Annotated in this window: 116 protein-coding genes and 1 pseudogene (2 of these 117 cut by a window edge); 82 read left to right on the top strand and 35 right to left on the bottom strand. The window is 35.5% G+C overall.

Going from position 1 to position 115,343, the window contains the following annotated elements; genetic code table 11:
- From MKX39_RS04910 to MKX39_RS04940, 7 genes are all read left to right on the top strand, one after another.
- On the top strand, nt 1-342 hold the 3' portion of the coding sequence (locus tag MKX39_RS04910) for a hypothetical protein (protein ID WP_340761786.1). The gene continues 51 nt to the left of window position 1, outside the view; 342 of the gene's 393 nt are visible here — the last part of the coding sequence; its start codon lies off the left edge, out of view; the stop codon is at nt 340-342.
- Nucleotides 342-797 (top strand): stage V sporulation protein AC, encoded by a 456-nt coding sequence (gene spoVAC, locus MKX39_RS04915; protein ID WP_340761787.1) that lies wholly within the window; start codon nt 342-344, stop codon nt 795-797. The genes MKX39_RS04910 and spoVAC overlap by 1 nt, the downstream gene beginning before the upstream one ends.
- Nucleotides 791-1,798 carry a stage V sporulation protein AD gene (locus MKX39_RS04920; RefSeq protein WP_340768609.1) on the top strand — a complete coding sequence of 336 codons (1,008 nt, stop codon included), beginning with the start codon at nt 791-793 and terminating at the stop codon, nt 1,796-1,798. The genes spoVAC and MKX39_RS04920 overlap by 7 nt, the downstream gene beginning before the upstream one ends.
- A gap of 1 nt (nt 1,799) precedes the next feature.
- The gene (spoVAE, locus tag MKX39_RS04925; protein ID WP_340761789.1) at nt 1,800-2,165 is read left to right on the top strand and encodes a stage V sporulation protein AE; all 366 of its coding nucleotides are present in this window, start codon (nt 1,800-1,802) and stop codon (nt 2,163-2,165) included.
- Between the two features lie 67 nt (nt 2,166-2,232).
- Complete coding sequence (locus MKX39_RS04930) at nt 2,233-2,391, top strand: YjcZ family sporulation protein (RefSeq protein WP_093535558.1); 159 nt, start codon at nt 2,233-2,235, stop codon at nt 2,389-2,391.
- A 32-nt stretch (nt 2,392-2,423) separates the two neighbouring features.
- On the top strand, nt 2,424-2,669 hold the full coding sequence (locus MKX39_RS04935) for a stage VI sporulation protein F (RefSeq protein WP_340761790.1): 246 nt from the start codon (nt 2,424-2,426) through the stop codon (nt 2,667-2,669).
- 98 nt (nt 2,670-2,767) lie between these two features.
- Complete coding sequence (locus MKX39_RS04940) at nt 2,768-3,070, top strand: hypothetical protein (RefSeq protein WP_340768610.1); 303 nt, start codon at nt 2,768-2,770, stop codon at nt 3,068-3,070.
- Nucleotides 3,071-3,227: 157 nt separating this feature from the next.
- On the opposite strand, the gene MKX39_RS04945 is transcribed toward MKX39_RS04940, so the two are convergent.
- A complete protein-coding gene (locus MKX39_RS04945; RefSeq protein WP_340768611.1) occupies nt 3,228-3,602 on the bottom strand; it encodes a hypothetical protein in 375 nt (124 codons plus the stop codon).
- A gap of 182 nt (nt 3,603-3,784) precedes the next feature.
- On the opposite strand from MKX39_RS04945, the gene MKX39_RS04950 reads away from it, so the two are divergent.
- The 4 genes from MKX39_RS04950 to MKX39_RS04965 all read left to right on the top strand — a co-directional run bounded on the left by MKX39_RS04950 (nt 3,785) and on the right by MKX39_RS04965 (nt 8,233).
- Nucleotides 3,785-4,309 (top strand): hypothetical protein, encoded by a 525-nt coding sequence (locus tag MKX39_RS04950; RefSeq protein ID WP_340768612.1) that lies wholly within the window; start codon nt 3,785-3,787, stop codon nt 4,307-4,309.
- Between the two features lie 76 nt (nt 4,310-4,385).
- Nucleotides 4,386-5,957 carry a DUF2642 domain-containing protein gene (locus MKX39_RS04955; RefSeq protein WP_340768613.1) on the top strand — a complete coding sequence of 524 codons (1,572 nt, stop codon included), beginning with the start codon at nt 4,386-4,388 and terminating at the stop codon, nt 5,955-5,957.
- A 125-nt stretch (nt 5,958-6,082) separates the two neighbouring features.
- Entirely contained in the window at nt 6,083-6,670 is a 588-nt protein-coding gene (locus MKX39_RS04960) for a DUF6897 domain-containing protein (protein WP_340768614.1), read from the top strand.
- 207 nt (nt 6,671-6,877) lie between these two features.
- The gene (locus tag MKX39_RS04965) at nt 6,878-8,233 is read left to right on the top strand and encodes an arsenic transporter (RefSeq protein WP_340768615.1); all 1,356 of its coding nucleotides are present in this window, start codon (nt 6,878-6,880) and stop codon (nt 8,231-8,233) included.
- 310 nt (nt 8,234-8,543) lie between these two features.
- Here MKX39_RS04965 and MKX39_RS04970 read toward each other — a convergent pair whose 3' ends face one another.
- Genes MKX39_RS04970 through MKX39_RS04980 form a run of 3 tightly spaced genes read right to left on the bottom strand, consistent with a single transcriptional unit; the run spans nt 8,544 to nt 10,274 of the window.
- Nucleotides 8,544-8,972 (bottom strand): GNAT family N-acetyltransferase, encoded by a 429-nt coding sequence (locus MKX39_RS04970; protein WP_340768616.1) that lies wholly within the window; start codon nt 8,970-8,972, stop codon nt 8,544-8,546.
- A 3-nt stretch (nt 8,973-8,975) separates the two neighbouring features.
- Nucleotides 8,976-9,491 (bottom strand): YjcG family protein, encoded by a 516-nt coding sequence (locus MKX39_RS04975; RefSeq protein ID WP_093535540.1) that lies wholly within the window; start codon nt 9,489-9,491, stop codon nt 8,976-8,978.
- Nucleotides 9,492-9,551: 60 nt separating this feature from the next.
- Nucleotides 9,552-10,274: an alpha/beta hydrolase gene (locus MKX39_RS04980; RefSeq protein WP_340768617.1), complete on the bottom strand. Its 723-nt coding sequence runs from the start codon at nt 10,272-10,274 to the stop codon at nt 9,552-9,554.
- A 100-nt stretch (nt 10,275-10,374) separates the two neighbouring features.
- Between MKX39_RS04980 and MKX39_RS04985 the strand changes: the two genes are divergently transcribed.
- Nucleotides 10,375-10,959, top strand: coding sequence for a phosphatidylglycerophosphatase A family protein (locus MKX39_RS04985; RefSeq protein WP_093535536.1), 585 nt, complete (start codon nt 10,375-10,377; stop codon nt 10,957-10,959).
- Between the two features lie 47 nt (nt 10,960-11,006).
- On the opposite strand, the gene MKX39_RS04990 is transcribed toward MKX39_RS04985, so the two are convergent.
- Both MKX39_RS04990 and MKX39_RS04995 read right to left on the bottom strand, forming a co-directional pair.
- Complete coding sequence (locus MKX39_RS04990) at nt 11,007-11,738, bottom strand: thermonuclease family protein (RefSeq protein WP_340768618.1); 732 nt, start codon at nt 11,736-11,738, stop codon at nt 11,007-11,009.
- Between the two features lie 107 nt (nt 11,739-11,845).
- Nucleotides 11,846-11,986 (bottom strand): hypothetical protein, encoded by a 141-nt coding sequence (locus MKX39_RS04995; RefSeq protein ID WP_175496189.1) that lies wholly within the window; start codon nt 11,984-11,986, stop codon nt 11,846-11,848.
- 288 nt (nt 11,987-12,274) lie between these two features.
- Between MKX39_RS04995 and MKX39_RS05000 the strand changes: the two genes are divergently transcribed.
- From MKX39_RS05000 to MKX39_RS05035, 8 genes are all read left to right on the top strand, one after another.
- Nucleotides 12,275-13,663: an aldehyde dehydrogenase gene (locus tag MKX39_RS05000; RefSeq protein WP_093535532.1), complete on the top strand. Its 1,389-nt coding sequence runs from the start codon at nt 12,275-12,277 to the stop codon at nt 13,661-13,663.
- Nucleotides 13,664-13,879: 216 nt separating this feature from the next.
- Nucleotides 13,880-16,057 carry a sensor domain-containing protein gene (locus MKX39_RS05005; RefSeq protein WP_340768620.1) on the top strand — a complete coding sequence of 726 codons (2,178 nt, stop codon included), beginning with the start codon at nt 13,880-13,882 and terminating at the stop codon, nt 16,055-16,057.
- 190 nt (nt 16,058-16,247) lie between these two features.
- Complete coding sequence (locus MKX39_RS05010; protein ID WP_340768622.1) at nt 16,248-17,297, top strand: M42 family metallopeptidase; 1,050 nt, start codon at nt 16,248-16,250, stop codon at nt 17,295-17,297.
- Nucleotides 17,298-17,610: 313 nt separating this feature from the next.
- Nucleotides 17,611-19,185 carry a peptide chain release factor 3 gene (locus tag MKX39_RS05015; protein WP_093535526.1) on the top strand — a complete coding sequence of 525 codons (1,575 nt, stop codon included), beginning with the start codon at nt 17,611-17,613 and terminating at the stop codon, nt 19,183-19,185.
- A gap of 309 nt (nt 19,186-19,494) precedes the next feature.
- Nucleotides 19,495-22,560, top strand: coding sequence for an efflux RND transporter permease subunit (locus MKX39_RS05020; protein ID WP_340768623.1), 3,066 nt, complete (start codon nt 19,495-19,497; stop codon nt 22,558-22,560).
- A 65-nt stretch (nt 22,561-22,625) separates the two neighbouring features.
- Complete coding sequence (locus MKX39_RS05025) at nt 22,626-23,714, top strand: SDR family oxidoreductase (protein ID WP_340768624.1); 1,089 nt, start codon at nt 22,626-22,628, stop codon at nt 23,712-23,714.
- A gap of 301 nt (nt 23,715-24,015) precedes the next feature.
- Nucleotides 24,016-24,786: a TerC family protein gene (locus MKX39_RS05030; protein WP_093535520.1), complete on the top strand. Its 771-nt coding sequence runs from the start codon at nt 24,016-24,018 to the stop codon at nt 24,784-24,786.
- A gap of 101 nt (nt 24,787-24,887) precedes the next feature.
- Nucleotides 24,888-26,240, top strand: coding sequence for a TrkH family potassium uptake protein (locus tag MKX39_RS05035; RefSeq protein ID WP_340768625.1), 1,353 nt, complete (start codon nt 24,888-24,890; stop codon nt 26,238-26,240).
- 67 nt (nt 26,241-26,307) lie between these two features.
- Here MKX39_RS05035 and MKX39_RS05040 read toward each other — a convergent pair whose 3' ends face one another.
- Nucleotides 26,308-28,044 (bottom strand): B12-binding domain-containing radical SAM protein, encoded by a 1,737-nt coding sequence (locus MKX39_RS05040; RefSeq protein ID WP_340768626.1) that lies wholly within the window; start codon nt 28,042-28,044, stop codon nt 26,308-26,310.
- Nucleotides 28,045-28,229: 185 nt separating this feature from the next.
- On the opposite strand from MKX39_RS05040, the gene MKX39_RS05045 reads away from it, so the two are divergent.
- On the top strand, nt 28,230-29,285 hold the full coding sequence (locus MKX39_RS05045) for an ATP-binding protein (protein ID WP_340768627.1): 1,056 nt from the start codon (nt 28,230-28,232) through the stop codon (nt 29,283-29,285).
- A 75-nt stretch (nt 29,286-29,360) separates the two neighbouring features.
- On the top strand, nt 29,361-29,807 hold the full coding sequence (locus MKX39_RS05050; RefSeq protein ID WP_340768628.1) for a MarR family winged helix-turn-helix transcriptional regulator: 447 nt from the start codon (nt 29,361-29,363) through the stop codon (nt 29,805-29,807).
- A gap of 219 nt (nt 29,808-30,026) precedes the next feature.
- Here MKX39_RS05050 and MKX39_RS05055 read toward each other — a convergent pair whose 3' ends face one another.
- From MKX39_RS05055 to MKX39_RS05065, 3 genes are all read right to left on the bottom strand, one after another.
- A complete protein-coding gene (locus MKX39_RS05055) occupies nt 30,027-30,632 on the bottom strand; it encodes a hypothetical protein (RefSeq protein WP_340768629.1) in 606 nt (201 codons plus the stop codon).
- A gap of 147 nt (nt 30,633-30,779) precedes the next feature.
- A complete protein-coding gene (locus MKX39_RS05060; RefSeq protein ID WP_340761810.1) occupies nt 30,780-31,391 on the bottom strand; it encodes a CPBP family intramembrane glutamic endopeptidase in 612 nt (203 codons plus the stop codon).
- A gap of 60 nt (nt 31,392-31,451) precedes the next feature.
- Entirely contained in the window at nt 31,452-31,640 is a 189-nt protein-coding gene (locus MKX39_RS05065) for a YkvS family protein (protein WP_093535505.1), read from the bottom strand.
- Between the two features lie 112 nt (nt 31,641-31,752).
- Here MKX39_RS05065 and MKX39_RS05070 point away from each other — a divergent pair, with 112 nt between their 5' ends.
- The 7 genes from MKX39_RS05070 (at nt 31,753) to MKX39_RS05100 (ending at nt 37,548) form a co-directional block, all read left to right on the top strand.
- Nucleotides 31,753-31,944, top strand: a complete 192-nt coding sequence (locus MKX39_RS05070) for a hypothetical protein (protein WP_340761812.1) — start codon at nt 31,753-31,755, stop codon at nt 31,942-31,944.
- 94 nt (nt 31,945-32,038) lie between these two features.
- Nucleotides 32,039-32,215, top strand: coding sequence for an aspartyl-phosphate phosphatase Spo0E family protein (locus MKX39_RS05075; protein ID WP_340761813.1), 177 nt, complete (start codon nt 32,039-32,041; stop codon nt 32,213-32,215).
- A gap of 17 nt (nt 32,216-32,232) precedes the next feature.
- The gene (locus MKX39_RS05080) at nt 32,233-33,171 is read left to right on the top strand and encodes an AAA family ATPase (protein ID WP_093535499.1); all 939 of its coding nucleotides are present in this window, start codon (nt 32,233-32,235) and stop codon (nt 33,169-33,171) included.
- Complete coding sequence (locus tag MKX39_RS05085; protein ID WP_340768631.1) at nt 33,168-34,328, top strand: DUF58 domain-containing protein; 1,161 nt, start codon at nt 33,168-33,170, stop codon at nt 34,326-34,328. Before MKX39_RS05080 ends, MKX39_RS05085 begins: the two co-directional genes overlap by 4 nt.
- Nucleotides 34,321-35,565 carry a hypothetical protein gene (locus MKX39_RS05090; RefSeq protein ID WP_340768632.1) on the top strand — a complete coding sequence of 415 codons (1,245 nt, stop codon included), beginning with the start codon at nt 34,321-34,323 and terminating at the stop codon, nt 35,563-35,565. Before MKX39_RS05085 ends, MKX39_RS05090 begins: the two co-directional genes overlap by 8 nt.
- Nucleotides 35,566-35,707: 142 nt before the next feature.
- Nucleotides 35,708-36,577: an NAD(P)-dependent oxidoreductase gene (locus MKX39_RS05095; RefSeq protein WP_340768634.1), complete on the top strand. Its 870-nt coding sequence runs from the start codon at nt 35,708-35,710 to the stop codon at nt 36,575-36,577.
- 65 nt (nt 36,578-36,642) lie between these two features.
- Nucleotides 36,643-37,548 carry a chemotaxis protein gene (locus MKX39_RS05100; RefSeq protein ID WP_340768636.1) on the top strand — a complete coding sequence of 302 codons (906 nt, stop codon included), beginning with the start codon at nt 36,643-36,645 and terminating at the stop codon, nt 37,546-37,548.
- Nucleotides 37,549-37,633: 85 nt separating this feature from the next.
- Here the strand turns inward: MKX39_RS05100 and MKX39_RS05105 are convergent, their stop codons facing one another.
- Entirely contained in the window at nt 37,634-38,095 is a 462-nt protein-coding gene (locus MKX39_RS05105; RefSeq protein ID WP_340768638.1) for a YkyB family protein, read from the bottom strand.
- A gap of 192 nt (nt 38,096-38,287) precedes the next feature.
- Here MKX39_RS05105 and MKX39_RS05110 point away from each other — a divergent pair, with 192 nt between their 5' ends.
- From MKX39_RS05110 to MKX39_RS05165, 12 genes and pseudogenes are all read left to right on the top strand, one after another.
- A complete protein-coding gene (locus MKX39_RS05110; protein WP_340768640.1) occupies nt 38,288-40,327 on the top strand; it encodes a sensor domain-containing protein in 2,040 nt (679 codons plus the stop codon).
- Between the two features lie 86 nt (nt 40,328-40,413).
- The gene (gene fadH, locus MKX39_RS05115; RefSeq protein WP_093535484.1) at nt 40,414-41,181 is read left to right on the top strand and encodes a 2,4-dienoyl-CoA reductase; all 768 of its coding nucleotides are present in this window, start codon (nt 40,414-40,416) and stop codon (nt 41,179-41,181) included.
- A gap of 103 nt (nt 41,182-41,284) precedes the next feature.
- Nucleotides 41,285-41,725, top strand: a complete 441-nt coding sequence (gene cbpB, locus MKX39_RS05120; RefSeq protein WP_093535482.1) for a cyclic-di-AMP-binding protein CbpB — start codon at nt 41,285-41,287, stop codon at nt 41,723-41,725.
- Nucleotides 41,726-42,007: 282 nt separating this feature from the next.
- Entirely contained in the window at nt 42,008-42,883 is an 876-nt protein-coding gene (locus MKX39_RS05125; protein WP_093535480.1) for a LysR family transcriptional regulator, read from the top strand.
- Nucleotides 42,884-42,940: 57 nt separating this feature from the next.
- Nucleotides 42,941-45,349 carry a hypothetical protein gene (locus MKX39_RS05130; RefSeq protein ID WP_340768642.1) on the top strand — a complete coding sequence of 803 codons (2,409 nt, stop codon included), beginning with the start codon at nt 42,941-42,943 and terminating at the stop codon, nt 45,347-45,349.
- Nucleotides 45,346-46,275 (top strand): annotated as a pseudogene (locus MKX39_RS05135) (ATP-binding cassette domain-containing protein). The gene MKX39_RS05130 and the pseudogene MKX39_RS05135 overlap by 4 nt, the downstream one beginning before the upstream one ends.
- Nucleotides 46,276-47,118, top strand: a complete 843-nt coding sequence (locus MKX39_RS05140) for an ABC transporter permease (protein WP_093535474.1) — start codon at nt 46,276-46,278, stop codon at nt 47,116-47,118. It begins immediately after the preceding pseudogene.
- Between the two features lie 13 nt (nt 47,119-47,131).
- Nucleotides 47,132-48,532, top strand: a complete 1,401-nt coding sequence (locus tag MKX39_RS05145) for a hypothetical protein (RefSeq protein WP_340768644.1) — start codon at nt 47,132-47,134, stop codon at nt 48,530-48,532.
- Between the two features lie 12 nt (nt 48,533-48,544).
- Nucleotides 48,545-49,537, top strand: coding sequence for an AAA family ATPase (locus MKX39_RS05150; RefSeq protein ID WP_340768645.1), 993 nt, complete (start codon nt 48,545-48,547; stop codon nt 49,535-49,537).
- Entirely contained in the window at nt 49,534-50,409 is an 876-nt protein-coding gene (locus tag MKX39_RS05155; protein WP_340768646.1) for a DUF58 domain-containing protein, read from the top strand. The genes MKX39_RS05150 and MKX39_RS05155 overlap by 4 nt, the downstream gene beginning before the upstream one ends.
- 11 nt (nt 50,410-50,420) lie before the next feature.
- Complete coding sequence (locus MKX39_RS05160; RefSeq protein ID WP_340768647.1) at nt 50,421-52,178, top strand: vWA domain-containing protein; 1,758 nt, start codon at nt 50,421-50,423, stop codon at nt 52,176-52,178.
- Nucleotides 52,162-54,756 (top strand): VWA domain-containing protein, encoded by a 2,595-nt coding sequence (locus MKX39_RS05165; protein WP_340768648.1) that lies wholly within the window; start codon nt 52,162-52,164, stop codon nt 54,754-54,756. Before MKX39_RS05160 ends, MKX39_RS05165 begins: the two co-directional genes overlap by 17 nt.
- A 150-nt stretch (nt 54,757-54,906) precedes the next feature.
- On the opposite strand, the gene MKX39_RS05170 is transcribed toward MKX39_RS05165, so the two are convergent.
- From MKX39_RS05170 to MKX39_RS05195, 6 genes are all read right to left on the bottom strand, one after another.
- The gene (locus MKX39_RS05170; RefSeq protein WP_340761828.1) at nt 54,907-56,091 is read right to left on the bottom strand and encodes an MFS transporter; all 1,185 of its coding nucleotides are present in this window, start codon (nt 56,089-56,091) and stop codon (nt 54,907-54,909) included.
- 355 nt (nt 56,092-56,446) lie between these two features.
- A complete protein-coding gene (locus tag MKX39_RS05175; protein ID WP_340768650.1) occupies nt 56,447-57,520 on the bottom strand; it encodes an ABC transporter substrate-binding protein in 1,074 nt (357 codons plus the stop codon).
- On the bottom strand, nt 57,517-58,320 hold the full coding sequence (locus MKX39_RS05180; protein ID WP_340768651.1) for an ABC transporter permease: 804 nt from the start codon (nt 58,318-58,320) through the stop codon (nt 57,517-57,519). Before MKX39_RS05180 ends, MKX39_RS05175 begins: the two co-directional genes overlap by 4 nt.
- Nucleotides 58,304-59,128: an ABC transporter permease gene (locus tag MKX39_RS05185; protein ID WP_093535458.1), complete on the bottom strand. Its 825-nt coding sequence runs from the start codon at nt 59,126-59,128 to the stop codon at nt 58,304-58,306. Before MKX39_RS05185 ends, MKX39_RS05180 begins: the two co-directional genes overlap by 17 nt.
- Nucleotides 59,118-60,224 (bottom strand): ABC transporter ATP-binding protein, encoded by a 1,107-nt coding sequence (locus tag MKX39_RS05190; protein WP_093535456.1) that lies wholly within the window; start codon nt 60,222-60,224, stop codon nt 59,118-59,120. The genes MKX39_RS05185 and MKX39_RS05190 overlap by 11 nt, the downstream gene beginning before the upstream one ends.
- A gap of 28 nt (nt 60,225-60,252) precedes the next feature.
- Entirely contained in the window at nt 60,253-60,798 is a 546-nt protein-coding gene (locus tag MKX39_RS05195; RefSeq protein WP_093535454.1) for a helix-turn-helix domain-containing protein, read from the bottom strand.
- Nucleotides 60,799-60,980: 182 nt separating this feature from the next.
- Between MKX39_RS05195 and MKX39_RS05200 the strand changes: the two genes are divergently transcribed.
- From MKX39_RS05200 to MKX39_RS05210, 3 genes are all read left to right on the top strand, one after another.
- Nucleotides 60,981-61,430 carry a TlpA family protein disulfide reductase gene (locus MKX39_RS05200; RefSeq protein ID WP_340768652.1) on the top strand — a complete coding sequence of 150 codons (450 nt, stop codon included), beginning with the start codon at nt 60,981-60,983 and terminating at the stop codon, nt 61,428-61,430.
- A 74-nt stretch (nt 61,431-61,504) separates the two neighbouring features.
- Entirely contained in the window at nt 61,505-62,164 is a 660-nt protein-coding gene (locus tag MKX39_RS05205) for a potassium channel family protein (protein ID WP_093535450.1), read from the top strand.
- A 166-nt stretch (nt 62,165-62,330) separates the two neighbouring features.
- Nucleotides 62,331-63,668, top strand: coding sequence for an amino acid permease (locus MKX39_RS05210; protein WP_340768653.1), 1,338 nt, complete (start codon nt 62,331-62,333; stop codon nt 63,666-63,668).
- Here the strand turns inward: MKX39_RS05210 and MKX39_RS05215 are convergent.
- From MKX39_RS05215 to MKX39_RS05225, 3 genes are all read right to left on the bottom strand, one after another.
- A complete protein-coding gene (locus MKX39_RS05215) occupies nt 63,665-64,291 on the bottom strand; it encodes a LysE family transporter (RefSeq protein WP_340768654.1) in 627 nt (208 codons plus the stop codon). The two genes, MKX39_RS05210 and MKX39_RS05215, sit on opposite strands and share 4 nt — an antisense overlap.
- Nucleotides 64,292-64,406: 115 nt before the next feature.
- Nucleotides 64,407-66,074, bottom strand: coding sequence for a ribonuclease J1 (rnjA, locus tag MKX39_RS05220; RefSeq protein ID WP_093535444.1), 1,668 nt, complete (start codon nt 66,072-66,074; stop codon nt 64,407-64,409).
- Between the two features lie 3 nt (nt 66,075-66,077).
- Complete coding sequence (locus MKX39_RS05225) at nt 66,078-66,287, bottom strand: DNA-dependent RNA polymerase subunit epsilon (protein ID WP_093535442.1); 210 nt, start codon at nt 66,285-66,287, stop codon at nt 66,078-66,080.
- A 423-nt stretch (nt 66,288-66,710) separates the two neighbouring features.
- On the opposite strand from MKX39_RS05225, the gene MKX39_RS05230 reads away from it, so the two are divergent.
- Together MKX39_RS05230 and MKX39_RS05235 are read left to right on the top strand one after the other, a co-directional pair.
- Nucleotides 66,711-67,484, top strand: a complete 774-nt coding sequence (locus MKX39_RS05230; RefSeq protein WP_340768655.1) for a Cof-type HAD-IIB family hydrolase — start codon at nt 66,711-66,713, stop codon at nt 67,482-67,484.
- A gap of 12 nt (nt 67,485-67,496) precedes the next feature.
- Complete coding sequence (locus MKX39_RS05235; RefSeq protein ID WP_340768656.1) at nt 67,497-68,423, top strand: carbohydrate kinase family protein; 927 nt, start codon at nt 67,497-67,499, stop codon at nt 68,421-68,423.
- Nucleotides 68,424-68,579: 156 nt separating this feature from the next.
- On the opposite strand, the gene def is transcribed toward MKX39_RS05235, so the two are convergent.
- Nucleotides 68,580-69,137, bottom strand: coding sequence for a peptide deformylase (gene def, locus MKX39_RS05240; RefSeq protein WP_093535436.1), 558 nt, complete (start codon nt 69,135-69,137; stop codon nt 68,580-68,582).
- Between the two features lie 132 nt (nt 69,138-69,269).
- Between def and MKX39_RS05245 the strand changes: the two genes are divergently transcribed.
- The 9 genes from MKX39_RS05245 (at nt 69,270) to MKX39_RS05285 (ending at nt 78,103) form a co-directional block, all read left to right on the top strand.
- Nucleotides 69,270-69,920 carry a YkyA family protein gene (locus tag MKX39_RS05245; RefSeq protein WP_340768658.1) on the top strand — a complete coding sequence of 217 codons (651 nt, stop codon included), beginning with the start codon at nt 69,270-69,272 and terminating at the stop codon, nt 69,918-69,920.
- A gap of 233 nt (nt 69,921-70,153) precedes the next feature.
- Nucleotides 70,154-71,266, top strand: a complete 1,113-nt coding sequence (gene pdhA / locus MKX39_RS05250; RefSeq protein ID WP_340761834.1) for a pyruvate dehydrogenase (acetyl-transferring) E1 component subunit alpha — start codon at nt 70,154-70,156, stop codon at nt 71,264-71,266.
- Nucleotides 71,267-71,269: 3 nt separating this feature from the next.
- On the top strand, nt 71,270-72,247 hold the full coding sequence (locus MKX39_RS05255) for an alpha-ketoacid dehydrogenase subunit beta (RefSeq protein WP_093535430.1): 978 nt from the start codon (nt 71,270-71,272) through the stop codon (nt 72,245-72,247).
- Between the two features lie 31 nt (nt 72,248-72,278).
- Nucleotides 72,279-73,640, top strand: a complete 1,362-nt coding sequence (locus MKX39_RS05260; protein WP_340761835.1) for a dihydrolipoamide acetyltransferase family protein — start codon at nt 72,279-72,281, stop codon at nt 73,638-73,640.
- A 3-nt stretch (nt 73,641-73,643) separates the two neighbouring features.
- Entirely contained in the window at nt 73,644-75,056 is a 1,413-nt protein-coding gene (gene lpdA, locus MKX39_RS05265; RefSeq protein WP_093535426.1) for a dihydrolipoyl dehydrogenase, read from the top strand.
- A 142-nt stretch (nt 75,057-75,198) separates the two neighbouring features.
- Nucleotides 75,199-75,834 (top strand): MEDS domain-containing protein, encoded by a 636-nt coding sequence (locus tag MKX39_RS05270; RefSeq protein ID WP_340768659.1) that lies wholly within the window; start codon nt 75,199-75,201, stop codon nt 75,832-75,834.
- Nucleotides 75,835-75,921: 87 nt separating this feature from the next.
- A complete protein-coding gene (locus tag MKX39_RS05275; protein ID WP_340771344.1) occupies nt 75,922-76,737 on the top strand; it encodes a polysaccharide deacetylase family protein in 816 nt (271 codons plus the stop codon).
- 317 nt (nt 76,738-77,054) lie between these two features.
- Nucleotides 77,055-77,432 carry a CidA/LrgA family protein gene (locus tag MKX39_RS05280; protein ID WP_093535422.1) on the top strand — a complete coding sequence of 126 codons (378 nt, stop codon included), beginning with the start codon at nt 77,055-77,057 and terminating at the stop codon, nt 77,430-77,432.
- On the top strand, nt 77,429-78,103 hold the full coding sequence (locus MKX39_RS05285; protein ID WP_340768662.1) for an LrgB family protein: 675 nt from the start codon (nt 77,429-77,431) through the stop codon (nt 78,101-78,103). The genes MKX39_RS05280 and MKX39_RS05285 overlap by 4 nt, the downstream gene beginning before the upstream one ends.
- Before the next feature lie 82 nt (nt 78,104-78,185).
- Here MKX39_RS05285 and MKX39_RS05290 read toward each other — a convergent pair whose 3' ends face one another.
- Nucleotides 78,186-79,655, bottom strand: a complete 1,470-nt coding sequence (locus MKX39_RS05290; protein ID WP_340768664.1) for an aminotransferase class I/II-fold pyridoxal phosphate-dependent enzyme — start codon at nt 79,653-79,655, stop codon at nt 78,186-78,188.
- Nucleotides 79,656-79,794: 139 nt separating this feature from the next.
- On the opposite strand from MKX39_RS05290, the gene MKX39_RS05295 reads away from it, so the two are divergent.
- Together MKX39_RS05295 and MKX39_RS05300 are read left to right on the top strand one after the other, a co-directional pair.
- On the top strand, nt 79,795-80,751 hold the full coding sequence (locus MKX39_RS05295; RefSeq protein WP_340768665.1) for an NAD(P)H-dependent flavin oxidoreductase: 957 nt from the start codon (nt 79,795-79,797) through the stop codon (nt 80,749-80,751).
- A gap of 16 nt (nt 80,752-80,767) precedes the next feature.
- Entirely contained in the window at nt 80,768-81,037 is a 270-nt protein-coding gene (locus tag MKX39_RS05300) for a UPF0223 family protein (protein WP_093535414.1), read from the top strand.
- Between the two features lie 40 nt (nt 81,038-81,077).
- Here the strand turns inward: MKX39_RS05300 and MKX39_RS05305 are convergent, their stop codons facing one another.
- Nucleotides 81,078-81,707: a YktB family protein gene (locus MKX39_RS05305; RefSeq protein WP_340768666.1), complete on the bottom strand. Its 630-nt coding sequence runs from the start codon at nt 81,705-81,707 to the stop codon at nt 81,078-81,080.
- A gap of 157 nt (nt 81,708-81,864) precedes the next feature.
- Here MKX39_RS05305 and MKX39_RS05310 point away from each other — a divergent pair, with 157 nt between their 5' ends.
- The gene (locus tag MKX39_RS05310; RefSeq protein WP_093535410.1) at nt 81,865-82,062 is read left to right on the top strand and encodes a hypothetical protein; all 198 of its coding nucleotides are present in this window, start codon (nt 81,865-81,867) and stop codon (nt 82,060-82,062) included.
- Nucleotides 82,063-82,167: 105 nt separating this feature from the next.
- On the top strand, nt 82,168-82,959 hold the full coding sequence (locus tag MKX39_RS05315) for an inositol monophosphatase family protein (RefSeq protein WP_093535408.1): 792 nt from the start codon (nt 82,168-82,170) through the stop codon (nt 82,957-82,959).
- 39 nt (nt 82,960-82,998) lie between these two features.
- Here MKX39_RS05315 and MKX39_RS05320 read toward each other — a convergent pair whose 3' ends face one another.
- Nucleotides 82,999-83,184 carry a YlaF family protein gene (locus MKX39_RS05320; RefSeq protein WP_093535406.1) on the bottom strand — a complete coding sequence of 62 codons (186 nt, stop codon included), beginning with the start codon at nt 83,182-83,184 and terminating at the stop codon, nt 82,999-83,001.
- A 104-nt stretch (nt 83,185-83,288) separates the two neighbouring features.
- On the opposite strand from MKX39_RS05320, the gene typA reads away from it, so the two are divergent.
- The gene (gene typA, locus MKX39_RS05325; RefSeq protein ID WP_093535404.1) at nt 83,289-85,133 is read left to right on the top strand and encodes a translational GTPase TypA; all 1,845 of its coding nucleotides are present in this window, start codon (nt 83,289-83,291) and stop codon (nt 85,131-85,133) included.
- A gap of 24 nt (nt 85,134-85,157) precedes the next feature.
- Nucleotides 85,158-85,484, top strand: coding sequence for a YlaH-like family protein (locus tag MKX39_RS05330; RefSeq protein WP_245762629.1), 327 nt, complete (start codon nt 85,158-85,160; stop codon nt 85,482-85,484).
- Nucleotides 85,485-86,184: 700 nt separating this feature from the next.
- Here MKX39_RS05330 and MKX39_RS05335 read toward each other — a convergent pair.
- Nucleotides 86,185-86,388: a YlaI family protein gene (locus MKX39_RS05335; RefSeq protein ID WP_093535402.1), complete on the bottom strand. Its 204-nt coding sequence runs from the start codon at nt 86,386-86,388 to the stop codon at nt 86,185-86,187.
- 11 nt (nt 86,389-86,399) lie between these two features.
- Complete coding sequence (locus MKX39_RS05340) at nt 86,400-86,897, bottom strand: peptidyl-prolyl cis-trans isomerase (protein WP_340761842.1); 498 nt, start codon at nt 86,895-86,897, stop codon at nt 86,400-86,402.
- A 177-nt stretch (nt 86,898-87,074) separates the two neighbouring features.
- Between MKX39_RS05340 and MKX39_RS05345 the strand changes: the two genes are divergently transcribed.
- From MKX39_RS05345 to pyc, 3 genes are all read left to right on the top strand, one after another.
- Nucleotides 87,075-87,356: a YlaN family protein gene (locus MKX39_RS05345; RefSeq protein ID WP_093535398.1), complete on the top strand. Its 282-nt coding sequence runs from the start codon at nt 87,075-87,077 to the stop codon at nt 87,354-87,356.
- A gap of 64 nt (nt 87,357-87,420) precedes the next feature.
- A complete protein-coding gene (locus MKX39_RS05350) occupies nt 87,421-88,584 on the top strand; it encodes an FtsW/RodA/SpoVE family cell cycle protein (protein WP_340761843.1) in 1,164 nt (387 codons plus the stop codon).
- Between the two features lie 12 nt (nt 88,585-88,596).
- Nucleotides 88,597-92,037: a pyruvate carboxylase gene (gene pyc, locus MKX39_RS05355; protein ID WP_340768668.1), complete on the top strand. Its 3,441-nt coding sequence runs from the start codon at nt 88,597-88,599 to the stop codon at nt 92,035-92,037.
- Nucleotides 92,038-92,081: 44 nt separating this feature from the next.
- Here pyc and MKX39_RS05360 read toward each other — a convergent pair whose 3' ends face one another.
- A complete protein-coding gene (locus MKX39_RS05360; protein ID WP_340761846.1) occupies nt 92,082-92,993 on the bottom strand; it encodes a COX15/CtaA family protein in 912 nt (303 codons plus the stop codon).
- A 323-nt stretch (nt 92,994-93,316) separates the two neighbouring features.
- Between MKX39_RS05360 and cyoE the strand changes: the two genes are divergently transcribed.
- From cyoE to MKX39_RS05395, 7 genes are all read left to right on the top strand, one after another.
- Nucleotides 93,317-94,240: a heme o synthase gene (gene cyoE, locus MKX39_RS05365; RefSeq protein WP_340761847.1), complete on the top strand. Its 924-nt coding sequence runs from the start codon at nt 93,317-93,319 to the stop codon at nt 94,238-94,240.
- Between the two features lie 99 nt (nt 94,241-94,339).
- Nucleotides 94,340-95,422 carry a cytochrome c oxidase subunit II gene (gene coxB, locus MKX39_RS05370; RefSeq protein WP_093535388.1) on the top strand — a complete coding sequence of 361 codons (1,083 nt, stop codon included), beginning with the start codon at nt 94,340-94,342 and terminating at the stop codon, nt 95,420-95,422.
- A 34-nt stretch (nt 95,423-95,456) separates the two neighbouring features.
- Nucleotides 95,457-97,319 carry a cytochrome c oxidase subunit I gene (locus MKX39_RS05375; RefSeq protein ID WP_093535386.1) on the top strand — a complete coding sequence of 621 codons (1,863 nt, stop codon included), beginning with the start codon at nt 95,457-95,459 and terminating at the stop codon, nt 97,317-97,319.
- 2 nt (nt 97,320-97,321) lie between these two features.
- Entirely contained in the window at nt 97,322-97,948 is a 627-nt protein-coding gene (locus tag MKX39_RS05380; RefSeq protein ID WP_340761848.1) for a cytochrome (ubi)quinol oxidase subunit III, read from the top strand.
- A 1-nt stretch (nt 97,949) separates the two neighbouring features.
- Nucleotides 97,950-98,285: a cytochrome c oxidase subunit IVB gene (gene ctaF, locus MKX39_RS05385; protein ID WP_093535382.1), complete on the top strand. Its 336-nt coding sequence runs from the start codon at nt 97,950-97,952 to the stop codon at nt 98,283-98,285.
- Between the two features lie 156 nt (nt 98,286-98,441).
- Nucleotides 98,442-99,353, top strand: coding sequence for a cytochrome c oxidase assembly factor CtaG (ctaG, locus tag MKX39_RS05390; protein ID WP_340761849.1), 912 nt, complete (start codon nt 98,442-98,444; stop codon nt 99,351-99,353).
- A gap of 31 nt (nt 99,354-99,384) precedes the next feature.
- Complete coding sequence (locus MKX39_RS05395) at nt 99,385-99,846, top strand: DUF420 domain-containing protein (RefSeq protein ID WP_340761850.1); 462 nt, start codon at nt 99,385-99,387, stop codon at nt 99,844-99,846.
- 110 nt (nt 99,847-99,956) lie between these two features.
- On the opposite strand, the gene ytvI is transcribed toward MKX39_RS05395, so the two are convergent.
- Together ytvI and MKX39_RS05405 are read right to left on the bottom strand one after the other, a co-directional pair.
- Nucleotides 99,957-101,024 (bottom strand): sporulation integral membrane protein YtvI, encoded by a 1,068-nt coding sequence (ytvI, locus tag MKX39_RS05400; protein ID WP_340768670.1) that lies wholly within the window; start codon nt 101,022-101,024, stop codon nt 99,957-99,959.
- 101 nt (nt 101,025-101,125) lie between these two features.
- Complete coding sequence (locus tag MKX39_RS05405) at nt 101,126-101,491, bottom strand: YugN family protein (RefSeq protein ID WP_340761852.1); 366 nt, start codon at nt 101,489-101,491, stop codon at nt 101,126-101,128.
- 124 nt (nt 101,492-101,615) lie between these two features.
- On the opposite strand from MKX39_RS05405, the gene MKX39_RS05410 reads away from it, so the two are divergent.
- Nucleotides 101,616-102,731, top strand: a complete 1,116-nt coding sequence (locus MKX39_RS05410; protein WP_340768672.1) for a CAP domain-containing protein — start codon at nt 101,616-101,618, stop codon at nt 102,729-102,731.
- A 1-nt stretch (nt 102,732) separates the two neighbouring features.
- Here the strand turns inward: MKX39_RS05410 and MKX39_RS05415 are convergent, their stop codons facing one another.
- Entirely contained in the window at nt 102,733-103,464 is a 732-nt protein-coding gene (locus MKX39_RS05415; protein WP_340768673.1) for an amino acid kinase family protein, read from the bottom strand.
- Here MKX39_RS05415 and MKX39_RS05420 point away from each other — a divergent pair.
- Nucleotides 103,453-105,033: a UDP-N-acetylmuramoyl-L-alanyl-D-glutamate--2,6-diaminopimelate ligase gene (locus MKX39_RS05420; RefSeq protein ID WP_340768674.1), complete on the top strand. Its 1,581-nt coding sequence runs from the start codon at nt 103,453-103,455 to the stop codon at nt 105,031-105,033. The two genes, MKX39_RS05415 and MKX39_RS05420, sit on opposite strands and share 12 nt — an antisense overlap.
- Here MKX39_RS05420 and MKX39_RS05425 read toward each other — a convergent pair.
- On the bottom strand, nt 104,982-105,479 hold the full coding sequence (locus MKX39_RS05425) for a PaaI family thioesterase (protein ID WP_340761857.1): 498 nt from the start codon (nt 105,477-105,479) through the stop codon (nt 104,982-104,984). The genes MKX39_RS05420 and MKX39_RS05425 overlap by 52 nt on opposite strands.
- A gap of 83 nt (nt 105,480-105,562) precedes the next feature.
- Between MKX39_RS05425 and MKX39_RS05430 the strand changes: the two genes are divergently transcribed.
- A complete protein-coding gene (locus MKX39_RS05430) occupies nt 105,563-106,012 on the top strand; it encodes a YlbF family regulator (protein ID WP_093535364.1) in 450 nt (149 codons plus the stop codon).
- Between the two features lie 563 nt (nt 106,013-106,575).
- Here MKX39_RS05430 and MKX39_RS05435 read toward each other — a convergent pair.
- Nucleotides 106,576-107,478 (bottom strand): glycerophosphodiester phosphodiesterase, encoded by a 903-nt coding sequence (locus MKX39_RS05435; RefSeq protein WP_093535362.1) that lies wholly within the window; start codon nt 107,476-107,478, stop codon nt 106,576-106,578.
- A 155-nt stretch (nt 107,479-107,633) separates the two neighbouring features.
- Between MKX39_RS05435 and MKX39_RS05440 the strand changes: the two genes are divergently transcribed.
- Entirely contained in the window at nt 107,634-107,906 is a 273-nt protein-coding gene (locus MKX39_RS05440) for a YlbG family protein (RefSeq protein WP_090562904.1), read from the top strand.
- 5 nt (nt 107,907-107,911) lie between these two features.
- On the opposite strand, the gene MKX39_RS05445 is transcribed toward MKX39_RS05440, so the two are convergent.
- Complete coding sequence (locus MKX39_RS05445; protein ID WP_093535360.1) at nt 107,912-108,298, bottom strand: DUF7147 family protein; 387 nt, start codon at nt 108,296-108,298, stop codon at nt 107,912-107,914.
- 53 nt (nt 108,299-108,351) lie between these two features.
- On the opposite strand from MKX39_RS05445, the gene MKX39_RS05450 reads away from it, so the two are divergent.
- The 3 genes from MKX39_RS05450 to coaD are packed head-to-tail and all read left to right on the top strand — an operon-like array spanning nt 108,352 to nt 110,842.
- Nucleotides 108,352-109,773, top strand: coding sequence for a hypothetical protein (locus tag MKX39_RS05450; protein WP_340768676.1), 1,422 nt, complete (start codon nt 108,352-108,354; stop codon nt 109,771-109,773).
- Nucleotides 109,774-109,788: 15 nt separating this feature from the next.
- On the top strand, nt 109,789-110,355 hold the full coding sequence (rsmD, locus tag MKX39_RS05455) for a 16S rRNA (guanine(966)-N(2))-methyltransferase RsmD (RefSeq protein WP_340768677.1): 567 nt from the start codon (nt 109,789-109,791) through the stop codon (nt 110,353-110,355).
- A 1-nt stretch (nt 110,356) separates the two neighbouring features.
- The gene (coaD, locus tag MKX39_RS05460; protein ID WP_093535354.1) at nt 110,357-110,842 is read left to right on the top strand and encodes a pantetheine-phosphate adenylyltransferase; all 486 of its coding nucleotides are present in this window, start codon (nt 110,357-110,359) and stop codon (nt 110,840-110,842) included.
- A gap of 295 nt (nt 110,843-111,137) precedes the next feature.
- On the opposite strand, the gene MKX39_RS05465 is transcribed toward coaD, so the two are convergent.
- A complete protein-coding gene (locus MKX39_RS05465) occupies nt 111,138-112,016 on the bottom strand; it encodes a hypothetical protein (protein WP_340768678.1) in 879 nt (292 codons plus the stop codon).
- Between the two features lie 96 nt (nt 112,017-112,112).
- Between MKX39_RS05465 and MKX39_RS05470 the strand changes: the two genes are divergently transcribed.
- Entirely contained in the window at nt 112,113-113,159 is a 1,047-nt protein-coding gene (locus MKX39_RS05470) for a SepM family pheromone-processing serine protease (protein ID WP_093535350.1), read from the top strand.
- A gap of 1 nt (nt 113,160) precedes the next feature.
- Here MKX39_RS05470 and MKX39_RS05475 read toward each other — a convergent pair whose 3' ends face one another.
- Entirely contained in the window at nt 113,161-114,375 is a 1,215-nt protein-coding gene (locus MKX39_RS05475; RefSeq protein WP_340768679.1) for a nucleotidyltransferase, read from the bottom strand.
- 124 nt (nt 114,376-114,499) lie between these two features.
- On the opposite strand from MKX39_RS05475, the gene MKX39_RS05480 reads away from it, so the two are divergent.
- The 3 genes from MKX39_RS05480 to MKX39_RS05490 form a co-directional block, all read left to right on the top strand.
- Nucleotides 114,500-115,039, top strand: coding sequence for a YceD family protein (locus MKX39_RS05480; protein ID WP_093535346.1), 540 nt, complete (start codon nt 114,500-114,502; stop codon nt 115,037-115,039).
- Between the two features lie 24 nt (nt 115,040-115,063).
- Complete coding sequence (rpmF, locus tag MKX39_RS05485) at nt 115,064-115,237, top strand: 50S ribosomal protein L32 (RefSeq protein WP_090562877.1); 174 nt, start codon at nt 115,064-115,066, stop codon at nt 115,235-115,237.
- Nucleotides 115,238-115,329: 92 nt separating this feature from the next.
- A protein-coding gene (locus MKX39_RS05490) for an enoyl-CoA hydratase/isomerase family protein (protein WP_340768680.1) crosses the window boundary here: on the top strand, nt 115,330-115,343 show its start. Its footprint extends 748 nt past the window's final position; 14 of the gene's 762 nt are visible here — the first part of the coding sequence; it begins with the start codon at nt 115,330-115,332; the stop codon falls past the right edge of the window.

Genomic DNA, 115,343 nt, shown 5'->3' on the forward strand with positions numbered 1-115,343 from the left:
TCAAGCGAGAAAGAAAAAGTGATTTTCCCCTCAGATAATTCCTCTTCATTAAAACCAATCATGCAAAAACAAGATACGATTTATGGTTATAAAAGTGTGATAAATGAGGAAGATATTTTAGTTGCAATCAATATAAATCGCTTCGATCGTTTTAATAAAGCAAAAATCGAAAAAAAAATTACTAAACAAATTGAAAAACAATTTCCGGAAAAGAAAGTACTTGTTACAGGTGATCAAAAACTTATGTGGGAAGTAGAAACCATCATCGAAAAGAAATTGAAACAAAAGGAACTGAAAAAGTCGATTGAAAAAATAAAATTGTTATCAAAGGAAGAGACCTAATGGACCAACAACAATTTCAAAAAATAGTAGATGAAAAAAATCCCAAAGTGCCATTTTTTATGAACATACTCAAAGCATTCATTGTTGGAGGAATCATCTGTACTATAGGACAACTTATTACATTTTTCTATATGCGCTTTTTCCCTTTTACAGAGGGAACTGCTGGAAATCCAACGGTTGCTACGTTGGTATTTATCGCAATGATTTTAACTGGAACTGGTTTATATAAAAAAATTGCACAAATTGGAGGTGCTGGATCAGCGGTACCCGTTACAGGATTTGGTAATGCAGTAATTTCAGCTGCAATAGAGCATAAATCGGAAGGGTATGTATTAGGGGTTGGAGGCAATATGTTCAAACTTGCAGGATCGGTTATTGTATTTGGTGTGCTGTCTGCATTTGTCGTTGCACTTATTAAAACAATATTAGTGAATATAGGTGTTGTCTCATGGTAAATACGTTTGGAACTCTTCAGTTTACATCTAAAATTTGTATAGCCAATACGGGAACAGTGGTGGGACCAGTAGAAAAGGATAGCACTTTTGCTGATTCCTTTGATGAGGTTCTTTCATTAGAAACAGAAAAGGATGAAACAAATGAGCAGGCACATGCTCGGATGATTGAAAGTGCATGTCATTGGGCTGCTAAAAAAGGTCATACTCAGGTAGATAAAGTAGATGTTCTGATAGGAGGAGATCTTATCAATCAGTTATCTCCAACAAATTTTGCAGCGCGGAGCCTGGCTATCCCATACTTGGGAGTTTTTTCAGCTTGTGCCAGTTCGATGGAATCGGTTATTCTTGGCTGTCTTTTGTTGGAGTCAGGAAATGCGCGTACTGTACTTGCGGGAGCTTCTAGTCATCATCAAGCTGTAGAGCGTCAATTTAGGTACCCGTTGGAGTATGGTACTCAAAAACCTAAAACATCTCAATGGACTGTAACTGGAGCAGGTTTTTCTCTGTTAGAAAAAGACTTGAAAAATACTCCAGTCGTCACCCATGCAACTATTGGCAAAGTGGTGGATAGTCAACAAACAAACCCATTACATATGGGTGCAGCAATGGCCTCTGCTGCTAGAGATACAATCGAGCGACATTTAACGAATACGAATAGTAAAATGGCTGACTTCGATGTAATTATGACAGGGGATTTAGGCAATATAGGAATTTCTATATTAAAGGAAATGTTTCAAGATGAAAATACTGGTGTTATCTTGCAAGATGCGGGTGCTCAGTTCTATGGAAATGATAAGTTTTTCAATGCAGGTGGTAGTGGAGCAGGCTGTTCGGCTGTTGTTTTCTTCGGTCAAATATACGATCAGTTAAAAAAAGGATCTTTTAAACGTGTATTGTTAGTAGCTACAGGGGCTTTATTATCCCCTTTAACATTTCAACAAGGGGAAACAATCCCTTGTATTGCTCATGCTATTGAATGTCGTATGGAAAAGAGGGGTTAACATGATTTCATCATTAGTGACTGCTTTTATCGTTGGTGGTTTGATATGTGTTATTGGTCAAATTTTCATGGATGTATTTAAACTAACACCTGCACATACATTAAGTACTTTAGTGGTATTAGGTTCTATATTAGATGGGTTTGGTCTATATGAGCCATTGATTGACTTTGCTGGTGCAGGAGCGACGGTTCCTATAACTTCCTTTGGAAATTCTTTGACACATGGAGCACTAGCAGAAGCAGAAAAGCATGGGTTAATCGGTGTATTGACTGGAATGTTTGAAGTAACAAGCTCTGGTATAAGCTCTGCAATATTGTTTGGTGTCATTGGTGCGTTCATTTTTCACAAGCGGAAGACAATGTACTAGTTGATTCGCCCTTTTTTCCTTTCTCCTCTCGCATACAATAAGTTGAAGAGGAGAGGAGGGAAAGAGTATGTATGACTACTGTGGTGGAGGATGCCAAGGATACCAAGGATACCCGGGGTATGCTGGAGGCAACGAATATGGTGGCAACAAAAGTTCAACCTTTGTACTAATCGTTGTATTGTTTATATTACTAATCATTGTTGGTAGAAGCTTTCTCCCTTATTAATAAAAAACAATAAGATGTGAGGGGGAAAAATTATGCAAAATTCATTTTTTAAATCTATAGAAAATAAAACCGGTGTGTCAATGGATGACCTATTTACGCTTGCCAATGCCATCTCACATGCTGATTTTACGGATGAGAAACAAGTTCGTAAAATTGTACGTAAAGTTGGCAAGTTAGCAAATAAACCTGTTTCTCAGGAATTAGAAGATGAACTTACACGCTCTATTTTACAGAGTGGGAGTTCGTTAAGTTTAGCAGATATTCAAAAACTATTATAAGTTTGTAAATTAATTAAACTTTTTATAAAAAAATAGGTTTAAGAATAATAGGATGGGGTAAAGCGTAATATAATAAAAATAATGTGGAGGTGGAGAACATGGGATATATTCTTCCAATACAACCGATTCAATCACAAGTTTATGCTAATAGAATGATTGGGAATGATTATAATTTTGCTTATATTGATAATATTCAACTTGTAAAATTTAAATCTGGTTTTGATGATCACTTAGAAGAGCAGGAACAATTTTTAGAAGAGGAAGCAGAGCAATTAATGGAACAAGAAAGACCATCAATCCAACCATTATTTAAAGGCTTTATCCATCCAAATCCAGTAAACTTATCTCCACTAATAGCTGAAATCAGTGGTAAAGGAAACAGTGTTAATACGTATGTTTAGTTCATAGTATTAGAAAGATCGCTTATCTACGATAAGCGATTTTTTCAGGATAAATCTCAATTTTGAACTAACAACAACGAAAATAAAAGGTCCAGCTAATTCCATCATGGGATTAGCTGGACCTTTATTTATTACTCCGTCTGACTTAGTACTATGGTTATTTTTTATGTCCTTTTTTCTTTTCGTCTGAATGTTTCTCATGGTCAGCACTTTTTTCACTTGATTCTGTTTTTTCGTGTTTTTTCTTTTTATCTTTTTTGTCTTCATCTGTATTTTCAAAATTACTGGATTCTTTATGTTCTTTTTTAGTGTCTTGTTTTTTCTCTGAATCCTTCGAGGTCTTTTTTTCCTTTTTCTCTTTATCTTCTTTACTATCTTTTTCTTTTTTCGCATCCTTGTCTTTTTTGTTCTCTGATCCTTCCTTTGCTCCTATTGTTTCATCTTCTGATTCGCTTACATTTTTATCAGCAATATCATTTGATGTATCTTCCGACTTATGATGAGGCATTTTTTTCTTTTTGTGGTCTTTCAAAATACTCACTACTTTCTATGATTTAATGACACTATTACAGAATATGAAGAGATGCATCATATTGTTCGGGGAGTTAAGATGATGGGTGCTTGTATAATTAAAGTGAAATGGGCGTTTAACCAATACTCAGGTCCTCCAAGATACATATAGATACAAGGATAACTAAAAAGGAGGTTAGAAAGATGAATAAGAAAATGTTACTCTCTCTAGTAGACAAAGTAATTAAAGTAGATAGAGGTGGCCCAGAATCGAGAGTAGGTTTACTCTTGTCAGCTGAGGACGATTACTTTACTTTATTAACAGAAAACGATGGAATTATATATTATAGTACACAACATATTAAAAGTTTGACGAATCATTCTAAAAACGAGACAGAATTCAATCTTGAAATACCGAAAGATTTTGAGTATATTCAAGCCGATGATTTCAAAGGTATTTTGAATTGTCTAACATTACAGTGGGTAAAAATTAATCGTGGTGGGCCTGAAACACTAGAAGGTGTTTTAGATTCAGTTACAGATGATTACGCAATAATTGTGGCGAACGAAGAAATAATTCGAGTTGCTTTATTTCATATTCGTAATATTAGTTATGGAGTGAAGATTGAAAAAACGAAAAAAGACAAAGATAAAAGTGGTAAAGAGGAAAATAAAAATAATAAAGAAGATAATAAAAATGAATCAAAAAATCAAGAAGAAGCAAAGTAAAGCTAGTAAATAAGTATGCATTCGTCGCTTTTTTAATTAAAAGCGACGAATATTCTATAAGGGAGGTGACCTCCAAGTGCAGAAAAGAAACTTCGAAAACGTATTATATGCCAATGAAAAGAAGAGTATAGGATTGTATTTAGCTAATAATCAATTCGTTGAAGGTATCTTATTAGATATTCAAGAAAATCATATTGTTTTGGAAGTGAATGAAAATACTTTCTATATAGCGATACATCAAATACAAGCAATTTCTAAGAATACTACCGATTTGTCTCTAGCAAAGAAGTTTAGTCCATATCTAGTTAGAAATGATATGACAGATGTGTTAATTGCATTAAGGTACCAATGGGTTACGGTAAACAAATACGGAATTCCTACTCTTTACGGAATATTAAGCAGTATCTTCGAGGATCATATCATTCTAATAAATAGGAAAGAATTATTTTTTATTCCTATTTCACATATTACCGATATTTCTAGCAATATATCTGAAAGTGACCTCTATTTTTCCAATAAGAAGGAACAACTGGCTATCCAAAAACTATACAGATTTAGTATTAGCAAAGGTTCTATTGAGGTTAGAAATGAGAATTTAACTGTGGAACAGGACAGAACTAAACTAATGGCCAATAAGATTGTTGCAAATGTGACAGCTCCTCTACGCGAACCGGAAGTAAGGAAGAATACAACCCCTGGTGAATTAACAGAGAAAGTTAGTACTTTAGTTAGTAAACAAGAAGTTGAGGCAGTGACGATTGGGATTACTGATAAATTAGTGGACCCGATTAAAATAACTGGGTTAGAGGATAATGACACTTCTGCTAAAGCTGAATTGGAGCAAAAAGGTAGCAGTGGAGATTTAGCAATTGCCGAGGCTATTATTTTAGAGTTAGAAGAGGAAGTATCCAGTATAGATGAAGTCGAAAGTGAAGTAACAGACTTAATAGCTGAAGATAAATTATTAGATAAAGCTATTCCTCCTCAATCAGAAGAACAACTTGAGATTTACCTAGATGAAATAAAAGATCAAATTGAAGAAGAACAAGTTAGTTTTGATTCCAATGAAGAACTAAATATTCCTGAAAAAAGGTCGAAAGTGAAGGGGAAAGATGTACTTCTAACGGCTTGGAGCTCAATGAATAGTGATCAATCTACTATTACATTACCAAAGAAAAATGATTTGAAAAATAAAATGACACCCCCAATTGAAAATAAATTAGTGGCCACGTCCAAGCCGGAGCTAAATGAACAGACAGATTATTCAAAACAATTTGGTGGAAACTCGGATGGGCAAGACAAACTAGATATCTTAGATAATCCACCGCGAACATTAGAAAAAAAAAAACCTCAATTAAATGTAAATGTGATGAGTAAAAAAGAAGTGAATGAAATGTTGGAGCAGCAATACTTTGCCTTGATGAATTACGCAGCAGTTCAAATTTCAAATGCGGTAAATTTTAAACAAACAGATAACAAATTATATTTTCACCCAAGAGTCGAGGGCAGTCCAGAAAAAGTGAGACAGTATGAAATGATTTATGGTTATCCAATATATGACTCTAGGCACGACACAGCTGCAATAGAAAAACAATATATATCGCTAATGAGACATGCAACGACAATGTACCGGAAGTTAAGACGGTAGTGTTTCCAGGACGAGTAAATACTAAAAGGAGTTGTGACCTTGAATAAAATTATTCAAAGTCTACTGAAGGAGTATGTCCAAATAGAGGTGTCAGGAAAAAAGTATTAAAGGGTACTCTAATTGATGTGGGAACAGATATTATAGTTATTTTCAATGGTACAGATTATATGTATATTCCTATCATTCATATCCATAGCTTCTGTCCTCTAAAGAAAAATGAGTTAGATACCCTTGCCCCAATAGAGTCTTCTAGTATTAAAAGTGGTGGAAATAATCATGAACTATCCTTACGAGTAACGCTACATCAAGCTCAGGGAAAGAGCACTGAAATATACTTAATAGATGATCAGCCCCTACATGGTTATATCACTGAGATAATGGATGATTATTTTGAATTTTATTCGCCGATTTATAAAACTATGTATATATCTACCAAACATTTAAAGTGGCTAATTCCTTATCCTACAAATGAATGTCCTTACGGGTTAAATAATCTGAAGTTCCAACTATCAGTGACAGAAGCTAGTGCGGATACTTTTAAAAACAAAATAGAAAAATTTATAGATAAGATTATTGTTTTTAATATTGGTGGAAGTAAGAGTCATATTGGAACTATAAAAAATGTAGAAGAACAAGTTGTCGAGTTGGAGGCAGCTAGAGCAGTTAAGGATTATATAAATATTGATCATATAAAAACGATTCACGGAGTATAAAAAATGTATATATAAAATTAGAAGCATGAAATATTTCATGCTTCTTGAAGTTGGGGATAGATAGAATTTATTTATTCTATTATGTAAAATAGTGAGTTTTATAGATTATTTTAGAGAATATGGACATACACCTCGTTTCTCTAATGGGAAAGGAATATACATACAAGGAAGGGGACAATCATAATAAGGAGAGGAAATGGTATATGTATGAGTTTGCAAATTGGAATCGCCATTCTGGTGTTCCTATCTACGATGTTAGTCATTTTTGTAAGACCTAGAGAAGTAAATGAAGCTTGGCCAGCAACAATTGGCGCTGGGATATTATTATTTGCAGGAATTGTGACTTTAGCAGACGTGTTTGATATTATCGATAAAGTTGGAGGGGCGTCCATTACGATAATATCGACAGTTGTCATGGCTGTCATATTGGAAAGCTTCGGTTTTTTCAACTGGGTAGCTACTAGAATTGTAGCTTTTTCAAAAGGATCAGGTTATCGATTGTATTGGTATATACAGTTATTATGTTTTGGAATGACATTATTGTTCAATAATGACGGGAGTATTTTGATAACAACTCCCATTTTAATACTACTACTTAAGAACATGAGACTAAAACCTCCTCAACAAATCCCCTATTTAATCAGTGGAGCTTTAATTGCGACTGCCTCCAGCGCACCTATCGGAGTAAGCAATCTAGTTAACTTAATAGCATTAAAGATTGTTGATATGTCTTTATGGATGCATACTTTAATGATGTTTGTCCCAGCAACTTTAGGGTTATTATTTATGTCCTGTTTGATGTTTGTCATTGTGAAGAAAAGACTGCCTGAAACTTTACCAAACTCTCTCATTAATGTGGAGGAATCATTTTTTACTCAAAACTTTCATCCACTGAAAGCAAGTATCTCCCTGGAGACGAAACATAAGCGTAGTAAATTTATGTTCAAGATCCTATTCTTTGTCTTAGTTGTAAGAGGGATGCTATTTTTTGCTTCTTATGTAAATATTCCCATTGAAATCGTTGCAGCAATTAGTTCGCTTATTCTATTACTATGGAGAGGGTATTATTTAAAATCTAATCCAATAGATATTTTGAAAAAGACTCCATGGCATATTCTAATTTTTGCATTTTCTATGTACGTAATTATCTACGGCCTACACAATGTCGGTCTAACTGCACTACTAGTTGAGTGGTGTGAACCGATTGTTCAGCAGGGGTTATTCCAAGCTAGTTTCATCATGGGGGGGTTAGTGTCCATACTATCAAACCTTTTTAACAATCATCCTGCCTTAATGATTGGGACGATAACATTAACAGAAATGGGCTTAGACCCGATTACTTTAAAAACGATTTATCTTGCCAATATTATTGGGAGCGATATGGGTTCACTGTTGTTACCAATTGGCACACTTGCTTCCCTTATTTGGATGGACATTTTAAGGAAAAATAAAATTAAAATTACATGGAAAGATTATTTGAGCATCTCGATAAAAGTAATTCCTATAACAACGATTGTAACGTTAACCCTCTTATACTTTTGGGTGCAAATCGTTTTTAATTGAAAGAGATGAAAAGCCTATGATTAAGCGGGAACTTTTCAAACAAAATGGAGATTTCCTGCTTTACTATTTAAAACAAAAAACCATAAAAAGTCTTATCTCCAACTAGGATGTTTATGAAGTTTGGAATATTTTGATGAATTTTATATGGATACATATATGGTTTGAATTCATTCGTTAATAGTATTTATATGATATAGCATGAAAGAATGTCACGGAAATGAAAATTTTGTAAATATTGGTCACTCAAAAAGTTTCCAAACGTAAAATGGAGAGTCTGACGTTAGTCAAAACTCTCCATAAAATTGTCGTATTAAATTTGTTTCTCCATCGCTCTGTGAGGAATTCCAGCCTCTAAAAATTCAGGTGAAGTAATAGTATAATTTCTTTTTTCATAAAAAAGAATGGCCTGACTTTGTGCATTCAGCTTTAGCTTATTAATGCCGGTAGAATTCGAGTAGTCCTCCATGCATTGCATCATGAGATTACCTAACTTTCGTCCACGATAACTTGGAAGAATACATACTCTTTCTACTTTACCTATTCCAGGTTCAATAACTCTAATTCTACCTGCGCCGAATGGAGTGCCTTCGTCGTATGCTACAAAATGTACTGCCTCTTCGTCATGCTCATCCAGTTCAAGATGAAGAGGGACATCTTGTTCTTCAACAAAAACTTTTCTTCTAATTTTTATAGCATCTTCATATTCTTTTTCAGTTTCCACTTTCTTTGCGTACACCAATACTTACTCAGCTCCAGACAATCTAAATGTTTCGTATACAGTCCATGATCCATCTTCCAGTTGATATAAAAGATGTAGGCGATCGATTTCTTCTTCAAACTGTGCACCAATCATTTTTAATTGTGGCAGTATATCATCATGTTCACTTGCGTTCATCTTTTGAGCAATTGTAATATGAGGAACAAAAGAATAGCTTTCATCCTCATTATATTGAATATCATTTAAATCCTCATGCAGTTTAACTAGCTCAGCTGTTGGTTCCACATGAAAGTATATAGCATTAGTAACAGGGGCAAATGAACTTACCTTAGTTGTTTTTAAAGTAAATGGTTTATGATTACGCACTACTTTATTAACCTTCTCAGCGATGGTTTTAATCTCATTTTCATCGGCTTCAAATACACCTTTGACCGTCATATGTGGAGTGATTAAAGCATAGTGAGGGTCATAACGCTTTCTATAGGAGTTTGCGAAGTCCTGTACCTTTTTAGATGGAAAAGCAACAATTCCGTATTTCATTTTTCATTACCTCCTCAAATTATTAAAATAACAATATTACCTATTATAACAAATCTTTCTCTATAGGCTAAAATTTTGCAACAACGCTCTTTTTATATCTGGTTGCCAAAGCTTCCAAGTATGGTCTCCTGTTAATTCGTCATAAAAGGTCAAAAATCCTTTATTTTTAAATAAATTGTGTAACTCTCTATTTGGAGTAATGAAGTCGGTTAATAAACCGTCCCCTGTTTTCACGGCTTTTTCTTCCGTTCCAATGACGTGGTAAAGAGAAAATGCATGAACGTCTTTATATTTCTCGACGGATTCTATTACAGCCTGATTGACAAGTGGGGAGTGCATTATTACTCTTCCAAATGTATTTGGATAGGCTAAAGCTGTCATGAGTGAAACAGTAGCAGCTAACGAATCGCCTATTAGTGATCTTCCCATTCCAACTTGATAAGTAGGATAGTTTTCATCTATATACGGTACTAATTCTTGCGCCAAGAAACGTTTGTAAGCAGGAAATTGAGAACCATCTGGATGATATTTATCTCTTCGATCTTTTACGTTTTTATAAGGTACTCCAACTATGATTAAGTTCTCAATTGCTTGTTCTTCATATAACTCATCAGCCATTCGAGAAATTCTTCCTAGTTGAAAATAGTCTTTTCCGTCAGATGCTATTAGTACAGAGTATTTATAGAGAGGTGAATAATTTGGAGGCAAGTATATTAGAAGTTGCATTTCTTCCTGTAAAGCCTCACTAAAAAACGATATATCTTGTATAGTTCCCTTGTTCATAATTTCCTCCTAATATCATTCATGTAGTACAGAAATTGTATCATATACTAGCAAAGAGGTATAATAAACGAAATGATGAAACAACAAGGGGGATAACAATATGGATAGACAAACATCTAGAGTCCATTCTCGTGAAGTAGAGCAAGCTACAAAAGACGCGTTAAAAAGACGTGGAGTTACTTTGGAAGAAATAGCAGAGATTGTATTTGAGATGCAATTTCCTTACAATAAGGGACTTACTATAGAACATTGTATAGAATCTGTTAAAAGTGTATTGAAAAAAAGAGAAATGCAACATGCGATATTAGTTGGTATCGAACTTGACGAGTTGGCAGAGAAGAAAATGCTATCTGCACCATTGCAACAAATAGTGGAAGCAGATGAAGGTTTGTTTGGGGTAGACGAAACAATTGCACTGGGAGCTGTATTTACTTATGGCAGTATAGCAGTAACTACATTTGGCCATTTAGATAAAAATAAAATTGGACTTATTTCAAAATTAGATACTAAAATTGGAGGAGCAGTTCATACATTTTTAGATGATTTAGTGGCGAGCATCGCTTCTAGTGCAGCTTCACGTTTAGCGCATCGGACAAGAGATTTAGAAGAACAAAATGAAACCTTTGCAGATATTTCACCTGAAGAAACAGTTCCAGAAGCTAAAATAAAAGGCGCAAGAACATAATAAAGAAATACAGTCAGTGGCGACATCATCTCCCACTGATTGCATTTTTACTCACCGGACTTTTTGAAACCGGCTTGTATAGCATCCTGCTCAGTACAAAACCATTCTTCAGGATTAGTTTGTTCATAATATTTCCCGCTAGCTATATGGTAAATTTTTTTGCCTTGCCGATTAATATTTCCTTTGATATTACATTGTTCAGTTGTGGATTTTTTTTCTTCAGCATTATTATTAGTTAGAACTTCAGCATTAAAACCTCTATTAGTAACATAGTTATCGGTCTCCCATATACCAATACTTCTTTCTTTAGCCACTTTAGAAGCTTCCTCAAACTCGTCTAAATATCGAGTGTTCGGAGGGAAGATATAGGCTGTCCTTGCTAGTCCCTCTTCGAGCAAAGTTTCTTGGACGCTTTCGCCGTCTACATACACATAAGCGAGCATTCTACCATAGTCGTCTAGTCGATTTCCTACATCAAACTCAATGGTTACATTCCCACTCTTTATTATTTCCTTGTTGCGTTGTTTTGCTTCTTCACCAAATGGTTGTTTTCCTAGAGTGTGATGATTTGTTTCGGGAGTGTCTATTAACAAGTATCGAACTTTTTCTATGTCTCCATTATATTTAACTTTAATCGTATCACCGTCAATAACTTCCACAACTTCAACAGCTATTTGATTGGTACTTCCATCAGTTTGAATCACACCATTAGTGGAACTTTCATCACAACCATATAGAAGTATAGTGAATAGAACTAGATAAGAAAAAATCTTCTTCATTTATTATCACCCATTGTAGTTTAGCATATAAATAAAGAGGAAATAAAAAATCAGCTTTTCCTTATATAGTAGAAGGGAAAAGCTGAAATCCTAAATAGATTATTCAATTAGTGTTTCTCCATTTCACCTTGATCCTCTTGAAAATATAAAAATGTTTCTTCTTCTAGTTCATTTAAACGCTCTTTATTTAGCCCTAATGCGAAAGCACCTGTAAAAATGGGCTCCCACCAAGTTTCTGTTTCAGTCATTATTATTTCCTCCCTTTTAATAATTTGTTTTGTTTATATATACGATTTTTATACCCTGCTGAGCTTCGCATATAAACCAATTACGTGAAAAATGAATCGTTTAGCACAGGGATTCTGAAGTCTTATAGACTTATAGTTGTAGTCTATTGGTGGAAATGACTTCTTGCAATTAGTATTCCACGAAAGGTAGACTTCATGTATTGCATATTAAATGTTTATTCTTTCTTCTATTAGAAAAAAATAGTATGATTCCTTTAAGATTAAATGAATAAAAGGGGAGAATAAAAAATGAAATTTTCAGAGCAACAATTAAACCATATGCTAGAAGAGCATCAAGCCTATTTTTATGCTGGAATGACTCGACCTGTAGAATTTCGAATAGCCCAATTAGAAATACTTAAAAGTACGATTAAAAAATATGAAGTAGAAGTAATAGAAGCATTATACAAGGATTTAAGAAAGAGTGAATTCGAAGCCTATGTCACAGAAATAGGATTAGTTTATGACAATATTTCCTTTATGATTAAAAATATTGCGCAGTGGATGGAACCGAAGTACGTAAAAACACCTGTTGCTTTAATGCCATCTAAAAGCTTTGTTGTAAATGATCCTTATGGAACCGTATTAATAATTGCACCATTCAATTATCCATTCCAACTTATTATGGAGCCGCTAATTGGAGCAATTATTGGAGGGAATTGTGCAGTTATTAAACCTTCAGAAGCAACACCTCACACCACTAATATTGTGAAGAAAATTATTTCTGAAGCATTTGATCCGAGATATATTAGAGTATTAGAGGGAGAGAAGGAAGAAACCTCTTTGTTAATACATGCTCCTTTTGATTTTATATTTTTTACTGGAAGCGTCCAAGTAGGAAAAATAGTGATGAAAGCAGCTGCAGAGCGATTAACACCCATTGCTTTAGAATTAGGTGGGAAAAGTCCAGCGATTGTGGATCATACTGCAAATTTAGCTGTAGCAGCTAAACGTATTGTATGGGGGAAATTTGTGAATGCAGGTCAAACATGTATAGCGCCCGATTATGTATTAGTGGAAGAATCGGTAAAAGATAAGTTTATCGAACAGATGAAAAAAGCAATTACACAGTTTTACGGAAAAGAATTGCAACAAAGTCCTGACCTAGGAAGAATAGTAAATGGTAATCATTTTGATCGCCTTAAGAGAATTTTAGAAGAGGAAAGTGACCATATTATTTTTGGAGGGAAAACGGATCGTGATGATTTATTTATGGAACCAACTTTATTGAATGGAGTTGATTTCAATAGTCCGTCGATGGAAGAGGAATTATTTGGGCCGATACTACCTATAATTGCTTACAATGATTTACGGACTATAATCCAGCAAATTCGTAAGTTTCCAAAACCTTTAGCTGCTTATATGTTTAGTGAACATGAGAAAGCGCAGCAATTCTTTCTTCAAGAGCTACCATTTGGAGGAGGCTGTATAAATGACACAATCACGCATGCTGGAAGTGCTCATTTACCATTTGGCGGAGTAGGGAACTCAGGAGTACAATCCTATCACGGAGAAGCAAGCTTTACTCTATTTACACATCAAAAGTCTATCGTGAAAAAAAATACAAGCTTACCAGTAAATATCGTTTTCCCACCTTACAAGAACAAAGTGAAGTTAGTGAGAGGCTTACTAAAGTAATGGTATCAGCCAATAGAGCTTTATAAAATGAGATAAGTCATTCTAGTCTTTGTACTAGAATGGCTTTTTTAAAATACTTAATAGATTTCAAAATGTCACAATTCATAAATAATAGGTGAGTTATTATGGTGATTCCATTGACAAAGAGTGACTATTTTACTAAGATTAACATGAATTATTAATACTAAACAATCATTTTTAGGCAGGTGAGGCACTATGGAGTCTGTATTTAATACGAATACCGATGAATTATTATATAAAGTTAAAACTGCAATCTTCAATGAGTCATTGGGTAGCGATATAGCACTTCAGGAAAAGCTAGATGATGCCTTTTTTAAAATGGAGCTTATGGATTATGCAGTGAATGAAACAATGATAATAGCGGTAACCAATAAGGTAGGACAAATATTATTCGTTAATGACCGCTTCTGCAAGATTACAGGATACTGTAAAGAAGAACTAATTGGAAATACACATAGAATTATTAACTCGAAAACTCATCCTGAATCTTTCTTTAAAGACATGTGGTCTACTATTCTAAATGGACATACATGGTCAGGTGAAATATGTAATAGACGTAAGAATGGCGAATTATATTGGGTGAAAACGTATATAATACCTGTTGAAAATAACGGATACGATACCTATTTTCTAAGTATCCGCACTGATATTACTATAGAAAAAGAAAAAGAAATATTATTGCAGTCCAAACTACTTTCTTCTTTTGAAACCGTCGTACACCATATCAACAATTTTGTCTTCAAAGTGGAAAAAGATAGAGAAAATAATTATGGTTTTTCATTGTTGACCGGAAAATTAGCCTCAGAATTTTTAGCAAAAAAAGGTCTACAAACGATTCAACCTAGCGCTAATTCTATGGAAAATAAAATATTAATTCCTATCTACAAAATGAATACATACTTCTCAGAAGAGATGACAGATCGATTATTATTTCATCTAAAAAAAGTTATTACTGGTGAGGAAGTTTCTTATAAGGAATGGTTAGATGATAGATGTATACATATTACAATCTCTCCTGTTGAAACAAATGGAACAATAAGTGGCGCGATTGGTATTGGAAACGATATTACGGAACTTGAGTCGGCAAGGACTAAATTGACTGAGCTTGCCTACCGCGATCATTTGACAAATACGTTTAATACTGCGGCTTTAGAAAAAGATATTGTACAAGTGATAAACGAAAACACACCCTTTAGTTTTCTATATATTGATTTGGACAGATTTAAAAACATTAATGATTCCCTTGGTCATTTTACTGGTGATTCCCTCTTGAAGTTAGTAACGGCTAGGATTAAGGATTTTTACAACACTACAGGGGAGTTATATCGCATTGGTGGGGATGAATTTGTTGTACTTATTAAGGGGCAAGTGGAAAGAACTAAAATGCTTGAAAACGCAAAGCTACTTATTCAAAAGGTAGAAGAACCTTTTAATATAGAAGAAATGGAAATTCATATATCTTGTTCGATTGGAATAGCGTCCTTTCCACTACATGGATCTAGTTATAAAGAAATTCACCGAGCGGCTGATTTAGCATTAAATATTTCAAAGGAAAATGGTAAACGAAATGCGGTGCTGTTTGATTGGAAACATATGGAGGGCTATGTCAACAAAGTAAGCTTAGAAAGTGATATACGTAGCGGATTGGACAAGCATGAATTTTATCTTGTCTATCAACCAAAAGTCAATTTAAAAAGAGGAACGATTGAAGGCTATGAAGCATTGATACGTTGGAATAAAAAAGGAAAAGAAATTATTCCTCCAAATGATTTCATACCTTTCGCAGAAGAAACGGGTCTCATTATCTCAATTGGTAAATATGTTTTAGAAGAAGCATGTAGACAAGCAACACTGTGGATTAAACAAGGGGTCCCTTTTAAAACTATTTCCGTTAATATAAGTCCTATAGAGCTAGAGCAAAATGATTTCTTAGCAAGTGTACATACAATTTTAGAAAAAACAGGTTTACCTCCTCATTATTTAGAAATTGAGTTGACCGAAAATGTTTTGATGAAAAATATGGAAAGATTACTGAAACTATTACATGACCTTGAGTCAATGGGTATTAAACTAGCAATGGATGACTTCGGTTCTGGTTTTTCTAATTTCCGATATTTAAGTGAGTTACCGATTCATACGTTGAAAATTGACCGTAGTTTGACAAGCCAAGTATTAATAGGGAAAGATGCAGTAATTGTATCCTCTATTATTAAAATTGGTCATAGCCTTGGTCTCGAAGTAGTCGCAGAAGGAGTAGAGACGGCGGAGGTCATTGAGTTTTTAAGAGGAAATGACTGTCAAACTGTCCAAGGATATTATTTCTCTAAACCTTTAGAGGTCTATCAAGTACCTGACTTTGTGTTGGGAAATTAAATAAAAAAGTGGATTTACTCTTTCGTCTAGTCTATGACAACAGATAAGTAGTATTACTTTATCTAATGATAATCTAGAAGCTAAAAGTGAATCCGCTTTTTTAGTTGTTGAAATAGTATCCTAATTAGGTGTATCTGATTATATTAGATTTTGTTAAGATAAGACTAAGGTAGTGAAAGGGGATAAAAAAGTGTCATATACATTTGAAGCAAAAGAAACGGTAGCATTATTAAAGCAATTAGTAGAAATTCCTAGTCCGTCCGGTTATACAAAAGAGATTATGGACTTTATGGAAAATATATTAAAGCAACTGAAAGTGAATTATATTCGGACAAATAAAGGTGCATTAATCGCTACTATAAAAGGAACAGATGATACAAAGCATCGACTTTTAACAGCCCATACAGACACATTAGGTGCGATGGTAAAAGAAGTGAAAGGTAGCGGAAGGTTAAAACTTACGATGATAGGCGGCTTTAATTGGAACGCTGTGGAAGGTGAGTACTGTACTATTCATACAGCAGATGGCAAAAAAATTAGAGGTACTATTTTAATGCATCAAACAACTGTACATGTATATAAGAATGCCAGTGGTTTACCTAGGGATGAGCAAAATATCGAAGTTCGTATAGATGAAAAAGTATTAACGGCAGAAGATACACGTAAATTAGGTGTAGAGGTTGGAGATTTTGTTTCATTTGACCCTCGATTTGAAGAAACTGAAAATGGTTTTATCAAATCTCGCCATCTCGATGACAAAGCGAGTACAGCATTACTACTGCAATTAATCAAAACCATTCAAGATACAGACATGACATTACCTCATACAACACATTTCTATATTTCTAATAATGAGGAGATCGGATATGGTGGTAATTCTAATGTGCCGGCTGAAACAGTGGAATATTTGGCTGTTGATATGGGTGCTATCGGAGATGGTCAATCGTCTGATGAGTATACCGTGTCTATTTGTGCAAAGGATTCTTCAGGACCTTACCATTACGAGCTAACTCGACGATTAGTAGAATTGGCTAAAAATGAAAATATTGAATATAAGTTGGATATTTATCCTTACTATGGATCTGACGCATCGGCGGCTATTCGTGCAGGATATGATGTGAAGCATGCACTATTGGGACCTGGTATTGAAGCATCTCATGCATACGAGCGTACACATATTGATTCGTTGGAAAATACAGCAAAACTTTTATATAGTTACGTAAATACAAAAATGTCTTAAGAGTCCTGCTTATTTAAGCTTAGCGCCTAACCTGCCAGATTCAATTTCGAATATAGGTTAAAGGTATACTGTGCCTTTAACCAATTTTTGAAGTGATTTCTAGGACGAAATTGGCGCTTTCGCTTTTTTTATCAAACTTCAACGTCATGCTCCATGAGTGATAACATATGGTTCGATAAAGAGGGAAATGGTTTTTGCTGCGGTGTTTCCAATGATTTTCAGAGTAAACATAAGCACTTACACTTTTTTTACTTGTTTTTTGCTCCCTAAATCCATATGATAAGAAAGTGAAATAAGAAGGAGATATAACAGAATGGATATAAAATTACAAGATGAAATATTGAAAAGAAGAACCTTTGCAATTATTTCCCATCCCGATGCTGGTAAAACGACTATTACGGAAAAGCTTTTGTACTTTGGTGGAGCTATTCGTGATGCAGGTACAGTTAAAGGGAAAAAATCCGGGAAATTTGCAACGTCTGACTGGATGGAAATCGAAAAGCAACGTGGAATTTCGGTAACATCATCCGTTATGCAATTTGACTATAATAATTGTCGTATAAATATATTGGATACACCTGGACATCAGGACTTTAGTGAAGATACGTACCGTACACTAATGGCTGTTGATAGTGCAGTTATGATAGTCGATGCTGCAAAAGGTATTGAAGCTCAAACGTTAAAACTATTTAAAGTTTGTCGTATGAGAGGAATTCCTATTTTTACGTTTATAAACAAACTTGACCGTCAAGGGAAAGAACCACTTGAACTTATGGAAGAGTTGGAAGAGGTTCTAGGTATTCAATCATATGCCATGAACTGGCCAATAGGTATGGGAAAAGAATTTTTAGGGATTTATGATCGTTTTAATGGACGGATTGAACAATTCCGTACGGATGAATCAGAGAGATTTCTTCCTATAGATGAGAATGGAGAACTTGCCGTAGATCATTCGATGAAAGCAACTTCTTATTACACTCAAGCAATGGAAGATATTATGCTGCTAAATGAAGCAGGTAATGATTTTGATGAGGAAAAAGTACTTGCAGGTGATTTAACACCAGTATTCTTTGGTAGTGCTTTAACAAATTTCGGGGTTCAAACATTTTTGGAGACTTATTTACAGTTTGCTCCAACCCCTCAACCACGCATGACTGAAAAAGAGGAAGAAGTAAATCCACTAAATGAAGATTTTTCTGGGTTTATCTTTAAAATTCAAGCAAATATGAATCCAGCTCATCGTGACCGTATTGCTTTTGTGCGAATTGTCTCTGGTAAATTTGAGCGTGGAATGACCGTGACTTTGGCTCGAACGGGGAAAACCTTCAAAGTGACACAATCTACACAATTTTTAGCAGATGACCGTGAAACAGTTGAAACAGCAGTTGCGGGAGATATTATTGGGCTATACGATGTGGGGAACTATCAAATAGGGGATACCGTTGTCGGAGGTAAAAAAGCATTTACGTATGAAAAGCTACCTCAATTTACACCGGAATTATTTGTGAAAGTAACTGCTAAAAACGTACTTAAGTCGAAGCATTTCCATAAAGGAATCCAACAGTTAGTGCAAGAAGGAGCAATCCAATACTATAAGACACTTCATACAGAAGAAGTTATTTTAGGTGCTGTTGGACAGCTTCAATTTGAAGTGTTTGAGCATCGTATGAATAACGAATACAATGTCGATGTTCGAATGGAATCGATTGGCTCAAAAGTAGCCCGATGGATTGAAAATGAGGAAGATGTAAAGGAATCGATGACAGGTCCACGCTCGATGCTTGTCCGAGATCGATATGATAATTATGTATTCCTGTTTGAAAATGAGTTCGCTACTCGTTGGTTCCAAGACAAATACGAGCATATTAAACTTTATAATTTACTTTAATCTCCAAGAGGTTGCCTATCAGGTGACCTCTTTCTTTTGTAATAATGGAAATTTTTTTACTAGCGGTCGAGAGCCAAATACTAGCGCTTCCAGTGGTTATACCTCTCGGAGCTCTATATATTATTGCTGTCATACTAGACTAAGAGTTCTCGAGGCACAATAACTTTCCAAGTGAAATTTTTATCCGAAAAAAGCGTGTAATAGCGTTCAATCTCATGGGGGCTTTTATTTACATGTGATAAAAATTTGAACTCTTCTTCTGTAGAGCATATGATATAAATAGCACAATAAGAAGGTGGTCCCCCGAAAATGAAAATTAGTGACTTTTCTATAAAAAGACCCGTATTTACAATTGTTATAATGTTCTTAATCATAATTCTGGGCGGGGTTTCATTTTTTAAAATACCTGTTACGTTAATACCAGATTTAAATCCACCAATCGCAGTAGTTGTTACAAATTATCAAGGGGCAAGCCCAGTTGAGGTAGATGAGAAAATTACGAAGCCTTTGGAAGCTTCACTTAGCACTTTGCCAGGAATTGAGTCTGTAAATAGTACTTCGCAAGAAGGGGCAAATTTCATCTTGCTAGAATTTGATTGGTCTACGGATATGGATGCCATTCAAATGGATGTTATGCAGCGTATCGATATTATTCCTCTCCCTGATGGAGCAGACAAACCACGATTCCTTAAATTTGATCCTGCCCAATTCCCGGTTATCCAACTTGCACTGAATGCGGAGAATTCTGAAACTGATATTCAGCTAATAGCTAAGCAATTAGAGAAAGAACTGTTAAGAACTGAAGGAGTTGCAAGTGTTAATATATCTGGTTCTTTGGTGGAAGAAGTGCAGATTTTACTGGATCAAGAGAAATTAAAAGCTAAAGGACTTACACAGTCAGATATTGTACAAGTCATTCAAGTAAATAATATTTCCCTTCCAGGTAATCCCGTTGAAACAAACGAGGATAAATCACTTACTACTCGTATCATTAGTACACTAACGTCTGTAGATGATATTAAAAACTTAGTTGTCACAGTTAACCCGTTAGATGGAACGGCAGTTACAATTGCCGATGTAGCAACGGTAGATTTAACAAAGGCAGAGCAGTTTTCGGAAACTAGAGCCAACGATACACCGGCTGTTTTACTATCAGTTTTCCAAGAATCTAGTGCTAATACAGCTAATGTCTCCACATCTTTTCAAGAAGCATTAGATAAGCAATTGGAGAAAAAGGCGTTTCAAAATGTAAATGCCAATATACTTTTTGACCAAGGTGACTATGTAAAAATTGCTATTAATAATATTGGAACTACTCTTATAACGGGTGGATTACTGGCAATGGTTATATTATTTATATTCTTAAAGGGCATAAGAAGTCCTATTATAGTTGGGGTTGCCATTCCGTATTCCGTTATTGTAACGTTTGTTCTTATGTATTTTGCTGGTTTTTCTCTAAATATTATGACGTTAGGGGCATTAGCTCTTGGTATAGGGATGCTTGTGGATAACTCCATTGTTGTTATTGAGAATATTGAACGACATTTAGGTTTAGGAAAAACACCAAAAGAAGCTGCTAGTATTGGAACGAAGGAGGTAGCAGGTGCTATAACTGCTTCCACTTTGACTACAATAGCTGTGTTTGTTCCAGTTCTCTTTTTATCTGGTCTAATTGGACAGATATTCACAGAATTTGCGCTTACGATATCTTTCAGCTTGTTTGCATCATTAGTAGTAGCCATTACTGTTATTCCGATGATGGCAAGTAAATTATTGAAAAAGCCAAAAGGAAATATAGAGGCTAGAAGAAGAAGGTCGAAAACGTATAGTAATTTTGAACGATCGATTAAGTGGACTTTAGGTCATCGTGCCATGATATTAATAATTACTGTGATTCTTTTAGTAGTTTCGACTATCGGCTTATTCCGCGTTGGGACAGAATTTTTACCCGCTACAGATGAAGGATTTGTTACTATTGCGGTAGATCTAGAAAAGGGCTCTTCTTTTGCAGCTACTGATAAAATAGTCAAGAAAGTAGAAAAGATTCTTAAAAAAGAAGAGGATATCGAGGTTTATGTTAGCTTTGTTGGAGGCAGTCAAGAAGGACAGTCTAGAGGAAGTGCAAATTCTAATACAGCAGAAATTTCTGTGAAATTAAAAGCATTAGAGGATAGAAATCGTTCTGTTTTCACTTTTGTAGATGAAGTGCAACCTAAGGTGGTAAAAGCTGTAGGAGCTGATGCAGAGATAAATTTCAATGTCCAAACTGCTTCAGGTTCTTCTCCGAATGTTGTGTCATTTACTGTGTCGTCTAACGATAAGAAAAAATTAGACACAGCAGTGAATCAATTACAGCAAGATTTAACCGGCTTAGATGGAGTTGTCCAAGTTACAAATGATTTAACTACTAAAGTAGAAGAAGTTCAGATAAATGTCATTCGTGAGAATGCTATAGATTATGGAATTGCTCCTGCGCAAATAGCCCAGACAGTAAATAATATGACGAGAGGGGTATTAACTTCTCAAATTATTGATGAAAATGATCAAGTTTTAGGTGTGTATGTAAAGTTTGATGAAAAGTATAGAAGTAATCTAGAGCAGTTGAAGCAATTGCAATTACGTACTCCTTCTGGTCAGTACATTGCTCTGGAAGAAATTGCGACAATTGATATAGCAGAAGGACCTGTAGCCATTCGAAGTGTCGATCAAGCTAGTGCAATCTCATTTTCAGTAAAATATGAGTCGGCGTATTCGCTAGGTGAAATGTCAGATTTAATCGATGAGATTATTCAGGAACAGAAATTTACAGAGGATATTGCCGTATCTTTTGGAGGCGATCGAGAATTATTAGATAACTCCAAGAATGATATGATATTAGCTGTAATACTTGCTGTAGTATTGGTGTTTATAGTGATGGCAGCACAGTTTGAATCATTCAAATATCCTTTTGTAATTATGTTCACTGTTCCACTCGTGGTGATAGGTATTTTCATTGGACTATTTACGACTAATTTACCAATAAGTATTTCTGCTATAATAGGAATTTTAATACTGGTGGGAATTGTTGTAAACAATGGTATTGTGTTGGTCGATTATATTAACCAACGTAAAAGTGATGGTATGTCTTCATATGATGCAATTATTACATCTGTACGTGATCGTGTACGTCCAATACTGATGACAGCATTGACGACAATATTAGGCTTAGTACCATTAGCTTTAGGAATTGGGGAAGGTACCGAGATTAATCAGCCAATGGCAATCACAGTAATAGGGGGATTAATAAGCTCCACTTTCCTCACACTATACGTAGTTCCGGTCATCTATAGTCTATTTGATAAAGAAACTAGAAGGAAACATCCAAATATTCTGTAAAATAAGGAAAAGAGTCTTCAGTTGGAGACTCTTTTTTTGTATACTGTAAAAAAGGGGTGTTTTTATTGTCGTCAGCATTAATAACAGGATTTCCAGGCTTTTTGGCAAAGAATATTATTAAAGAGTTAAGAAAGCAGGATGCTTATTCCAAAATATATGTACTTGTACTCCCTTCACAAACTGGTTTAGCGGAAAAAATGATCGCTGAAATTTATCAAGATCAACACCATTCTCAAACTATTGAAATAATAGAAGGAGACATAACTCTACCGGATGCGGGGATTATTAAGAATACACTTGAAAAGTTACGAGACGAAGTCGAATATATTTGGCATCTTGCCGCTATATATGATTTAGCTGTCCCTAAGGAAATTGCATGGAAAGTAAATGTTCACGGTACAGAAATGTTTAATAGAGTAGTTACACAGTTCTCTAAACTAAAGCGATATACATATTTTAGTACGGCTTATGTTGCAGGTTTGAGAGAAGGGAAATTATTAGAAACAGAATTAATTCGTCCAGCAGGATTTAAAAACCATTACGAAGAAACAAAATATGAGGCTGAATTACTTGTTGAAAAGTTAAAGGAAACAATACCCGTTACAATTATTCGACCGGGAATAGTAAGAGGCCACTCAGAAACTGGAGAAACGATTAAATTTGATGGTCCATACTTCTTTGTAAATATGATTTCTAATCTAAGAAAGCTTCCTTTTCTCCCTTATTTAGGTAAATCCACTGCATGTATAAACGTAGTTCCAAGTGATTACATAACGAAAGCAGCCATCTATTGTTCACATAGCGAAGAAGCCATTGGTAAAACGCTTCATTTAACTGATCCCAATCCTTATCCAGTGGAAGAGGTATATAGAGCATTCGTAAAAGAACTTACAGGAAAGTATCCTAAAGGAAGGCTCCCGCTACCAATTGCGAAAACCGCAGTTGCTTTGTCTCCAGTTAGGAAATTCTTACAAGTTGAAAAAGAAACATTAGATTATCTAACATGGAATGCCACATTTGATACGACAAATGCTGAAAGTATTCTTACCAAAGGAGATATTACATGTCCAGACTTCATTCAAACGGTACCGACAATGATAGCATTCTATAATAAGCATAAGAATGACACTTCTTTTCATATTCCGATAAAGTGAACTTGAGCCCTCATTTATTTAAGACGTTTTAGCAGATTAAAAGTGATAATCATACGAATCGTTAATGTAGCATATAGTAGTTATTAGTTTACAAGAGGAAGAATAATGGTATAATTAGAACATAATTAAATAAACTTTTGACTAACGTCAAAGGGGAGTAGCTATAGGGAAACCTATTTCATAGTCGTCATTACGTGGTTATGCCACCGGTTATGATAGCAATTATAATATTTTTGCTTAGCAAGACCTTTGCCTTTTTAAGGCATGGGTCTTTTTATATGCAAAAAAGGAGGATTTTTTTATGGACACGGCAATATTATTGGAATACGGTTGGGTGTTATTAGTTCTAGTTGGTTTAGAAGGATTATTAGCAGCCGATAATGCAGTCGTAATGGCTGTAATGGTAAAACATTTACCGAAGGCGCAACAGAAAAAAGCATTGTTTTACGGTTTACTAGGTGCTTTTGTATTTAGATTTTTAGCGTTATTCATGATTACTTTCTTGGTGAATATTTGGCAGGTTCAAGCATTAGGAGCGGCATACTTGTTATTCATATCTATAAAACATATTTATGATCAACGTAAAAGCCCTGGACCACATATAGATGTGGAAGGAATGGAGCCTAAAAAAGGATCCGGTTTCTGGATGACTGTATTAAAAGTAGAGTTAGCAGATATAGCATTTGCTATTGACTCTATGCTAGCTGCAGTTGCAATAGCAGTAACATTACCATATTGGGGAACTTATGAAATTGGTGGTATTAATGGAGGGCAATTCGCAGTTATGTTCCTAGGCGGAATCATTGGTCTAATAATTATGCGATTTGCTGCACATAAATTCGTACAATTACTAGAGAAGATGCCTACATTAGAAACAGCTGCATTCTTAATCGTAGGATGGGTTGGGGTTAAACTTACTGTTATGACTTTATCACATCCAAACGTTGGCGTGTTAGATGAGCATTTCCCACATTCTACTCCATGGAAGTTAACTTTCTGGATTGTATTACTTGCGATTGCTATTGGTGGATACCTTTTAGGTGTTGCAAAACAGAAAAAAGAAGCAAAATAATTAGAGTAAAAGCGTAAAAAGATAGTTTTAGCTATCTTTTTACGCTTTTTTTTTTTACAATGAGATAATGATTACTCGAAATGTTGAAAGGAAATAAAATAATGAAGCAGCCACAACTTAAAAAGAGATTAAAATTTACACCTGCTCAAGTAATTGTTACGTATTATTTTATTGCTATAGCTATTTCAGTAGTTCTTCTTTCTCTTCCAGGAGTGCATAAACCTGGTGTAGAAGTCGCATTCATTGATAGTTTGTTCACGGCAGTGAGCGCAGTCTCTGTTACTGGTTTGACTGCAGTCAGTATTTTGGATACATATAGTGTCTTTGGTTATTTCATGATTATTCTTATTTTACAACTTGGTGGAATTGGAATTATGTCACTAGGGACTTTTGTCTGGTTAATAGCTGGGAAGAAGATTGGTTTACGTGAAAGGCAGTTAATAATGGTTGATCACAATCAATCTAACTTATCAGGCGTCGTTCATCTAATAAAAGAGATTGTTAAAATTCTCTTGCTTGTCCAAACTATTGGCGCAGCGCTATTAACTGTCTATTTTACACAGTATTTTGATACGATAAAACAGGCAGCAATTCATGGGATATTCACATCTGTATCCGCAACAACTAATGCTGGGTTTGATATTACTGGGCAATCATTATATGCATATCATAATGATTATTTTGTTCAAACGATTACAGGAATATTAATCGTTTTTGGAGCGATAGGGTTTCCAGTTTTAATTGAGGTAAAAGAGTTTTTATCGAACAAAAATAAGAATTTCCGCTTTTCTTTGTTTACGAAGTTAACGACTATTACATATGGAGCATTGTTGCTATTTGGAACTGTTATGATTTTTATATTAGAATTTTTTAATTCATTTAAAAGTATGCCGTGGCACGAGAAGTTTTTTACTGCATTTTTTCATTCAATTTCCACGCGGTCAGCAGGACTAACGACGATAGACGTTACTATATTTAGCGAAGGGACCAATTTTTTGATGAGTGTTTTAATGTTCATTGGTGCTTCACCTAGTTCTGTTGGAGGCGGAATTCGTACTACAACTTTCGCTATTGCGCTTCTATTTTTAATCCATTTTTCAAGGGGCAAAGAGAATATCCAAATTTTTGGTCGGGAGATTCACTTAATAGATGTGTATCGCTCGTATGCTGTTATTATTCTAGCTTTAGTAATGGTTTTCACTGCTACCATACTTCTGACTGTAACGGAGCCTGGAGTTCCAATTTCCTCCTTAATATTTGAAATTACTTCTGCTTTTGGAACTTGTGGTATGAGTCTAGGTATTACAGGGGATTTGTCGAATATTGGAAAGGTTATTATTATGATTCTGATGTTCATAGGTAGAGTTGGATTAATCTCCTTTTTATTCACATTAGGAGGTAAGCATAACAAAACAAAGTATCATTATCCGAAAGAACGTGTAATTATTGGGTGAATGAAAAAACGAGCTATTCCTTTACGGATAGCTCGTTTTATTTTAGAAAAATAAGAAAGGCTCTATATTATTTGTGCACAAATGATAAGTGAGGAAACTCTGATTTACCAAAGGTAGTCAGTAGATATCCTTCTTTTTCTTCTATAGATCCTTGCATAAATGCATCTACATCAATAGAAACTGGTGTGATGAAAGTTTGTTTGTATAATTCTCTTTCATTCAGCTGAAGCGTTGTAAAGGACTCTCCAGCAAGCTCTGGGTTATCTAGCAATAATTTATACATCTTGGATTGTTCTTCCTTACTAAGGTCATTATTCCACCAAGGCTTACGAGGTTGAAACTTTTGGTTAGATAAATAATCTAATTTCATGACACTTCGAATAGTAGGCAACGATATATGATCTAGTCCTTCCAAGAACGTATAAAGTCTAGTATATAAATCCTCCAATTGATGACCGATTCTAGACCAGTTACGCTCTTCCCAGAATGTACCGAACTGTTGGAAGAAATCGAAAGGAGATTCAAATACATATTCGAATAAATACTCTAATGTGCGGTCCATCCGGTGAGCATTCCAATACTTCTCCAGAACATCTTCTACTTGTTTAATACGCAAAATATCATCGAAGGTTAACACATTATTTGAAAATATTTCATATGGAGCTTGATCTACATAAACGTAGCCATATTTCTGGGCTTCAACTCTTAATCCAGTTCCACGAAGTAATTTTAGAAAACCTAACTGAAGTTCCTCCGGACGCATTTCGAAGACTTCATTAAAAGTATTTCTAAATGAAGAATAATCTTCTTCTGGAAGACCTGCGATCAAATCTAAATGTTGGGCAATCTTTCCACCACTTTTAACCATAGTTACAGTACGTTTTAGCTTTTCAAAGTTCTGGCGACGTTGTACAAGTTCATTTGTTAAATCATTTGTAGATTGAACACCTATTTCAAAACGGAATAATCCTGCTGGAGCATTGTCGTTTAAAAATTGAATTACTTCAGGACGCATTATATCTGCAGTTATTTCGAATTGAAAAACAACTCCCGGTTGATGTTCGTCAATTAAAAATTGGAACATTTCCATCGCATAACTTCGACTAATATTAAATGTTCGATCCACAAATTTAATGATTCTTGCACCATTTTCCATCAAATAACGAATATCCTCTTTGACTTTGTCACGGTTAAAATATCGAACCCCAACTTCTATAGAAGATAAGCAAAATTGACAAGAGAAGGGGCACCCTCTACTTGTTTCTACATAGACAATACGTTTCGACAAATCAGGTAGATCTTCTACAAAACGATAGGGGGAGGGAGATAATCTTAAATCGAGTTTTGGAGGTAGCGGATTAAGTATAAATTTGTCATCTCGAACATAAGCTAAACCAGGAACATCTTTTATAGTTTGTTTATCTGATAAATAATTTAGTAAATCTTTAAAGGACTGTTCTCCTTCACCGACAACTACGTAATCTATTTCTCTAATTTGTCGAAGCCAGACATTAGTATCATAAGAAACTTCAGGACCACCTAAAACGACAACAACAGATGGGTCCACAGTTTTTAGCATTTTAATAACTTTTATTGTTTCTTCAATGTTCCAAATATAACAGCTAAAACCAACTACATTAGGCTTCTTTTGATAAAGGTCTGCCACAATATTAAACGTTGGATCTTTAATGGTATATTCAACTATTAAGGGGTGATACTCGGGTTCAGCATATGCTTTTAAACAGCGTAGTGCCAAGTTTGTATGTATAAACTTAGCATTCAATGTAGTTAATATAATATTCATTGTTCATAAACTCCTTTATTAGTATTTCTATTGTATCAGTCATTACTACTGTCGACAATATAGGTCAAAAGAATTATGTCAATCTGTCCGTCATTGTGGAATAATCAGAATAAATAATCATGTATAAATAAAATCTCTGTTTTTCAATCTTGTGGTGGAAATAATCCGAAAAGGCGGGTGTTTTCTTGTTAACAAAATATGAATATAAAGAAAATTTAGGGAATATATTCGAGCTTTTCTCGAGTGGACTTATATTTATTAATGACAAAGGGATATTATTAGATATGAATTCATATGCCGAAAAAATTCTAGACATCAACAAAGATGACTATGTTGGTAATCATGCTAATGATTTATGTGAGATGTTTAGTGTAAGTGATGAGGAGAAAAAGTTCTTAGTAAAAAAACTTAAAAAAGAAGGATATTTGGAAAATCATATGGAATACCAACCGATCGTTGGTGAATATAAATATGTACATGTAGTAATTTCTAAACAAAGTGATAGTGATTTATATTTATTAGAAATTAGTGATGAATCGGAAAAAATATATATGAAGAAAAGATTGGATCAATCGGAATCACTGCGAACATTAGGCCAATTAGCAGCAGGAATAGCACATGAAATTCGAAATCCTATGACATCTTTGAAAGGTTTTACTCAATTATTAACTCAAAATGCAACGGATGATGCGAAGCGTTACTTAACTGTAATTAATGAAGAAATCAATAAAATGGAAGAAATACTTACACAATTTTTAGAACTCTCCAAACCAAGTAAATCTAAGTTTACTGTCATAAATATTGAAGAGATAATACTAGAAGTAGTGAGCTTTATGGGTCCCCAAGCATTACTAAAATCAATCAACCTTCATGTTACTAGTCAAACAAACGGAGAGTGTCAGGTAATTGGCGATAGTCAGCTACTTAAGCAGGTATTTGTAAACGCTATTAAAAATGGAATGGAAGCAATGCCTGATGGGGGAAATATTAATATTTATATTTCTTATAAGATAGGGAAGTTTGTTAGTATTTCTGTCTGTGATGAAGGACAAGGCATTGATGATGAACATATCAATAAAATTTTTCAACCTTTTTTCACTACTAAATCAACCGGGACAGGTCTAGGGCTCTCACATGTTTACAAAGTAATTGAAGAGCATGGTGGAAATATAGAAGTTAGTAGTGTAGTAGAACAAGGTACTACTTTTGAATTTGTCCTTCCATTAAATAATAGTTTATAAAGCTTTTTGACATTTCAAAGCTTAGACCTATATAATAGTGGGTAATGTATTTTATATAGGTGAGGATGACGAAATATGACAGCTGAACAGTCAAACAGTGCATTAAAACTATTCATAGTATTATCTCGTGCCCATAAAGTAATCCATGAATGTACGAATCAGTTTTTTCAAGAAAATGGTTTAAATCCAACCGAATTTGCTGTACTAGAGCTTTTATATCATAAAGGTAAACAACCCCTTCAGCAAATTGGTAACAAAATTTTGTTGGCAAGTGGTTCTATTACGTATGTAGTTGATAAATTAGAAGGACGAGGGTATGTTAAAAGAGTATCGAGTCCTACGGATAGACGTGTAACATATGCAGAAATATCCGAAGAAGGTACGTTGTTTATGGATGAACTATTTCCGCGCCATGAGGAACAATTAGTAAGTCTTATGGGTGCATTATCCGAAGATGAAAAGCAGGAAGTCATTGAACTTACAAAAAAGTTAGGTTTATCAATTAAAAACTTATCATATTAATATTTTATCCTTTGAACCTTGCAATGTGAGCGGGGTTTTTGTTTTTTACCGAAAGAGATAGTGAGTGAAATTTGAATCTTCGAATGGATCACGCTCTAGTTTTCAAGAAAAATACTAGCCTGTTTTAAAAAGATATTAAAAAAAGAAGGAGTGGTCATGACGTTAGTCATGACCACTCCTTCAATAATTAGTCGGTTAATAATATAGCGAGTACTGTAATTATTTAGATTTAATTGTTTCAGCCATTTGTACAAATTTCTCAAGTGCAGGTGTAGCAGCTGTGTCAAAAACAGTTAACTTAACGAGCAATCCATCACGTTCAAATACATATCCAGAAACTTTGCCATCAGTTGTATCGATCTGATGAGCGGAAACATTTTTGATAGAATCATGTGTAGGAATCATATTGTCGTCCGTAATTTCTGTAACAGTAGAAGATTCATTGGATGCTTGCAATGAAGCCATTATATTCTCTTGAATTTCTTCAAGAGTAATTTCCTCTGCCGAGAAAGTTTCAATACGCATAGATTGTAAATCGTTTTCTTGGTTAAATAATAGGTCTTTATTTGGTTCTTCAGCAGTTAACTCATAGCCCTCCAACACAGTGATGGAATAGTTATTACTATCACTTTCCGTTGAGGTCCCTTCTAATTCTTTCTCAGGTGAAGCAGCTTGTGTTGTATCAACCTCACTATTTTCCGTTACTTCCGTATTTTCAGTTTCTTGTGTATTACTATCCTGTTTCTCGGTTGATGTACTTGTCCCACAAGCTGTGAGAATTACTGTTAGTAATAGCATAGAAAGTAGCGTATAAATTTTTTTCATCCTTATTCAGCTCCCTTTTATAAAATAAAGTCTTTGCTTTTCATTCAATACTTGTCCAAATTCAGCATCTCAAGTTGCTACAGAATCTCAGCGATTGTTGGCTAACAAAGTACTCGCACATATTGACGAAAAGGTTTTTCATATGTTTCAAGTGATGGGTAATATTAAAAACAATAGAACAAGCAATGTGATATGGGCGAGAACAATTGCAGTAATACTACGTTTCCACTCATATAGTATACCAAAGATGATCCCTACGAAAAATCCTCCTAATATACCTATCCAAAAACCAGTGAAAATGAACGACAATCCAAATAGTAACGAACTTAACACAACAGCATATTTAGGCTTCATAAATTTTTTTAATTTTTGTTGGATTAGTCCTCTCCAAAATACCTCTTCCCCAGGAGCGATGATGAATACTAACAGGAGATAATGCCAGATAGCGGATGGTCCAAAATGATTTAGAAATTTATCTATACTATTTGTCCAACTAGCTGGTCCCATGTCGATTAATAAGTATGATACTTGAATGCCTGCATAAGCAAATATCCCGAACATAACTCCAAGAAAAATTAAGCGAACTGAATTGTTGTCTTCTTCCATTTTGGAGAAGTAGAAAAAAGCTGCCATTAGGAAAAACACAGAAAACGTATAAAAGTACCAAAAAACTTCTTCATTCGAAAAAGTAATCCAGGACAAAAAGTAAGCAAGAAATAGTGAAAATACTAACTGATAAATGGATAATTGACGAAACATAATACACATCCTTCTTATATTTAAAAAACCGTCCATCTTTTGAGAGGAACGGCATGACGTTTAATCTTCATTACTATATAATATTTTATAACGCTTATGATTTATTACTGTCTTTTCTTCTGCCTCAAGCTCGTTAAAGTTCTCCATATAAGTTAAGTTAACGATTACAGAATTTTCATTGACTTTCTCTACAATGCCTTGAAGACCATCTTTGAATTCAATAATATTCCCAACTTCAGCTATTTTCATAGAGTGCCCCATCCCCTTAAGAACGTAATATAATACAGTTTGCCTTAAAATAAGGAGTACGTAAAGTATTTTCACTGAAAATCTTAAAATATTTGTGAAAGGAATGAGATATATGCATGAATCATATGAAGAAAAACTTAATATGCTTAAAAATAGAGATCTTAAAGAAATAGTCATCGAAAAAAATGAATTTCTAGCTTTTAGAAAAGAATTAGTTTTGCGAGAGGATTTTAAACACTTTTCTGGTAATGCAAAACAAGGTGGGCAGGTAGTATACACTTATTTAGATGTAGCTAGAAGTTAAGGATGTCATTAATTGTCGTCCGTTTATTGGTTTAGCGCTTTTCAAAAATAGGTATACTTTAAAGAATATACATTTTTAAAAGGGGCGATTCAGTATGTCAGAAACAAGGTCAAATCAATTAGAAGTTACAAGAGAAAAAATGATAAAGTGCGCGATAGAAAAAGGAATCTTAAACAATGAAACGATTAAGTTAAGTGAAGAATTAGATCAATTATTAAATGATTTCCAATATACTGATATGAGTGATATAGAAACAAAAATAGAAGGATAATAGGGGGAGAGAGTAGATTGAGTAATATATCATTATTACAACAAGAACTGAACAAAGCTATCATTGGGAGAGAAACAGAAATTAAATTTATGTTAATGGGGTTGTTAGTGCAGGGTCATGTACTATTGGAAAGTGTTCCTGGCTCCGGTAAAACAATGATGGCTAAAGCTTTTGCAGAAGCTATTCATGGTGAATTTAAGCGTCTACAGTTTACTCCAGATGTATTACCTTCAGATGTTACAGGTATTAGTTATTTTCATCCGCAAAAACAAGAATTTGTTCTTCGCGTAGGACCAATAATGAGTAATATATTACTAGCTGATGAGATTAATCGTGCTACTCCTCGAACCCAGTCTAGTTTGTTAGAAGCAATGGAAGAAAAGCAGGTCTCAATAGATGGGGAAACAATTCCTCTGTTAAAACCATTTATGGTAATTGCCACACAAAATCCTGTCGAATCCCAACAAGGAACTTTTCCATTGCCAGCAGCGCAGTTAGATCGGTTTTTGTTTAAATTGGCGATAGATTATCCTTCAAAGGATGAAGAAAAAACTATTCTAAAACAATTTGGTCGCACTCCAGGAAAAGTAAATATAGAGAAAATCGTATCTTTGGATCAGATCGAGATGTGGTCTGAACAAGTGAAAGAAATAACCGTGCATGAGGATATCATGACCTATATTATTCAAATTGTGCATAGTACAAGGAATCATCCGTACATAGAACTTGGACTTAGTAGCCGTGCTTCTCTGGCTATTCTCCAAGCAGCGAAGGCATATGCATTTGTGAACAACAGAACATTTGTAACACCGGATGATGTGAAGAGTGTTATCGAACCAGTATGTCTTCACCGCATGAAGTTATCACCTCAAGGAATGCTAATTCATAATTTAGCAGAGATTTTAACAACAATAGTTGAAGAGGTGGAAGCACCAGTGGAGGCTAATGTGCGATGAATTGGAATCGTCATGGTGCAGGCATGAAGAATACTAGAATGTATATAGATGTTCTAGTATTTTCTCTTATTCTCTGCTTTCTATTTAAGCAGTATATTTTAGTAACAATTATTTCATTTTTATTGATAGTAGCACTGTTACAAATAATTTATTATCACCGAGTTGGAAAAAGGTTCGAATTTGTAAATGAAAAAAAAAGAATACGCTTAATGAAAAACACTTCCTCTAATTTTACATTGACTTTTCACAACAAAGGACTCCCAATTTGGAATGCAGTTCTAAAAATTAGTTTTCAAACGAATATAGCTCCAGATGGTATAGGCAATACAACTATAGGGGAGTTTCACGAGGTTAGAATTCCTTTTTCAATAGGATATAAAAAAACCGTTTCCTTAAAGGTACCTATTAAAGGGATATCCAGAGGCCTTGCTAGAATTAGACAGCTCGAAGTACTGATACCTCATCCATTAACAGAAGGATCTATATTACTAGAGTACAAGCCGTTTATATTAATGGATGCTATTGTTTTTCCTACTATAAATGAAGTGAAGACTAATTTTCCACCATCTAAATTGAAGCAAGGTGACTTACCTTTGAATGCTTCTTTGTTTGATGATCCTTTCTTCCCTGTAGGTACACGGGAATACGAGCCTGGCGATCAATTTCATCATATACATTGGAAGGCTAGTGCAAAGACGGGACAATTACAAACAAAAGTTTTTACACGTGTGGCCAATGTGTCTGCTCTATTTGTTGTTAATGTTGGGGAAAGATACAGCGTTCTTTCTGATTTTGAAGAAAAAATAGAATGGCTAGCTTCCTACATAGATGCTTGCTACAGAGAAGAGATCCCTTTCTCATTTGCTATAAATATCCGAGCAACAGGAAAAGTTCCTTTTGTACATCTACCACTTGGTAGTGGGGATTCGCATCGTATCCAAGCAATGGAATTGCTTTCCATCCTATCGATAGCTAATAGTATTATTCCTTTTGATAAATTACTAGCATACATAGATATACATGAGGAGTTACCAGTGGTTACGTATGTAATGACGCCTCATGTAGATAATTTTACATTGTGGCTCCATCGATGGGAGCAGAGCACGAATGTAATATTAATGGCGTCTACAAAGGTAGGGGGCATATCTAATGAATGAAGTGCTTAGTTCGAAAATGGTTCAAGCGGAGTCCCTGGGCAAATACATACAAGATATATGGATAATTGCCTTAGTGTCCGTTATTTTTCATCAGGAAACGAATATTGTGTTACCTTTTTTATGGATCATACTTCAGGTTTTCATTGTTAGCTGCGTGCAAATAATCATGAGTAAAACTGGTCCAAGGCCAATAATTCCGTATATAGTTCCTATGAGTGTTTTACTAATACTATTTCTTTTTAATAGCCCACTCTGGTTATACATAATTGGTACGGGAATATCTATATGGCGCCTACAAATACGATTTAATAAAATTCAAGATGAACAGTCAGTAGAAAGTAATTATCATTTGAGTTTCTTCCTAGTATTTTTAGTAGTTCATTTTATTTGCTTAATCATTGGGATTGAGGACTATATTTTTCCTTTATATAGCATCGTCATTTTAGGTATTGTGATCCAAGGTGCAACGAGACTATATGCAGTGTGGATAAGCACAAATAAACAAAATTCAGCTTCCTTGGCTCACGTAGCAGGTGGATTTTCTATCGGATTAGTATTTGTAGTTGGTTTATCAATGTTGGTTTATTTTACAATACCATTGTTAAGAACTGGGTTCGGTTTTCTGCTAGGTAAGGTGATGACTATAGCTATCATTCCATTTGTCCCTCTATTGGAATATCTAGACAAGTTATTAAATAAGTTAGAAATAAAAATTCCGGAAGAAATGGAACGTATCCCATCAGAAGAGCAAACGGAACTTGAACCACAAGAAGTTGTATCCGAAACTTTAGGAGGAGCATTTCCATTTGAACTAATCTTCATTGTTTTAGCTATCCTGGCGATTGTACTTTTCCTTCGATTTCTAATGAAAAACAAACCAGATGAGCTAATTGCAGAGCCAAGTGTAATTCATTATTTGAATAAAGAATTAGAAGATCAAAAAGAAGAGCATGAACACATTGGTCAGCAATCCCTGTATAAAGTGGATACGTCTCTATTAAGAGAGAAGTATCAACAATTTGAAGTAGAGGCTTCGTTCTATACTTATAACCGGGCTAAAAGTGAGACAGTTCGTGATTGGTTCCGACGAATGGAATGGGTCGTGCAGGACGAGTTCTTTCAAGTATACGAAGAAGTAAGATACGGGGGCCAAATGATTTCTTCAGAGAAGGCCCAACTTTTTCAAACAAACCTGGAAACAATAAAAAAAGAATTTTTTTTTGAAAAAGATGTTTAAAAAATATAGAGCGGGGCATAATAATAAAGAACACAGCAACATTCTCATTTCCCCCTTTTTAAGGATCATCCAAAAGTTATATGGATGGTCCTCTTTTTTTGGTACACTTAATGTATTAAAAAATATAAATGGGGGATTAACTATGTCAAAAAAATTTAGTGTTGGTTTTATTGGTACAGGTGTAATGGGGAAAAGTTTAGTAAAGCATCTATTGAATGATCATCATGAAGTAACGATTTATACAAGAACAAAAGAGAAGGCAGCTGATTTAGTCAAAGAAGGAGCAGTATGGGTTTCTTCCCCTAGCGAGGTTGCAAAGAAAGTAGAGATATTATTCACTATGGTTGGCTATCCACACGATGTGGAGGAAGTGTATTTTGGCGATAATGGTATTTTTCAAATAGACAATGTCAATCTAATTGTGATAGATATGACAACTTCGACACCAACCTTAGCTAAGAAAATTGAAGAAAAAGCAAAAGAGAAAGGGATGCTATCGTTAGATGCCCCTGTTTCTGGAGGAGATATTGGTGCACAGCTAGGAAAGCTTTCTATTATGTGTGGTGGGGAAAAATCGACATTTGAACAAGCACTTCCTATTCTAAGTCTATTTGGAGAAACGATTTTATACCAAGGGGCAGCTGGTGCTGGTCAGCATACTAAAATGTGTAACCAAATAACTATCGCTACAGGTATGATTGGTGTTTGTGAGGCATTAGCTTATGGAAGAAAGGCTGGCTTAGACTTAGACCAAGTTTTACGCTCCATTTCAACAGGAGCAGCAGGATCATGGTCACTTAGTAATTTGGCCCCAAGAATGATAGCAGGAAATAATGAGCCTGGCTTCTATATTAAGCACTTTGTGAAAGACATGAAAATTGCTTTAGAAGAGGCGGATAAAATGGGTCTTCGATTACCAGGTTTAGCACTTGCCAAATCCTTATATGAGGAACTAATGGAAGACGGGTATTCCGAAAATGGTACACAAGCCCTAATAAATATGTACAAATAATATAGTAATTATTTACTACTACATGTTATAATAACTGTACATATTATGAAGGTAGGCGAATTATCGTGAGCGACCAAAAAGGAATATTACTTGAAAGTGGCACAAATGAATTAGAAATCGTGGAATTTCAGGTTGGACAAAATAAATTTGGTATAAATGTGATTAAAGTTAAAGAAATAATTCAGCCTATTGGCATTACATTTATTCCACACGCGCACCCCCATGTGGAAGGGATTGTTCAACTTCGCGGAGAGGTATTGCCTGTAGTAAGCATGAACCGAGTCTTAGGAATTCCTGTTCAAAACAAGAGTGATCAAGAAAAATTTATAGTAGCAGAGTTCAATAAACAACGTGTCGTTTTCCATGTAGATAATGTCACGCAAATTCATCGTATCTCTTGGGATCAAATTGAAAAACCATCAGATATTTATCAAGGTAGCTCTTCCCATGTTATTGGAGTTATTAAAAGACAAGAAGAAATGATTCTATTAATAGATTTCGAGAAAATTATTGTCGATATTAATCCAGAATCAGGTATTAGTGTGGAGTCTGTGAAAAAACTTGGTAAACGTGAGCGATCAGATAAAAAAATTGTAATAGCAGAGGACTCCCCTTTACTTCGTAAACTATTACATGACACTTTGACGGAAGCAGGTTACGCAAACCTAGAATTTTTTGAGAACGGATTAGATGCTATTAACTATTTAGACCAACTAACTAAAGTGACGAATGATATTGCTGAGCATGTACAAATCGTTGTAACAGATATCGAAATGCCTCAGATGGATGGTCATACATTGACTAAAAAGATAAAAGAGCATACTATTTTATCCAAGTTGCCTGTACTTATTTTCTCCAGTTTAATTACGGATGATCTTCGTCATAAAGGAGACCAAGTCGGAGCAGAGGACCAAATTAGTAAACCAGAAATAGCTGAGCTGGTCTTGAAAATCGACAAATTTATTTTGTAGGTTCGTCTAGGTTTATATTGAATAACTCAAAAAAACTAGCAAGGGGATTAGTTTCTTCCTGCTAGTTTTTTTTGTATATAATTTCTTACCTGTCTAAATAGGATTTCATGGTACGTTTATAGTTTTCTTTCATGTAAGACTTAGTACAAACAACAGGTTGCTTTGAAGTCTTTTTTACAATAAGTTGAGGACCAATATAATCGGTAAGTAACTGTTTAGCCATTTTTAAATTCATCTTTCTAATTGGGTTTCGATATGAGTCGTCTAAATGCCCAAGGTGGGGGAGGTTCTTAAAATCTTCTTTTACCGGAATCATATGAAAATAGTAGTCGGCATACTGGATTAAGACAGAGGATTGTTGTTGACTATTTTTAGGGTTTCGTACGAAATGAAGACCAACTTTTTTTGCTTTATTTTCAGCTATTAACTTTTCAATCGTTAACTTTTTTAATTCGTATAGCGGTTTGTTGTCTATTGCTGTTTTCGCATGACGATTAACAGTATAAATTGCTGTTGCTATGTTTTTTTCATCAAATATAACGGACATATAATCCTCCTCGAAAGTTGCTCCATAATTATATCATACCAATTTTGTAGTTAATTGTGTACACAAACCAAAAGAATAGTGAAAAATAAATATATTTGAATAATTATCCTAAAGAAAGTAGTGAACAAACCGATAAAATGAAGTAAAGTTATTTATATATCAAGTACTTTTATGTAATCATTGGAGGACTATATGCATAATTCATCAAATAAAAATTTAGCTATCAGTGATTATTTAATAAAGATTATCGACGAAAATCCTTTGATTCCAACATTTTTGTTGAAAAAAGAGGAACAAAATAAATTTTCATTAATTTATGTAAATGATGTTGCTACTTCAATTTTAAATCCGTTTGATCAAAGCACATTAGAAGTAGTGTTGAACCAATTACAACCTATGCTTGTCAATAATAGTAAGCATAAGCTTTATCCAAATATACCTTTTACTATACATAAAAAGTTATTTACATATGATATAACCATTGTCCTACTAGAAGATGGAATAGAACCGATCTATAGTGTGACAATGTATGATAGGACGAACGAGGAGAAAGAAATAAGTATTTTAAAAGAGTTTAAAGATAAATATCTGTCTCTTTTTAATAATAATTTGGACCCCGTCATATCAGTTTTTGAGAATGGAGAGATCCTCGATCTAAATGGTACTACTTCAAAAATTTTAGGGTATAATCCAAAAAACTTAGTAGGGCAATCTATTGAAATGTTAATAGACGAAAATTCGAGGAGAAATTTCCAGTTAATGATGAAACAAACATTAACAGGCTATCCTACAGAAATGCAAAGTTGCTTAATACAGCATGTTAAAGGGCATTATATACCGATGTATATAAAAGCTATCCCACTGGAAAAAAATAATATTGTGACTACTTTTCACTTAGTTCTGCGCGATACAACCGCAGAATCTGATGAACAAGAACAGCTATATTATCTTGCATATCATGATCACCTTACTGGCTTGTGGAATAGACGTGCATTGAAGGAACATTTACAAGATAATGTGGTGAATGCAATGTCAGGAACTGAAATTTCAGTAGTTAGGATAGATTTAGATCGTTTTAAAATGATAAATGAATCACTTGGCTACAATTACGGTGATGAATTGCTTAAGAAAATTGCAGATCGACTTGGATTATATATTGATAAATCCAGTAATTTATATAGACAAAGTGGCGACGAATTTGTTTTTATAGCGGTTGGTAAATCTAGAGACGAAACTAGTGACTTTGCAGAGAATATATTATTAGAACTTTCTAAACCTTTATACTTAGACCATCAAGAATATTTCGTCACGGCTTCAATTGGGATTTCGATGTTCCCCTATGATGGGAAAAAAATGGATGAGTTACTTATCAAAGCAGATCAAGCATTATATATTGCTAAAGATAGAGGAAGGGCACATTACCGTTTCTATCAAGAACAAATGAACTTAGCTTTTCCTAATGATGCATTAATGGAATCACATTTAAGAAGAGCAATTGAGAAGGAAGAATTCTCTATCCATTACCAGCCACAAGTTAATCTAGTAACTGGTGAGATAAATTCGTTTGAAGCATTACTTCGTTGGAATAATAGAAAGTTTGGATATGTATCACCTATGAATTTTATACCACTTGCAGAAGAATCAGGAATGATTATGCAAATAGGAGAATGGGTGCTAGAAGAAGTTTGTAAGCAGCTAAAGTATTGGCAAGAAAAAGGCTATCGCCCAGTTAGAATCGCAGTAAATATATCGCCAAAACAGTTTATCCAAGATAACTTCGCTAGAAAGATTAACGAAAAAATACAAAAGTATGGTATCAGTCCGAGTTCGTTAGAAGTGGAGATTACCGAGAGTGCTATGACCGATATGCAAGATACTTTTTCTACTTTAAAAGAACTGAAGAATATAGGAGTTGTTATTTCAATTGATGACTTCGGAACTGGTTATTCTTCACTAAGTTATTTAAAGAAATATCCTATTGATATTATTAAAATAGATCAATCTTTTATCAAAGATATGGAATTAGACGATAAAAATGCAGCTATTGCTAGAACTATTATCCAACTTGCGCACAACTTAGGGATGGAAGTAATTGCTGAGGGAGTGGAAAAGGATCGACAAGTAGAAATTCTCAAAGCGGCAAATTGCCAAAAAGCTCAGGGCTATTTGTTCAGTAAACCTGTCTCAATTGAACATATCAATGAATCTTATATGCAACGCACAAAGCCGTAAATTCGTTTAGAGAATTTACGGCTTTTTTTTATTATCTATGATAATATAATGAGTGAATGTTCATTCAATTTAAAGGGGTGTTTATATTGTTAAAAGAGAAGACGATAATAGTTACTGGTGGTTCAAACGGGATGGGAAAATACATGGCGATGAAATTTGTTTCAGAAGGAGCAAATGTAGTCATAACTGGCCGAGATTTAGAAAAGTTGAAGAGCGCTAAAAAGGAAATAGAAGCATATGGTAGTAATATAGCGTACTTCCAAATGGATGTTCGTGAGCCTGAGCATGTAGAAGCAATGATTCAATTTGCAGATCAAACATTTGGCCATATTGATGGTTTAGTTAATAATGCAGCGGGTAATTTTATAGTAGAAGCTGAAAAACTTTCCCCTAATGGTTGGAAAGCAGTAATCGATATCGTACTTAATGGTTCTTTCTATTGTTCAAGTGCTATTGGAAACTATTGGATTAGCAAGGGGAGTAAAGGTTCTATTTTAAATATGCTTGCTACATATGCATGGGGGGCAGGAGCAGGAGTTGTCCATTCAGCTGCTGCAAAAGCTGGGGTAATGTCGTTAACAAGAACTTTAGCGGTTGAATGGGGAAGTAAATATGGTATCCGTGTAAATGGTATAGCCCCAGGACCTATCGAACGTACTGGTGGAGCAGGAAAACTATGGGAATCTGAAGAAGCTGCGAAACGAACACTTCAATCAGTACCACTGGGCCGACTTGGAAAACCAGAGGAGATTGCAGAACTCGCAACATTTATATTATCCGACAAGGCTTCATATATGAATGGAGAGATTGTTACGTTAGATGGCGGGCAATGGTTGAATCCTAATCCTTTCTAACATAAAAGTAAGCGATTACATGGTTTTTTTATTCCTTTAATATGCTATGATAGTTACATAGGGTGTTTTCTTATGATGAAAGCAAACAAAGGAGTAGGATGCAATGATAACTGTGAGCAGCAAAGACTTTTTACAAATTCCTATTTTGGAATTCATTATTTCTGCAGAGAAGGTTGCACATGTACAATTAGGAAATAACGCAGAACATGCTTTACTTGTACTTACTAAAACTGGATATTCTTCGATTCCAGTATTAGATGTAAAATATAGACTTCAGGGTTTAATAAGCTCTCAACAAATTACGGATGAAATTTTAGGATTAGAACATATTGAATATGAACGTTTACCAGATTTAAAAGTTGACGATATTATGAAAAAAGACATCGCGGTTATTCATGTAGATGAAAAATTTCAAAAAGGGTTGGATTTATTAGTAGATAACCCGTATATTTGTGTCGTAGATGATGAGAAGACCTTTTTGGGGATTTTAACAAGAAGAGTTATTTTAAAGCAAATGAAAAAGTATCTTTATCAAGCACAATAAAATTTTAAACAGTTAGAAGGGAAGGCCAATCCTAGTTGGCCTTCTTTTTTTAGGAAAGTATACATTTGAACATAGAGTTTATGACCATGTGAGAATAAATACTAAGGATTTTTGTTCAGGTGTAGCGATGATCAATAACCGTCGCTACAATATCTCATCTGTCTCACTCATCCCGCCGAAGTGATACCCTTGAACTTATAGTACTGTACCGGGAGCTTCTATCCGTTTTTTCTTATAAGCGTATAAAGCTTAAAATAATCCTATCCGAAAAGAGGTAAGCAAATGGTAACAGACTTTTTAATAATTCGTACATTAGCTGAGGAACAAAATATGAGAAAAGCAGCGGAAAGACTGTTTTTGTCTCAACCGGCATTGTCTCTTAGGCTGCAAACAATTGAAAAAGAGTGGAATACTAAGCTTTTTTTGAGATCACAAAAAGGTCTAACGGTTACGCCAGAGGGGGAACTTGTCATTGAGTTTGCTAACCAGATGCTTCAACAAAGAGAAGAAGTATTTGAAGCAATTCAATCCTTATCATCGAAAGTCCATGGGACATTGAAAATTGCATGTGCTTCGATCGTTGGACAAAATTGGCTGCCAAAAGTATTAAAAGACTTTGTACAAACTTATCCAGAAGCGAAAATCTCATTATTGACCGGATGGAGCTCAGAAATTGTGAAATCTATTTATGATGGCGAGGCGCAGATTGGCATAGTGCGTGGCCAATCTGACTGGAAGGGAAATAAGATTCATTTATTTAGAGATACTTTATATTTGGTGGACAAGGAGATGACGTCGATAGAGGAAGTGTTGACGACGGATAAGCCCTTTATTCAATTTAAAAGTGATTCTAACTACTACCAGGAAATTCAACAATGGTGGCAAAAACATTTTACGGTTAATCCGAAAAGGCAAATTATTGTCGATCAAATTGAAACTTGTAAGCAAATGGCGCTAAATGGAATAGGTTATGCAATTCTACCGTCGATCACTTTAACGGGTCATGAAGATGTCAACAAAATACCATTAACGAATAATGAAGAGCAATTTGAATTGACAAGAGATACATGGTTAATCGGCTATGATGCGGCTTTCAATTTACCCCAGGTTAATGCTTTTGTCGAAATTGTAAAAAAACATGCAAATAACTTTCAATAATGGAACCTAACGATACCATTAACGTACTAATACATATATAGACAAGGGGGGAAAAAGATGTATATTAAAAAGTTTGTGGTGGTTATTTCAGCATTAATATTTTATTTAATATTTACGCCATCATTAGAAGCTTTAGCTGCACCTGAACCTGAACTAAATGTAAAAGTAACAACTGGGTTTAATGGAAAAGCAAAATATGGGGAAGGATTGCCTATAACTCTAACCGTAGAAAACAAGGGAGATGCATTTTCAGGTGACATCGTCCTAGATTTAGCGGAATCCTATCGGTTAGGAAATGCCCAGTCTATTCCTTTTGAAATTGGCGCAGGGGAAACAAAAACTATCCAAATTGCAGCAAGTGGGCTATCGGAAGACTATATGTATTCTGGAAATAGTGTTCAGTTGATTCACTTTTTTGAAGGAGGATGGGAAAAAGGGAAATCTATTGCCTACAAAGGAAATAAGACGGTGAAACCAAATTTTTCAGACCCTGCAACGACTTTCTATTTAACATTGACGGAAAGTGCAGATCGCTTAAAGGTTCTCACTCAACTGAAACAACCAAATCAGGTGAACAACGAAATTATCCATGTAGCCCAGCAGAGTAACTTTACGTTACCTGATGAAGGGGTTGCTTGGGAAATGGCAGATTATATTATTATCGATGAGTTTGTAATTGCTGATTTAACGGAACAACAACAGCAAGCATTTATCGATTATGTATCGTCAGGTGGAATAATAGTAATTGGAGCCTCTGATAATGTAATAGGTGAGCTTGGAAATCTAGCTGACTATTTACCACTAAACTTACATACGACAACACAAAGTATTACTCCTCAGAATCTAAGTGCATTAACAGGGAGCTTGTTGACTAATGATTTAAAGTTATATGATGCGACTTTAAACAATGGGTCTACCCCACTAGTCCAACTTGATGGGATGATACTAGCTGGCAAGAAACAATTGGGAAGCGGAACAATCATCCAAACCACTTTTTCACTAGGGGATGCACCATTGGCAGATGATCCCGTTTATAATGACTTAATGTCTACTATATTGCAGTCAGTTCAAGTGAAAAATACACAAAGTATGTATGGTTATAATATGAAAGACGAGCTTGTATACAATCTAGGGGAAACGAATTCGTTATTTAGTTCCTTTAAGGTATCTACACCACTAATGATTGGAATTGTCGTATTTTATATGATCATAATAGTTCCACTGTTATATATTATTTTGAAAAGAAAAGATAAGCGCGAGTATGCTTGGGGTATCATTCCTCTCACTGCAATAATTGCATCCCTGGCTATTTTTGGATACGGCGCCAAGGATCGAATAGCAAGGCCGCAAGTTCAGCAATCATCATTTCTTCAAGTAAATGAAGATAAGAGCCTACAAGGATATTATGCTGAATCTATATTGAGTAACAAAGGTGGAGATTTCACTTTTGAAGCGCCAAATACTACTACGATGGTTGCAAAAAGAGGTACTAACTCATTAACAGGTCAAACTGCAAATGTGCATGAAAATGCTATTATGGAAAAACATGCAGCCAAGAGTGAACTGATCTTCCGTGATGTTGGTTATTGGTCTGTATCTTCCTTATTTGGGGAGACCCAATTGCAAGATGTAGGTAACTTTAATGTAGATTTAACAGTAGATTCTAGTAAAATACATGGTACAGTTCAAAGTAATTTTCCTTTTGGCTTAAAGGATGTTTCTATTTGGTCGGGTAGTAAGCTATATAAGTTAGGTGACATGGCTGCTGGAGAAAAAATAGAGATAAATAAGGATTTGGGTACCGTTATGTTAATGCCCATTTCTAACCCATACGCTAGTGCAAGCTATGGAACATATAATGCAAATCAAATGGATCTAATAACACAACGTAAGCAAGCACTTTATTCATCAAGTCTTATGTTAAATAATTCAAATTCAACACCTGCTATAACTGGTTTTGCAGAAGATAATATTCTTCCAGTTGAGTTGAAGGATAAAAAAGTGGAGCTTTCTGCCTTGCATTTAGTTATTCAACCTTTCACAGCTACTACTATTTTCTCTGGTGAATTTACACTCCCAGCTAATACGTTCTCAGTAGTTGTAAATACCGAGCAATTCGGTAAATACATGGAACCAGTCCAAGGCAATAACTTCGAGTGGTATTTAGATGATGGAGAATATAATGTGCACTGGAAAGTTCCAGACACACTTCCTTTAGATAAGGTGAATTGGACGCAGTTACAGATAGCGAATACAGATCGAAATTCTCATACTATTGAAATTTGGAACTTAGAAACAAAATCTTTTGAAGAGATTACAGAAAGTCGATTTACTTTAAATGAAAATATTAATACGTATATCGATCAATCAGGAGTAATCCAATACAAATTAATTAAAAAATCAGTACAAGGCGATCCATATACACGACTTCCAGAAGTGCGTATGAAGGGGGAAGTGAAGCAATGATAGAAATTAAAGGATTAACTAAAAAATACGGCTCATTTTTTGCACTTAATGATCTAAATTTAACGCTACAAGAAGGCACTGTATTTGGTTTCGTAGGTGCAAACGGAGCAGGAAAATCGACCACTTTTTCTATACTGGCTACATTACTGCAACCAACCTCTGGTGACGCCATTGTAAATGGCAAAAGTGTAAGGACAGATGCAAGTGAAGTACGTAAACAAATTGGTTATATGCCTGACTTTTTTGGAGTGTATGATCAGTTGAAAGCAAATGAATATTTAGATTTTTATGGCGCTAGTTATGGGATTTCTGAAGCGGAAAGAAAAGTATTAATTCCACAGTTGCTCGAACTAGTGAACTTGACTCATTAGCGTTATGAATATGTGGATTTACTTTCACGAGGGATGAAACAACGCTTATGCCTTGCACGAGCATTGATACATGATCCAAAGGTTCTTATATTGGATGAACCAGCTTCTGGACTTGATCCAAGAGCGCGGGTAGAGATGAGAGATATTTTAAAGCAGCTAAAAGGAATGGGGAAAACGATTCTTATATCCTCCCATATATTACCGGAGTTAGCGGAAATGTGTGATGAAATAGGTGTAATAGATGGGGGAAGACTGATCGCGCATGGCTCCGTTGCAGATATCCAAGCTCAGCTTGCAGGAGAAAGACATATTACGGTGAAAGTAAAAGGATTATTAGAAAATGTTGCTACTTTTTTTGAAGAGGATCCTTTTGTCTCTTCTGTGGAATTACACACGGATAAAAATTCAGTGACCTTCAATTATCGAGGGACTGATGACGATCAAATCGATTTACTTAAAAAGGCAATGGACCATTCGATTAGAATTATTTCCTTCGCCGAGACAGAAACGGATCTTGAGGATGTCTTTATGGAAATAACGAAAGGAGCGAAATAAATGAAGCAGGTGTTTTCTAACCCGGTATTGGTAAAGGAAATAAAGTTGCGCTTTCGTTCCCCAAAAAGTTTTGTAGGAATTCTATTTTATTTAATTGCTATGTGTATTTTTGTCTTTGGATTTATCTTACTAACAACTCAATTTACAGGAACTGGATATTTCCGTCCAGAAGAAAGCTTTTTTATGTTTGCAATGCTTACTTATATACAATTAGGTTTAATACTTTTCATCACTCCAGGCTTAACGGCAGGTGCTATTAGCTCAGAGCGGGAGAAACAAACATTGAATATATTATTAACGACCGCACAAACTTCTTTCCAAATTATTTCGGGCAAATTAACGTCATCTATTGCCTTTTTATTACTATTATTAATAGCCGGATTACCTATTTATAGTATGGTTTTCTTATTCGGTGGGGTATCACCAGGTCAATTAGGAATTATATTCTTGTTTTTCTTTTTAACGATGCTTGCTATTGGAAGTATTGGAATTATGTACTCGACCATCATTCGTAAGACGATTGTTTCTATGATTGCAACATATGGAACAATGATTTTCTTAAGTGCGGTGACGGGTTTTATTTACTTAGTAATTACAGGAATGAACAGCATGGTAGCTGGTTCGATAGCATCTTCCCCGTTCGGGCATTTCTTTGCGAGTATAAATCCGGTGGTCCTCGTCTTAACACTTATATCACCAGGGTCAGATACATTTATAACAGATACAACGAAGGTCGATTTCCCTATTTGGGCAGGCTACGCCATCTTCTATATTTGTATTACAGTAATATCAATTTTCATATCGGTGAAAAAATTACGAGTAAATATGAAACGGACAAAATAAGGAGGACAAATGGATGACTACTCCGAAAAAACTGATCAGATACGTCCAAAGGGCAAGAAATAGTCTAGCTATGGAGCATTATGTCAGAATGCTCCAAGCGGCCCTCTTTTATGGTTTTAGTGCCACTGCGCTTATCCTATTGGTATCTCGTTTATTTGTCTTTCCATATTATTTAAGAACTTCCATCATTGTTGGAAGTTCTGTTTTTATAGGCACTTATCTTTATGCTTTTTGGAAAAGACCCTCAAGTGGAGAAGCAGTGCAAAAGTTGGACGCATATTTTGTTGATAATTTACTTGTAAGTGCTTTAAGTTTTCTAGAGGGGAAATCTCTTCTTGCTAAAGGATTAATAGACAAAGCAGAAACAAACAGTGAGAGTGCTTTCCTTCTTTTTAAGAAGCGTGACAAAAAATACTTTAAGCCCAAATGGATTATAGGGCTTGTTTTGGCTTTTGCAGCAGTTCTCAGTTTGTATGTATTCCCAGCTGCAACGCAATTAGAAGCTAAGGATTTGGAACAAGAGAAAGAGATTGTAAAGGAACTAAAGAAAGAAGTAAGTAAGCTTGAGAAAAAGGAATTGTCAAAGCCAGTAAAAAAAGAATTGAATGATCTTAAAGAAAAACTTAAAGATTTAGATATAGCAGAAGAAACTTTGCGTGAAGTGGTGAAAAAGCAAAAAGAATTAGCACTAAAAGAACAGAAGCTAGAAGAAAAGAAAAAGGTAGCCGAACAAGAAGGGACGTCTGAATCCTCTTTAAGTACCGAGGAGCAAAAAGAACTCGCTTCGTTAGAGGATATTAATAATGCACTAGCTAAAAGTGCATCAAATTCTCGAACTACACTAAGTAAGATGGGGAAATCTTTACCATACAGTGCTGGGGCAGCTCAAAATAATAGTTCGCAATCTTCAAGCAATAAAAATGGGCAGCAGGGAAAAAATCCACCTAATTCTGGCGCAGGACAAAGTCAAAGTCAAAGTCAAAGTCAAAGTCAAGGCCAGGGACAAGGACAGGGACAAGGACAGGGACAAGGACAAGGACAGGGACAAGGACAAGGACAGGGACAAGGACAAGGACAGGGACAGGGACAAGGACAAGGCCAAGGACAGGGTCAAGGCCAAGGAACAGGGTCAGGAGCAGGTTTAGGTTCAGGAAGTAGAGATTTACTGTCTATACCTACAAGGATTGGTGGAAACGGGAAAACTTCAGTCGATTCAGGTGGACTTGGAGACGGAAATTCTGCTAGTGAACAACCAGCGGATACTGCTATAACACGCGGCTCATCAAGACCATATAAAGAGGTAGTTAATGATTATTCGGAGTCTTATATAAAAAGTTCCGAGCGCATGCAATTACCAGCTGACTTACAAAGAATCGTTCAAGATTACTTTTCATCAGTTGAAAAAAGAGAATAACGGAGGGGAAACATGACTTATACAACAGAAGACTATATGGATATGAGTAAGCGTTTAGATGATGTTCGAACGGAAATAGGTCAATTTATAGTTGGTCAAAAGGAGGCTGTTGAATTCTCCATTTATTGTGTGTTGGCTGATGGGCATGCCCTCCTCGAGGGATTACCCGGATTGGGTAAAACAATGCTCATACGGACAGTTTCGGAAGTGTTAGATTTATCCTTTTCACGTATTCAATTCACGCCTGATTTAATGCCATCTGATATAACTGGTACTAGTATGATTGAAAGATTAGAAAATGGTAAACAACAATTTACCTTTCAAAAGGGACCAATCTTTAGCCAAATGGTGTTAGCTGATGAGATAAATCGCGCCACACCTAAAACACAAAGTGCACTGTTAGAGGCTATGGGAGAAAAAACAGTTACCGTGCTCGGTGACACTAAACAAATGGACCGACCTTTCTTCGTCCTTGCAACGCAAAATCCAATTGAAATGGAAGGTACCTACCCTTTACCAGAAGCTCAAATGGACCGGTTTTTATGTAAAATATTAGTAGCATATCCTTCTAAAGCCGAGTTAATGGAAATAACAAAACGCACGACAGGTGGATTAACGATTCAACTGAATAAAGTAATGAACGCAGAAGAAATAGTGCGTGCACAGCAAATGGTAAAGGAAGTCCTTATAGCAGATGATATGTTGGAATATGCAGTAGATATTATTGCCGCAACGCATCCTGAGGAAGCAAGCATCCCTGAAATAGCCCAATATGTTCAATATGGAAGTGGTCCTCGTGGATTACAAAGTCTCATAAAGTTAGCCAAAGCGAGAGCATTGGTTGCTGGGAGATATCATGTGTCGATAGCGGATATTAAAACAGTGGCTAAACCGGTATTGAGACATCGTTTATTACTCAATTATGAAGGGGAAGCGGAAGGTAAAACGGCAGATGCACTAATCGATCTTATCTTACAAACAGTAAAACAAGGACAAGTTGTATGAGTAGTGAACAATTAGTACCAAAGGATTGGGCAGGTAAGCTAAGTAGATTATCCATCTCAACTAAATCGAAACTCAGAGGCCAACATAAAGGCTCCCACCGATCTCAGCGTTTTGGTGCATCTCTAGATTTTTCGGATTTTCGCGAATACTCGCCAGGTGATGATGTACGGCAAATAGATTGGAATGTTTATGCACGTACAGACAAGTATTTTATTAAACGTTTTTTAGACGAACAAGAAATGCGAGTGCATATCTTACTTGATACGACTAAGTCTATGGGAGATTCACTGAAATGGAACTTTGCTAAGCAATTAGCTGCTTCTTTAGGAATTCTTGTATTACAGAGAGATGATCGATTATCTTTTTCAGCTGTTAATGAAGACAAAAAGCCGCCCTTTAGAAGAAAGGGTGCAACCTACCGAAAAGCGTTCGTTCAAACTATTTCTGACATAGACGAACCAGAAATGACTTCCACTTTTACAGATAATGCACTTCCTTTTTTACCGAAAGATAGTACTGTATTGTTTGTGATTACAGATTGCTTAGAAAGTATTGAGTCATGGGAACGATTTCTACAGAAATTGCCAAAATTCGCTGGTGATATTCGAATATTACAAGTAGTTACTGATGAGGAGCTCGCTCCATCATACGGTGGGGATGTTCAATTAGAAGATATTGAAACGTTGGAACAAGTAAATGTCTCTATTTCCTCCAGAGTACTTGAATCATTTCATCGAGAAAGAAAAGAGCATCAACAACGATTAGAACTACTTTGTCATAAGTTTGGTATTAAAATACTGCAGGTAAATGCACATGAAGGAATATCACATACAATGTTTCAACAATTATTAAGAGCAAATTGGGTGCAATGAGGTGAATAGGTTTGGGTATTAATCAGTTAATATATTCTTGGACAGCCATTTTCCCAATTGCTGTGCTTTTATATTATTTTTTTCGAAAAAAATATGTAAAAAAATCTGTTTCCTCTACACTGTTTTGGCAGGAGGCAATGAAAGAAACAAAGGCATCCCCATATTTACAACATTTGCAGCGGAATGCTTTGTTTTATTTACAAATGCTCGCCATGCTTTTGCTTGTTCTAGCATTACTTCAACCTTATTGGAAAACAAAATCGATTGCTGGGGAACAGATTGTGTTTGTCGTAGATACTTCTGCAACGATGAAAGTAAATGTAAATAACGCTACTTCTCTTTTTGAACAGCATAGAAGTAAAATGCTTGAGTTAGTCGAGGAATTATCGGGTAAGCCCTTAACATTAATCACAACGGGAAATGAGCCAGTTGTCCTATTGAGGCAAGAAAAGAATACAGAGCAAATGATTAAAGAGATAAATAAACTAGAGATAAGCTATGAAGCAGAAAATATGTCAAAGTCTCTTGATTTTACCCAATCCTTTTTTCAGGATAAAGCAACCTCTGTGTATATTTTTACAGATGATTTAGAAAGGCAATCTCTTCCGTTGCAACATGAAAATGTAAGCTGGAATGTGGAAGCTTTAACAACTGAGGTTACCAATGCATCTATTAAAAGATTTGGTGCAACAGAAACAGCAAATGGAATTTCTACACTAGTTCAAATTGAAAATCAGTCAGAAAAAGAGAGTACAACAGAGCTGACGATATCCAATGAAGAGAAAATATTAGTAACGGAAGTTGTCAATTTACCGCCAAAAGAAACGATTACATTATCTTTTGATGAACTAGTCAATTCAAGTTATTTAAAAGCAAATATAGACATCCAAGATTCTTACCTTTTAGATAATGAAAATATTATATTCATGCAGGATCAATTGTCTAATGTTTTCATAGATAGCACCATACATTCGCTAGTTCGAACTGCTTTTCAGTCATTAGACATTAAAGTGAGTAGTGTTCCTCCAGAGCAAGTTGGTTTGTTGAAGGATGAAGGTATGATGGTCACCAATCAGTTTGGCGTAAATATAGAGGATGAAAGGCCAATCTTATATATAGGCAGGAACGATGCTATACCAAAGGAAGTAAATGGAAACGTTCAGACAACTGAATCTCCATTATTTGCTTTTGCTGATTTAAGGGACATATATGTGAGTTCAGTGTATCCGCCTATAGAGGGCTATACTACTATTGCTTCTGTAGGGGATGATCCATTCATCCAAACCTCACCATCTGGAAATATTATTATCCTTGCAGATATTCAAATGACAGATTGGCCACTGAGTCCTACGTTTCCACTATTTATGTGGAGTGTTAAGGAGCAACTTTCATCAGGAAGTGATTATTTAGGAACATTCACTCCTAACGAGAGAAAGCCTTTATCTCTTGGTGCTTTGGACGAGTGGGAAATTTATACGAAGAATGATGAATATGAGTATGCTATTGAAAATGGTGGGAAGTTTGTAGCACCAAATAAACCAGGCTTATATGTTCTACGTTCGAAAGATGCTGAGAAGAATCTTTCTGTCATATTGCCTCAAGAGGAAAAAGTAATTGAAAAAGGTACTTCATATAAAGTGAATGGACAACAGATGAATGCTGAGGAAGACTATCAAGCCAATTCCTTTGTTCCATTTATATTAATATTACTAATTTTACTATTTGTAATAGAGTGGGAGGTGCAAAGAAGACGTGGATTTACGAGTTGACCAACCACTTTGGCTTTTACTATTAATTCCTATTGGCTTTTATTTTCTTTGGACTTGGCGAAAAGATAAGAAAATCTTTAAGCGAGAGGGGAAAGTAGTCTTTAGTATACGGATACTGGCTATTCTGTGCTTAATATTAGGAATTACTAATCCCTATCTTTTGTTACCTATCAAAGAAGAGCAGGTTCTGTTTTTGGTAGATCGCTCTGCTTCTCTACAAGGAACTGACAAACAAATAACGGAGTGGGTAGATGAAAGTTTAAAATCTAAAAAAATGAGCCATTTAGTAGGTGTTTATACATTTGCAGAGAATTTTCAAACGGAAGTAGCACTAACAACGGGAGAAGTGAATTTACCAGTTTTCACTCCTATGTCAGATCCAAGTAATACAGATTTAGCGAAAGCCCTGCAGCTTTCAACAGGTATTATTGAGCCAAACAAAGCTACAAGAATTGTCCTCTTTACAGATGGGATAGAAACAATTGGATCTGTTAGTGATGAAATTGTGAAAATCGCAGGAGGGAATGTCACGATAGATGTTGTTCAAATGGCTCGACTGTCATCGGAAGATGTCGCTATAACTTCCTTTGAGACGCCGCCTGTGGCTTTTGAAGGAGAACAGCAACAATTAAATGTTACCCTAGATGCCACAAGTGAAGCAGTGGCCGAGTTACTTCTATATCAAAATGATCAGCTACTCACGCGCGAACAAATAAATGTAGAACCTGGCACTAATACGTATACATTTAGAAATGCATCTAAGGGCGAAGGATTACTTAAATATGAAGTACAAGTTGTGCTGGCCGAGGATGGACTAATAGAGAATAACAAGTTGACAAGTGTCACAAATGTAGAGAGTTCTCCACGACTTCTAATAGTTACGCATGACGGTAATTCTTCTAATATTGCCACAGTCATTGATCAACAAGCGATTACAACGGATGTTATAGATGCAGGTGTCCTGCCTTTTGATTTATCAAATTATTTATCATATGATGCGATTATATTTGATAATGTACCTGGTCATGTCGTCGGTGAACAGAAGATGATGGTTATTGAACAGGCTGTGAAAAACTTTGGTGTAGGCTTTATGATGGTCGGAGGGAAAAACAGCTTTGGCTTAGGAGGCTATTTTAAGAGTCCTATTGAGCGATTATTACCAGTGGAGATGGAGATAAAAGGAAAGCAACAACTGCCTTCACTGGGGTTAATTATCGTTATGGATAGGTCAGGTAGTATGAGTGGAACAAAATTAGAATATGCGAAGGAAGCAGCAGCACGTTCTGTAGAAATGCTTCGAGAAGGAGATACACTCGGATTTATCGCTTTTGATGATCGACCATGGGAAATAATTGAGACTGCTCCATTGAATGACCAAGAAACAGCTGTAGAAAGCATACTATCTGTAGGGACAGGCGGAGGAACAGAAATTTATACGAGCTTAGCGCTAGCATACGAAAATTTATCACCTCTTAAACTTCAGCGAAAACATATTATCTTGTTGACAGATGGTCAGTCAGCTACCAACAATGACTATCAAACGTTGATAGAAGGTGGTAAAGAGGGATTAATAACAGTCTCCACTGTTGCAGTTGGGCAAGATGCGGATAGATCTTTACTAGAAAGTTTAGCAGAAATGGGAGGGGGCACGTTCTACGATGTCCAAGATGAATCTACTATTCCTGCTATAATGTCCACCGAGACAGCAATTATCTCAAGAACCTATATTGAAGATAATCCGTTCTATCCCACTATTTTTGGAGATGCTGCATGGACAAGTTTGTTTGCAGAAGGAGTTCCTCAAATGAATGCCTATATTGCCACAACACCTAAACAAACAGCTTCCGTTGTTGTTGAAAGTGAAAAAGAGGATCCGGTATTAGCTGAATGGATGTATGGACTCGGTCGCACAATTGCTTTTACATCGGATTCCACTGGTGAATGGAGTGGTGACCTAGCGAGATGGGCTAATTGGGGAGATTTTTGGAATACAGCAGTCTCCAGGTTACTACCAGCATATAGTGAGGTGCCTTTTTCTATTCAAAAGTCCTCGGATGAATCCTTTACTGTTACAGATCCGTCAGGAAAGTCATCATTTTTGGACGTAGCAGTTGTCAATGAAAAAGGCGAAGAGGTTTCTGTTACATCTGAAGCAATTGCACCAGGTAAAGCAAGGGTAACAATAGATAGTGAACCAGGATTAGTGTTTTTCCGAATTTCCAATGAACAAGATGCTGTTTACCAGGCAGGTATTTCCGTTCCTTATAGCGAGGAATACAAAATACAAAAGCCGAATACAGCAATTCTGGAGATGATTACAAGTAGAACAAATGGAAAGATGCTAACTGAACCATCTGAAGCTTTCCGAGAAATGGAACTCTCTAGTTCAGAGAAACAATCTATTCAACAGTCTCTTCTATTGTTAGCTATCTTCTTGTTCTTTATCGATATTACAATAAGAAGATTTGGTTTCCACCTATTGCTTTCTCCGTTCAAAAGATCTGGTAAAAAAGCGGAGCCAGTAAATACGACTACAACCTACGTGGGGAAACTAGTTAGAGAAAAGAAAAAGAGATAAGGCATAAATTTACCAAAAAAGGATGCTTGATGGTTGTGACAGAAGTCATAACCATCAAGCATCCTTAAAATTTCACTCGGAAATCATACAGCAAAAACGTCTTAATCAAATTTCACTTCCGAGAAAGAGTATTGATAAGTTAATTCGAAATTAAATTATCGGGTTTTTTCTTTTAATCCATATAAGTGTGATAGCCCACGAAGCTAGTAGTATGATAGATCCTACAATGAACGGATAGCTTATATTAATATCAAAAAACATCCCTGCTAGCGCTGGTCCAATCATACTTCCTAAACTCATATAAGCATTATTCATACCAGCAGCAAATCCTTGCTCATTACCAGCCATTTTAGAAATTACTGTATTTACTGCTGGTCGGATGAGTGTAGTTGCAGTAGAGAAGATAGATGCGACAAGTAATACAAGTGCAAAGCCGTCTACTACAAAGAATAGTAGAAAAGCTATTGCAGCAACAACCAAATTGACTAAGATAACATTTAATTCGCCAAAACGTTTAAATAGTTTCTCCACTACTAACGTTTGCACGATGACACCTATAAACCCACCAACTGTTAAGACAACAGCAATATCCTGTGGAGTATAGTTATACTTATGATCTACATATAATGAGAACGTCGTTTGGAAGTTTGCTATTCCAAAAGTGAAAACAAAAATTATGATTAACATCATGAAGTAAGGTGTCTTCACTGAATTTTTCATCTGTGTGATGATGTTTTCGCGCTTTTTAGGCTCCGACGGTATTTCGGAAACAGTATTTTTAATATCGGGTAGAATGATTAAAGATATTATTCCTGCAATCAAAGCTGCTAAAGATGCCATGTAAAATGGGAACGATAAGCTTACACTTGCTAAAAATCCTCCAAGCGCTGGTCCAATCATAAAGCCTAGTGACATAGAAGCTCCTAAGAATCCCATTCCTTTCCCACGCTCTTCTAATGTAGTAATATCTGCAACAAATGCCATAGTGGCTGGTATTAAAAAGGCTCCCCCAATACCACTTATAAATCGTGCAGCATACAACATCCATTCATATGTAGCTAACCCAAACCATAATTGAGATGCCGAAAAAATGACCAATCCTACAATAATTAGTTTTTTTCGTCCTAGTTTATCAGATAGGTCACCTGCAAGTGGGGAAAATAGAAACTGACCTAATGCAAAGGAAGCTATAATAAATCCGAGAGCTTGACCTGCAACACCAAAGGTTTCTAGGTATTGAGGCATTACTGGAATTACTAATCCTATCCCCGACATAGCAATAAACATATTGAACATTAAAATATATAATGCCGAACTATTTGTTTTCTTCGCCATAATACTCCTGCTTTCTGTAATTACTTTTATGCGTCTATAGATTCTACCATATTCCTAAAAGAATAAAAACTTTCGAGTAACGAATTATATAATATTTAACATAAAAAAAACCGAGAAAAAAGACGCCCAATCTTCTAAAAATATGCCGTTGATTTTCGCTGCGAGCGGACGCTTTCTGTGGGCACGGCTTCAGCCGCTTCCTCGCTACGCTCCCCACGCTGAAAGCGCCCGCTGAAATAGAAACCAGTAGTATTATTATTCATTCTCTCTTTCAATCACTAAAATAGTGTATATGGTAATTTATTATATAATTTCTACGCAATAAAAAGAGCCGTCACTATGACGACTCTCCCATTTAGTTAGCGCTCATTTTAAATTCTAAGAATAGCTCGTTATATTTACCAAGCATTTCAAGACCTAGGTTTTTATATACTTCTAGATTTTCTCTAGCTTCTTCTAGAGGATAGAACCGCTCATCGGAAGTTACTTCTTCATCCATTAACTCAATTGCTGCAGTATTAGGGATGGAATATCCAACATAATCTGCATTTTGTGCGGCAACTTCTGCATCTAACATAAAGTTGATAAACTCATGAGCACCTTCCACATTTGCAGCAGTTTTAGGTATAACCATATTATCGAACCAAAGATTCGATCCCTCTTCAGGGACTGAATAATCTAATCCTTCGTTTTCCCACATCATATCAGCTGCTTGCCCAGAGAAAGTAATAGCCACGGAAGCTTCTTCATTTATCATTAGCTGAGTTACTTCATCTCCGATAATTGCTTTTACATTTGGAGTCAATTCCTTCAGTTTCGCCGTAGCTTCCAGCAATTCTTTTTCATCCGTAGAGTTAAGGGAATAACCGAGACTATTTAATCCCATCCCAATAATTTCACGTGCACCGTCTACTAGTAACACTTCACCTTCTAAAGATGGGTCCCAAAGTGATTCCCAGCTATCGAAGGTCTGTCCGTCTAGAAGAGAAGGATTGAACACAACTCCAACTGTTCCCCAGAAATAAGGAATGGAGTATTTATTTTTAGGGTCAAATGCTAAGTCTAAAAAGTATGGATCAATATTGCTTAGATTCGGAATTTTAGAATGGTCAATTTCTTGCAATAGATCATTTTCTTTCATCTTTTCAATTGCGTACTCTGAAGGTACCGCAATATCATAAGAAGTTCCGCCTTGTTCTATTTTTGTCATCATTGCTTCATTGGAGTCAAATGTTTCGTACACAACACGATAACCTGATTCTTCTTCAAATTGAGAGATCAAATCGGGATCGATGTATTCACCCCAGTTAAAGATAGTTAATGTATCACTACTGGCATTGCCAGAGCTTTGGTTTAAATATTTATTGACACCAAACAAAATGATACAAACGACAACAATGGCTATAGTTGCTCTAGTTATTTCTTTCATTTTCGAACCCCCATTCCGACAGGGTTTTTCCCACGTTGGCTAACAAAATAATACCCAACCACGAGAACTAGTGTCACTATAAATATGATTCCCGATAAAGCATTAATCGTTAACGTAATACCAGTTCTTGCCATCGAGTAAATTTCAACTGAAAGTGTGCTAAAGCCATTTCCTGTAACAAAGAAAGTTACTGCGAAATCATCAAGAGAATATGTTAAGGCCATAAAAAATCCTGCGAAGATTCCAGGTTTAACAAAAGGGATAATTACGCGTGTCAGAATATCCCGTTTGGATGCGCCCAGATCTGCTGCTGCATCAATGAGCGTACTATTCATGTCTTGTAGCTTCGGTAATACCATTAATACAACAATGGGTATACTAAATGCAATATGAGAAATTAATACGGATGCAAATCCAAGTTTTACCCCAATAGCTGTAAATAGTATCAGGAACGATGCACCAATAACAACATCGGGACTTACTATTAATACATTATTTAAAGAAAGGATAGATCTGCGCAGTGATTTGTTTCGCATAAATACAATGCCGATTGAACCAAATACACCAACTATTGTTGCTATTAATGCAGAAAGTAAAGCAACAATTACTGTATTGAGAAGTATCATGATCAAACGAGTATCTGAAAAGACAGCAGAATAATGTTCCCAAGTAAATGATTCAAACTTATTCATATTTCCACCACTATTAAACGAGTAAAAAATCAGATATAAGATAGGCGTATATAAAACGATAAATACAAGGGCTAAGTAAAACTTCGCTGACTTACTTGTTTTTTCCATTTGCATAAGCCCCCTTATCACGTTGACCAGTAATGATCATTATAATTACCATAAAGATGATTAAGAAAACGGCGATTGTGGAACCCATTCCCCAGTTTTGGGTAACTAAGAATTGCTGCTCAATAGCTGTACCCAAAGTAATAACTTTATTCCCCGCGATTAATCGAGTAATCATGAATAGCGAAAGGGAAGGGATAAATACAGCTTGAATTCCAGCTTTTACCCCATTAATAGTTAATGGTAGAATCACCTTTGAAAATGTCGTCCAGCTAGATGCACCTAAATCTCGACTAGCATCCATTAAGGAAGGATTTAACTTATCCAATGAATTAAAAATAGGCAAAATCATAAATGGGATAAATATATAGACTGATACAAAAACGAAACTAAAATCTGTAAATAAAATTTGTGTTTCTTCCAACCCAAATACATTTAGAAATGCATTTACAGGCCCATATAAACCAAAAATCCCGATAAAAGCATAAGTTTTCAATAATAAATTTATCCAAGAGGGAATGATGATTAACAGCAACCAAAGCTGTTTATGTCGTGTTTTTGTTAGCAAATATGCTGTTGGATATGCAATAAGTAAAGTGAAAAAAGTTATAAGAAATGCATACCAAAACGAACTCAAGGTTAACTTTAAGTAAACTGAAGTAAAAAAGTTTTGATAATTATCTAAAGTGAAGTTTCCACTTAAATCGAAAAAGGAATAATATGCAATTAAAGCAATGGGAGCAACAACAAATAATACAATCCACACATAATAAGGTATTAAATAAAATGCTTTGGTAGTTTTAGTTTGCATATGCGTCTTCTCCATAAGACTCGAGACGTTTGTCAAATTCTTCTTCTGTTTCATTTAAACGCATAACGTGAATAGCCTCCGGGTCGAAATCTAAACCAATAGAAGCACCAACGTCTGCTTTTTTCGTAGAATGTACTAGCCATTCATTTCCCTCATCATCGTAAGTAGAAAGTTCATAGTGAACTCCTCTAAATAATTGTGTATCTACTTTTACCTTCATTTTCCCTTTGTCAACAGCTGTTATTTCTAAATCTTCTGGACGAATAACGATATCTACTTTTTCGTTTGGATTTAGTCCTTGATCCACACATTCAAACTCTTTGTCACCAATTTTTACGCGGAAATCAGCGACCATTGTACCAGAAACAATATTTGACTCTCCGATAAAGTCAGCTACATAGCGATTAATCGGCTCATCATATATATCCATTGGAGTACCACTTTGTTCAATTTCGCCTTCATTTAACACGAAAATTTCATCAGACATTGCCAATGCTTCTTCTTGGTCATGTGTTACGAATATAAAAGTTTTGCCAAGTCTTTGTTGAAGCTCACGTAACTCATATTGCATTTCAGAACGTAATTTTAAATCTAATGCAGAAAGGGGCTCGTCCAATAGAATGATTTCAGGATCATTTACAATGGCACGTGCAATTGCTACACGTTGTCTTTGTCCGCCTGACATTTCAGCAATTTCTCTTTTTTCATAACCTACTAAGTTAACAAATTTCAAAGCTTCTATTACTTTTTGTTCGATTACTTTTTTGCCAAGCTTTTTAATGCGAAGACCGAATGCTACATTTTCAAATACATTTAGATGTGGAAATAACGCATAATCTTGAAATACTGTATTTACCTGTCTTTCATTGGCGGGGACATTATTAATGAGTTTGCCGTTAAAGTAAATACTTCCACTTGTAGGTTGCATAAAACCAGCGATTAAACGTAAAATTGTTGTTTTCCCACAACCAGATGGACCTAGTAAAGTATAAAATTTCCCTCGCTCTAACTCTAAGTTGATATTTTTTAATACGGTCGTTTCTGCATCATATGATTTTGTCACATTTTCAAAACGAATAATAGTATTGTCAGACATAATATACCTCCATTGTTATTTAAGTATCTTACAAATAAGAATTGTTAACGACATAGATTACCTTTGAAATTTCTTCCGCTGCATTTTGTAGCAGATGATTATCAGAAGCATCAAAATAAAGTGATTCACCAGCTGTAGCTATATAGTTTTGTTTACCTATAGTGAGTGTCACTTTCCCTTGTAGCACGTATATGAAAGTCTCGGAAAGAGAAGGTTCGAATTGTTTAAATTGTCCCCCAATATCCAATGAAATTAGTACTGGCTCCATTTCATTTTCATTGGATTCTGAAATTAGCCAATGAAGCTTGTACTTTTTTTCATCATCCAAGTAAATAGTTTGTTCTTCTTTCGGGTAATACACTTTCGTGCGAGAATGATCATCGTCATCAAAAAAATCTTTTGGCTTGGAACCTAGGACGTTTAAGATTGAAAACAATGTTTCGATAGAAGGAGAGTTTATATCTCTTTCCAATTGAGATATAAAACCTTTACTTAAATCGGTTCTTTCACCTAATTCTTCTTGTGTCAGACCTTTTTTTAAGCGCAACTGTTTAATTTTTTTCCCAATTTGCATATTTTTAGGCTCCTTCGGAAATAAACTAGTATTTTTCAGACAAAGTTTATTTTAACACAACTTAAAGTTTACTTTAACAATTTATTTGAGGAATATCAAAATTTTTTTCTTTAACAGAACAAACGCTATTTTTGAAGAATGCATATACTAATGAATGCTGAAAGAAAGAAGGGATATAGGCAGTGAAGTTACGTACTAAATTACCGTCATTTCCAATGGATCCGAGATGGATAAATGGACAGATAAACAATGACAAACTAATAGGGGAAAAGCCCGTCCTAGTTTACTTTTGGTCAGTGAGCTGTTCATTATGTGGAGGAGCATATAATAACATTAGGTTGTGGAAAGAAAAATATAAGGAGAACTTTCATGTAGTAGGCATTCATATGCCAAGATCTAGAGATGACTTATTCGAGAAGCCTATTCTAGATGCAATTCAACGTGGAAGGATGAAGGATTCTATTTATTTGGATCATGAACTAATCGTGACTAATCAATTTCAAAATCGAGTAGTTCCATCTTTTTATTTGTTTGATAAGAAAGGGCTATTAAGGCATATGCAAGCAGGCGAAAAAGGAATGATGATGTTAGAAAAAAGGCTGCTTATGCTTATAAATGAAAACGTAAAATAATGATTAAATTCTCTATCAATTAAAGGATTGGATATGTTAAACTTATCGCATTAGATATGTAGGAGGCATTTAGGATGCACAAAGAATTTGTTGTAGTCGGTTTAGGTAGATTCGGTGGTAGTATTGTCAGAGAGCTGATTGATCAAGGAGCAGATGTTATGGCAATTGATATAGCATCTGAACGTGTAGATGAGTTTGCGACCATTGCCACTCAGGCGGTAGTTGCTGATACAACAGACGAAGCTGTGCTGAAATCATTGGGTATTCGAAATTTTGAACATGTTATTGTTGCTATTGGAGACGATATTCAATCTAGTATTTTGACTACCTTAATGCTAAAAGAGATTGGCGTTAAGAAAATTACAGTCAAAGCACAAAATGATTACCATGAAAAGGTGTTAAGAAAAATCGGAGCAGATCAGGTAGTACATCCTGAAAGAGATATGGGTATTAGAATTGCAAACAATATTCTTTCCAACAATGTATTAGACTATCTTGAACTTTCTGATGAACATTCTATTATGGAAATAAGAGTCAATGAGAAAATAGCAAGTAAATCACTTATTGATTTAGATATCCGTGCAAAATATGGCATTAATATTGTGGCGATTAAACGAGGGAATAATATTATAGTTTCTCCACAGGCCGATGAAAATCTAATACTTAATGATGTGTTAATCATTATTGGAGCGGACGTAGATATTATACGTTTTGAAAAGAAAGTATTATCTTAAAAAAAGTATAAGTTATATAAAAGAGACTGTTTGTGACTCATGTCATAAACAGTCTCTTTGTGTATTAGTGAACTAATAGATAACCCAAAGAAATCATTCTCCAAGTGTAAACCGAACACATAATTACTATTTCTCGTGAAATACTAGGTTTACGAGGAGGTGTGAAATGTCCAAAAAACCGGTTAGTACCAATAAGGAAGATGGTCACTTAGCATGGTGGCAACTATCTCTTATCGGAGTAGGTTGTATTATTGGCACAGGATTTTTCTTAGCTTCTAGCATAGCCATCCAAATGACTGGTCCTTCGGTTATATTGGCTTTCACTATGGCAGCTTGTGCTACCTATATTGTGTTTGAGGCACTTGCTAAAATGTCAGCGAATGATCCACAAAAAGGATCATTTCGAACTTATGCCAAAAAAGCTTATGGACGTTGGGCGGGATTTAGTAGTGGGTGGGTTTACTGGTGTTCTGAAATATTGATCATTGGTAGTCAATTGACAGCGATATCTCTGTTAACCAAACTTTGGTTTCCAAAGGTAGCTCTATGGATATTTGCATTAATTTATGCAATTTGTGGATTGTTAGTGTTATTCATAGGAGCAAAGGCATTTGGAAAACTAGAAAGTGTATTCGCAGTGATGAAGATTGCTGCTATTTTTATGTTCATCATAATTGCAGTTTTGGCATTGACTGGAGTAATAGATGGCAACCCTAAAGATAATATTCCAAGTACATTAGAAGGTTTCTTTCCGAAAGGAATTTTAGGTTTTTGGAGTGCTCTTCTATTTGCATTTTATGCACACGGTGGAATTGAAGTAATGGGTGTCATGGCTATTCATCTGAAAAAGAAAGAAGATGCACCAAAATCAGGTAAGGTCATGTTAGGATTACTTGGTATAATCTATGTCACGTCTCTTATTTTGGCGTTATTATTAATGCCATATACTAAATTTAAGGATGACAAGAGCCCATTTGTTACAGCATTATCCGGTTTTAATCTGGATTTTTTTCCTCATGTTTTTACAGCGGCTATTATTATTGCGGGTTTTTCAACTATGTCAGCATCCCTATTCTCAGTTACGACAATTCTTACTACCTTATCTGAAGAGGGGGATGCACCAGCCATATTTAGTAAGCAAACAAAAAAGAAGTTTAAGATGCCTTTACCAGCAATAGCTCTAACTTCTGTAGGTCTTATTCTTTCGATAGTTACTTCCTTGTTGCTACCAGATAAAGTTTATCAGTATATAACTACTGCAGCCGCATTAATGTTGCTTTATAATTGGCTGTTTATCTTAGCTATGTATCACAGGCTAGTGGATACAACGAAAGCTGATAAGGTAAAAAGAGTAATCGGTATTATTCTTGTTTCGGCAGCTGTCAGTGGGGCGCTTTTTCATTCAACTAGTCGACCAGGTTTCTTCATCAGCCTCATATTCCTATCAATTATCGCGATCATCGTATTATTTTTACGCAAAAACTGGAAAAAAGAAGAGGTTTAAAAAAGTAATTGATAAGCTTGAATGCCAAAATAAATTCCGAAACCAAGCATGGACAAAGAGGAAATGATAGAAATGATAACTAAAAATTTATTGGAAAGAAATTTCCGTGCACCACTAGATAGGAAAGCCATAAAAGTATCCCATAAAATAATACCCCCAATAATTGCAAAGCTATATAAAATGAGTTGACTATCCGTAATTTTTTGAGAGGCTTCAGCTAGTACTGAACCAAATATTCCTAACCAGAAAAGAATGGTTAAAGGGTTTAGCAAAGACAAAAGAAATCCTGAAGATAATGACTGTCTAAATCTAACTCTTTTTTCTTTATGGAAATTTAACTTAATCTTATGGAGCGTTAGTAGACTTTCTATCCCGGTGTAAGTTAGAACAAAGCATCCAAAGGACCATAGAAATATTTTGATATATGGAGAATCAACAAATTGTCCCACTCCAAAATAGACTAACACCATATATAAGATATCAGCCAACAAAGCACCAAAGCCAAAAATCCATGCATGAAAGAATCCGTTCTTTATACCTGTATTTAATTGTGCCGCATTGACAGGTCCCACGGGTGCCGCTAAGGAAATACCTAAAAAAATATAAGTAAATATTGAGTTCATACTAGATGCCTCCATTGAAATGATATCCATGTATAATATTCAAAAGAGGGGACACGTACAACTAAGTTTTAGGGAAAAAAAATAACCTCAGAATTTTAAATTCTGAGGTTATTACTTATACTTCCATAATAATCGGAAGTATCATTGGACGACGTTTCGTCTTTTCATATAAATAAGGACTTAGAACGTCTATAATTTCATTTTTTAGTTCAGACCATTCAGTCTCTTTACTTTGAATAGTGTATCGCAAATGTTTGTTCAACATTTGTTGTGCCTCATTAATCATTGTTCCTGATTCACGCATATAAACGAAACCACGAGAGATAATATCAGGACCTGATACAATTTTTTTCTTCTCCATATCAGCACTTACTACAACAATAACTAAGCCTTCCTCTGATAAGACACGACGATCACGAAGAACAATATTACCAATATCTCCAATTCCACTTCCGTCAATATAAATATCGCCAGAAGGAATTCGGCCAGCAACATGTGCTTCATCCGCACTCAAGGCAAGTACTTCTCCGTTTTCCATAATAAAGGTATTATCCGGATCTACATCGCAATCTACTGCTAATTCAGTATGAATCTTCAGCATTCGATACTCTCCGTGAATAGGCATGAAGAACTTAGGCTTCATAAGACGAAGCATAAGCTTATTCTCTTCTTGTGAACCATGCCCGGAAGTGTGAATATTGTTTAATGAACCGTGGATTACTTCTGCTCCTGCACGGAATAGTAAGTTAATCGTACGATTGACACTTGCTCTATTTCCAGGGATAGGTGAAGAAGAAAATACTACTGTATCTCCAGGTTGAATTTGAATTTGTCGATGTGTACCGTTAGCGATACGAGATAATGCTGCCATCGGTTCCCCTTGACTACCTGTACAAAGTATAAGTACTTCGTTCGCTGGTAATCGGTTCAATGCGCTTACATCCACAAACGTTTCTTTTGGAGCTGTAATATAACCAAGTTCACGACCGATTGTCATAGCATTATCCATGCTTCGACCAAAGACAGCAATTTTACGACCGTGAAGAACAGCTGCGTCGGTTACTTGTTGAAGTCTATGAATATTAGATGCAAAAGTAGCAAAGATAATACGACCATCTACCTTACGGAAAATAGAATCCATGCTTTCTCCGACTTTACGCTCTGACATTGTAAAATTAGGGATTTCTGCATTTGTACTATCTGATAGTAAGCATAGCACTCCATCTTTTCCGATTTCAGCCATTTTTGTTAAGTTAGCTGGTTCACCTACAGGTGTGAAATCAAATTTAAAGTCACCCGTATGCACAATATTGCCGGGTGGTGTTTTTACCACTATCCCAAATGCATCTGGAATACTATGTGTTGTACGATAGAAACTTACAGAAGTTTTTCTGAACTTGATAACATCTTCTTCTTGAATAACGATCATTTTTGTTTGGCGTAGTAAGCCATGCTCTTCTAATTTATTTCTTAATAAACCAAGGGCAAGCTTTCCTCCGTAAACGGGTACATTAATTTGTTTTAAAAGATAGGGAATACCACCGATATGATCTTCGTGACCGTGAGTGATAAAGAGTCCTTTAATCTTGTCCACATTTTTTACTAAATAAGTGTAATCAGGAATTACATAATCAATGCCGAGTAAATCATCCTCTGGGAATTTAATACCAGCATCGATTAATATTATTTCATCTTGGAATTGAACGCCATATGTGTTTTTGCCGATTTCGCCTAGTCCGCCGAGGGCGAAAACCGCAGTTTGGTCATTTTTTACAAATTTCATATATTAAATCTTCTCTACTTTGTAATTCTCGCCGGCTTGTTCGTACTCTAAATGATTACCTTCAAGCAACTGAATTAATTCGATATTATATTTGCGGTCTATTAATAGCGCACGAACTTCGCGCTCAGTTTCAGCCTCTACATATAAACATTGTGTGTTTTCGCGAACTGGTACTTCTAGTACATTCTCTTGATAATAAACTTTAAAAATCATTTTATACTCTCCTTTTTCACGTTCAAAATAAATCAATTCTCTTTATATTATCATGACACTTATTTAAAATAAAGAAAAGCCCTCCATTTTAGAGGGCAAAAGTATTTTACCTGCGTTACGAGTAGTGTAATATCCCGATTTTAAGCCTTGTCCTAAAACTTTGGCGTTAGCGGGAGATTAAATTTAAGTAAGCGGTCAAATGTTAAAACTATCAATCCTGTAGTGAAAAACTGAGGATTGAAGCCTACTTTAAGCAATCGTTTTGTTTCTAAGCATTCCACCGAGCCGTCTCAACCATTTCCTTTTCAGGCGTTTCAACATGGCTATTCACTCCTTATAGAGTATTATATACGCAAGAGTGAAATGTGTAAAGGATTATGACTGAAAAGTCAAATAATTCGCATTTTAGAATGGAGGATTTTTATGAAAAACAAAATTTTATTTTTTGATATTGATGGAACGATTTTAGACCATGATAAAAATATTCCCGATGGAGTAGAAGAGTCACTTCAAAAGGCCAGAGATAACGGACATGAAATTGTCATATCGACTGGACGCTCTCCTTTTACTGCTCAAGATGTTTTAGATCGATTGAAAATAGATTCATTTGTTTGTTATAATGGTCAAATTGTTCAGTTCAGAGGAGAAGTATTACATAAAGGGATTGTTGAGAGGGAAGAATTGGCCCGACTAACGGAGTATGCTAACAAAAGAAAGCAACCAGTTGTGTATATGGACAGTGATGAAATGGTTTCTAGCTTTCCAGATCACCAAGATGTATTCGATAGTATATCTACACTGAAAATAAATTTCCCGCGTTATGCAGAGGATTTCTATTTGACGAATGATATTCATCAAGCGCTTATCTTTTGCAGTTTAGAGGAACAAAAGGAATATGAACAAGCTTTTCCAAATTTAAAATTTGTCCGCTGGCACCGTGTTTCCTGTGATGTTCTTCCTAAAGGGATTTCAAAGGCTAAAGGGATGGATCTTTTGTTAAAACATATTGGAAGAGGACCCGAAGATGCGATAGCTTTCGGTGATGGCCTAAATGATATAGAAATGCTTCAGTTCGCTGGTACAAGTGTCGCAATGGGGAACTGTGTCGAAGAGTTAAGGGAACATGCTACCTTTGTTACGGATCATGTATCAGAGAGTGGGCTTTCCAACGCAATGAAAAAATTAAGGTTAATTTAAGGAGTTTACTAGATGTCCAAAAAGTTTGTCCTCATATATGGTGATGCATTTGTCGATTATATTGCAGAAGATCAAAGCAATAGTCGATTCACAAAGTTTTTAGGTGGTGCGACCGTTAATGTTGCTGCAGGAGTAGCACGACTCGGAGCAGCAACTTCGTTCATAACTGTAACCGGAGAAAATGAAACATCTGAATTTGTTAGAAATGAATTAGCAGAGGAGGGAGTAGATCTATCCTTTTCGCAAATAGTTCCCGAAAAAGAGGTTAGCGGTGTATATGTACATCTCTTGGAGAACAATGAACGTCATTTTGAACGTTATGTTGATGTTACCCCTGACATCCAAGTAGACTTTTCCGCTATTAAGAACGAGATAATTCATGAAACATCTGTTTTTCATTTTTGTTCTGGTACCCTATTTCATCCTATAGCTCTTGGGACAACTAGAAAAATTGTAGAGAATATGAAAAAGTCAAATGTACTTATTTCTTTTGATGCTAACATTAGACCATTACGTTGGAGTAGTGAAGAGAGTTGTAGAGAAACCATCTCTTCCTTTTTTAACATGGTTGATGTATTGAAGTTAACAGAGGAAGAATTATTCTTTTTAACGGAAACGACATCTATAGAAGATGGTATCAAATCTATGCAGCAATATAATATCGAGGCTTTACTTATTACTATTGGTGCAGAGGGGACTTATGCGGTGCTTCACGGGGAAGTAGTACATGTTCCGGTAGAAAAAGTAATACCAGTTGATACGACTGGTGCTGGAGATGCTTTTGTCGCAGGCATTCTTTCAAAGATATACTTGGAGGGGCATCCTTCCACAAAAGAGGACTGGATACGTTACATCGCATTTAGTAATAGGTTAGGTGGGATCTGTGCCACTAAACCTGGTGCATTATCTGCTATGCCAAGATTGAAAGACTTACAATAATGGAGAGTGCAAAATGGTGGTTATAGTTGGTGCAATTACAAATAAAAAGTCTCGAATAGCCATCATATCACTACTACAAACGACAAATTAGAAACTTGAATACGATAACTAAAACGCCGGTTCTACATACGTAGGACCGGCGTTTTGTGTAAAAGTTTAAACTCGTTCATAAGGTACCGAATCTGGAATCGGAGCATATGGATTTTCTTTGTTGATGTGATCATAAAACATGATGCCATTTAAATGATCGAGTTCATGTTGGAAAGCAATAGCTGCTAATCCTTTTAAGCGTTTTTTAAATGGAGTTCCATCTGGGTAAAACCCTGTCGCGGTAATGCGTGCATATCTTGGCACATATCCTTCGATTACTTCATCTACAGATAAGCAACCTTCTCCAGCAGAAATATACGTTCTTTCTACGGAGTGACTAATTATTTTGGGGTTAACTGCTACGAAGCTTACTTCTAGATCGTTTTCATCTTCTAAGTGAAGTGCGAACATTCTTTTGTTAGCATTTACCTGTGGAGCAGCAATTCCAATTCCTGGTCGTATTTTATATTTTTCAACCATTTCATCGTCTTGGCTGTTAATAACATATTCCAGTAAATCATTGGCAAGAATTATATCTTCTTGTGATAATGGGAAGATAAGATCTTCTGTTTTTGTACGTAAAGATGGATGACCATCTCTGACAATATCATTCATTAAAATCATTTTTAATCGTCCTTTCAATGTTCATATATCTATTATAGCGAAATTTGTCTGTATACTAAACAAAAAACAGCCTATTCGTCAGTTGAATTTAATAGTTAATACAATTATAGTTGAATGGGTATAGGAGGTTACATGATGAAAATAAACAAATTTGTACTCATTTTAAGTAGTATATTACTACTTGCCGGCTGTAACTTTGGGGAGTCGACACAAGAAAAGTTATCTAACATCTTAACGGAAATTTACGATCAAGAAGCCGATTATAGAGATGTACAAAAAGAATTAGCAGAAACAGAATCCAAAGAACAGGCAAACTTTCAGAAAATGATGGAACTGACTAAAGATCAAAAGGAAGAACTTACTACAATGGTAGAAGATACGGCAACTCTATTAGAAACTAGATTAACTTTAGTAGAAAAGGAAGCTGCATCGATAAACGCTACTACTGAGGATATTAAAAAAATTAATACACTTATTTCAGAAACCAAGGAAGCTTCGGAGAAAGAAACTTTAAAAAAAATGGAGACTTCATTGGAAGAACGTATTACAGCATATGAAGAAGTAACGACTATCTATAATGAGTTAGCTGATCTGCAACAAAATTTATATAATATGTTAATAGATGAATCTGCAGATATAACTGTCATTCAAGCACAGGTTCAAGATGTAAACATGCACAATGAAGTAGTGAAAAAATCCGTTGAAAAGTTTAATGAAGCAACAGCAAGGGTAAATGAAGTGAAGGAAGAAGTCTTAACTTCGTTACAGAAAGATGGAAAATAAAAAAGCAGCTCTACGCAGAGCTGCTTTTTTATATAAATATAGCAATCTGATATAGTACAGACATAATTTAGTAGTAGTACAGTTTATATAAGTTCTAATATTCCGACAATTAAATACATGGGTTTCATATGATTGACCCTGGATTTATTCTTGAGTATACTAAAAAGGAAATGTTGTTGTACTACTATAATTAAATAATAATTTTAATACAGAAGAAAAGGAGAGATGTAATAATGGCTGCAAACAAACCAGCGCAGTTAGACCCTATGAAAACGCTTCATGAAATCGAAGAAAAGTTTGAAATGTTTCAGATTTTAAATGAAGAAGGGGAAATTGTAAACGAAAAAGCAAATCCTAACTTATCTGACGAGGAACTAGTAGAGTTGATGAGTCGTATGGTTTATACACGTATTTTAGATCAACGCTCTATCTCTTTAAATAGACAAGGACGTTTAGGCTTCTATGCTCCAACAGCGGGTCAAGAAGCTTCTCAACTAGCTTCTCAATATGCTTTAGAAAAAGATGATTTTATCTTACCTGGATATCGTGATGTACCTCAAATAGTTTGGCATGGCTTACCTTTATGGCAAGCGTTTCTATTCTCACGTGGGCATTTTATGGGGAACCAAATTCCTGAAGGTGTAAATGTTTTCCCACCACAAATAATTATTGGTGCTCAATTTATCCAAGCGGCTGGTGTTGCACTTGGTATGCAAAAACGTGGTAAAAAAGCAATCGCCATTACTTATACGGGTGACGGTGGATCATCACAAGGGGACTTCTATGAAGGTATTAACTTTGCTGGAGCATTCCGTGTTCCTGCAGTGTTTATCGTTCAGAACAACCAATTTGCGATTTCTACCCCTCGCGAACTACAAACATCTGCTAAAACAATTGCACAAAAAGGAATTGCAGCTGGTATTCCTAGTGTTCTAGTTGATGGCATGGATCCACTTGCTGTTTATGCTGCTACGAAAGATGCTAGAGAACGTGCCATTAAAGGTGACGGACCTAGTCTTATTGAAACAGTATGTTATCGTTACGGTCCTCATACGATGGCTGGCGATGATCCGACTCGTTACCGTACTTCAGAAACTGATTCTGAATGGGAAAAGAAAGATCCATTAGTTCGTTTCCGTAAATACCTGGAAACAAAAGGTATCTGGAGTGAAGAAAAAGAAGCAGAAGTAATTGAAAAAGCAAAAGAAGAAATTAAAGAAGCTGTTAAGAAAGCAGATGCAGCACCAAAACAAAAAGTAACGGACCTTATCAATATTATGTATGAAGAAAATCCATATAACTTAGATGAGCAATTAGCTTATTACACTGAGAAGGAGTCGAAGTAACCGATGGCACAAATGACGATGATTCAAGCAATTACGGATGCACTCCGTACTGAGCTTAAAAATGATGAAAACGTTCTAGTCTTCGGTGAAGACGTAGGCGTTAACGGCGGAGTTTTCCGTGCAACTGAAGGATTACAAAAAGAATTCGGAGAAGATCGTGTATTTGATACACCACTTGCTGAGTCAGGTATTGGTGGTCTTGCCGTAGGTCTTTCCCTACAAGGGTTCCGTCCTGTTCCAGAAATTCAATTCTTTGGATTTGTTTTTGAAGTAATGGATTCTATAGCTGGTCAGCTAGCTCGTATGCGTTTCCGTACAGGGGGAGCATTTAATGCACCTGTTACAATCCGTTCTCCATTCGGTGGAGGAGTTCATACACCAGAAATGCATGCTGATAGTTTAGAGCTTCTTATGACTTCAACACCAGGTGTAAAAGTGGTTATTCCTTCTACTCCATACGATGCAAAAGGACTATTAATCTCTGCAATTCGTGATAATGATCCAGTAATTTTCCTTGAGCACATGAAATTATATCGTTCATTCCGTGGAGAAGTACCGGAAGAAGAATATACAATTCCTCTTGGAAAAGCTGATGTTAAACGTGAGGGTACAGATTTAACAATTATTGCTTACGGTGCAATGGTACACGAAAGTTTGAAGGCAGCGGAAGAACTTGAAAAAGAAGGGCACTCTGTAGAAGTAATCGATTTACGTACAGTTCAACCTTTGGATATCGAAACAATTATTGCTTCTGTAGAAAAAACGAATCGTGCAATGGTTGTTCAAGAAGCACAAAAACAAGCAGGGATTGCGGCAAACATTGTAGCAGAAATTACAGAGCGTGCTATTTTAAGTTTAGAAGCTCCAGTATTACGAGTAACTGCTCCAGACACTGTTTTCCCATTCTCTCAAGCAGAAACGGTTTGGTTACCGAATGCTACGGATATAGTAAATACAGCTAAAAAAGTTTTAACATTCTAATTTAAAATCTGCTATAGAAAGGGTGAATACATTGTCATTTGAATTTCGATTACCAGATATCGGTGAGGGTATACATGAAGGTGAAATTGTTAAGTGGTTTGTAAAAGCGGGCGATGAGGTACAAGAGGACGATATTTTATGCGAAGTGCAAAATGATAAAGCGGTTGTAGAAATTCCATCTCCTGTAAAAGGGAAAGTTACAGAAGTTCTTGTAAGTGAAGGAACAGTAGCTATCGTTGGAGATGTGCTTATTAAGCTTGATGCTCCTGGTTATGAAGACCTTAAATTTAAAGGCGATCATAGTGATGAGGAAAAAGCAGAAGAAAAAACAGAAGCGCAAGTTCAAGCAACTGCTGAAGATGGCCAATCAGTAGACAAAGAAAAAGTTGAAACTCCAGCAAAAAATGTTGAAGCTTCAGCGGAGAAAGTGACGACAACACCTAAAGAACAACCAAAAGGTGATACACGCGTTATTGCTATGCCTTCAGTTCGCAAGTTTGCACGTGAAAACGATGTAAGTATTTCGGATGTAACGGGTTCAGGTAAAAATGGCCGCGTTTTAAAAGAAGACATTGAAACTTTCTTATCCGGAGATCAGCCTACTGCAGTGGAAGAAAAAGCTGAAACAACTACTAATGCAGAAGCTGAACAACCAACTAAAACTTCAGCACCAGTTACATTTGAAGGTGAATTCCCTGAAACTAGAGAAAAACTTTCACCGATGCGTAAAGCAATCGCTAAAGCAATGGTACATTCTAAACATACAGCTCCACATGTAACGTTAATGGATGAAGTAGATGTTACTGAACTTGTTGCACATCGTAAGAAATTTAAAGAAATTGCTGCTGAAAAAAATATCAAGTTAACATATTTACCTTATGTAGTTAAGGCTTTAGTAAGTACTTTAAGAGAATTCCCTGCGTTAAACACATCTTATGATGATGAAACAAACGAGGTAATCCAAAAACATTACTTCAATATAGGTATTGCAGCTGATACGGATAAAGGTCTATTAGTTCCGGTTATCAAAAATGCTGATCGTAAGTCGGTTTTTGCAATTTCAGATGAAATTAATGCACTAGCTGGAAAAGCGCGTGATGGTAAACTTGCTGCTGCCGAAATGAAAGGTGCATCTTGTTCTATTACAAATATCGGGTCCGCGGGTGGACAATGGTTCACACCAGTTATCAACCATCCAGAAGTCGCTATTTTAGGAATTGGTCGAATTTCAGAGAAACCAGTAATAAAAAATAGTGAAATTGTGGCTGCACCTGTGTTAGCATTATCATTGAGCTTTGATCACCGAATGATCGATGGTGCGACTGCTCAACATGCGTTGAATCACATGAAGCGTTTGCTTAGCAGTCCAGAATTATTATTAATGGAGGCGTAAAAAATGGTAGTAGGAGATTTCCCAATCGAAACAGATACACTTGTAATAGGTTCAGGCCCTGGTGGATATGTTGCAGCAATTCGTGCAGCGCAAACAGGACAAAAAGTCGTAGTTGTGGAAAAAGAACATATCGGAGGAGTTTGCTTAAACGTAGGATGTATTCCTTCTAAAGCATTAATCTCTGTTGGTCACCGTTTTGAACAAGCAAAACATGCTGATGATATGGGAATTACAGCTACAGATGTAAAAATCGATTTTTCTAAATCACAAGCTTTTAAAGACAGTGTAGTAAAAAAACTGACTAGCGGTGTTTCTGGATTATTAAAAGGAAACAATGTCGAAGTAGTTATGGGCGAAGCTTATTTTGTTGATGCTAATACTGTACGTGTAATGGATGAAAAATCTGCGCAAACATATACATTTAAAAATGCAATTATTGCAACAGGATCTCGTCCTGTAGAAATTCCAACTTTTAAATACTCTAAACGTGTTTTAAACTCTACTAGTGCATTAAGTTTACCTGAAATTCCAGAAAACTTAGTTGTAATTGGTGGAGGATATATCGGTACAGAACTAGGTTCAGCATTTGCTAACTTGGGTTCAAAAGTTACGATTGTTGAAGGTGGCGATGATATTCTTGCTGGCTTCGAAAAACAAATGACAACAATTGTTAAAAAAGGCTTGAAGAAAAAAGGCGTGGAAATAGCTGTTAAAGCATCTGCAAAAGGTGTGGAAGAGTCAGATACTGGCGTAGTAGTAACTTATGAAGTTGGCGGAGAAGAGAAAAAAGTTGAAGCTGATTACGTTCTAGTTACTGTAGGTCGTCGTCCAAATACGGATGAAATGGGTCTGGAGGAAATTGGCATTAAATTCGCTGAACGTGGATTATTAGAGGTTGACAAACAATGTCGTACAAGCATTTCTAATATTTACGCTATTGGTGATATTGTTGCTGGTCCTCAGCTTGCACATAAAGCATCATACGAAGGAAAAGTAGCTGCAGAAGCAATCGCTGGGCAAACATCTGTTGTAGATTACCTAGCAATTCCTGCTGTTTGCTTTACAGATCCTGAAATGGCTACAGTGGGTCTTAATGAAGCACAAGCGAAAGAGCAAGGATATGACGTTGCTGCAGGGAAATTCCCATTTGGAGCAAATGGTCGTGCACTAGCTTTAAACGCTACAGATGGTTTCGTAAAACTAGTTTCACGTAAAGAAGATGGTTTATTACTTGGAGCTCAAATCGTAGGTCAAGGTGCTTCAGATATGATTGCTGAACTTGGTTTAGCAATTGAAGCGGGAATGACTGTTGAAGATATTGCAATGACTATTCATGCTCACCCAACTTTAGGTGAAATTGCGATGGAAGCTGCAGAAGTAGTTATGGGTCATCCAATTCATATTCTATCTAAATAACTTCTAACTTAAGTTTAACAATAGACTTGTTCGCTTTTGCGGCAGGTCTATTGTTTTTATTGTGGAAAGAAATTCTTCTGTTAAAGTTAATATGACTTTCTATATTTGAATAGTAATGAAGGGAATTGGGGAAATCCGTCGAATGAATAAAAAAGGGGTGATACATATGCTTGAAAACTCAAAAGGTATTGTAAGAAGAAAAGTAATAGTAAATATGAATGAAGTGCTTGAAAATCATAGAGATGATCATCTTCATATTTTGTATAAGTACCGTGGATTCGAAAATTACACTTCACAGTTATTGAATTATATTGAAGACGGTATCGCAGCAGGTGATTACGTGGTTCTTATAGAGAACTCTCGTCTTTACCCTGTTATTCAAAAAGAATTAAACGCACGTTTAACGAAAGAACAATTAGAGTTAATTCATTATGTAAATAGTATGGATTTCTATTGGTCAAGTGGAAGTTATCATCCTCCCTCAATCGCAGAGTATTTTAGTAAAACAATACAGTCTTATGTGGAAAATAAACTTTCTTTTCGCGCATGGGCACATGTCGAGTGGGCTAGCATGGAAGAGCCGCTACATCTTATAAAAGATCTTGAGGAAATAGTAGATGAAGCGGTAAATTCACTTTCCTTTCCCTTAATCTGTGCATATGAAGGAGAGAAAATGCCAGATTTTCTCAAAAATAGTTTGATGGAAACACATCCTTATGTTCTACTGGATGACGACTTCATAATCTCGGAACAATATCAGTCTTCGAAAACACTCTAAGGAAATCCTCTTTAGTGTGTTTTCTTTTTAACTACTATCAATCTAGTTTGCCTGTTAAAATATAGAGGAAGGGACTGGGTGATCATATTGAAACATACAACTTGGATGATATCAGCAGTAATGTTACTTGGACTTTCTGCATGTAGTGACGGTGATGAAAAGCCTAAAACAGTAAAAGAAAGTAATGAGACTACTACAGTATCTCAAGAACCTGTAGTAGAAGAAGTGGAAGAGGTTGTAGAAGAAGAAGTGGTGATCCAAGAAACTGAATCACTATACGAGCTAAATGAGGCAAATTGGACATTCAAACCAATTAAAGATGCCAATCCCAAAGCAGTTTTGCTTACAATCGATGATGCTCCTGAAAAATACGCAGTAGAAATGGCAAAAACGTTGAAAGAGTTAAATGCACCGGCTATATTTTTCGTAAATGGTCATTTTCTAGACACAGATGATGAAAAGAATAACTTAAAAGCAATTTACGATATGGGATTCTCTATTGGAAATCATACGCAAACACATGTAAATTTAAAAGAGAGCTCTGAGGAGCAGCAAAAAGAAGAAATTATAAAAGTAAATGAGACAGTAGAAGCTGTAATTGGCGAAAAACCGAAGTTCTTCCGAGCGCCTTTTGGGGTTAATACAGATTTTAGTAAGAGCCTTGTTAAGCAAGAGGGTATGCTTTTAATGAACTGGACATATGGATATGATTGGGAAAAACAATATCGGGATGCTGCTAGTTTGACGGATATTATGGTGAACACTGAATATTTGACAGACGGGGCTAATTTGTTAATGCATGATCGGGAATGGACTGCACAGGCATTACGAGGTATTGTTGAGGGTCTTCGTGCAAATGGATACGATTTAATTGATCCAAAAACAATTAAAGGAATACAATAATCTAAAGACCTTTGGATAATCCAAAGGTCTTCCTTTATGAATAAGAAAGTAGCTATTCTCTATTATTCTAAAATCACTTACCTGTTCTAAGACTTCCAGGAGGGCGAAGTACAGACAAACGTCCTTTGGTTACTGGGGAAGCTTGTCCAAATCATATCGGGAACGCATTAAACAGGTTTTGTACTTAAAGGTCCTGCGTATTTTTGTCTGGTTATATTAATAGACAGTGTATCTAAATCGGCGTAGAATTATTCCCTATATATCTATCAGTTTCTTGGAGGTGGAAGCTTTAAAAGAAATTCTTTTAAAGCAAAAAAATGGTTAAAGTTATCCGAATTGTATTTCAAGTAATTATTTTATATCTTTTCTCGTTTATCGGGTCATGGATCGTTCAAAGTCTCTCTCTTCAATTTCCAGGGAGTATTGTCGGGTTGTTATTACTCTTTGTTTGCTTATATTTCAGAATAATACCGGTAGAACTTATAAAAGATGGGGCTGGATTTTTATTGGCTTTTCTAGCGTTATTTTTTATACCAGCGACTGTTGGCATAATGGATTATCCAGAACTCTTATCATGGGCTGGTTTAGGAATGGTATTAGCTATTGTACTTAGTACTGTAATTACTATTATTTTCACAGGAAGGTTCTGTCAGTACCTTGAGCGGAAGCTATTAGAAAAGGAGCTGATTGAATGATTGCATCCATGATGATAGTAGGAACTATTGTGCTTTTTTATATTATGTCTATCGTCTATAAACGATTTACATACCCGTTATTGTTACCTATTCTTTCTACAACTGTACTAATTGTTCTTATTTTAATAATTAGTAAAACACCTTATGATTCCTATATGTCTGGTGGTAAGTGGATAAATGAATTATTAGGGCCAGCTGTTGTTAGTATGGCCTATCCATTATATATTCATAAAGAGAAAATCTATAAATACAAGTTCCCGATTATCTTAAGTGTATTAAGTGCTCTTTTTTCAGGGATAATCAGTATTATGATATTATCTAAGTTATTGTCATTTGAAGAACATATTCTATTATCATTATTACCGAAATCCATCACTTCACCTGTTGCTATTCCGATAAGTGAAACAATAGGCGGTATACCAACTTTAACAGCTGTCTTCGTTATTCTTGCAGGTTTAGTGGGGGCTATTCTGGGACCCACTATTTTTAAAGTTTGTCGTATTGATAAGGCGATAAGTCGAGGGATTTCCATGGGAAGCGCTTCTCATGGTATTGGTGTTTCTAAACTAGGAGAATATGGTGAGGAAACGTTAACTATGGGCTCTGTTTCTATGACTTTGAGTGCTATATTAGGGTCTTTCATTTTCCCGTTAATTGCTCTATTAATCTAGTTCTAAATTTAAGACTTCATTACAGTATGTGCATAATATAACGTATAAAAAAAGGAACTCATCACTACGAGTTCCTTTTTTGTCAATATATAGCTTGATGTTCTTTAATGACATGAATCATTTCAAGTGTATCGTCCTCAGGACCTTGTACAGGCAATCCTGCTTCCATATTCATCGCTATATAATCGATATTACCCTGTGTAATTATTTCCCCGGGAATAAAGATCGGAATACCAGGCGGATATACCATTACAAACTCTGCAGAAATACGTCCACTTGCCTCTTTCAGAGGTACAGACTCTGTAGCCGCATAGAAAGCATCTCTTGGAGACATGGCAAGCCCAGGTATTTCAGGCAAAGTAACAAAAGGTTCTACTACCACTGCATCGGATTCATGTGCTGCAACCATTCTCGAAAGAGCATTAACGAGTAAATTAACCTCTTTCTTTGTATCTCCGAGTGTAATAAGGCATAAAATATTATACAGGTCAGAAAGTTCTACTTCTATATTTGCTTTTTCTCTCAGCCATATTTCCGCATCATAGCCTGTCATGCCTAAGTCTTTCACACTTATTAAAAGTTTAGTAGGATCAAAGTCAAATGTTGCAGACGTTTTTAAAATTTCATCTCCAACACAACGGATATGCGGAATAGCGTTAATACGTTTACGTGTATCTTTTGCAAGGCGAATGGCATCACCTATCAAGTCTTCCCCATGAATGGCTAACTGACGTCTAGCGGTGTCTAAAGATGCTAGTAATGGATAAGAAGTAGAAGTTGTCGTTAGCATAGACAAGATAGATTGCACACGCTTAGTAGAAACTAACCCTTTTCTTACATTCAATATAGAACTTTGCGTCATGGAGCCGCCTAATTTATGCACAGAGGTTGCAGCCATGTCCGCACCAGCTTGCATTGCAGAAATAGGAAGAGAATCGTGAAAATGTATATGAACTCCGTGTGCTTCGTCTACCACAACTGGAATTCCCTTTTCGTGAGATAGCTCTACAATTCTTTTAAGATCTGCTGCCAATCCAAAATAGGTAGGATTAATAACTAGTAGTCCTTTTGCATCTGGATGTGCCTCTAATGCTTTTTCCACTGACTCTACGGAAATACCATGAGAGATACCTAATTCTTTATCTACTTCAGGATGGATAAAAACAGGGATCGCACCTGCAAAAACAATAGCGGACATAATCGATTTATGTACATTTCGCGGAATAAGGATTTTATCTCCAGGTCCACAAATAGTAAGTATCATGGTCATAATAGCACCACTTGTCCCTTGAACGGAGAAAAAAGTTTCATCCGCACCAAATGCTTCTGCCGCTAAATGTTGTGCTTGTTTAATGACACCTTTAGGAGAATGTAAATCATCTAATGGTGCAATATTGATCAAATCTATTGAAAGTACATTATCTCCAACGAACTCTCGAAATGCAGGGTCCATCCCTTTTCCTTTTTTATGCCCAGGAATATGAAACTGGATTGGATGACGATTACGATGCTTAAGTAATGCATCGAATAATGGAGTTTCTAATTGTGACAACGCGCCAACCACCTTAAGATAAATTTTTTTAAAACAAAAGAAATTATAGCATCTCATGTTCATTAATACTATTAAAATAATTGTCATTTGTATCATCAGAACAATTTTATTACACTATTCATATAAGGGGGGATTAGGAATGACTTTTCAAACAAAGGTTACTGATTTATTAGGTACTAACTTTCCGATTATTCAAGGGGGACTGGCATATTTAGCATACTCGGAGTTATGTGCGGCTGTATCAAATGCGGGAGGCTTAGGACAGGTAACTGCTATGAGTTTGAAGACGCCAGATGAGCTACGTAAAGAAATACATAAAGTAAGAATGTTAACGGAGAAACCTTTTGGTGTGAATTTCGCAATTGGACAGACTGGGAGACCTTATGAACATATGCTCCAAGTTGCTATTGATGAAGAAGTTCCAGTGATATCAATGACTGGTGGAAATCCAGCTCCTATTTTAGAAAAACTAGCAAATACATCTATTAAAAAATTAGTGTTAGTTGCAGCTAAGCGACAGGCTCAAAAGGCAGAACAACTTGGGGCGGACGCAGTAATGGTTGTTGGACAGGAGGGCGGGGGGCATTTAGGTAGAGATGATGTCGGATCTATCGTGCTAATTCCTCAAGTGGTTGACGCTGTATCCATTCCAGTAATCGCTTCTGGTGGTATTGCAGATGGTCGAGGATGGATGGCTGCTCACGCACTTGGAGCAGAAGGGATTGAAATGGGGACAAGGTTCATCGCCACAAAAGAATGTATACATGCCTCTATGGCTTATCAAAATACATTAATAAAGAGCGGAGAAATGGATACAGTAGTTATCAAAAGATCCATTGGTGCTCCGGCAAGAGCTTTAAAAAATAGTTGGACTGATGAAATTTTAAGTATTGAAAAAGAGAATCCAACATATGATGCTCTTAAGGACTACATTAGCGGTAAGGCTAATAAGCAATTTATATATGAAGGCGATGAACGAAATGGATTTGGATGGGCTGGACAGTCAGTCGGGTTAATCGAAGATATACCTTCCGTACAGGAGCTATTCAATCGAATGGAAATGCAAGCAATGAACATACGAAATAAATGGAAATAACAGGAGGCAATATTATATGGAATACACATATCCTTTCTCTTTGGATTGGTCCACAGAAGAAATAGTAGATGTAGTGCAATTTTTTGAAGCGATAGAAAAAGCATATGAAAATGGGATCAAACGAGAGGAACTATTAAAGAGATATCGTAGGTTTAAAGAAATAGTACCTTCTATTGCAGAAGAGAAAACATATTTTCGTGAATTTGAAAAAGAAAGTGGATATATAAGTTTTCCTATTATTAAAAAGATGAAAGAACAATCGGAGAATATTATCATTAAAGGATAAAAATACCTCCTATACTCAAATAGTATAGGAGGAAAGTTTTTTACTTCATTTGGACCATCGTTTTATAAATTGGTATTAAATGATCAAAAGTTTCTTCTGCAAATTTCAAAAATTCTTCCTCTGTAAATTGAACTGCTTCGTCTTTACTAATATGGCGGCCTACTAAAAATTCTGCTTTTTTTACATCTTTTAACCGTACCAGCAGTTGTTCAAGACCTTCTTTCTTTTCTTCTTTTAACAAGGAGGCATCTGGCTTCATATGATCACCAGAAATGATAAAGTCCGAAGGCAAGTTGTTAAACAAATTTTTTTTCTTTAATAATCGGTCAGCAATGTTCACTTTATCGGGTGCTTCATAAATAACCGCCAAGATAATAAAAGCATGACTTCCCCATAATCCTATTTGGAAGTGAGGGAGTGCCTTGTAGCCTCTTTTATAAGGTGCAAATGCTACCCAACTATCTTTTGGAGGATTCACTGACCGTCTAGCATGCTTTGCTACATGAGCGTAATACTCTTGTCCGAGTAATGTAGAAAAATAATGACTATAATGATTTCCTAACTCTTCGAACTTAGGTCTAACTTTTTCGATCAATCCAGCCATTCTGTTTTCAAGTCCATCTATTTGAAAGACATCAAAATCTTCCTTTGTCCAAAATGTTTTGCTCATATGTAAACTCCTTTCAACTTCTATGTTTATTTTATAGGAAAATTGGGTAAAAATCTTGTAAGTAGTATTTTTCAGTAGACATTATTTATATAACCGCATACTTTATTATAAAGAATCTTCTGAATATTACGATACAAAAAAAGAAGGGGTGGTAGTGATGAGACAGGTAGTGCATATTATTCGTAAAGAAGACTTGGAAAAAGAAAAAATACAAACATTAAAAATGGAGTTAGACTATGAACTTGCAACGTTATTTGATGCAATGACGACTAACAATGAAAAAGAGATAAATGGATCTAAAACCCGCCTAGCTGAGATTCACCAGCTTTTGGAGGAACTCAATGCTCTCGATTAATGTTCCAATTATAGGAGTACCTTAAAAAAACACCTGCTAATGATAAGACAGCCGGTGTTTTTTTCTTTATACTAATAACATAAGCGTTAAAAAGGGGTGGGACAATTGGATTTACACAAGCTAGATACATACGCAAAGTCGTTAATAAAGGAAGCGGCATATAACATTAAAACTTCCTTATCTTCTGAACTCATTATTGAATCGAAATCCGAAGCCAATGACTTGGTTACTAATATCGATAAAGAAACAGAGCAATTTTTTATTAGGCATATAAAAGCAGATTTTGCTGAACATCGAATATTTGGTGAAGAAGGATTCGGTGATGACATAAAAGATTTAAACGGCTATGTATGGTTACTTGATCCGATAGACGGTACAACAAACTTCATACACCAAAAACAAAATTTTGCTATCTCATTAGGAATATTTAAAGATGGAGTAGGAATTCTTGGGTATATATATAATGTGATGGAGGATTCATTACTTAGTGGGTCTTTAAATGGTGGTGCCTATCTGGATGATTTGCGGTTGCCGAAGTTAAGTTCTGCTTCAGTGGAGGAGGCAGTCGTGGGAGTAAATGCAAGATGGGTAGTGCCAAATAGATATGTACATTATGAAGGGATGGTGAAATTACTTCAAACTGTTAGAGGTACTCGGTCACTTGGTTCCGCAGCAATCGAAATATCATATGTAGTAACAGGAAGGCTAGATGCCTATATGTCCATGCGATTATCGCCTTGGGATATAGCCGGTGGATTGGTTATTGCAAAAGAGGTCGGAGCAATTGCTACGAATTTAGCATTTGAACATCTAGATTTACTAGATGCTGATAGCTTTATCGTTTCTAAACCAGGATTACATGAAGAATTATTAAAGGATTATATTCAACTAAAATAAAATCCAGCAGTATGAATCCTGCTGGATGGTATCTCGTATTTAAAGTAAACCTTCATCACGCATTTTTTTCTTTGTTTTGAAACCAAATCCCATAATAACAAATAATAAGATAAGAAATATAAAAACAAGTGGAATATTTCGCAATGCAATAGCGATTCCTATAAGTGCCATTGATAAAATTGCACCTAGAGAATATAGAACAAAAATCCATTTAATACTACCCAAATTGATTACCTCCAAAATAAATGATAAAAAATAATGTTACTTTAGTTTCACTTGTGATATAATAACACAGTTATGGACTCGAAAAAAGAATATGGAGTGGAAATATGACAAATATACGTCAAGATTTAAGAAACATTGCAATTATAGCACACGTTGACCATGGAAAAACGACATTAGTCGACCAATTATTGAAACAATCAGGAACTTTTCGTTCAAATGAACATGTTGATGAAAGAGCCATGGACTCGAATGATATAGAACGTGAACGCGGAATTACCATTTTAGCAAAAAATACAGCAGTCGATTACAACGGCACACGTATTAATATTCTTGATACGCCTGGACATGCTGACTTCGGTGGCGAAGTAGAACGTATTTTGAAAATGGTAGATGGTGTTTTACTAGTAGTAGATGCATATGAAGGTTGTATGCCTCAAACCCGTTTCGTATTGAAAAAAGCATTAGAACAAAAATTAACGCCAATCGTAGTAGTAAACAAAGTAGATAAAGATTCAGCTCGTCCACTAGAAGTAGTAGATGAAGTTCTAGAATTGTTTATTGAATTAGGTGCGGATGAAGATCAATTAGAATTCCCAGTTATTTACGCTTCAGGTGTAAACGGAACTTCTTCTTTAGATGAAGATCCTGCTAAACAAGAAGAAAACATGAAATCACTTTTCGAAATGATTATCTCTGCTATTCCAGCACCAATTGACAACTCCGATGAGCCATTACAATTCCAAGTAGCTTTACTTGATTATAATGACTATGTTGGCCGTATTGGTATTGGTCGTGTATTCCGCGGAACAATTGAAGTAGGTCAACAAATTTCATTGATGAAACTTGATGGTACTGTTAAAAATTACCGTGTAACTAAATTATTTGGTTTCTTCGGTTTAAAACGCGATGAAATCCAATCAGCTAAAGCTGGGGATCTAATTGCTGTTTCTGGTATGGAAGACATCAACGTAGGGGAAACAGTTTGTCCTACAACTCATCAAGAAGCATTAGTTCCATTACGTATTGATGAGCCTACATTACAAATGACTTTCTTAACAAACAACTCACCTTTCGTAGGTCGTGAAGGTAAATGGATTACTTCAAGTAAAATTGAAGAGCGTCTTCGTTCTCAATTAGAAACTGATGTATCTTTACGTGTTGAAGATACTGATTCTCCAGATGCTTGGACTGTTTCAGGTCGCGGAGAGCTTCATTTGTCGATCTTAATCGAAAATATGCGTCGTGAAGGCTTTGAATTACAAGTTTCAAAACCACAAGTAATCATCCGTGAAATTGACGGGAAAAAATGTGAACCAATCGAACGCGTTCAAATTGATGTACCAGAAGATAGTGTAGGTTCAATTATTGAATCTATGGGTACTCGTAAAGGCGAAATGATTGATATGGTCAACAATGGTAGTGGACAAGTTCGTTTAATCTTTATGGTTCCTGCTCGTGGGTTAATTGGTTATTCAACTGAATTCATGTCAATTACTAAAGGTTACGGTATTATCAATCATACATTCGATAGCTACCAACCAGTAGTTTCTGGTCGTGTTGGCGGACGTCATCAAGGTGTACTTGTTTCTATGGAAACTGGTAAATCAACAACTTACGGTATGATGGGTATTGAAGACCGTGGTACTTTATTCGTTGAACCAGGTACTGATATATATGAAGGTATGATCGTAGGAGAAAATACTCGTGATGCTGATATCACTGTAAATATTACAAAAGCAAAACAAAAAACTAATATTCGTTCAGCAAACAAAGACCAAACGAACGTAATTAAAAGACCTCGTATTTTAACGCTTGAAGAAGCAATTGAGTTCTTAGGGGACGATGAGTATTTAGAAATAACTCCTCAGTCAATCCGTTTACGTAAAAAAGTTCTTGAGAAGAGCGAGCGCGAACGTGTAACGAAAAAAATGAAAAATGCAGAACTTTAATAGCAACTGAAAGGGTGAATAACCTTGGAGGAAAAGCAATTCGTATTTGGTAGAATGTCTAGTATATCAAGATATATTTATGAGGTTATGCCAACTTACGATATAGCTGGTTATGTACTATTTCTTTTAATCTTCTTTCTGTCTGTGCTTGTGTACAAGCTTGGATTTGCAAAGAAATTGCGTTTTAGCCAAAATATCGTCATTTATGCATTTTTGTTATTAGGTTGTCTAATGTTGACATTCCTTGCGTTTTTCCTTCCCGTAGTGGAGGGATTAATCGTGGCGGCATTAATCCTAATAATTTATAAAATACGTTTACGACTTGAAAAAAGACAAAGCCCGACTACTTAAATGTAGTCGAGCTTTTTCTTTTGAAGATAAACATTGATAAAGGAAATTCACTGTGAATACAGGTTTTCTGATGCATGTAAGAATGAAAATACTGCTGATTTCCGTTTCAGGTGGACGCTTTCCGCGTGCGTTGCCTAAGCCTCCTCGCTTCGCTGCGGGGTCTTCGCCTATCACTTTTCCCGCTGGAGACGCTACCTAGCACTCCAATCAATATAATGAGTAGTACTCAACTATAAGATTAAGCATAGCTTATCGCTAAGATGATAATAGTAGTCAAAGTTAATATAGTGATATTACCTAAAAGTTAGGGATACTATTCTGTAATGAAGGATAAAGAAGGAAGATTTCCTTTCTCACTAGTGAAAATGCAGTGAAATAGTAGATGTTTACTAATTAAAGAAGCGGAGCCTGCGAACGAAATTACATCTTCGTGAGCTTGCTCTATCAATTGGAAAGTAACTTATCTCTAGTTATCCAAAAACGTACTTAACTGTTTCTAAGAGTTGTAGGAGGGGGACGGATAGATAAACGCCATAAGATTACCGAAAAAAGGGATGCTGGTTGGTTGTGACGAACAGTCACAACCAACCAGCATCCCTAAAAAATTCTCTCGGTAATCATATAGAAAACGTATATCCAAAGCCCTTCGAAAACGATAGAAACTGGTATTGACCTAAAGCTAATTTACGATGTTTAATGTTTAAAATTCATTTTCAATCAGTCGTGAACTCTTATAAAAAATGAACTTTCCGCTTGCTAGACGGCGGTTTGTTCTTTCTTCAATGCGATCATGGCACTCAGGGCACATGTACGTGTGAATTGGGCGGTTTCTGAGTTTTTTCGCAAGTGGTAAATCATCTGGAAGCTCATCTATTCGATCGCAAATCGCGCATTGTACTTTCATCTAAACATCTCCTATTCTACACGGAATGCTGTGACAAATTTGATTGGAGCATTAATATTTGTTCCATCTTTTTTCAATATATGAACAGGACCATCCTCACGTAGTGGTTTACCTTTATGACTAAATTTCAATAATAGCTTATCTAAGTCTTCTAAAGAGAATATATATTCTTCCTCAGTAGTTTCAATCACAACTTTTGTGGCATTTGGCAAAGGTTCAGAATTTAGGATAAATGGCTTCATATCAATTCCGAAAGTACTTGTCAGTGCTTTTGTCCGTTCATATTTTTTCTCTGTTTGAAGAGTTGGTGGATTTGTAGAGCCCTCGATAATCTCTCGTGACCAATGAGCAGATGTAACTTTTGTATACTCTTCTAGTTCATCTTTATATTCATACTTCCCAGAAAAAAACTCATCCAGATCGATTTTACGATCATCAAAAATCCAAACAGTAGGGTCTAATGTAATATTAAATTTAACTGCACCTTTAACTGGTATAATAAGTTCCAACAGAATTGCCTCCTCTAAACTATCTAATCTTCATAAGTATACCTTTAAATTAAAAAGTTCTAAAGAATATTTAACTATTTAGCTAACTTCAATAAGAGAATGCTTGCAATTTCCCTCTTCAAAAGATACACTTTAGGGAGCTAAATAATTAGAAATAATAAAAATGGGGGCGTCCTCATGGATACTAATATACAAATTTCGTATCAAGAAAAAGCTTTAGAGCTTTTGAAAAAAGATGCAGAAAAAATCGCGCAGCTTATAAAAGTGCAGATGGATAATTTAATGATGCCTCAATGCCCTCTATATGAAGAGGTTTTAGACACGCAAATGTTTGGATTATCTCGTGAAATAGATTTTGCGGTAAAACTTGGACTTTTAGAAAAGAGTGAAGGAAAAGAGATTGTTGCCTCACTTGAAAAAGAAATGTCTGTTTTACATGAGATCCATACAGAAAAATAATAAAACTCAAACAAACTATCTGTTTGAGTTTTTTTTCTATCCAAAGAAATAGAGGTATGATTATATGACTACATATTTAAAACGTTACGCTAAAAACTTTGACTACCCATTATTTTTTGTATACTTAGCTTTGTGCCTTTTCGGTTTGGTAATGATTTATAGCGCCAGTATGGGGTGGGCCGTACTCAATTATGGGTGGGAGCCAGATTACTTCTTTAATAAGCAAAAAACTAACTTATTACTTTGTATTCCGGTTTTATTTATAACGGCTTTTTTTCCATATAAACATTATAAAAACAAAACAGTAATGAAACTCATGCTTCTTGTGATGTTTACACTTTTATTTTCCGTCCACTTTATCGGTGTGGGTGGAGAGAGTGGTTCGCAAAGTTGGATAGATATAGGTTTTAATGTACAACCATCCGAAATTGCTAAACTAGTAATAATTTTATATTTCGCAGGTATATTTGCAAAAAAATCAGAAAATGGTACATTAAATAAATTAAACGAATCTGTTGGACCACCATTAATCGTGTTATTTTTTGTTTTCGTTTCAATCATGATGGAGACGGATGTTGGAAATACAATGATTATTAGTTTCGTTGCTATTTCAGTAATTGCAGCAAGTGGAATTAAATTTAAATCATTTTCCAAAATAATCGGATTAATTGGTATAGTTATAGTAGCAGGATTGTTTGCCATCTATATGCTAAAAGATGCGTTGTTGACAGAACGTCGTAGAGGGAGGTTAGAAGCGTTTTTCAATCCTTTTGATTACGAGCAAGGATTTGGATATCAAATTGTAAATGGTTATATTGCTATTGGATCAGGTGGTTTAACTGGTTTAGGCTTAGGGAATTCCAATCAGAAATATGGATATTTACCAGAACCACATACTGATTTTATCATGGCTATCATAGCAGAAGAACTTGGACTAATCGGAGTATTAATTGTTTTATGTGGATTGTTTTTTATTGTTTTTAAAGCTATTAGTATTGCTTTATCTACAAAAGATCCACAAGCTCGCATGATCGCTGCGGGTATTGGTAGTATTATAGGGTTTCAAACCTTTATAAATTTAGGTGGAATGCTTGGAATTATTCCGCTAACTGGGGTACCACTTCCGTTTATAAGTTACGGGGGTACTTCCGTAATTATTTTATCGGCAGCACTTGGGATATTGATGAACGTATCTATGTTCGTGAAGCATGAAAAAAATAGACAATAAGGGGCGAATTGAATGAATAAGATTAAAAAGATTGTAGTTGCAAACAGGGGAGAAATTGCAATCCGTATTTTTCGAGCATGTACGGAGTTAAACCTTCGAACAGTCGCTATATATTCAAGAGAAGATACCGGCTCGTTCCATCGATTTAAATCCGATGAGTCTTATCTTGTTGGTGAAGGTAAGAAGCCTATTGATGCATACTTAGATATTGAAGATATTATTCGAATTGCTAAAGAAAGTAAGGCTGATGCCATTCATCCGGGGTATGGTTTCCTTTCTGAAAATGTGGATTTTGCGAAGAGATGTGAAGAAGAAGGAATTATTTTCATCGGTCCAACATCCAAGCATTTAGATATGTTTGGCGATAAAGTAAAAGCCCGTGAACAAGCAACATTAGCGGGTATACCTGTTATACCGGGTAGCGATGGTCCTTTAGATACTGTAGAAGAGGTTAAGGCATTTGGGGAAGCCCATGGCTATCCATTAATGATTAAAGCTTCTTTAGGTGGCGGTGGACGCGGGATGCGCGTTGTTCAATCGGAAGTTGAGCTTGAAAGTGCATTTGAACGTGCTAAATCAGAAGCAAAAGCGGCTTTTGGTTCAGATGAAGTATATGTAGAACGCTGTATTTTCGAACCTAAACATATTGAAGTTCAAATTCTAGGAGATACTCAAGGTAATTTAATCCATTTATATGAACGTGATTGTTCTATACAAAGAAGACATCAAAAGGTCGTAGAAATAGCACCTTCAAATTCCTTAAATTCAGAATTGCGCGATAAAATATGTGATGCAGCTGTCCAATTAATGAATAATGTATCTTACATAAATGCAGGAACAGTAGAGTTTTTAGTGACAGATAATGAATTCTTTTTTATCGAAGTAAACCCACGCATTCAAGTGGAACATACAATTACAGAAATGATTACTGGGGTGGATATTGTCCATGCACAGATTAAAATCGCAGATGGTATTGCTCTTAATAGTGAAGAGATGGGGATTCCAAAGCAAGAAGATATCCCATTATTCGGATTCGCTATTCAGTCACGAGTAACAACGGAGGACCCTTTAAATAACTTCATGCCTGATACAGGAAAGTTAATGGTATATCGTTCGGGTGGAGGATTTGGCGTACGCTTAGACGCAGGAAATGGTTTCCAAGGGGCTATCATCACCCCGTACTACGATTCTCTGTTAGTTAAAGTTAGTACTTGGGGTATGTCCTTCAAGGAAGCTGCTGCTAAAATGGACAGAAATTTACAGGAGTTCCGAATCCGGGGGATTAAAACGAATATCCCATTTTTAGAAAATGTCGTAAAACATCCGAGCTTCATTTCTGGACTATTTAATACGAGTTTCATTGATTCTACACCTGAGTTGTTTTTATTCCCTAATCGCAAAGACCGTGGTACTAAATTGTTAAATTATATAGGGAACGTTACTGTTAATGGTTTCCCAGGTATCGAGAAAAAGTCCAAGCCTATCTTTGGAGAGGCTAGAACACCTAGTTTTGATCTGAGCACTGCTCCACCTAAAGGCACAAAACAAATTTTAGATGAACAAGGTGCCGATGGAGTGATTAAATGGGTGAAGGAGCAACAGGGCGTTCTATTAACGGATACAACTTTCCGAGATGCACATCAATCATTATTAGCAACACGCGTTCGCTCTCATGACATGTTCGGTATTGCGAAAGAATCAGCGCAAGGAATGCATAATTTGTTTTCATATGAAATGTGGGGAGGAGCAACTTTTGACGTTGCTTACCGCTTCTTAAAAGAAAATCCATGGGATCGTTTGATAAAAATGAGAGAAATGATTCCAAATGTCTTATTCCAAATGTTATTCCGTGGAGCCAATGCAGTAGGATACAAAAACTACCCAGATAACGTTATAAAGGAATTTATACAAAAATCTGCAGAAGCGGGCATTGACGTGTTCCGAATCTTTGACAGCTTAAACTGGATAAAAGGGATGGAAGTTGCGATAGATGCAACTAGACAATCAGGGAAGATAGCAGAAGCTGCGTTATGTTACACAGGAGACATTTTAGATGACTCTAGAGACAAATATACGGTGCAGTATTATAAAGACATGGCAAAAGAATTAGAAAGCGCTGGAGCGCATATTCTAGCGATTAAAGATATGGCTGGATTATTAAAACCTGAAGCAGCTTATCGGTTAGTAAGCGAGTTAAAGAGCACGGTTGACATTCCTATACATCTTCATACACATGATACAAGCGGTAACGGAGTATTTACTTATGCAAAAGCAATTGAATCTGGTGTAGATATAGTCGACACGGCATTAGGGGCTATGGCAGGTCTAACCTCTCAACCGAGTGCAAGTAGCCTAAGTTATGCGTTAAAAGGATCGAACAGAGAAGTTATAGGAAATATCGATGCTTTTGAGAAAATTTCTTATTACTGGGAAGATGTCCGCAAGTATTATCAAGACTTTGAAAGCGGTATGATGAGTCCCCATACGGAAGTTTATGTTCATGAGATGCCAGGTGGCCAATATAGTAATCTTCAACAACAAGCGAAAGCAGTAGGGCTTGGCGATCGCTGGGAAGAAGTAAAAGAGATGTATTCTCGCGTAAACATGTTATTTGGTGATGTGGTAAAAGTTACTCCTTCTTCTAAGGTAGTAGGGGATATGGCTCTATTCATGGTACAAAATAACTTAGACGAAGTTTCTGTCATTACGAGAGGTAAAACCATCGATTTCCCAGATTCCGTTATAGAGTTTTTTGAAGGATATATTGGGCAACCTTATGGGGGATTCCCAAAAGAGTTACAGAAAGTAATTTTAAAAGATCGTGAACCAATTACAGTGCGTCCGGGTGAATTATTGGAGCCGGTTGATTTCGAAGCGATTAAAGAAATGCTATTCCATAAATTAGATCGCCCTGTTACTAGCCAAGAAGTTCTTGCTTATACGCTATATCCAAAGGTTTTTGAAGAATATAGTGAAACAGATAAAAACTTTGGGGATGTTTCCGTACTAGATACGCCGACGTTTTTATACGGATTGAGATTAGGAGAAGAAATTGAAGTAGAAATCGAAGTTGGAAAAACGTTAATCATCAAGTTGGTGTCTATAAGTGAGCCGACTCATGATGGTAACCGTATTATTTACTTCGAACTAAATGGTCAACCACGAGAAATTTCTATTCAAGATATGAATGTAGAAGTGAGTCATTTATCAAAACCTAAGGCGGATTTAACGAATGATGGTCATATTGGAGCAACTATGCCAGGTACTGTTCTGAAGGTTGCCATTTCTACAGGAAGCAAAGTAAAAAGAGGTCAACATCTTCTTATTACAGAAGCGATGAAAATGGAAACTACAGTGCAAGCACCATTTAATGGAGTTGTAAAAGAGATTCATGTTGTTGCTGGAGAAGCAATTGCAACAGGTGATTTATTGATTGTCATGGATAAAGAATAATTAAAAGGCTGTTAGACATTTCTGTCTAACAGCCTTTATTCTTTTTAGTTATTCAATTTACTTCTGGATAACAATAGAATCATATAACAGAGTAAACCGAATAGTAAGGAGATAAATAAAGAATGTAGTAAAGCTAAGTAAAGATTAAGTTTAGTTAATACAACTAACATACCGGTAACTACTTGGCACGAAACTAATATTAAAGAGATGGTCCATCCCCAGTAAATTGCGCGTTGCTGTTTATAATTTCGCATTACATGAATCGCAATAATGAGTATCCATATAAATATTAATCCTGCAGCAGCTCGATGTCCCATTTGGACCCACTCGTATAAATTAGTAGGAAGAGCAAACTGGTCATTATTGCATAAGGGCCAATCGTTACATATGAGACTAGATTCTGTATGTCGTACTAATGCGCCGGTGTAAATAACAATATAAGAATAAAGTGTTACACCAATTGTATGGAATTTTAATGTTTTGCCGATTCTAATCTTATCTGTATCAAACTTGCGATCAATCTCAAAAATTAATAAGGTCAGTAATAACACCGAAGCAAAAGAGATTAGAGAGATTCCAAAATGAAGAGCCAGTATAAAGTCACCTTGTCCCCATTTTACCTGGGCAGCACCAATTAATGCTTGCGCTACTAAGAAAAAAACTGCCATTGCTGATAAAAATTTTGTTTCTCGGACATGTCCAAGTGCTTTCCATGCCCAAACTGCAAGTGCTACGATTAATATACCAACAGCACCTGTAACTAGACGATGAGAGAATTCAATTAATACTTCAGCTGTTATAACATCAGGTATAAGTTGTCCATTACAGCCAGGCCAGTGTCTACCGCAACCCATACCACTATCGGTCTTAGTAACTAATGCTCCTCCTAATAGAATGAGCAGCATACCTACTGTAGAAGCAACAGCTAACCATTTTAAAATTTTATGAATGTGCATTACGCCACCTACTTTGTGTATCTTGCTCGTCTTGAAAAGACGGTATCTGCTTTTTGATGATATCGAATCGCGATGGAAAATACAATGTATAACCTTCAAACTAATATACCTAGTTATAGTTATTCACAAAATGTTCATAAATTCGTACTCTAACTTTCACAAATAAAATCTAGAAATGATTTACTATTGATATGTTCTGAGTATAAAAAAACTATCTAAACTATATTTATGCGAAAATTATCATTAACTGTAGAAATTAAGAAAGATTTTCGTTATAGTAAAAGGTAGCGGAATATGCTTACAACTTTGAAAGGAGGGGCAGCATGTCAAATGGTCATTCTATTACCGCGACTAATGAGAGGGAATCTGAACAAATTAATAATACTTTTTATCAAGATTTTCTATCGCTCATTAAAATAGGTATAGTTAACTCTAACTTATTTACAACATTTACTGGTATGTGGCTAGCATTTCAATTTACGGATCGAAACTTTCTTAGAGAGTTAGACATATTATTTTATACGCTAATTGGATCAGGCATGATTATCGCAGGTTCTGCAGCTATGAATAATTTTATCGATCGTGATATAGATCCTGTCATGAAGAGCAAAAAAGGTAGACCTACAGTTACTGGACGTTTTAGTCCAACATCAGTGTTAATAACTTCGTTTTCACTAATGATTGTAGGTGAAATATTGTTGTTTATGGCCTCTACTTCAGCTGGAGTTTGGGGACTAGCAGGAATCGTCAGTTACGTTGTGTTATACTCGATGTGGTCTAAACGAAAACATGTGAGTAATACTATAGTTGGCAGTATATCTGGTGCAATACCGCCGGTGATTGGGTGGGCAGCTGTTGAACCTAGCTTAGGTTTTGGAGCATTAGCTTTATTTTTAATTATGTTTGCATGGCAACCTCCACACTTTTATGCGCTTGCGATGAAGCGCACGGAAGAATATCGTGCTGCTAATATTCCCATGCTGCCTGTAGTAAAAGGTTTCAAACGTACAAAAGTGTCAATTCTTTTATGGATTCTATTATTATTCCCATTACCATTTTTATTGATGGATTTAGGTGTACTATTTGTTGTGTTGGCAACAGCACTTAACTTGGGGTGGTTATACTTCTCTATAAAAGGTTTCCGTGTGAAAGATGATATCAAGTGGGCGACAGGGATGTTTATATATTCCTTAAACTATATGACGATATTATTCGTAGCTATAATTATTTTTTCTATCTTTATCTAATTGCTGGAATTCTTTCTTTAGTCAACAAGAATTCATATAAACAGAACCACAGTCCAAAGAAACATGAAAACAACTATGAAAGAGGGGTTTGATTTAGCTATGATGAGAGGGCTTAAAAAATGGCGACTTTTTTCACTGTTAGCAGCTCTAACGATTTTCTTATCGGGTTGTGGCGAAGAATACTTATCAACGCTTACACCTGCAGGACAAGTCGGAAGAGATCAATTTAATTTGTTATTACTATCATCTGCTATTATGGCTTTAGTTATTATTGTAGTAGTAATTATTTATGTTGTTGCACTAGTGAAATTCCGTCGTAAAAAAGTTGGGGAAGATGTTATTCCTAAACAAGTAGAAGGAAGTCATACGCTTGAAATAGTATGGACAGTTATTCCAATATTACTGTTAATCGTTCTGGCTATTCCAACTGTTTACTATACGTATAAACATGCTGATGTAGCTGCAATGGATCAAGTAGACGAAGAAGGTAACAAAACAAATGTAACAGTAAATGTTACTGCTAAACTTTATTGGTGGGAATTTGAGTATCCAGACCTTGGAATAGTTACATCTCAAGAGTTAGTAGTACCAACTGATCAAAAAGTATTTTTCAATTTAAAAGCTGCTGATGTGAAGCACTCCTTCTGGATTCCTACAGCAGGTGGTAAAATGGATACAAACGTAGAAAACGTTAACCAGTTCTATTTAGAATTTGATGACGCATCTGCAAGTTTAGAACAAGGTGTGTTCTATGGTAAATGTGCGGAACTTTGTGGACCGTCACATGCTCTAATGGATTTCAAAGTTAAAACATTGGAATCAGACGATTTCAATGCTTGGGTTGAATCTATGAAAACTACACAAAATGTTGCAACAGATGATCTTGCAACAGAAGGTGAAGAAATCTTTAATACTAGCTGTATAGCTTGTCATGCTACTTCAGGAGCAGGCACTACAGGTGGAGTGGGACCAAACTTAGCTACTTTTGGTGACCGTAATCGTGTTGCTGGATTTATGGCTCATGATGAAGAAAACTTAAAAAAATGGATTAATAATCCTCAAGAGTACAAACCGGGTAACTTAATGCCTCAGCCAGAAGCTATTAACGATGGCGAAAAGTTTAGTGAAGCTCAATTAGATGCTCTTGCAGCATACCTAATGGGACTATCTGTAGAAAAATAAGTTCCACAGATAAATTATGAGGGAGGTTAAAGTTGTGAGTTCTATCGCAAAGAAAAAAGGCTTTGGCGCAACTTTATGGGACTATTTAACAACAGTAGACCATAAAAAAATTGCAGTCATGTACCTTGCTGCCGGCGGTTTGTTCTTCGTAATCGGTGGTATTGAGGCAATGCTTATTCGTATTCAATTAGCACAACCAGATAATGATTTTGTTAGTGCTGGACTGTTCAATGAAATTATTACAATGCACGGAACAACGATGATTTTCCTAGCGGCCATGCCGATATTATTTGGATTTATGAACGCCGTTATGCCACTTCAAATTGGTGCACGTGACGTAGCTTTTCCATTTCTAAATTCACTTGGATTTTGGTTATTCTTGTTCGGTGGTATTTTCCTTAACCTATCTTGGTTTATGGGAGGAGCGCCTGATGCGGGATGGACTTCTTACGCATCATTATCGCTAGCGTCTCCTGGTCATGGTATTGACTTTTATGCACTTGGACTTCAAATAGCCGGTGCTGGTACTTATATAGGAGGTATTAACTTCCTTGTAACGATCATTAATATGCGTGCACCAGGTATGACATACATGCGTATGCCATTGTTTACTTGGACTACATTTGTAGCTAGTGCATTGATATTATTCGCATTCCCACCACTTACTATTGGTTTATTTTTCTTAATCTTAGACCGCATGTTCGGTGGTAACTTCTTTGATCATACAATGGGTGGTAATACGATTATTTGGGAGCATTTATTCTGGATTTTCGGGCATCCTGAAGTATACATCTTAATATTACCTGCGTTTGGTATATTCTCAGAAATATTTGCTTTATTCTCACGTAAACGTTTATTCGGTTACTCTTCTATGGTTTTTGCAACTGTATTAATCGGTTTCTTAGGCTTCATGGTTTGGGCTCACCATATGTTTACGGTTGGTTTAGGACCAACAGCCAATGCTATTTTCGCAGTTGCTACTATGGCAATCGCTGTTCCTACTGGTATGAAAATATTTAACTGGTTGCTTACGATTTGGGGAGGAAGTATTAAAGTTACAACTCCAATGCTTTATGCGTTAGGATTCATTCCTTCATTCGTAGCAGGTGGGGTAACTGGTATTATGCAAGCAGCAGCTCCGCTTGATTATCAATTACATGATTCATACTTTATCGTTGCTCATTTCCACTATGTAATCGTAGGTGGGGTAGTGTTAGCAATTTTAGCAGCAGTACACTTATATTGGCCTTTAATGTTCAACCAAATGTTAAGTGAAAAACTAGGTAAATGGACGTTCTGGTTCTTCTTTATTGGATTCCATTTAACTTTCTTCATACAGCATTTCTTAGGACTAATGGGTATGCCACGTCGCGTATTTACGTTCGGAGCAGATCAAGGTTGGGATTTATTCAACTTAATCAGTTCAATTGGAGCTGCATTCATGGCAGTGGGAGTTATTATTCTAGTAGTGAACATTATCATAACAGTTGTTAAGAATGTACCTGCTGGCAATGATCCATGGGAAGACGGCCGTACTTTAGAGTGGGCTATTCCTCAACCAGTTCCGTTTTATAACTTTAAACAAACTCCACTTGTTCGTGGATTAGATACATTCTGGATTGAAAAACAAGAAGGTAATAAAGAAGGTATGACATATGCAGAACCACTTTCTGATATCCATATGCCTAACAATTCAATCATTCCAATTGTTATGACTTTCGGTTTGTTTATCGCTGCATTTGGAGCATTATATAACGGTGAAAAAGATTGGGCTATTCCTGTTATAGTATTAGGTTTAGCAATTACACTTGGTTCTATGGCTGTTCGTTCTATAAAAGATGATCATGGATTCCATATTCACAAAGAAGATTTAATGAATGATAAAGGGGGTAAATAATAATGGACTTTAATAAAAAGTACACCCCACAAACTTGGCCAGATCATCCTGAGCAAGTTACTTTAGAAGGTAAGAATAAGTTTTTAGGTTTTTGGTTATTCCTTGGTGGAGAAACTGTACTATTTGCAAGTTTGTTTGCTACGTATTTAGCGCTTAAAAACAAAGGCCCAAGTGGGATGGAATTCTCTACTAACACACTATTCGAATTACCATTAGTATTTATTATGACGATGATTCTATTAACTTCATCGCTAACTAGTGTGTATGCAATGTATCATATGAAAAACCATAATTTTAGAGGTATGCAAACTTGGTTGGCTATCACAGTTCTGTTGGGATTAGCATTCTTAGGTTTAGAAATTTATGAGTTTAATCACTATGTACATTTAGGTTTTCATTATGGACAAAGTGCTTTCTCATCTGCATTCTTTACGCTTGTAGGTACTCATGGATTGCACGTTGTAATTGGACTAGGATGGATTATTCTATTAATGGTACGTAATGCAAAACGTGGATTTAGTTTGTATAATGCACCAAAATACTATACTGCTTCCCTATACTGGCATTTCATTGATGTAGTTTGGGTGTTCATCTTTACAGTAGTATACTTGATGGGAGTTGTTGGTTAATATGTCACACGACGCTCAAGTTTATGTGAGATCTCAAACAGAATTTGATTATATTAAGCAAAAACGCAAAAAGGATATGCGTAACCAAGTTACTACTTTTGGGATTATGATATTCTTAACTTTAATTTCTTTTACAGCAGTAGCTGCTGGATTTTCTGTCTATCTAATCGTTCCAGTGATTTTATTACTTGCTGCAATTCAAGTAGTGTTACAGCTTTACTACTTCATGCATATGAGTGAAAAAAATCATCAGGTAGTTGCGTTTTTCTTATACAGTGCTGTTTTGTTAGCTTTCACTTTTATCTTAACTTTCCTTACTATTATTTGGTGGGGTTAAACAACTTAAAGCCGAGACAAAGTTAAAAACTTTGTCTCGGCTTTTTTTGAGTAAAATGATATTTGAAAATAGGGAAATGTCATAGTTCGTTCATTGAAGTTATTGGGTTTGACCTATATAATAGAGGAAGTTACCTAAAAAGGAGCGATGATACTTATGCCTATAAGTATATTTGGATTCCAAGCATTATGGAGCCCTATAATGATTGGTGTTATAGTATTTTTAACTATTTTATATTTTTTAATAACGGTCAAATGGCGAAATGACTTTAAAGTATCAGAGCCACTAAAAAAGAAAGAGGCTGCTTATTTTCTAATAGGTATAGTTCTTTTATATATTGTGAAAGGTTCACCTGTAGATTTAATGGCACATATAATGTTCTCTTTCCATATGGTTCAGATGGCATTATTGTTATTGTTAGTTCCGCCATTACTGATGAAAGGTATTCCTTGGTGGGTTTGGAAAGTAGTAATAGAATTGCCAGTAGTTCGTAAGGTTTTTCCAATATTAACAAAGCCATTACTAGCGCTTATAGTATTTTCTGGTTTGTTTTCGATTTATCACATTCCTTTGTTATTTGATACTATCAAACTGGATGAAGGACTACATGGCACATATACGTTTATCCTGTTCATCTCAGCAGTTTTCATGTGGTGGTCTATTATAGATATTGAGGAAGTTACTCAACGACTACATGGTTTAAAGAAGATTGGCTTCATAATAGGCAGTGCAGTCTTAATAACTCCTGCATGTGCGTTAATTATATTTACTGGGACACCTTTATATGATACGTATACGAATCCAGATGTTTGGTTGAAAGCAATGGAGCTATGTGTACCTGCAAGTACATTAGCAGGACTATCATTGAGTGGACCTGAATTATTTTCTAATATGTCACCTATCGATGATCAACAACTGGGTGGAATACTGATGAAAATCGTACAGGAAATAATTTATGCTGCATTTTTAATGTCTATTTTCTTCAAGTGGTATAAAAATGAACAAGATAATGCAGATGAAATCACACAAAAAGCTCTGGATGATTTAAAAGTCCAAGCTGACCTTTAAACTTAATAAAGTTATTCGAGGAGAATGATTAATGAATTTACCGGTTCTACCAACTATAAGTACATTTTTTATCGTGTTAAGTGCGGTGTTAGTTGCAATAGGTTGGGCACTTATTAAACAAAGAAAAATTAATGCCCACAAAAAAACGATGACTGCTGCTGCAATTTCGGCTTTACTTTTCTTCATCATCTATGCATCGCGAACTATTTTCATCGGAAATACAGCTTTTGGTGGTCCTGATGACATTAAAATTTACTACACTATCTTTTTGATATTCCATATTACATTAGCAACGACTGGTGCAGTTTTTGGCCTAGTTACTTTATACTTAGGTTATAAAAATAACATTAAAAAGCATCGTAAGATTGGGCCAATCACCAGTGTTATTTGGTTCTTTGTTGCAATAACAGGGGTTGCTGTGTATTTATTGCTATACGTATTCTATCATGGTGGAGAAACTACCTCAGTTATTAAAGCAATAATAGGTGGATAGGTAAAGAACAAAACAAAAGGCAACGTTCTTATGGATTTATTCCATAAGAACGTTGCCTTTTAAAGATCATTAGAGTAGCTGCATTCTATTTTGCACTTTTACTTAATCATTTAAACCTTAAAATTTAGTTTTAGCATGCCGGACTCTTTTGCAGTGATAAATATGATAACAACGAGTGGACCTATTAAAAATCCAATAAAACCGAAAAGCTTTGCTCCGATAAACATAGCTATAAGGATTGCTAATGGAGATATACCCATTTGGGAACCCATCAACTTTGGTTCCACTGCTCTACGTATTATTAGTAAAACGACAGCTAAAATAGCCAATTTGGTTCCCATCACCATGTCTCCAGTTAAATAATGATAAATAGCCCAAGGTGCTAAAATAGCTATTGAACCTAATATAGGGATGATATCGATTATCCAAATGACAACAGCCATTATTAAAGCATATTTTGGTGTAATAATAAGCAGTAGACCAAGGAATGCTGCACCTAAGATGATGAAGCTTGCTATAATTTGGGCTTTCATAAATCCAATAGCCACTTTTTTTATACTAGCAAACATAAATCGTACTTTACTTGCAGTATTATCAGTTAAATAATAAAAAAACTTTACTTGTAAATTATGCAAATCTAACATAAATAAAAAAAGAGCAATAATAAAAACTATAAAACTAACTAAGAAGTTTGGAATATTCGTCAGCAATGCAGTAATATTGCTATAGCTAAGTATATCTAGCAGGGCATCTCTCATACTTTCTAGTGTAGCGTCAAATTTATTTTGAATGGATTCTACTACTTCTTTAGGGAGTCCTTCTGTATATCGAAATAAACTGTTTTGCATATCAATCCATAATCCAGTCCAGTTATTAATATATGTAGGAATAGTCTGAGAGGTATAAATAAGCTGGCTAAAGAGTTTTGTTATTATTAAATATAAAAGTCCGGAAATGACACTGATAAAAAGAGCAAAATTTGTTATGACTGCAGGTTTCCGCTTCCATTTAAATGTTTTTTGAGTGAACTTTACAATTGGCTCAATTATAATAGCAGTCAGTAATGCGAGTATAATAGGTATGGAAACTGGAAGGATAAATATTATTAACAACAAAAGAAAAATGCTTACAAAAAGATATTTTATATATTCCTTTTTAAAAAGATTTAAGACCATCATACACTCCTTTTCTATCGTTTATTAACAGTATAGACAAATTAGTAAATTTTGAACAGAAAAAACGCAAGAGAATGAAACTCTTGCGTTTTAGGATATTCCTATTATGCGTGAATTTCAAAAGCAGCTAACTCTGTTTTTACTGCAGCTAATGTTTGTTCACTTGATTTTAGTAAATGTTTTGGGAAAACTTCATTTTCACCATATTCAACACCATGAGGATAATAGTGTTTTCCTATAACAGGTTTTAAAAGAGTAATATTCGCATCATGAGCACCTACATCGCCATCTTTTGTAAAACCAAATACTCGAAGATAAAAAGTACCTTCTTTGATTATATACTTTTTATCATATGTTACACGTTCATAATCCCATTGACCTGCACGAACTAAACCATGCTTTTTCATAAGATCGTCTAATATATTTAGATCAATGACAGTGTTTTCTATACCAGTGTTTTCGAAATACATTAAATTGTCCTCCCTCACGTTCATATTCCAAATAGAATCTGTTCCTACTAATATTAATGCAAATTTCATAATGTTGCAATGGTAACATTGTGTCTTTCTAGTTAAGCTTGGTATACTAGGAGAAATGGGGGAAGAAAAAGGTGAAAAAGATATGATGAATAATCTAATTAGAATTGTTATCGCTATAGCTATAGTACTAGTGATATTTATATATTTTGATAATCCTGTACATGAAAATAAACTGATAACTGGTTCCAATAATTCAGGTCAAGTAATTCCTGATACTACTCCGGAAGTTGTGGAGGTGGAGACGGTATTTACACGTCCTAAAGATGGCATTTCAACATTAGTAGGAGAATCGGCCCAATCGGTTGTGGAGATGTTAGGAAAACCAACTAGAACCGAGCCATCAGCATTTGGTTATGAATGGTGGGTGTACAATCAATCTCTTACAACTTATTTATTAATAGGTATAGAAGGAGACAAAGTAACTCAAGCCTTTGCAGCTGGAAAAAATGTAGAAGTGGCTCCATATAAAATTGGGCAACAACTAGCTGATATATATCGATTTACACTAGTACAATCGGAAATTACATTTTCCATAGATTCAAATACGTATACTTTTACACTTTCGGAAGAGGACATAAACAATAGAATACTAGTTCAGTTTGATAATTTATTTGCTATGTTATACATTGATACAGAAAGTCAACAATTAGAAGCAGTGAGATTTACAGATCCAAAGACTATTTTGTTACATAAGCCATATGATATTTTATATAACGGAATTATGGTGGAAGCAAAAACTCCCGACTCTCTTTCACAAGTAGCAATAGATCGTGCCAATGAGCGTCAAATTTATGAACTGACAAACGTATATCGTTATCGGAATGGTCTTCAACTTTTAGTATCTGATAATGAATTGCAAAATATAGCGATGGCTAATAGTGAAGAAATGGCTAGAAACAATATTGTGGCCAATGAAAAATTTGAAGTATCTAAGTTTAGTGATCAATTGAAAGAATCATCCATTGAATTTTCTAGTGCTGCCGGTAATACAGCTGCTTTTTACTTTGATGCTGGGGAAGCTGTAAATGGTTGGTTGAACTCTAAAGACCATCGAGAAATCTTATTAGGTAAAGACTTTACACATACTGGTATTGGGGTATACGGTAGCTATTATACTCAAAACTTTATCGAACGAAAAGCAGTAAATACACCCAAAAACATACCTCAATAAATTAGTTAGAGACAAAGGTACCTTCACTATCCAAATACAATGACCGAATATGCAAAGGCACTTGATGAAGAGCAGCGAATGTAGCTGCTCTTTTTTGTATGACTTCGATTGGCTCATCAATCTTTTCTTCAAGCTCTTTATAAGTCATAAAAGGAATAAGTTCCACATTGTCACTAGTAAACGGATCTGACGTCATTATACCAGGTACATCTTTATAAAATTCAACTACATCTGCATTCAAATGATAGCCATAGACTACTGCTGTTAAATCACTACCTCCTCTTCCTAATGTAGTGAAATTATGGGTACTTTCTGAAAAACCTTGAAAACCAGGAACGATAACACAATGGAAATTTTTAAATGCATGGTTTACAGAACTAAGATCTACTTTCTTTATAAGAGCATTTCCATACGTATCGTTCGTAATAATGCCAGCACTTTTCCCATAAAGAAGAGTAGAAGATATTCCTTGCGCTTTAAGTTCTGTTGTTAATACGGCACTCGAGATTAGTTCTCCACATGCGGAGAGTAAATCAGTTTCAATACTACTGTCGTTTAAAGGAAGCAAATCTAAAAGAGTATCAGTTGCATAGGGCTTTCCTCTACGTCCCATTGCTGAAACAACGACAAGAACCTGTTGATGGGTATTAATTGCTTGTTGGATTCGTTGTATTACTAATTGTCTGTTCTGATGATTTTGCATGGCAATACCGCCAAATTTTTGAACAATCATAATCTCAACCACTCTATTCGTGACATTTCAAACACTCCGTTCATACGATACAGGGAATTCATTTTACTGTATGCGATTTTACAAGAATGGTGTAGGGAGTGTGGTACTATTTATCCGTTAAACGAACTTTTAGAAGGATTAACATATAGGATTATCGGTGACTTTTCAATATGCCGTAAGAGCAAAATCATCAATTATTCAAAGCAAATTAAAGAAGGGGATATTTTTGTTTCCGAAAGAAATAATCTTCGCATTATTGATGAAGCAATTCAACTAGGGGCAATTGCAATAATTTCAGAAGTTTTTATAGCTGACTGCAGTGTTCCTCAGATTATTATTCCTTCGGATTTGGACCGGTTAAAGCAGAAAATTAGTGAAAAAACATACGAACTATATGGAACCAAAATGAAAACTGTAGCAATAACAGGTACTAATGGTAAAACTACAGTTGCATCTTTCATTGCTCAATTACTCATGCAGCAAAGGAGATCCGTTTGTGTAATTGGAACATTAGGCGTGTTTATAAACGGTAGGCAGTTGAAGCAAAATTTCCGAAATAATACTACGTTGCCATTCTATGATTTTATCCAAATTGTTCAGCATTGTTACAAGCATTCTGTTGAGTTCATTATATTAGAAGCATCTTCTCAAGGATTATTGGACAATCGATTGGGAAGCTATCCAATCGATATAGGTGTATTTTTAAATATTGGAAAAGATCATCTTGAATTTCATGGGGGAATGGTTCCTTACAAGAAATCAAAAGAATTACTCGTCCCGTTATGTAAAAAACTAGTAGTTAACGCAGATGATGATTGGTGTAGATCAGTAGCAGAAAATTCTTTTTTACCTATTACTAGTTTCGGTATAGATACTCGTAATGCGGTTGCTTTTAAACAGGAAAATGAAGCAGAAGACGAGATAATATATAAATTTAAGGTAAAGAACGAAGAGATTGAAGTGCGAATGAGAAATAGTGGATTTTATAACGGTATGAATCTCGCTGCAGCACTTGCGTCGTTATGGACTTTGAATATCCCGCTACAAAATATAAAACCAGTAACACTTCCAACTGGTAGATTTCAACAAATTGATAACCTTAAGGGGATAAAAGTATTCATCGACTATGCGCATACTCCCGATGCTCTAGAAGTATGTCTTACAACTATTAAATCCTTCGCTAAAAATAATATTTACGTTGTTTTTGGATGTGGAGGAGATAGAGATAAGAAAAAAAGAAACGAAATGGGGAAAGTTGCGACAACTTTTGCAACAAAGGCTATAATCACCTCGGATAATCCTCGTAGTGAAAGTCCAGCAGATATTATAAAAGATATTGTAAGAGGATTAGATGTACAGAAGTTTCAAATAGAACTAGATCGCAAAAAAGCTATTATATATGCTTTACAAATGGCGCAAGCAGGGGATACCGTGTTAATAGCAGGAAAGGGACATGAACAAGAGCAAATTTTACATGACCTTGTAGTCCCTTTTTCTGATCGTGATGTAGTTAATACCTATTTTGAAGAAGAGGGCGGGTTAATCACAAAAAATGATCCAGTAGCATAAGCTATTTTTCTTCCATCCGGTTGTGTTACCGTACATTCCATAACTATCGTTTGACGACCCTTATGTAGATATTTAGCAGTTGCGATTAAGGTTTTTTCTGTTGATGCTTTAACATAATGAATTGTCATATTCGTTGTAACTGCACCTTTGCCCTCAGGGTGTAGATCCTTGTTGATTAAAAAACCCATCGCATTATCGGAAAGTGTAGCAATAATACCGCCATGAGGCATATTGAAACTATTATGCGAGATTGGAGTTATTGGCATCGTGACAGTACATTGGCCTTCGTCATACTGGGTGTCCATTTGAAATACAGCATTTAAGTATGTAGGTGCTTCATTTTGTTGTTTTTGTTGAATCGCATTTAGAAAGTTATTTACTAGGCTAAGTTCTTGTTCTGATGCGTTTTCTGTCACTGTTTCAAATAAATTTTGTAGTTTGTTCATTATTTTCTCCTAACAATAAGTTAATAGTTTGGCATTTATTTTTACTTTTCTGGTATGATTAACAAGATTGGAGGTTAATCAAAATGATTATGACAAACGAATGGGTCGAGATAATGGATCAATCGGATATATTATGTACTATGATTCTTTCCTCTGAACAATTTTATCAATACTTAGATGCACATCGTGCTGTATATACAGATACATCTTTAGTAGGTGAGGTTAATAGCTTCACTAGGCTAAAAGAGCAATACGAAGAGGTTCAACGTTTCGGGAAATACCATCCTGATTATTCGAAAGTTATGAAAGACATCCGAGTAACTAAACGAAAATTAGATATGGTAGATGCAGTGGCGAACTTGAAAGTCGCTGAGAACGAATTGCAGGACTTACTGGACGAAGTGAGTTTATTAATTGGTAAATCTGTTTCAGAAGGTGTTAAAGTACCTGTTAGTAACCCATTTTTTGCTTCTTCGGGTTCTAGTTGTGGAAGTGGCTGCGGTACAGGTGGATCTTGTTCTTGTTCAGCCTAAAGTTTCAAAAGTTATGAGATGTGTGCATAAAATGCACACATCTTTTTTTATAAAGAAATAAAGAGTCAATTTTATAATTATGTAATTAGTAATATTATTCGAATAAAGTTGATTTCCACTCCAGGCGGACGCTTTCCGCGGGCACGGCTTCAATCTCCTCGTCACTGCGTTCCTGCGGGGCTTTCAGCTCGCGCTGTTCCCGCTGGAGTCGCCACCTTGCGTTCCAATCAACAAAATCCACTTTTAATAATATAAAATTTTTCGTTATATAAATCTAAGTATTTGAAGAAACGGATTGATTAAGAGGTGTAACCTTATAAACACTGTAATTTCTTCTGCACTGGACGCTTTTTGGTCCTAGCCGTAGTTGGGCACTACTATCTCAATTGATTGCAGTGTAAGGTGGCGACTCCAGCGGGATGAGTGAGACAGATGAGATATCACAACGACGCGAAGCGACGGTGATGGCTCATCGCTCACCCCGCGGAAAGGGTCCACCTGAAACGGAAATCAATAGAGGTGATATATATTATAGTTGAATCATACTTCTTCTAATTTAGAAACTAATCTAATTTCAAAACTTCCATTGCTAAGTCGGGTCTGTCGGTAATTATTCCTTTAGCGCCATTGCTGATAAGTTTTTTCATCACTTCTGGATCATTAATTGTCCAATAGTGAACAGGGATATTTAATGAATTCAAAAACTTTATAAATCCAGGATTATCAAGTGGAAATACATTTGATTTGACTGGAATCTGAAAAACATCTGCCTTTGGATGATATAGATGTTTTAGTTTGCTTGAGTATGCTGTATAGGCTTTTCTTACTTCTTTTTCACTGGCAGCAATTGCAACCGAGTTTTGTGCATATAGGTTAAATCTATCTAGTTGATCATCATAAAAACTCGCAACCACAACTCGATCGAATGCTTGATGTTCCTCTAAAAGTCTCCAAAGTTTTGAAGGCATTAAACTACCTTCATAGGTATTGGGTGCATCTTTCATATCCATATTGATAAGCATCTGTGGATATGAATTTAATAATTCCCCTAAAGTGATAATCTGTTCTCCACAATTTTTGTAAGAAGGAACTCCTTCAATATCTAAAAAATGATGCCCAAGATCTGCTTCTTTCAGTTGGGCTAACGTATAATCAGATATTCTACCAGTAAAGTTAGTAACTCTGTTTAATTCTTCATCATGAAATACAACTATCTCTTCATCTTTTGTTAGTCTTATATCAATTTCAAAACCATGGACTCCAAGTTTGGCGGCTTGTTCAAATGCAGAAGGAGAGCATTCGGGTGCAAGTGCGGAGCCCCCACGATGAGCCAATATAATAGGTTGTTCATATTCCAATGCTTTTTTGGTGGTACGACTTTCGGGTTTAGAAAGTACTTTAGTACTAGCCCATGCTGCACCTGCAGCAGCAGCAAGTGCGAAAGCTACATTTGATTTTTTACCCATAGTTTCAATTCCTCCTTAAAAGAGTAAAATGTTTTTTAAAAAATATATAGGCATTTTCCTATTATATCTAAAGAACACAAAACTGTCAGTTAGTTGTTGTTGCTATCAAATTCCTCCCTATGTTATTCTTGAGAGGAAGAAATGAGGGGAAAAGTATGACAGAAAGACAAGGACTAATTGTCTATGTACATCATTTAAAACAAGCTAAATCCTTGCGTAAGTTTGGTCACGTTCATTATATTTCTAAAAGACAAAAATATGTCGTATTATATTGCGATCAAGATCAAATTGACGCTGCTAAGCAAAAGATGAACAAACTGCCTTATGTCAAGGAAATTTTAGAGTCATATAGACCGTTTTTAAAAACTGAATTTGAAAATAGTAAACCAGATAAAGCAAAAGAATACGATTACAAAATCGGACTGTAACTAGCCTATTGAAGCGGTGGTATTAAATTGTTTAAACGTAAGATACCGATTATATACTGATAATATAAATTAACATCCACATAGATGGAAGAATGTTTTATATCGACTGTTACAGGTTGGATAGCTATTTCGTTTAAAGCTTCCTTAAATATACTGAGTCGTTTAGATTCTTTTTGGGTTTCAACAATACCCTCTCGACATATATATATGGGAAAGAAATTTGCAGTATTTACTGGTTTTAGAGCAATTGCTATGGAAAAATATTTTATATCGTCTTTAGTTGAAGAAAATATAAATGCTTGGTGTATACGCTCTTTGTTTACTTTTGCGAGTTCACATAGCTCGTAAATATCGCCATAACCTTCGCCTAGTTCTATAAAACGTTGGATCAATTGAAAACACTTCCTTTCTCATATATCTTACCACTTTGTTGGAGGACAATTCTATGAAATTTGTTTTAAGTTTTTTATGCCTATTCCTAATTGTAACTAATAGTGTTTTGCTCTTATTTCAATATGATGCGTACTCTTCAGGATTAGAAGAGAATGGACAAGTATTCTTCTATGAACAGGATGTAGAGATGAAAGTAAAAAAGGATAATATTGTTATTAAACAACATTTTATCAATCTTCCTGAGGAAGAAGTTATTGTAACATGGCCGATTAATAGCGAAAATAGAAGCTGTGATTTAGATACGAGTGATAGCTGCAACCGCTTAACTGAAGACATGACGACGTTTAAAGCAAAAGAAAACTCTAAACAGAGCATTTCCTATGAAATTCCTTTAGTAGACGGTTTAAAGGATGGCCAATTAATCCAAGACTTCCTAGTAAAAATAGAAACTGGGGCTGTTTCGCTAACTTCACTTCAAATTACAGATGAACTAAAAAGAGGCGGTATGTGGGTATCAGGATTGCCTTTAATCGGTAAAACTTCCCTTGAGCTAATCGATTATTCACTTTCTATTGGCGCTGGGGATGTAGAAGAATTATATTGGCAGCAGAATGTCTTGCCTATCCAATATGAAGATGATTATTTTACAGTATACGCTTCGACTACTTTGCCGGATGAAATCACTAACTTACTTGGGGAGTTAGATTATATGAATAGCGAACATTTAGCTGTAATTTTTGAGAAAAACAAAAGTAATATTGATGCTTCTCGAATTGCATTTGTTCAACAGGAGGATATTGCTTCTATTCAAAATGAACTTATCGTTAAGAATATACAAGCACAATATGAATTACCTCGAGAGGATCAATTGATAGCTGAAGTCCTAAGTAGCTTTTTGTTAGACTTGCCTGTTGGCTCTCCAAAATCCAGTTGGATGTACGAAACGATAACAAATTATTTAACTTCCGAACAACGAAAGAAGTTTCAAACTGCTTTACTTAACAACAAACAACAACTTACTGCAGCAAAGTTTGATGAGATTTTGACAGATATTATCAATCTAAAAACTTCCTTCTTTGTTTTGAATGAGCAGGCAGGGGCTGAAAATTTTCCATTATTATTTGAAGATTATAGACCCTTATATATCAATGAGTTACAACAGGAAAAGATGAAAGTTCTTTTTAAGGATGGCAAAATTCTTTATGAAGCAGAACCGCTGCTTTCTAATTTGGGATATACACTTAACCACACAGACAAGGGTTTATATGTGCAAAATGCAACAAGAGCATTTCGTTTTCCGATTCAAGAACCTTTCTATGTATTAAATGAAAAAAGATATGATGCTTTATCAGAACCATTTGAAGATATAGGTTCGCAGTTGTATATTGAAGAAGCGTGGATGATACGTTTGTTTTTAGTGAATATTGAGAAACAAGAAAAACGTATAAATATTACACAATCCGCACTATTTTAGCATTGGAGTGTAGTTATGAGAGTAATATCAGGTTCGAGGAAAGGACTGCCATTAAAAGCAGTCCCTGGAATGAATACAAGACCTACCACCGATAAGGTAAAAGAGTCTATTTTTAATATGATTGGTCCATATTTTGATGGCGGTATTGCCGTTGACCTGTTTGCAGGCAGTGGTAACTTGGGTATCGAATCTTTAAGTAGAGGTATTGATACATGTATTTTTATCGAAAAAGATCCAAAAGCTATCCAAACTATAAAAGATAATTTGACGAAGTGTCGTTTGGAGGATTCTGGTGAAATATTCAAAGCTGATGCTACGAGAGCGGTAAAGGCTATTGAGAAAAGAGAACTCAAAATTGACTTATTATTTGTGGATCCTCCATATGACAAGTTAGTGTATTATGACTTAGTTCAATTATTAGTAGATAAAGGATGTATGAGTAAATCTGCTATTATTGTTTGTGAACATGAGAAAAATGTCACACTTGAAAAATCATATGGTGACTTTGAGCTAGTGAAAAAAGAGATATATGGAGGTACGGTCATCTCTATTTATCGTTGCCTTAAAGAAGAGGAGAATTAAATTGGGAAAAATAGCAGTAGTGCCAGGAACTTTTGATCCAATTACGAATGGTCATTTAGATATTATAAATCGAGGAGCATCTATTTTTGGAGAGGTTTTTATCGTTGTTTTGAATAACTCATCCAAAAACCCACTTTTCTCTGTGGAGGAAAGAATGCAATTGATCATAGATGCTACTTCTCATTTGCCAAACGTCAAGGTTCAAACATTTTCAGGGTTATTGATAGATTATGCTGAAAGTGTAAATGCAAGTGTTATTATTCGTGGTTTACGGGCTGTTTCTGATTTTGAGTATGAAATGCAAATCACTTCTATGAATCGAGTACTAAATAATAAAATAGAAACGTTCTTTATCATGACCAAAAATCAATATTCCTTCCTAAGCTCAAGTATCGTAAAAGAAGTAGCTAGGTATGGGGGCAAAATAGATGAACTTGTGCCATCTCATGTAGAGAAAGCATTAATAGAAAAATATAATACATATTAATGAATAGAGAACCTTGCGATTATGCAGGGTTCTTTTTTAAATATAGATAAAAATGCCTTATGCACAATATTCATGACGCTTTAAAGGATGAATAATACTGTTGTACTGTTATCAGGCAAACGCAGTTCAAGCTATCCTATTAAACTCTCTAAGGGTTAAGATAATAGAGGATAAGGGCAGTTAAAGTGAATGTATGGATATTACCGTCTGCCTAAACAGAGATATGATTTTGTAGTCTTAAAAGAGACATTATATCAGATTATGTATCTTTTATTATTTTTACTATCTCAAAGTGTTATAAAAAGAAAAACAGTACTGGAATTATTAGCATATGAAGAAAGCGGAAAAGAATGTATTTACGAATACTGATATTTGCTTTTTGAGCAAGAACGATTATTTGCATATGAATACTTATACCACTAAAAGCAATAATAAAAGCAACTACTAAAGGTAATAGTGCGGAGCCTGACAACATTTCACCAGCTAAGCTAATCCCACCAGTCATTTCAAAGAGAGATGCGACGAAAACAAGTAAGGTAGGGGAAATATTCGGTAAAATTTCTTTGACAGATTCAAATACGATAAAACTAACTGTAGTAAAAAATATAACCGTTGTACCGATTAGCAATAGTATTTGATATGTCTCTTTAATACTTTCCTGAAATGGAGAATCAGAAGGCCTTTGAATATGTGTACTTGGTTGAATGGGTGGAGATAATACAATAAATACTAGCAAAAAAACTAAATTCACAGCATGTATAATGATTAAAAGTTTAATGCCAGCAATTTCTGCATGGAAAATTTCAATTCCTACAAAGCCTATAACAAACATTGGACTAGGTGCATGGCATATCGCAAGCAACCAACTTGCATTGTTTTTATTTAGAGTACCTATATCTTTTAACGATGTTATAACTGCAGCTCCACTTGGAAATCCACCTATTGCACTTAGCAAATAAATATTTAAATACATTTTATATTTGTTCGTAGTATTTAAAAACGAGTTTTTAGAACGAATAAATAGCTGTGTTATTACTAAGTAGGGGAGTAAATAGGGTAGTAAAGCGGTAGTGAAAATCCTCATTCCTTCTAGTGCACCTTTGTGGGCAACGCCAGGCTGTAAAAATAAAAGTATAATAAGTGCCCAACTACCGATTGTTATTAGTCTATGCATGTAAAATTCATCCTTTGTTCACATAAATTTTGTCAGAAAAAAATGGAAGTGATAAACTAATATTCAAATGTGTTGTAGAAAGAGAGGGATAATTAAATGAAGAAGAGAAATCCGATAATCCTTCTTTTCATAGTAGTAATAGTGTTAGCGTTAGGTTTTTATCCAATGGACTCTTATATTTCTAAACCAGGTGGTGCATACGAACTTGAACCATTTGTAGAAGTAGATGGTGGGGATCAGGATGACGAGGGTACATTGAGTCTCCTAACAATCGCACTAGCAAAAGCTACCCCGCTTACTTATGCTTTTGCCAAAATAACGGACAACCAAAAAATATACAAAGCAAATGAAATTCGCCAAGAAGACGAAGATGAAACAGAATATAATGTTCGTCAATTAAAGCTTATGTCTAATTCTCAATTTAATGCTATTTCAGTTGCATTTAACCGAGCAAATAAGCCCTACACTATATCAAATAATGGGATATTTATTTTTAACGTGGTGGATGATAGTGCAGCTGATGGAATATTAGAAGCTGGCGATAAAATTTTACAAATGGATGATATCGGAGAATTAACCGAAGAGTCTATAAGAACATACTTAACTGGCAAAGGAGAAGGCGATGTCATTCGTCTAAAGGTTGAGCGTGATGGAAAACAGTTGGATAAAGAAGTATCCCTTAAAACAATACCTGGAGTGCTTGAAACGCCAAGTATCGGTATTAGTTATACGGCAGACAAAAAAGTGGAAACAACTCCTGTCGTACATATTAACTCCGAAGATATTGGAGGACCATCTGCTGGACTAATGTTCACCTTGGAAATCTTAAATCAATTATTACCTGAAGATATTACGAAGGGCTATAAAATAGCAGGCACTGGTGAAATGGGTCCTGATGGGACAGTAGGTAGAATTGGTGGGATAGATTTAAAAGTTATAGCTGCGGACAATAAAGACATGGAAATAATGTTCGCGCCTGATGATGATATTGATCCAACTATTTTAGCAAATAATCCTGATTTGACATCTAATTATGAAGAAGCACTAAAATCTGCAAGAAAAATAGGTACGAAAATGAAAATCGTACCTGTGAAAACGATTGATGATGCTCTTGCTTATTTAGATCAGTTAAAGCCCAAATAAGCTATTCGATAATGGGAGCAATACGAAAATCACTTCCAACCATAGATTCTCCATACGAAGACTGTAAACCTAAGTAGTAGAGGTCGGCAGCTTTAATATCTAATTGCAACTGTGTATCTTTTTTACTTGCGGCTACTCTACTTACAAGTGGAAGCTGCAAGTCTTTTTTTATGCTCTGCAAATATGCCTGTCCATTCTTGTTCATTGCTAAGGGTCTTATATACGTGGGGAAATCGATTTCTCGCAATTGGTTCCAAGTAAAATCTGTATAAATATGTGTTAGCATCCGCTGAATACGTGTCCATGTAAAACGCTTAGATTTTATCTGTTGCATAAAAGATTGAAAGTTCGTATGTGTTTTTGCCGCTTTCCAAATAGCATTTTCCATCCCTTCGGTAATTTCTGCTATTTGACCAAGCTCTTCTCTAGAGGAGCGAATTATTAGTAATCGTAATGCTGGATAGAACTGTTCCCAACTACCAAAAGATTTGTTATTGCTTTCCCATTCTGTTAATCCTAAAAGGCTTGTACTAGGCATGAAAGCATTTACCTCCGAAAGCTTCTGACCTTCAAAAAGCAATTTGCGAATACCCGTGGCACTGGCAATAGTTTCTGTTTTCAGAGCATCATCATGATAATTTGCCACGACACGTTGAATTGTCTCTGGCTTAATATCACTATTTAAATGGTTTGCAGCCTGTATGTAATGGTATCCTAATATATTATTGGGTTTAGATAAATCTACTAATCGAACCGTCGTAGCTTCAGAAATTTCATTATAGGCTTCATTTAACGCTTTAGGATAACTAATACCTTTTTTCATATAACTTGCAATGGCCGTATTATATTCGTCTTTTTTGGTTAATAATAGATTATAGGTTTCTTGAAATGCTTCTAATGATCCCTCTTCACTGCCGAAACAAAAGGAATGACATTTTAAAGCATCTAACAAGAAAATAGCACCTTTAGCAAAATCACTTGCCTGGGCAGTTGCAAATGCATAGGGAAGTTCAATTACTAAGTCAACACCCGCTGCAACGGCCATTTTTGATCGAGTCCATTTGTCAACAAGTGCTGGTTCGCCGCGCTGTAGAAAGTTCCCAGACATCACAGCAATGATAATATCGCTATTTGTTTTGATGCGGGTTTGTTGCAAATGGTGTAAATGACCGTTATGAAATGGATTATATTCTACAACAATTCCAGTTGCTTTCATATTCAAATCAAATCCTTTCTTTTATGCAAGTATAATGTTAAAATATTGTAGTGACAAGAAATTATCTTGACATCTAAATTCAGTCATTATATAATCAACTTTGTTGTCTTGAGGTGATAATCGTATGAAATGGACAATTCATCAGCTATCTAAATATCGTGAGAACGGACTAACTTTAGATGAATTCGTGGAACTCGAAAACGTGAAGAAGCGGAACCAAGACGTTCGAAGGATTTCAGCCGTTCACGTAAAAGGGCACTGCACATTTGGTGCAGCGCAAATGACTTGTCACTTTCAGCTTTCTGGAACTCTTATTTTACCGTGTGCACGCACATGGGAGGATGTAGAATTTCCATTTGAGATTGAATCTGATGAAATCTTCAACTGGTCTGAGTCAGCATTAACTTCTGCTAGCGACTATGATAATTTTCATGTAGTAGAAGGGGATGTTATTAACGTTGACCCAGTTCTAGAAGAATTAATTCTTCTGGAAATTCCAATGCAAGTGTATAAAGAAGGTGCAGACCACTTTAGACATGAGGGTGGAAATGGTTGGAGCTATGCAACAGATGAAGAACTTAAAGAAATGCAGGAAGATGAACAACCAAAAGTAGATCCAAGACTTGCTGATTTAGCAAAGTATTTTGATCAGACAGACGAATAATAGATCTGTAAGGAGGTGCCACCTATGGCAGTACCAGCTAGAAGAACTTCTAAAACTGTAAAAAGAAAACGCCGTACACATTTTAAATTATCCGTACCTGGTATGGTTGCTTGTTCAAACTGTGGTGAAATGAAATTGGCTCACCGTATTTGTAAATCTTGCGGTCAATACAAAGGGAAAGAAGTATTGAGCAAATAATTCAGTATTTGTTCCTTAAAAGACTACCAAAGAGATCATGGCTCTTGGGTAGTCTTTTTTTCTATATATATTTTAAAAAGGGGTGTCAGAATATGGATTATACTAT

Origin of the sequence: Psychrobacillus sp. FSL K6-1464, from assembly GCF_038003145.1 — a bacterium.
In the GTDB taxonomy this organism is placed as follows: Bacteria; Bacillota; Bacilli; order Bacillales_A; family Planococcaceae; genus Psychrobacillus; species Psychrobacillus psychrotolerans.

Excerpts from the sequence above, each read along its gene's own strand:
- spoVAC (WP_340761787.1), top strand. The coding sequence starts at position 342 with ATGGACCAACAACAATTTCAAAAAATAGTAGATGAAAAAAATCCCAAA.
- MKX39_RS04920 (WP_340768609.1), top strand. The coding sequence starts at position 791 with ATGGTAAATACGTTTGGAACTCTTCAGTTTACATCTAAAATTTGTATA.
- spoVAE (WP_340761789.1), top strand. The coding sequence starts at position 1,800 with ATGATTTCATCATTAGTGACTGCTTTTATCGTTGGTGGTTTGATATGT.
- MKX39_RS04930 (WP_093535558.1), top strand. The coding sequence starts at position 2,233 with ATGTATGACTACTGTGGTGGAGGATGCCAAGGATACCAAGGATACCCG.
- MKX39_RS04935 (WP_340761790.1), top strand. The coding sequence starts at position 2,424 with ATGCAAAATTCATTTTTTAAATCTATAGAAAATAAAACCGGTGTGTCA.
- MKX39_RS04940 (WP_340768610.1), top strand. The coding sequence starts at position 2,768 with ATGGGATATATTCTTCCAATACAACCGATTCAATCACAAGTTTATGCT.
- MKX39_RS04950 (WP_340768612.1), top strand. The coding sequence starts at position 3,785 with ATGAATAAGAAAATGTTACTCTCTCTAGTAGACAAAGTAATTAAAGTA.
- MKX39_RS04965 (WP_340768615.1), top strand. The coding sequence starts at position 6,878 with ATGAGTTTGCAAATTGGAATCGCCATTCTGGTGTTCCTATCTACGATG.
- MKX39_RS04975 (WP_093535540.1), bottom strand. The coding sequence starts at position 9,491 with ATGAAATACGGAATTGTTGCTTTTCCATCTAAAAAGGTACAGGACTTC.
- MKX39_RS04980 (WP_340768617.1), bottom strand. The coding sequence starts at position 10,274 with ATGAACAAGGGAACTATACAAGATATATCGTTTTTTAGTGAGGCTTTA.
- MKX39_RS04985 (WP_093535536.1), top strand. The coding sequence starts at position 10,375 with ATGGATAGACAAACATCTAGAGTCCATTCTCGTGAAGTAGAGCAAGCT.
- MKX39_RS04990 (WP_340768618.1), bottom strand. The coding sequence starts at position 11,738 with ATGAAGAAGATTTTTTCTTATCTAGTTCTATTCACTATACTTCTATAT.
- MKX39_RS04995 (WP_175496189.1), bottom strand. The coding sequence starts at position 11,986 with ATGACTGAAACAGAAACTTGGTGGGAGCCCATTTTTACAGGTGCTTTC.
- MKX39_RS05000 (WP_093535532.1), top strand. The coding sequence starts at position 12,275 with ATGAAATTTTCAGAGCAACAATTAAACCATATGCTAGAAGAGCATCAA.
- MKX39_RS05005 (WP_340768620.1), top strand. The coding sequence starts at position 13,880 with ATGGAGTCTGTATTTAATACGAATACCGATGAATTATTATATAAAGTT.
- MKX39_RS05015 (WP_093535526.1), top strand. The coding sequence starts at position 17,611 with ATGGATATAAAATTACAAGATGAAATATTGAAAAGAAGAACCTTTGCA.
- MKX39_RS05020 (WP_340768623.1), top strand. The coding sequence starts at position 19,495 with ATGAAAATTAGTGACTTTTCTATAAAAAGACCCGTATTTACAATTGTT.
- MKX39_RS05030 (WP_093535520.1), top strand. The coding sequence starts at position 24,016 with ATGGACACGGCAATATTATTGGAATACGGTTGGGTGTTATTAGTTCTA.
- MKX39_RS05035 (WP_340768625.1), top strand. The coding sequence starts at position 24,888 with ATGAAGCAGCCACAACTTAAAAAGAGATTAAAATTTACACCTGCTCAA.
- MKX39_RS05040 (WP_340768626.1), bottom strand. The coding sequence starts at position 28,044 with ATGAATATTATATTAACTACATTGAATGCTAAGTTTATACATACAAAC.
- MKX39_RS05050 (WP_340768628.1), top strand. The coding sequence starts at position 29,361 with ATGACAGCTGAACAGTCAAACAGTGCATTAAAACTATTCATAGTATTA.
- MKX39_RS05055 (WP_340768629.1), bottom strand. The coding sequence starts at position 30,632 with ATGAAAAAAATTTATACGCTACTTTCTATGCTATTACTAACAGTAATT.
- MKX39_RS05060 (WP_340761810.1), bottom strand. The coding sequence starts at position 31,391 with ATGTTTCGTCAATTATCCATTTATCAGTTAGTATTTTCACTATTTCTT.
- MKX39_RS05065 (WP_093535505.1), bottom strand. The coding sequence starts at position 31,640 with ATGAAAATAGCTGAAGTTGGGAATATTATTGAATTCAAAGATGGTCTT.
- MKX39_RS05070 (WP_340761812.1), top strand. The coding sequence starts at position 31,753 with ATGCATGAATCATATGAAGAAAAACTTAATATGCTTAAAAATAGAGAT.
- MKX39_RS05075 (WP_340761813.1), top strand. The coding sequence starts at position 32,039 with ATGTCAGAAACAAGGTCAAATCAATTAGAAGTTACAAGAGAAAAAATG.
- MKX39_RS05085 (WP_340768631.1), top strand. The coding sequence starts at position 33,168 with ATGAATTGGAATCGTCATGGTGCAGGCATGAAGAATACTAGAATGTAT.
- MKX39_RS05090 (WP_340768632.1), top strand. The coding sequence starts at position 34,321 with ATGAATGAAGTGCTTAGTTCGAAAATGGTTCAAGCGGAGTCCCTGGGC.
- MKX39_RS05095 (WP_340768634.1), top strand. The coding sequence starts at position 35,708 with ATGTCAAAAAAATTTAGTGTTGGTTTTATTGGTACAGGTGTAATGGGG.
- MKX39_RS05105 (WP_340768638.1), bottom strand. The coding sequence starts at position 38,095 with ATGTCCGTTATATTTGATGAAAAAAACATAGCAACAGCAATTTATACT.
- MKX39_RS05110 (WP_340768640.1), top strand. The coding sequence starts at position 38,288 with ATGCATAATTCATCAAATAAAAATTTAGCTATCAGTGATTATTTAATA.
- cbpB (WP_093535482.1), top strand. The coding sequence starts at position 41,285 with ATGATAACTGTGAGCAGCAAAGACTTTTTACAAATTCCTATTTTGGAA.
- MKX39_RS05125 (WP_093535480.1), top strand. The coding sequence starts at position 42,008 with ATGGTAACAGACTTTTTAATAATTCGTACATTAGCTGAGGAACAAAAT.
- MKX39_RS05130 (WP_340768642.1), top strand. The coding sequence starts at position 42,941 with ATGTATATTAAAAAGTTTGTGGTGGTTATTTCAGCATTAATATTTTAT.
- MKX39_RS05140 (WP_093535474.1), top strand. The coding sequence starts at position 46,276 with ATGAAGCAGGTGTTTTCTAACCCGGTATTGGTAAAGGAAATAAAGTTG.
- MKX39_RS05145 (WP_340768644.1), top strand. The coding sequence starts at position 47,132 with ATGACTACTCCGAAAAAACTGATCAGATACGTCCAAAGGGCAAGAAAT.
- MKX39_RS05150 (WP_340768645.1), top strand. The coding sequence starts at position 48,545 with ATGACTTATACAACAGAAGACTATATGGATATGAGTAAGCGTTTAGAT.
- MKX39_RS05155 (WP_340768646.1), top strand. The coding sequence starts at position 49,534 with ATGAGTAGTGAACAATTAGTACCAAAGGATTGGGCAGGTAAGCTAAGT.
- MKX39_RS05170 (WP_340761828.1), bottom strand. The coding sequence starts at position 56,091 with ATGGCGAAGAAAACAAATAGTTCGGCATTATATATTTTAATGTTCAAT.
- MKX39_RS05175 (WP_340768650.1), bottom strand. The coding sequence starts at position 57,520 with ATGAAAGAAATAACTAGAGCAACTATAGCCATTGTTGTCGTTTGTATC.
- MKX39_RS05180 (WP_340768651.1), bottom strand. The coding sequence starts at position 58,320 with ATGGAAAAAACAAGTAAGTCAGCGAAGTTTTACTTAGCCCTTGTATTT.
- MKX39_RS05185 (WP_093535458.1), bottom strand. The coding sequence starts at position 59,128 with ATGCAAACTAAAACTACCAAAGCATTTTATTTAATACCTTATTATGTG.
- MKX39_RS05190 (WP_093535456.1), bottom strand. The coding sequence starts at position 60,224 with ATGTCTGACAATACTATTATTCGTTTTGAAAATGTGACAAAATCATAT.
- MKX39_RS05195 (WP_093535454.1), bottom strand. The coding sequence starts at position 60,798 with ATGCAAATTGGGAAAAAAATTAAACAGTTGCGCTTAAAAAAAGGTCTG.
- MKX39_RS05205 (WP_093535450.1), top strand. The coding sequence starts at position 61,505 with ATGCACAAAGAATTTGTTGTAGTCGGTTTAGGTAGATTCGGTGGTAGT.
- MKX39_RS05210 (WP_340768653.1), top strand. The coding sequence starts at position 62,331 with ATGTCCAAAAAACCGGTTAGTACCAATAAGGAAGATGGTCACTTAGCA.
- MKX39_RS05215 (WP_340768654.1), bottom strand. The coding sequence starts at position 64,291 with ATGAACTCAATATTTACTTATATTTTTTTAGGTATTTCCTTAGCGGCA.
- rnjA (WP_093535444.1), bottom strand. The coding sequence starts at position 66,074 with ATGAAATTTGTAAAAAATGACCAAACTGCGGTTTTCGCCCTCGGCGGA.
- MKX39_RS05225 (WP_093535442.1), bottom strand. The coding sequence starts at position 66,287 with ATGATTTTTAAAGTTTATTATCAAGAGAATGTACTAGAAGTACCAGTT.
- MKX39_RS05230 (WP_340768655.1), top strand. The coding sequence starts at position 66,711 with ATGAAAAACAAAATTTTATTTTTTGATATTGATGGAACGATTTTAGAC.
- MKX39_RS05235 (WP_340768656.1), top strand. The coding sequence starts at position 67,497 with ATGTCCAAAAAGTTTGTCCTCATATATGGTGATGCATTTGTCGATTAT.
- def (WP_093535436.1), bottom strand. The coding sequence starts at position 69,137 with ATGATTTTAATGAATGATATTGTCAGAGATGGTCATCCATCTTTACGT.
- MKX39_RS05245 (WP_340768658.1), top strand. The coding sequence starts at position 69,270 with ATGATGAAAATAAACAAATTTGTACTCATTTTAAGTAGTATATTACTA.
- pdhA (WP_340761834.1), top strand. The coding sequence starts at position 70,154 with ATGGCTGCAAACAAACCAGCGCAGTTAGACCCTATGAAAACGCTTCAT.
- MKX39_RS05255 (WP_093535430.1), top strand. The coding sequence starts at position 71,270 with ATGGCACAAATGACGATGATTCAAGCAATTACGGATGCACTCCGTACT.
- lpdA (WP_093535426.1), top strand. The coding sequence starts at position 73,644 with ATGGTAGTAGGAGATTTCCCAATCGAAACAGATACACTTGTAATAGGT.
- MKX39_RS05270 (WP_340768659.1), top strand. The coding sequence starts at position 75,199 with ATGAATAAAAAAGGGGTGATACATATGCTTGAAAACTCAAAAGGTATT.
- MKX39_RS05280 (WP_093535422.1), top strand. The coding sequence starts at position 77,055 with ATGGTTAAAGTTATCCGAATTGTATTTCAAGTAATTATTTTATATCTT.
- MKX39_RS05285 (WP_340768662.1), top strand. The coding sequence starts at position 77,429 with ATGATTGCATCCATGATGATAGTAGGAACTATTGTGCTTTTTTATATT.
- MKX39_RS05295 (WP_340768665.1), top strand. The coding sequence starts at position 79,795 with ATGACTTTTCAAACAAAGGTTACTGATTTATTAGGTACTAACTTTCCG.
- MKX39_RS05300 (WP_093535414.1), top strand. The coding sequence starts at position 80,768 with ATGGAATACACATATCCTTTCTCTTTGGATTGGTCCACAGAAGAAATA.
- MKX39_RS05305 (WP_340768666.1), bottom strand. The coding sequence starts at position 81,707 with ATGAGCAAAACATTTTGGACAAAGGAAGATTTTGATGTCTTTCAAATA.
- MKX39_RS05310 (WP_093535410.1), top strand. The coding sequence starts at position 81,865 with ATGAGACAGGTAGTGCATATTATTCGTAAAGAAGACTTGGAAAAAGAA.
- typA (WP_093535404.1), top strand. The coding sequence starts at position 83,289 with ATGACAAATATACGTCAAGATTTAAGAAACATTGCAATTATAGCACAC.
- MKX39_RS05335 (WP_093535402.1), bottom strand. The coding sequence starts at position 86,388 with ATGAAAGTACAATGCGCGATTTGCGATCGAATAGATGAGCTTCCAGAT.
- MKX39_RS05345 (WP_093535398.1), top strand. The coding sequence starts at position 87,075 with ATGGATACTAATATACAAATTTCGTATCAAGAAAAAGCTTTAGAGCTT.
- MKX39_RS05350 (WP_340761843.1), top strand. The coding sequence starts at position 87,421 with ATGACTACATATTTAAAACGTTACGCTAAAAACTTTGACTACCCATTA.
- pyc (WP_340768668.1), top strand. The coding sequence starts at position 88,597 with ATGAATAAGATTAAAAAGATTGTAGTTGCAAACAGGGGAGAAATTGCA.
- MKX39_RS05360 (WP_340761846.1), bottom strand. The coding sequence starts at position 92,993 with ATGCACATTCATAAAATTTTAAAATGGTTAGCTGTTGCTTCTACAGTA.
- cyoE (WP_340761847.1), top strand. The coding sequence starts at position 93,317 with ATGTCAAATGGTCATTCTATTACCGCGACTAATGAGAGGGAATCTGAA.
- coxB (WP_093535388.1), top strand. The coding sequence starts at position 94,340 with ATGATGAGAGGGCTTAAAAAATGGCGACTTTTTTCACTGTTAGCAGCT.
- MKX39_RS05380 (WP_340761848.1), top strand. The coding sequence starts at position 97,322 with ATGGACTTTAATAAAAAGTACACCCCACAAACTTGGCCAGATCATCCT.
- ctaF (WP_093535382.1), top strand. The coding sequence starts at position 97,950 with ATGTCACACGACGCTCAAGTTTATGTGAGATCTCAAACAGAATTTGAT.
- ctaG (WP_340761849.1), top strand. The coding sequence starts at position 98,442 with ATGCCTATAAGTATATTTGGATTCCAAGCATTATGGAGCCCTATAATG.
- MKX39_RS05395 (WP_340761850.1), top strand. The coding sequence starts at position 99,385 with ATGAATTTACCGGTTCTACCAACTATAAGTACATTTTTTATCGTGTTA.
- ytvI (WP_340768670.1), bottom strand. The coding sequence starts at position 101,024 with ATGATGGTCTTAAATCTTTTTAAAAAGGAATATATAAAATATCTTTTT.
- MKX39_RS05405 (WP_340761852.1), bottom strand. The coding sequence starts at position 101,491 with ATGTATTTCGAAAACACTGGTATAGAAAACACTGTCATTGATCTAAAT.
- MKX39_RS05410 (WP_340768672.1), top strand. The coding sequence starts at position 101,616 with ATGGGGGAAGAAAAAGGTGAAAAAGATATGATGAATAATCTAATTAGA.
- MKX39_RS05415 (WP_340768673.1), bottom strand. The coding sequence starts at position 103,464 with ATGATTGTTCAAAAATTTGGCGGTATTGCCATGCAAAATCATCAGAAC.
- MKX39_RS05425 (WP_340761857.1), bottom strand. The coding sequence starts at position 105,479 with ATGAACAAACTACAAAATTTATTTGAAACAGTGACAGAAAACGCATCA.
- MKX39_RS05430 (WP_093535364.1), top strand. The coding sequence starts at position 105,563 with ATGATTATGACAAACGAATGGGTCGAGATAATGGATCAATCGGATATA.
- MKX39_RS05435 (WP_093535362.1), bottom strand. The coding sequence starts at position 107,478 with ATGGGTAAAAAATCAAATGTAGCTTTCGCACTTGCTGCTGCTGCAGGT.
- MKX39_RS05440 (WP_090562904.1), top strand. The coding sequence starts at position 107,634 with ATGACAGAAAGACAAGGACTAATTGTCTATGTACATCATTTAAAACAA.
- MKX39_RS05450 (WP_340768676.1), top strand. The coding sequence starts at position 108,352 with ATGAAATTTGTTTTAAGTTTTTTATGCCTATTCCTAATTGTAACTAAT.
- rsmD (WP_340768677.1), top strand. The coding sequence starts at position 109,789 with ATGAGAGTAATATCAGGTTCGAGGAAAGGACTGCCATTAAAAGCAGTC.
- MKX39_RS05465 (WP_340768678.1), bottom strand. The coding sequence starts at position 112,016 with ATGCATAGACTAATAACAATCGGTAGTTGGGCACTTATTATACTTTTA.
- MKX39_RS05470 (WP_093535350.1), top strand. The coding sequence starts at position 112,113 with ATGAAGAAGAGAAATCCGATAATCCTTCTTTTCATAGTAGTAATAGTG.
- MKX39_RS05475 (WP_340768679.1), bottom strand. The coding sequence starts at position 114,375 with ATGAAAGCAACTGGAATTGTTGTAGAATATAATCCATTTCATAACGGT.
- MKX39_RS05480 (WP_093535346.1), top strand. The coding sequence starts at position 114,500 with ATGAAATGGACAATTCATCAGCTATCTAAATATCGTGAGAACGGACTA.
- rpmF (WP_090562877.1), top strand. The coding sequence starts at position 115,064 with ATGGCAGTACCAGCTAGAAGAACTTCTAAAACTGTAAAAAGAAAACGC.